The organism is Methylotenera oryzisoli (assembly GCF_004661485.1).
Taxonomy (GTDB): domain Bacteria; phylum Pseudomonadota; class Gammaproteobacteria; order Burkholderiales; family Methylophilaceae; genus Methylotenera; species Methylotenera oryzisoli.
In genome coordinates this window covers 1-115,343 of the sequence record NZ_PQVH01000005.1, presented here as the reverse complement: position 1 = coordinate 115,343, position 115,343 = coordinate 1, and the positions used below count along the sequence as shown (strand labels likewise).

At 44.1% G+C, this 115,343-nt stretch carries 99 protein-coding genes and 1 pseudogene (1 of these 100 running past the window's edge); 42 read left to right on the top strand and 58 right to left on the bottom strand.

Translation table 11 applies throughout. The features are described from left to right. From C3Y98_RS02835 to C3Y98_RS02810, 6 genes are all read left to right on the top strand, one after another. Positions 1-97 carry the 3' portion of an ArnT family glycosyltransferase gene (locus C3Y98_RS02835; RefSeq protein WP_135276601.1) on the top strand. 1,331 nt of this gene lie to the left of the window's left edge, so only the last 97 of its 1,428 coding nucleotides appear in the window; its start codon lies off the left edge, out of view; it ends in the stop codon at positions 95-97. A 446-nt stretch (positions 98-543) separates the two neighbouring features. Next, positions 544-942 carry a hypothetical protein gene (locus C3Y98_RS02830; RefSeq protein ID WP_135276600.1) on the top strand — a complete coding sequence of 133 codons (399 nt, stop codon included), beginning with the start codon at positions 544-546 and terminating at the stop codon, positions 940-942. A gap of 142 nt (positions 943-1,084) precedes the next feature. Further along, positions 1,085-2,365, top strand: coding sequence for a TolC family protein (locus C3Y98_RS02825; RefSeq protein ID WP_135276599.1), 1,281 nt, complete (start codon positions 1,085-1,087; stop codon positions 2,363-2,365). Further along, positions 2,365-3,540: an efflux RND transporter periplasmic adaptor subunit gene (locus C3Y98_RS02820; protein WP_135276598.1), complete on the top strand. Its 1,176-nt coding sequence runs from the start codon at positions 2,365-2,367 to the stop codon at positions 3,538-3,540. Before C3Y98_RS02825 ends, C3Y98_RS02820 begins: the two co-directional genes overlap by 1 nt. 3 nt (positions 3,541-3,543) lie before the next feature. After that, on the top strand, positions 3,544-6,645 hold the full coding sequence (locus tag C3Y98_RS02815; RefSeq protein WP_135276597.1) for an efflux RND transporter permease subunit: 3,102 nt from the start codon (positions 3,544-3,546) through the stop codon (positions 6,643-6,645). Positions 6,646-6,669: 24 nt separating this feature from the next. Beyond that, on the top strand, positions 6,670-7,005 hold the full coding sequence (locus tag C3Y98_RS02810) for a P-II family nitrogen regulator (RefSeq protein ID WP_135276596.1): 336 nt from the start codon (positions 6,670-6,672) through the stop codon (positions 7,003-7,005). Between the two features lie 123 nt (positions 7,006-7,128). On the opposite strand, the gene C3Y98_RS02805 is transcribed toward C3Y98_RS02810, so the two are convergent. Further along, entirely contained in the window at positions 7,129-9,390 is a 2,262-nt protein-coding gene (locus C3Y98_RS02805; RefSeq protein ID WP_135276595.1) for a primosomal protein N', read from the bottom strand. 286 nt (positions 9,391-9,676) lie between these two features. Here C3Y98_RS02805 and argS point away from each other — a divergent pair, with 286 nt between their 5' ends. From argS to C3Y98_RS02785, 4 genes are all read left to right on the top strand, one after another. Beyond that, a complete protein-coding gene (gene argS / locus C3Y98_RS02800; RefSeq protein ID WP_135276594.1) occupies positions 9,677-11,335 on the top strand; it encodes an arginine--tRNA ligase in 1,659 nt (552 codons plus the stop codon). Between the two features lie 9 nt (positions 11,336-11,344). Beyond that, positions 11,345-11,968, top strand: coding sequence for an SPOR domain-containing protein (locus C3Y98_RS02795; protein ID WP_135276593.1), 624 nt, complete (start codon positions 11,345-11,347; stop codon positions 11,966-11,968). 161 nt (positions 11,969-12,129) lie between these two features. Beyond that, the gene (locus C3Y98_RS02790; RefSeq protein ID WP_135276592.1) at positions 12,130-12,777 is read left to right on the top strand and encodes a thiol:disulfide interchange protein DsbA/DsbL; all 648 of its coding nucleotides are present in this window, start codon (positions 12,130-12,132) and stop codon (positions 12,775-12,777) included. A gap of 168 nt (positions 12,778-12,945) precedes the next feature. Then, positions 12,946-13,758 carry an SDR family oxidoreductase gene (locus C3Y98_RS02785; RefSeq protein WP_135276591.1) on the top strand — a complete coding sequence of 271 codons (813 nt, stop codon included), beginning with the start codon at positions 12,946-12,948 and terminating at the stop codon, positions 13,756-13,758. A gap of 56 nt (positions 13,759-13,814) precedes the next feature. Here the strand turns inward: C3Y98_RS02785 and C3Y98_RS02780 are convergent, their stop codons facing one another. Together C3Y98_RS02780 and ettA are read right to left on the bottom strand one after the other, a co-directional pair. After that, positions 13,815-14,309, bottom strand: coding sequence for a type II toxin-antitoxin system VapC family toxin (locus tag C3Y98_RS02780; RefSeq protein ID WP_135276590.1), 495 nt, complete (start codon positions 14,307-14,309; stop codon positions 13,815-13,817). A 9-nt stretch (positions 14,310-14,318) separates the two neighbouring features. Beyond that, positions 14,319-15,983: an energy-dependent translational throttle protein EttA gene (gene ettA, locus C3Y98_RS02775; protein ID WP_135276589.1), complete on the bottom strand. Its 1,665-nt coding sequence runs from the start codon at positions 15,981-15,983 to the stop codon at positions 14,319-14,321. A 144-nt stretch (positions 15,984-16,127) separates the two neighbouring features. Here ettA and C3Y98_RS02770 point away from each other — a divergent pair, with 144 nt between their 5' ends. Then, a complete protein-coding gene (locus C3Y98_RS02770) occupies positions 16,128-16,673 on the top strand; it encodes a YaeQ family protein (protein WP_135276588.1) in 546 nt (181 codons plus the stop codon). A gap of 28 nt (positions 16,674-16,701) precedes the next feature. Here C3Y98_RS02770 and C3Y98_RS02765 read toward each other — a convergent pair whose 3' ends face one another. Continuing rightward, positions 16,702-17,328, bottom strand: coding sequence for an adenylate/guanylate cyclase domain-containing protein (locus C3Y98_RS02765; RefSeq protein WP_135276587.1), 627 nt, complete (start codon positions 17,326-17,328; stop codon positions 16,702-16,704). A 69-nt stretch (positions 17,329-17,397) separates the two neighbouring features. Between C3Y98_RS02765 and C3Y98_RS02760 the strand changes: the two genes are divergently transcribed. The 4 genes from C3Y98_RS02760 to C3Y98_RS02745 are packed head-to-tail and all read left to right on the top strand — an operon-like array spanning position 17,398 to position 23,657. Next, entirely contained in the window at positions 17,398-18,207 is an 810-nt protein-coding gene (locus tag C3Y98_RS02760) for a TnsA endonuclease N-terminal domain-containing protein (protein WP_135276586.1), read from the top strand. After that, the gene (locus tag C3Y98_RS02755) at positions 18,200-20,383 is read left to right on the top strand and encodes an integrase catalytic domain-containing protein (RefSeq protein ID WP_135276585.1); all 2,184 of its coding nucleotides are present in this window, start codon (positions 18,200-18,202) and stop codon (positions 20,381-20,383) included. The genes C3Y98_RS02760 and C3Y98_RS02755 overlap by 8 nt, the downstream gene beginning before the upstream one ends. Continuing rightward, positions 20,380-21,777 carry an ATP-binding protein gene (locus tag C3Y98_RS02750; protein ID WP_135276584.1) on the top strand — a complete coding sequence of 466 codons (1,398 nt, stop codon included), beginning with the start codon at positions 20,380-20,382 and terminating at the stop codon, positions 21,775-21,777. Before C3Y98_RS02755 ends, C3Y98_RS02750 begins: the two co-directional genes overlap by 4 nt. A gap of 2 nt (positions 21,778-21,779) precedes the next feature. Continuing rightward, positions 21,780-23,657: a TnsD family Tn7-like transposition protein gene (locus tag C3Y98_RS02745; RefSeq protein WP_135276583.1), complete on the top strand. Its 1,878-nt coding sequence runs from the start codon at positions 21,780-21,782 to the stop codon at positions 23,655-23,657. A gap of 33 nt (positions 23,658-23,690) precedes the next feature. Here C3Y98_RS02745 and C3Y98_RS02740 read toward each other — a convergent pair whose 3' ends face one another. Further along, positions 23,691-25,367 carry a TniQ family protein gene (locus C3Y98_RS02740; RefSeq protein ID WP_135276582.1) on the bottom strand — a complete coding sequence of 559 codons (1,677 nt, stop codon included), beginning with the start codon at positions 25,365-25,367 and terminating at the stop codon, positions 23,691-23,693. 1,192 nt (positions 25,368-26,559) lie between these two features. Between C3Y98_RS02740 and C3Y98_RS02735 the strand changes: the two genes are divergently transcribed. The 8 genes from C3Y98_RS02735 to C3Y98_RS02700 all read left to right on the top strand — a co-directional run bounded on the left by C3Y98_RS02735 (position 26,560) and on the right by C3Y98_RS02700 (position 33,950). Continuing rightward, positions 26,560-27,165, top strand: coding sequence for a TetR/AcrR family transcriptional regulator (locus C3Y98_RS02735; protein ID WP_135276581.1), 606 nt, complete (start codon positions 26,560-26,562; stop codon positions 27,163-27,165). Between the two features lie 68 nt (positions 27,166-27,233). Next, entirely contained in the window at positions 27,234-28,403 is a 1,170-nt protein-coding gene (locus C3Y98_RS02730; RefSeq protein WP_135276580.1) for an iron-containing alcohol dehydrogenase, read from the top strand. 74 nt (positions 28,404-28,477) lie between these two features. Further along, the gene (locus tag C3Y98_RS02725; protein WP_135276579.1) at positions 28,478-28,783 is read left to right on the top strand and encodes a putative quinol monooxygenase; all 306 of its coding nucleotides are present in this window, start codon (positions 28,478-28,480) and stop codon (positions 28,781-28,783) included. Positions 28,784-28,893: 110 nt separating this feature from the next. After that, positions 28,894-29,856, top strand: a complete 963-nt coding sequence (locus C3Y98_RS02720) for an LLM class oxidoreductase (RefSeq protein ID WP_135276578.1) — start codon at positions 28,894-28,896, stop codon at positions 29,854-29,856. A 48-nt stretch (positions 29,857-29,904) separates the two neighbouring features. Next, positions 29,905-30,927 carry a zinc-binding alcohol dehydrogenase family protein gene (locus C3Y98_RS02715; protein ID WP_135276577.1) on the top strand — a complete coding sequence of 341 codons (1,023 nt, stop codon included), beginning with the start codon at positions 29,905-29,907 and terminating at the stop codon, positions 30,925-30,927. 36 nt (positions 30,928-30,963) lie between these two features. Further along, the gene (locus C3Y98_RS02710) at positions 30,964-31,953 is read left to right on the top strand and encodes a zinc-dependent alcohol dehydrogenase family protein (RefSeq protein WP_019896707.1); all 990 of its coding nucleotides are present in this window, start codon (positions 30,964-30,966) and stop codon (positions 31,951-31,953) included. 513 nt (positions 31,954-32,466) lie between these two features. Next, the gene (locus tag C3Y98_RS02705; protein ID WP_036302128.1) at positions 32,467-33,588 is read left to right on the top strand and encodes an alkene reductase; all 1,122 of its coding nucleotides are present in this window, start codon (positions 32,467-32,469) and stop codon (positions 33,586-33,588) included. 50 nt (positions 33,589-33,638) lie between these two features. Continuing rightward, positions 33,639-33,950: an ArsR/SmtB family transcription factor gene (locus C3Y98_RS02700; RefSeq protein WP_019896709.1), complete on the top strand. Its 312-nt coding sequence runs from the start codon at positions 33,639-33,641 to the stop codon at positions 33,948-33,950. A gap of 242 nt (positions 33,951-34,192) precedes the next feature. On the opposite strand, the gene C3Y98_RS02695 is transcribed toward C3Y98_RS02700, so the two are convergent. From C3Y98_RS02695 to C3Y98_RS02655, 9 genes are all read right to left on the bottom strand, one after another. Further along, on the bottom strand, positions 34,193-36,487 hold the full coding sequence (locus C3Y98_RS02695) for a heavy metal translocating P-type ATPase (protein ID WP_081621905.1): 2,295 nt from the start codon (positions 36,485-36,487) through the stop codon (positions 34,193-34,195). A 40-nt stretch (positions 36,488-36,527) separates the two neighbouring features. Beyond that, positions 36,528-36,737: a heavy-metal-associated domain-containing protein gene (locus C3Y98_RS02690; protein WP_019896646.1), complete on the bottom strand. Its 210-nt coding sequence runs from the start codon at positions 36,735-36,737 to the stop codon at positions 36,528-36,530. Positions 36,738-36,754: 17 nt separating this feature from the next. After that, positions 36,755-37,330 (bottom strand): DUF2231 domain-containing protein, encoded by a 576-nt coding sequence (locus C3Y98_RS02685; protein ID WP_019896647.1) that lies wholly within the window; start codon positions 37,328-37,330, stop codon positions 36,755-36,757. Next, positions 37,323-40,454: an efflux RND transporter permease subunit gene (locus C3Y98_RS02680; protein ID WP_019896648.1), complete on the bottom strand. Its 3,132-nt coding sequence runs from the start codon at positions 40,452-40,454 to the stop codon at positions 37,323-37,325. The genes C3Y98_RS02685 and C3Y98_RS02680 overlap by 8 nt, the downstream gene beginning before the upstream one ends. 1 nt (position 40,455) lies before the next feature. After that, positions 40,456-41,790: an efflux RND transporter periplasmic adaptor subunit gene (locus C3Y98_RS02675; RefSeq protein ID WP_019896649.1), complete on the bottom strand. Its 1,335-nt coding sequence runs from the start codon at positions 41,788-41,790 to the stop codon at positions 40,456-40,458. Further along, on the bottom strand, positions 41,787-43,073 hold the full coding sequence (locus tag C3Y98_RS02670; protein WP_235189721.1) for a TolC family protein: 1,287 nt from the start codon (positions 43,071-43,073) through the stop codon (positions 41,787-41,789). The genes C3Y98_RS02675 and C3Y98_RS02670 overlap by 4 nt, the downstream gene beginning before the upstream one ends. A gap of 59 nt (positions 43,074-43,132) precedes the next feature. After that, the gene (locus tag C3Y98_RS02665; RefSeq protein ID WP_135276576.1) at positions 43,133-43,462 is read right to left on the bottom strand and encodes a copper-binding protein; all 330 of its coding nucleotides are present in this window, start codon (positions 43,460-43,462) and stop codon (positions 43,133-43,135) included. Between the two features lie 61 nt (positions 43,463-43,523). Further along, entirely contained in the window at positions 43,524-43,949 is a 426-nt protein-coding gene (locus tag C3Y98_RS02660; protein WP_019896654.1) for a hypothetical protein, read from the bottom strand. A 225-nt stretch (positions 43,950-44,174) separates the two neighbouring features. Continuing rightward, entirely contained in the window at positions 44,175-44,543 is a 369-nt protein-coding gene (locus C3Y98_RS02655; protein ID WP_135276575.1) for a hypothetical protein, read from the bottom strand. 88 nt (positions 44,544-44,631) lie between these two features. Here C3Y98_RS02655 and C3Y98_RS02650 point away from each other — a divergent pair, with 88 nt between their 5' ends. Together C3Y98_RS02650 and C3Y98_RS02645 are read left to right on the top strand one after the other, a co-directional pair. Beyond that, a complete protein-coding gene (locus C3Y98_RS02650) occupies positions 44,632-45,009 on the top strand; it encodes a septal ring lytic transglycosylase RlpA family protein (protein ID WP_135276574.1) in 378 nt (125 codons plus the stop codon). A 136-nt stretch (positions 45,010-45,145) separates the two neighbouring features. Further along, positions 45,146-46,306, top strand: a complete 1,161-nt coding sequence (locus C3Y98_RS02645; protein WP_135276573.1) for an IS30 family transposase — start codon at positions 45,146-45,148, stop codon at positions 46,304-46,306. Here the strand turns inward: C3Y98_RS02645 and C3Y98_RS02640 are convergent. From C3Y98_RS02640 to C3Y98_RS02600, 9 genes are all read right to left on the bottom strand, one after another. Then, on the bottom strand, positions 46,250-47,164 hold the full coding sequence (locus tag C3Y98_RS02640; RefSeq protein ID WP_135276572.1) for a hypothetical protein: 915 nt from the start codon (positions 47,162-47,164) through the stop codon (positions 46,250-46,252). The two genes, C3Y98_RS02645 and C3Y98_RS02640, sit on opposite strands and share 57 nt — an antisense overlap. Positions 47,165-47,167: 3 nt before the next feature. After that, the gene (locus tag C3Y98_RS02635; protein ID WP_019898852.1) at positions 47,168-48,778 is read right to left on the bottom strand and encodes a phosphoethanolamine transferase; all 1,611 of its coding nucleotides are present in this window, start codon (positions 48,776-48,778) and stop codon (positions 47,168-47,170) included. Between the two features lie 20 nt (positions 48,779-48,798). Next, entirely contained in the window at positions 48,799-49,383 is a 585-nt protein-coding gene (locus C3Y98_RS02630; protein WP_019898851.1) for an SIS domain-containing protein, read from the bottom strand. Continuing rightward, positions 49,376-49,828 (bottom strand): MgtC/SapB family protein, encoded by a 453-nt coding sequence (locus C3Y98_RS02625; protein ID WP_019898850.1) that lies wholly within the window; start codon positions 49,826-49,828, stop codon positions 49,376-49,378. The genes C3Y98_RS02630 and C3Y98_RS02625 overlap by 8 nt, the downstream gene beginning before the upstream one ends. Positions 49,829-49,859: 31 nt before the next feature. Next, positions 49,860-50,798, bottom strand: a complete 939-nt coding sequence (locus C3Y98_RS02620; protein WP_135276571.1) for a cation diffusion facilitator family transporter — start codon at positions 50,796-50,798, stop codon at positions 49,860-49,862. Further along, positions 50,795-53,950 (bottom strand): efflux RND transporter permease subunit, encoded by a 3,156-nt coding sequence (locus C3Y98_RS02615; RefSeq protein WP_135276570.1) that lies wholly within the window; start codon positions 53,948-53,950, stop codon positions 50,795-50,797. The genes C3Y98_RS02620 and C3Y98_RS02615 overlap by 4 nt, the downstream gene beginning before the upstream one ends. Before the next feature lie 44 nt (positions 53,951-53,994). Continuing rightward, positions 53,995-55,593, bottom strand: coding sequence for an efflux RND transporter periplasmic adaptor subunit (locus tag C3Y98_RS02610; protein WP_135276569.1), 1,599 nt, complete (start codon positions 55,591-55,593; stop codon positions 53,995-53,997). A 12-nt stretch (positions 55,594-55,605) separates the two neighbouring features. Further along, positions 55,606-56,871: a TolC family protein gene (locus tag C3Y98_RS02605; protein WP_019898846.1), complete on the bottom strand. Its 1,266-nt coding sequence runs from the start codon at positions 56,869-56,871 to the stop codon at positions 55,606-55,608. Between the two features lie 92 nt (positions 56,872-56,963). Beyond that, on the bottom strand, positions 56,964-57,293 hold the full coding sequence (locus C3Y98_RS02600) for a hypothetical protein (protein ID WP_019898845.1): 330 nt from the start codon (positions 57,291-57,293) through the stop codon (positions 56,964-56,966). Positions 57,294-57,695: 402 nt separating this feature from the next. Here C3Y98_RS02600 and C3Y98_RS02595 point away from each other — a divergent pair, with 402 nt between their 5' ends. The 3 genes from C3Y98_RS02595 to C3Y98_RS02585 all read left to right on the top strand — a co-directional run bounded on the left by C3Y98_RS02595 (position 57,696) and on the right by C3Y98_RS02585 (position 60,861). Beyond that, a complete protein-coding gene (locus C3Y98_RS02595; protein ID WP_245234296.1) occupies positions 57,696-59,831 on the top strand; it encodes a heavy metal translocating P-type ATPase in 2,136 nt (711 codons plus the stop codon). 45 nt (positions 59,832-59,876) lie between these two features. Then, complete coding sequence (locus C3Y98_RS02590; RefSeq protein WP_019898842.1) at positions 59,877-60,359, top strand: hypothetical protein; 483 nt, start codon at positions 59,877-59,879, stop codon at positions 60,357-60,359. A 118-nt stretch (positions 60,360-60,477) separates the two neighbouring features. Next, entirely contained in the window at positions 60,478-60,861 is a 384-nt protein-coding gene (locus C3Y98_RS02585) for a DUF302 domain-containing protein (protein ID WP_135276567.1), read from the top strand. Between the two features lie 3 nt (positions 60,862-60,864). On the opposite strand, the gene C3Y98_RS02580 is transcribed toward C3Y98_RS02585, so the two are convergent. The 4 genes and pseudogenes from C3Y98_RS02580 to C3Y98_RS12870 all read right to left on the bottom strand — a co-directional run bounded on the left by C3Y98_RS02580 (position 60,865) and on the right by C3Y98_RS12870 (position 64,549). Further along, complete coding sequence (locus C3Y98_RS02580; RefSeq protein ID WP_019898838.1) at positions 60,865-61,278, bottom strand: DUF2703 domain-containing protein; 414 nt, start codon at positions 61,276-61,278, stop codon at positions 60,865-60,867. 816 nt (positions 61,279-62,094) lie between these two features. Beyond that, positions 62,095-62,300 (bottom strand): annotated as a pseudogene (locus tag C3Y98_RS02575) (Tn3 family transposase); the annotation flags it as partial. Between the two features lie 43 nt (positions 62,301-62,343). Then, positions 62,344-64,290, bottom strand: coding sequence for a cytochrome c/FTR1 family iron permease (locus C3Y98_RS02570; protein ID WP_209308730.1), 1,947 nt, complete (start codon positions 64,288-64,290; stop codon positions 62,344-62,346). A 142-nt stretch (positions 64,291-64,432) separates the two neighbouring features. Further along, the gene (locus C3Y98_RS12870; RefSeq protein ID WP_135276711.1) at positions 64,433-64,549 is read right to left on the bottom strand and encodes a signal peptidase II; all 117 of its coding nucleotides are present in this window, start codon (positions 64,547-64,549) and stop codon (positions 64,433-64,435) included. Positions 64,550-64,627: 78 nt separating this feature from the next. Here C3Y98_RS12870 and C3Y98_RS02560 point away from each other — a divergent pair, with 78 nt between their 5' ends. Further along, on the top strand, positions 64,628-66,916 hold the full coding sequence (locus tag C3Y98_RS02560; protein WP_135276566.1) for a TonB-dependent receptor: 2,289 nt from the start codon (positions 64,628-64,630) through the stop codon (positions 66,914-66,916). A 709-nt stretch (positions 66,917-67,625) separates the two neighbouring features. Here the strand turns inward: C3Y98_RS02560 and pqqA are convergent. Continuing rightward, the gene (gene pqqA / locus C3Y98_RS12925) at positions 67,626-67,697 is read right to left on the bottom strand and encodes a pyrroloquinoline quinone precursor peptide PqqA (RefSeq protein ID WP_425339459.1); all 72 of its coding nucleotides are present in this window, start codon (positions 67,695-67,697) and stop codon (positions 67,626-67,628) included. Positions 67,698-68,023: 326 nt separating this feature from the next. On the opposite strand from pqqA, the gene C3Y98_RS02550 reads away from it, so the two are divergent. Both C3Y98_RS02550 and C3Y98_RS02545 read left to right on the top strand, forming a co-directional pair. Continuing rightward, positions 68,024-68,482 carry a YybH family protein gene (locus tag C3Y98_RS02550; protein WP_135276565.1) on the top strand — a complete coding sequence of 153 codons (459 nt, stop codon included), beginning with the start codon at positions 68,024-68,026 and terminating at the stop codon, positions 68,480-68,482. Positions 68,483-68,866: 384 nt separating this feature from the next. Beyond that, a complete protein-coding gene (locus C3Y98_RS02545; protein WP_135276564.1) occupies positions 68,867-70,732 on the top strand; it encodes a diguanylate cyclase in 1,866 nt (621 codons plus the stop codon). A 66-nt stretch (positions 70,733-70,798) separates the two neighbouring features. Here C3Y98_RS02545 and C3Y98_RS02540 read toward each other — a convergent pair whose 3' ends face one another. Continuing rightward, complete coding sequence (locus C3Y98_RS02540) at positions 70,799-71,791, bottom strand: hypothetical protein (RefSeq protein ID WP_036302135.1); 993 nt, start codon at positions 71,789-71,791, stop codon at positions 70,799-70,801. A 92-nt stretch (positions 71,792-71,883) separates the two neighbouring features. Here C3Y98_RS02540 and C3Y98_RS02535 point away from each other — a divergent pair, with 92 nt between their 5' ends. Then, positions 71,884-73,470 (top strand): autotransporter domain-containing protein, encoded by a 1,587-nt coding sequence (locus tag C3Y98_RS02535; protein WP_135276563.1) that lies wholly within the window; start codon positions 71,884-71,886, stop codon positions 73,468-73,470. On the opposite strand, the gene C3Y98_RS12865 is transcribed toward C3Y98_RS02535, so the two are convergent. The 7 genes from C3Y98_RS12865 to C3Y98_RS02505 form a co-directional block, all read right to left on the bottom strand. Next, positions 73,459-73,584, bottom strand: a complete 126-nt coding sequence (locus C3Y98_RS12865; protein WP_280818740.1) for a hypothetical protein — start codon at positions 73,582-73,584, stop codon at positions 73,459-73,461. The two genes, C3Y98_RS02535 and C3Y98_RS12865, sit on opposite strands and share 12 nt — an antisense overlap. Before the next feature lie 130 nt (positions 73,585-73,714). Beyond that, entirely contained in the window at positions 73,715-75,118 is a 1,404-nt protein-coding gene (locus tag C3Y98_RS02530) for a multicopper oxidase family protein (protein ID WP_135276562.1), read from the bottom strand. Between the two features lie 2 nt (positions 75,119-75,120). Next, positions 75,121-76,500: a TolC family protein gene (locus C3Y98_RS02525; RefSeq protein ID WP_135276561.1), complete on the bottom strand. Its 1,380-nt coding sequence runs from the start codon at positions 76,498-76,500 to the stop codon at positions 75,121-75,123. Beyond that, the gene (locus tag C3Y98_RS02520) at positions 76,490-77,800 is read right to left on the bottom strand and encodes a DUF2231 domain-containing protein (RefSeq protein WP_135276560.1); all 1,311 of its coding nucleotides are present in this window, start codon (positions 77,798-77,800) and stop codon (positions 76,490-76,492) included. Before C3Y98_RS02520 ends, C3Y98_RS02525 begins: the two co-directional genes overlap by 11 nt. 667 nt (positions 77,801-78,467) lie before the next feature. After that, complete coding sequence (locus tag C3Y98_RS02515; RefSeq protein ID WP_135276559.1) at positions 78,468-78,848, bottom strand: hypothetical protein; 381 nt, start codon at positions 78,846-78,848, stop codon at positions 78,468-78,470. 171 nt (positions 78,849-79,019) lie between these two features. Further along, the gene (locus C3Y98_RS02510; protein ID WP_135276558.1) at positions 79,020-79,412 is read right to left on the bottom strand and encodes a hypothetical protein; all 393 of its coding nucleotides are present in this window, start codon (positions 79,410-79,412) and stop codon (positions 79,020-79,022) included. 130 nt (positions 79,413-79,542) lie between these two features. After that, positions 79,543-79,815, bottom strand: coding sequence for a metal/formaldehyde-sensitive transcriptional repressor (locus C3Y98_RS02505; protein WP_135276557.1), 273 nt, complete (start codon positions 79,813-79,815; stop codon positions 79,543-79,545). Between the two features lie 68 nt (positions 79,816-79,883). Here C3Y98_RS02505 and dmeF point away from each other — a divergent pair, with 68 nt between their 5' ends. Continuing rightward, entirely contained in the window at positions 79,884-80,822 is a 939-nt protein-coding gene (dmeF, locus tag C3Y98_RS02500; RefSeq protein WP_135276556.1) for a CDF family Co(II)/Ni(II) efflux transporter DmeF, read from the top strand. Positions 80,823-80,847: 25 nt separating this feature from the next. Here dmeF and cueR read toward each other — a convergent pair whose 3' ends face one another. Both cueR and C3Y98_RS02490 read right to left on the bottom strand, forming a co-directional pair. Continuing rightward, positions 80,848-81,252: a Cu(I)-responsive transcriptional regulator gene (cueR, locus tag C3Y98_RS02495; protein WP_135276555.1), complete on the bottom strand. Its 405-nt coding sequence runs from the start codon at positions 81,250-81,252 to the stop codon at positions 80,848-80,850. A gap of 9 nt (positions 81,253-81,261) precedes the next feature. Next, a complete protein-coding gene (locus C3Y98_RS02490; RefSeq protein ID WP_135276554.1) occupies positions 81,262-83,451 on the bottom strand; it encodes a heavy metal translocating P-type ATPase in 2,190 nt (729 codons plus the stop codon). Between the two features lie 148 nt (positions 83,452-83,599). Between C3Y98_RS02490 and C3Y98_RS02485 the strand changes: the two genes are divergently transcribed. Then, positions 83,600-83,794, top strand: coding sequence for a heavy-metal-associated domain-containing protein (locus C3Y98_RS02485; RefSeq protein ID WP_135276553.1), 195 nt, complete (start codon positions 83,600-83,602; stop codon positions 83,792-83,794). 330 nt (positions 83,795-84,124) lie between these two features. On the opposite strand, the gene glmS is transcribed toward C3Y98_RS02485, so the two are convergent. The 15 genes from glmS to mnmG form a co-directional block, all read right to left on the bottom strand. Then, a complete protein-coding gene (gene glmS / locus C3Y98_RS02480; protein WP_135276552.1) occupies positions 84,125-85,966 on the bottom strand; it encodes a glutamine--fructose-6-phosphate transaminase (isomerizing) in 1,842 nt (613 codons plus the stop codon). A gap of 98 nt (positions 85,967-86,064) precedes the next feature. Further along, the gene (gene glmU / locus C3Y98_RS02475) at positions 86,065-87,435 is read right to left on the bottom strand and encodes a bifunctional UDP-N-acetylglucosamine diphosphorylase/glucosamine-1-phosphate N-acetyltransferase GlmU (protein ID WP_135276551.1); all 1,371 of its coding nucleotides are present in this window, start codon (positions 87,433-87,435) and stop codon (positions 86,065-86,067) included. A gap of 88 nt (positions 87,436-87,523) precedes the next feature. Continuing rightward, on the bottom strand, positions 87,524-87,949 hold the full coding sequence (locus C3Y98_RS02470) for a F0F1 ATP synthase subunit epsilon (RefSeq protein WP_135276550.1): 426 nt from the start codon (positions 87,947-87,949) through the stop codon (positions 87,524-87,526). Positions 87,950-87,990: 41 nt separating this feature from the next. Next, positions 87,991-89,418, bottom strand: coding sequence for a F0F1 ATP synthase subunit beta (gene atpD / locus C3Y98_RS02465; protein ID WP_135276549.1), 1,428 nt, complete (start codon positions 89,416-89,418; stop codon positions 87,991-87,993). A gap of 63 nt (positions 89,419-89,481) precedes the next feature. Then, positions 89,482-90,420, bottom strand: a complete 939-nt coding sequence (atpG, locus tag C3Y98_RS02460) for a F0F1 ATP synthase subunit gamma (RefSeq protein ID WP_135276548.1) — start codon at positions 90,418-90,420, stop codon at positions 89,482-89,484. 23 nt (positions 90,421-90,443) lie between these two features. Further along, positions 90,444-91,985: a F0F1 ATP synthase subunit alpha gene (gene atpA, locus C3Y98_RS02455; protein WP_036301347.1), complete on the bottom strand. Its 1,542-nt coding sequence runs from the start codon at positions 91,983-91,985 to the stop codon at positions 90,444-90,446. A gap of 49 nt (positions 91,986-92,034) precedes the next feature. After that, positions 92,035-92,571, bottom strand: a complete 537-nt coding sequence (locus C3Y98_RS02450) for a F0F1 ATP synthase subunit delta (protein ID WP_135276547.1) — start codon at positions 92,569-92,571, stop codon at positions 92,035-92,037. Between the two features lie 23 nt (positions 92,572-92,594). Beyond that, positions 92,595-93,065, bottom strand: coding sequence for a F0F1 ATP synthase subunit B (locus tag C3Y98_RS02445; RefSeq protein WP_015833270.1), 471 nt, complete (start codon positions 93,063-93,065; stop codon positions 92,595-92,597). Between the two features lie 77 nt (positions 93,066-93,142). Next, the gene (gene atpE, locus C3Y98_RS02440; RefSeq protein WP_015833271.1) at positions 93,143-93,409 is read right to left on the bottom strand and encodes a F0F1 ATP synthase subunit C; all 267 of its coding nucleotides are present in this window, start codon (positions 93,407-93,409) and stop codon (positions 93,143-93,145) included. Between the two features lie 76 nt (positions 93,410-93,485). Next, complete coding sequence (gene atpB, locus C3Y98_RS02435) at positions 93,486-94,328, bottom strand: F0F1 ATP synthase subunit A (protein WP_135276546.1); 843 nt, start codon at positions 94,326-94,328, stop codon at positions 93,486-93,488. A 34-nt stretch (positions 94,329-94,362) separates the two neighbouring features. Beyond that, a complete protein-coding gene (locus tag C3Y98_RS02430) occupies positions 94,363-94,701 on the bottom strand; it encodes an ATP synthase subunit I (protein WP_135276545.1) in 339 nt (112 codons plus the stop codon). Positions 94,702-94,897: 196 nt separating this feature from the next. After that, positions 94,898-95,761: a ParB/RepB/Spo0J family partition protein gene (locus tag C3Y98_RS02425; protein ID WP_135276544.1), complete on the bottom strand. Its 864-nt coding sequence runs from the start codon at positions 95,759-95,761 to the stop codon at positions 94,898-94,900. A 48-nt stretch (positions 95,762-95,809) separates the two neighbouring features. Further along, positions 95,810-96,574, bottom strand: a complete 765-nt coding sequence (locus tag C3Y98_RS02420) for a ParA family protein (RefSeq protein WP_135276543.1) — start codon at positions 96,572-96,574, stop codon at positions 95,810-95,812. A 72-nt stretch (positions 96,575-96,646) separates the two neighbouring features. Then, entirely contained in the window at positions 96,647-97,324 is a 678-nt protein-coding gene (rsmG, locus tag C3Y98_RS02415) for a 16S rRNA (guanine(527)-N(7))-methyltransferase RsmG (RefSeq protein ID WP_135276542.1), read from the bottom strand. Beyond that, positions 97,321-99,240, bottom strand: a complete 1,920-nt coding sequence (gene mnmG / locus C3Y98_RS02410) for a tRNA uridine-5-carboxymethylaminomethyl(34) synthesis enzyme MnmG (protein ID WP_135276541.1) — start codon at positions 99,238-99,240, stop codon at positions 97,321-97,323. The genes rsmG and mnmG overlap by 4 nt, the downstream gene beginning before the upstream one ends. Positions 99,241-99,519: 279 nt before the next feature. Between mnmG and C3Y98_RS02405 the strand changes: the two genes are divergently transcribed. Then, the gene (locus C3Y98_RS02405; RefSeq protein ID WP_209308729.1) at positions 99,520-99,969 is read left to right on the top strand and encodes a DUF1924 domain-containing protein; all 450 of its coding nucleotides are present in this window, start codon (positions 99,520-99,522) and stop codon (positions 99,967-99,969) included. Positions 99,970-100,486: 517 nt separating this feature from the next. Next, a complete protein-coding gene (locus C3Y98_RS02400) occupies positions 100,487-100,822 on the top strand; it encodes a YegP family protein (RefSeq protein WP_135276540.1) in 336 nt (111 codons plus the stop codon). A 116-nt stretch (positions 100,823-100,938) separates the two neighbouring features. On the opposite strand, the gene mnmE is transcribed toward C3Y98_RS02400, so the two are convergent. From mnmE to rpmH, 5 genes are all read right to left on the bottom strand, one after another. Beyond that, on the bottom strand, positions 100,939-102,288 hold the full coding sequence (gene mnmE / locus C3Y98_RS02395; protein WP_209308728.1) for a tRNA uridine-5-carboxymethylaminomethyl(34) synthesis GTPase MnmE: 1,350 nt from the start codon (positions 102,286-102,288) through the stop codon (positions 100,939-100,941). After that, complete coding sequence (gene yidC / locus C3Y98_RS02390) at positions 102,275-103,921, bottom strand: membrane protein insertase YidC (RefSeq protein ID WP_135276539.1); 1,647 nt, start codon at positions 103,919-103,921, stop codon at positions 102,275-102,277. Before yidC ends, mnmE begins: the two co-directional genes overlap by 14 nt. Positions 103,922-103,976: 55 nt before the next feature. Beyond that, a complete protein-coding gene (gene yidD, locus C3Y98_RS02385) occupies positions 103,977-104,186 on the bottom strand; it encodes a membrane protein insertion efficiency factor YidD (protein WP_135276538.1) in 210 nt (69 codons plus the stop codon). A gap of 42 nt (positions 104,187-104,228) precedes the next feature. Then, positions 104,229-104,639, bottom strand: a complete 411-nt coding sequence (rnpA, locus tag C3Y98_RS02380; protein WP_135276537.1) for a ribonuclease P protein component — start codon at positions 104,637-104,639, stop codon at positions 104,229-104,231. 67 nt (positions 104,640-104,706) lie between these two features. After that, positions 104,707-104,841 carry a 50S ribosomal protein L34 gene (rpmH, locus tag C3Y98_RS02375; RefSeq protein ID WP_015833284.1) on the bottom strand — a complete coding sequence of 45 codons (135 nt, stop codon included), beginning with the start codon at positions 104,839-104,841 and terminating at the stop codon, positions 104,707-104,709. Positions 104,842-105,169: 328 nt separating this feature from the next. Here rpmH and dnaA point away from each other — a divergent pair, with 328 nt between their 5' ends. The 6 genes from dnaA to C3Y98_RS02345 all read left to right on the top strand — a co-directional run. Next, complete coding sequence (gene dnaA / locus C3Y98_RS02370; protein WP_135276536.1) at positions 105,170-106,588, top strand: chromosomal replication initiator protein DnaA; 1,419 nt, start codon at positions 105,170-105,172, stop codon at positions 106,586-106,588. A 248-nt stretch (positions 106,589-106,836) separates the two neighbouring features. Further along, on the top strand, positions 106,837-107,937 hold the full coding sequence (dnaN, locus tag C3Y98_RS02365) for a DNA polymerase III subunit beta (protein ID WP_135276535.1): 1,101 nt from the start codon (positions 106,837-106,839) through the stop codon (positions 107,935-107,937). Positions 107,938-108,026: 89 nt separating this feature from the next. Further along, positions 108,027-110,444, top strand: a complete 2,418-nt coding sequence (gene gyrB, locus C3Y98_RS02360; protein WP_135276534.1) for a DNA topoisomerase (ATP-hydrolyzing) subunit B — start codon at positions 108,027-108,029, stop codon at positions 110,442-110,444. A gap of 188 nt (positions 110,445-110,632) precedes the next feature. Then, positions 110,633-113,011 carry an EcoAI/FtnUII family type I restriction enzme subunit R gene (gene hsdR, locus C3Y98_RS02355; protein ID WP_135276533.1) on the top strand — a complete coding sequence of 793 codons (2,379 nt, stop codon included), beginning with the start codon at positions 110,633-110,635 and terminating at the stop codon, positions 113,009-113,011. 41 nt (positions 113,012-113,052) lie between these two features. Continuing rightward, the gene (locus C3Y98_RS02350; RefSeq protein ID WP_245234295.1) at positions 113,053-114,558 is read left to right on the top strand and encodes a type I restriction-modification system subunit M; all 1,506 of its coding nucleotides are present in this window, start codon (positions 113,053-113,055) and stop codon (positions 114,556-114,558) included. Between the two features lie 58 nt (positions 114,559-114,616). Beyond that, positions 114,617-115,343: restriction endonuclease subunit S (locus C3Y98_RS02345; protein WP_209308727.1), on the top strand; the 727-nt coding region annotated here is incomplete at its 3' end.

Below are 115,343 nucleotides of genomic sequence, written 5' to 3'. Positions count from 1 at the left end.
CAGCAAAAAACTCGCCCCGCAGCTAGCAGCAAAAGAGCAGGCTGCCATCATTGGTAGCAATAACTACCATGCGCTATTAATGACAAGACACCAGTAACCCCTTGTCTGCAGGCCAATTTGAAGCAAGGGTGAGCAGATTTAGTCATCTTCTATAAATCACGGAACCATCGCAACAAACGCATTGTCTCACCATAGCATCTGGATAAAAACAACCGCGGAGAATGGTGAGACAGATGAGTTTGTGGCGAGACCCCGCCTAAGCTGATTTGGGAGTCGCGCGGTTTTAAGCACAAGCTGGCAGAGCAATGCGAGTGATACGCTTATGGTAAAGTCTAATGTCAAGGACACGACGTGCAGGACACGTTCCATGGGCATGAAACAATGGTTATCCATCATCATTGGCGCTTCACTTGCATTGCTCTGTTAGTTTGTCTGGGTACGCAAACCAGCTGCAGCAGGCATCAATACATTAGGAAGCATATTGATAGATAGAACTCGAGTAACTTGTATAATCATTTCAAATTTGACTAAATCCTATCCGCAATGGACAATAGACAAACTGTATTACCGATTATTAGCATTTCCAATTACTTAAAGTACGCTTCCAAATCAACGCTATATTCAATGCTCTATAAATTGCTATCAATAAAATCAATCGCACGGCTGATTTCGATTATCGGAATATTGACGGCGCTTGCTGCGATTACGCAGTTGAATATGGATTTATACGAAAATAAAGTCATTGAAAAAGCGCAGCTTTCAGCAACACAACCCGATAAAGATAGCAACCGCGACTTAAGCGACACTATTGTCGACATCATTCCTCGCTCCACCTACATGTATAGCACGTACATCATGCTGCACCATGATTATGCAAGTTATCAGGAGCCTACATTGCTCCTGTATCTAAGACCCCCCCTCCAAAGCCACTCTTTGGCTTAACTCTTGCTTGCCAATCATTTGAGATTGGCATTTGCACAGAACCCTCACGCTCAACTAGCGCATAAAGCGATAGGCTGTATATGGCCTACAGCAGGCTTGCGCTGATTGTTGCGCTTACTTCCATCACAAAGGAAAAGAATTCATGCCTGCATTTGGTGCAAATTCAGGGGCAACGTCGCCCCGAACGATAGCTTTAACATTTATTTTATTGGGAGGTATGGTTGCCAGCTTCACAGCAACAGCCGCACCCAATTACTCCATTAGTCAAATCATTAGCATTGCTGCGGAACAAAACCCACTGCTTAATATTTACAAAGCGCGCGAAGATGCAGCTTCGGCGTCAGTCATCACTGCTAAAACCTATGCAAACCCGGAAATTGAACTGCTTGGCGGACCTACGCGTTACAGAACCCCGGGCGGACAAGGCTCCAGCGGAAATTGGGTCGTCGGAATATCTCAACCCTTGGACTACCCTAGTGTGCGCAATGCCAAAATCAATGTGGCAGAACACAACATCGCGGTCGCATCACTTAGCACTGAAGTAACCAAACGCGAGCTAATCACGCGCGTTAAAAGTGCTTTTTATGATGTATTGCAACGCGAGGCTTTTCTTAGCCTGACCGAAGCGGACTATAAATTATTAAAAGACATTCGTGACCGTGTGAAACTACGGGTTGAAGTAGGAGAATCCCCCAAATATGAACTGATTAAAGCCAACACAGAAGCGCTGGCTGCAGAACGTGACTATCAGTCGGCCAAAACACGTGTGGTGGAAGGTAAAGCTTATCTAAGAGGCTTAGTCAGCGCCGCCATTCCTGAAGACTACAGCTTGACCGGCGAACTCCCGATTGCAAGCAGCCTGCCGCAAATTGATACTTTGCGTGAACAAATGAGCGACTCACCGCAGCTCAAACAAATTCGTGCTGCCATCAAAACTTCTGAAGCCAATTTACGCTTACAGGATGCGCTACGTAATCCGGGGCTAAGCCTGAAAGCTGGGGTCGAGCAGGATCCTGATTTACGCCAATTCCGCATCGGGGTGGCGATTCCTATCCCAGTTTGGGACAAACGCAGCGGCCCGATTGCGCACGCAGCAGCAGAGCTGAGAGAGGCGCAAGCGGTACTGAGTGACCGCGAACTCACCATTCAACGGGATATAGAGTCAGCGTATCAGCGCTACCTCATCGCGCAGCAGCAAGTGTCCGCTTTTGAAGATGGCCTGCTTGAGCAGGCCGAATCTGTACTTAAAGTTGCTGAAGCCGCTTATCGCTTTGGCGAGCGCGGCATTCTGGATTATCTAGATGCACAACGTACTAAACGCGCAGTGAAAAAAGACTACTTATCTGCACGCTACGAATATATAAACGCCATGCTAACAATAGAACGTTTGCTTGGTTATGAACTTTTGGAGGTTAAACCATAATGACTGCTCAACCCATTACTACCCATCACTTCTTTAGCAAAAACCTGCTGCTGGCTTTTTGCATGGTTGGCATCATGTTAACCGGCTGTTCCTCAAAAGAAGAGGTCGCTCCAGCTAAAGCAAAAACCAAAGATGTAGATATCGTTGAAATTACCAATCAGCTCGCCAAGCAAGTGACCTTACATACCACAGGTAAAATTGAGATGCGCGATACCATGCGCCTGCCTGGCACTATACAGGTTGACGAGCAGCGCATGGCGAGAATTGGCGCCTCAGTGACAGGCCGCGTGAAAGACATTGAAGCCACCTTAGGCCAAAAAGTCAATAACGGACAAGTACTAGCCACTTTAAACAGCACTGAGTTAGCGCAAAGCCAGCTGGTTTATATTAAAGCCGCGCAACAAATTGGCCTGCAAACCAAAGCGGTGAACCGCGCCAAACTACTGCAAGAAGCGGATGTGATCGGCTCTGCTGAACTGCAACGCAGAGAGGCAGAGTTAAGCGCAGCACAGGCAGATTTAAACGCTGCACGCGACCAATTGATAGTACTGGGCATGAGTGAGTCGGCCATAGATAAACTCTCTAAATCTGGCCAGATTCATTCTTACAGCAATGTAGTGTCACGCATCAGCGGTAACGTGATTAGCCGTAAGGTTAACCTCGGACAAGTGGTCCAACCAGCCGAAGAGCTGTTTATCATTGCCGATCTATCGCATGTATGGGTAGTAGCAGAAGTGCCTGAGCAGCAAATCGATCTGATTCAAATTGGTGAAGAAGTATTGGTAGAGATTCCAGCCTTACATAACAAGCAATACACCGCAAAACTGATTTACGAAGGTGACGTAGTCAACCCGGAAACAAGAACAGTGACCGTGCGTTGTGACATTGATAACTCTGATCATGAAATCAAGCCGGATATGCTGGTCTCCATGATGATTAAATCTAGCCCAACATCCAAAGTAGCCTTGCCACTACAGAGCATCGTACGCGAAAACGACAAAACCTATGTTTACGTGCAGCTAGCGCCAAATAAATTCCGCCTGCGCGAAGTGGAGCTAGGGCCAGAGTACATGGACATGGTGACCATCACCAATGGCATATCTGAAGGCGAAGTGGTCGTCAACGACGGCGCGTTCCATGTGAATAACGAACGTAAAATTAAAGAATTGGAGTAAGGCATGATTGAATCTCTGATTCGCTCGGCGCTCAAGCAGCGCCTTATCGTGCTGGTCATCGCCGTCGCGCTGATGATGGCCGGTGTGTTTGCATTACAAAAGCTATCCGTGGATGCATTTCCGGATGTAACCAACGTACAAGTACAAATTGCCACCCAAGCCACCGGCAAGTCACCGGAAGAAGTGGAGCGCTTTATCACCGTGCCGTTAGAAATTGGCATGACAGGCTTACCGGGCCTCACCGAGATGCGCTCTCTCAACCGCAATGGCTTATCGTTGATTACCTTGGTATTTACGGACAATACTGATGTTTATTTCGCACGTCAGCTGGTGATGGAGCGACTAATGGAGGTGATGGATAAAATGCCGCAAGGCGTTACCCCCATTTTAGGGCCAGTGGCCACAGGCTTGGGCGAAATTTACCAGTACACGCTGGATAACCCGGCGGATGGCGAAACCGAACTAAGTGTAGAAGAACTGACGGAAAGACGCTCGATTCAGGACTGGATCGTGCGCCCATTGCTACGCGGCATTCCTGGGGTGGCAGAAATCAACTCTCAGGGTGGGTATGTCAAGCAGTACCAAGCATTGGTTAATCCAGACAGGATGAACCACTATGGCCTGAAACTACAGGACATCTACTCCGCCTTAGCCAAAAATAACGCAAACAGCGGCGGCGGCGTGTTGCCGCAATTTGCAGAGCAGTATCTGATTCGCGGCGTGGGTTTAATCGAAAGCTTAGACGACATTCGCAATATCGTACTAAAAGAGCAGAGCGGTGTGCCGGTATTTATGCGCGATGTGGCAGAAGTGAAATTAGGCCATGAGGTACGCGTGGGTGCTGTGATGAAAAATGGCTACACCGAATCTGTAGGCGGCATTGTGATTATGATGCGTGGCGGAAACGCCAAAGAAGTAGTCAGCCGCGTTAAGGAACGTGTAGAAGAAATTAACGCCAAAGGCATGCTGCCACATGGTTTGCAGATTGTGCCTTACTATGACCGTAGCGAACTGGTGGATGCTGCACTGTTTACCGTCAGCAAGGTGCTGGTGGAAGGCATTATTTTAGTGGTGTTGATTCTGTTCCTGTTCTTGGGGGATGTGCGCTCTAGTGTGATTGTGGTGGCTACCTTGATTTTGACGCCACTCATCACCTTTATGGCCATGAATCATTACGATATTTCTGCCAACCTGATGTCGCTTGGCGGCCTAGCCATTGCGATTGGTCTGATGGTCGATGGCTCGGTAGTGGTGGTGGAAAACGCCTTCCACCATCTGGGGCATCGTCAAGGTGAAAGTAAAATCCGGGTCGTGTTAGAAGCTGCATCAGAGGTGGCGACACCGGTACTGTTTGGTGTGGGCATTATCATCTTGGTGTTTTTACCGTTGATGACCTTGCAAGGCATGGAAGGTAAGATGTTTGCACCATTAGCACTCACCATTGCTATTGCGCTGTTTGTGTCTTTGATTATTTCGTTAACACTATCGCCGGTACTTTGCTCGTATATTCTGAAAGGCGGCTCTGGCGAAGATACAAAATTTATCCAATTTATCAAAAAACCTTACCTCAAGATGTTGAACTGGGTACTGGTAAACGATAAAAAAACCATTGCTGGCGCAACTGGGGTATTTATTGCGGCGCTGTTGGTAGTGCCATTGCTGGGTACCTCATTTATTCCAGAAATGAAAGAAGGCTCTATCGTGCCTGGCATTAACCGCGTGCCAAATATTTCACTTGAAGAATCCATCAAGATGGAAAATGAAGCGATGCGCTTAATCATGGAGAAAGTGCCTGGGGTAAAATCTGCCATGTCAGGTATCGGCCGCGGTGAAAGCCCGGCAGACCCACAAGCGCAAAATGAATCTACCCCTATCATCAGCCTCAAGCCGCGCAATGAGTGGCCAGAGGGTTGGACGCAAGATGACATCGCGGACAAAATGACCGAGGTGCTGACAGAAGGCCTGCCCGGTGTGCAAATCGTGATGGCGCAGCCTATTTCAGATCGGGTAGATGAGTTGCTCACCGGTGTGCGCTCTGATGTTGCAGTCAAGATATTTGGCGACGATATGGGCAAACTCAAAAGCAAAGCTGAGGAGATTGTTAAAATCGCCGGTGCCATTCCTGGTGCGGTAGATTTACGTGTAGAGAAAATATCCGGGCAGCAATATCTGAATATCACGGTAAACCGCCAGGCCATTGCGCGCCAAGGCATTAATGCCTCAGATATTCATGACATTATTGAAACCGCGATAGGCGGCAAAATTGCCACCGACATCTACGAAGGACAACGCCGATTCTCAGCAGCGGTGCGGTTTCCGGATAGCTTTAGGAATAATGTAGAGTCTATCGGTAATATCTTAGTCACTTCACCTAACGGCTCGCGCGTCGCACTCCGAGATTTAGCTAAAATCGAAATCAAGGATGGTCCTGCGCAAATTAGCCGTGAGTTGGGTAAACGCCGCATCGTGGTAGCGATTAACGTGAAAGACCGCGACTTAGGCGGCTTTGTGGCTGAGCTGCAATCGGTACTGACAGACAAAGTGAAACTGCCGGACGGTTATTATCTGGAATATGGCGGTCAATTCCAAAACATGGAACGTGCGTTAAATCACTTGATGATTATCGTACCAGTGACAGTAGCCGCGATATTCTTCCTGCTATTCCTGCTCTTTAACTCGATTCGATTTGCTACCATGATCATTATGATCTTGCCATTTGCCTCAATTGGCGGCATTTTTGCGCTACTGGTGACTGGCGAATATCTATCCGTACCGGCGTCTGTCGGGTTTATTGCACTATGGGGTATTGCCGTGCTCAATGGGGTGGTACTGGTATCTTATATCCGCTCATTGCGTGATGAGGGCAAAGGTCAGATGGAAGCGATTATTGAAGGTTGTCAGCAACGATTTAGGCCGGTCATGATGACCGCCACCGTGGCGATGCTGGCATTGGTGCCATTCTTGTTTGCCACCGGCCCAGGCTCAGAAATACAGCGTCCGTTGGCGATTGTAGTGATTGGTGGGCTAATTAGCTCAACGCTACTGACATTAGTGGTACTGCCCACGCTATACCGCATCTTTGAAGAGTCAAAAATTGAAGCTTAACCAGTCGTTGAAAGGGATTGTTTAATGAAAGAAATTAGAGCAGTGATACAACCGCATCGTTTAGCAAAAATTCGCTCATCCCTGCGCAACATCAAGGGCTTTCCGGGCATGACGGTGAGCAAAGTGGATGGCTGCGGCCATCATTTGGCAAAACCAGCCCAAGGCATACGGGAAGAGCTAACGGACTACAGCCCCAAAGTGATGATTATCATGGTGGTGAGTGACGACTTGCTCGAAGGCATTTTGCAAACCATTGTAGAAATCGGCCATACCGGCCAAGTAGGTGACGGCATTGTTTGGGTCACACCAGTAGAACGCTTTATCCGCCTCTCTGAGCAAATTAATGTTGTAGATTGTTAAATTAAAGCGGCATAACCCGCAGTACCGCACAATCATCTATGTCTGCTTGTGATTTGTTCGCAGTCAATTAAGCGAATTAAGTACAAGTGGCATAGATGTTGTGTCCTACCCATGCAACATCCATCAAAACTCTAGGGGATTCACGTCCACGGCCCATCTCACTTTAGCCGCTATTGGTTCAGACCTTAATTGATATACTAATTGCGTCAACAGTTTTTGCAATGCCGGCCGTTGATGCGCATGCATCAAAATATAGCCACGTTCCATGCCCTTTAGACGCTCCATCTGTGGTCGCACTGGGTCATAAGTCACCACATGCTGACTCAACGCGCGCGCGCCTGTAAATGCCAACTGCAGAAATTGCTGTACTAGGGAAAAATCATGCGCCTCAGCACGCAGTAATGCGGTAAACACGTAAGGCGGAAACTGCACCTGTTCACGCTCCAACAACAAATCATTGGCATAGCTTGCGTAATCCTGACTGCGCAGCGCATTAAACAGTGCGTGATCTGGAAATGCCGTCTGAATAATCACTTGCCCAGCCTTATCGGCACGCCCGGCGCGGCCGGCCACTTGCATTAGTTGTGCAAACAAACGCTCACTCGCCCTAAAGTCCGGGCTGTGTAGCGCGCTATCTGTATCAATGACGCCTACTAGCGTTAAATTAGGGAAATCGTGCCCTTTCGCCAGCATTTGCGTACCCACTAAAATATCAATCTCCTGATTATGCACACGGTCTAATATCTCAACCAAAGCATGCTTACGGCTAATGCTGTCTCTATCCACACGCGCAATACGTGCTGTCGACAATAAGCTAGCGAGCGTCTGCTCCAAACGTTGTGTACCGTGACCAGTTGGGTGTAAATCGGCATCGCCACAGCTTGGGCATTGGTGCGGAATGCGCTGCTCATGGCCGCAGTGATGGCAGCGCAATTTTTTTTGCCCCAGATGCACGACCAAGCGGCTACTGCAGCGCGTGCACGGCGCAATCCAATGACATGCGGTACACAGTAATACTGGCGAATAACCACGACGATTGATAAATAATAGCGATTGTTCTTTGCGTTCCAGCCGCAGGCGTAATGCGGAAACCAGCTGCGGCGTCAGACCGTGCTGCAAGTTCACCTTGGTGGTATCAATACAATCAATTTTAGGGAGCTGGGCTGCACTCACCGCGCGCTGCTTTAATGTGAGCAAGCCATATTTATTAGTCTGGCTAGGCGTAGCGCTTACCCCCTGCACTTGGCTACCCATCGCGTTATACCAGCTTTCCAACGCCGGGGTGGCAGAGCCCATCACCACTGGAATATTCAGGCGTTTGGCACGTACTAAGGCAACATCACGCGCATGGTAGCGCATGCTATCTTGCTGCTTGTAAGAGCTGTCATGCTCTTCATCGATAAGAATCAGCTTGAGGTGAGGGATAGGCGTAAAAATTGAAAGACGCGTACCGATAATAATTTGTGCAGCGCCTGATTGCGCCAACTGCCAATTATGTAAGCGCTCACTCTCGCTCAGGCTACTATGTAAACTCACAAGATGATATTGTGGCAAGCGCGCTCTGAATCTGGCCTCCAGCTGTGGCGTCAGGTTAATTTCGGGCACCAGTACCAGTACTTGAGCGCTGTGCTGCGCAGCTCCATGCGCTTCCTGCTGTTGCAAAACGTGCTGCATTAAACGGATATATACCTCCGTTTTACCACTGCCGGTAATCCCGTGCAGCAGCCAAGCCTTAAAGGTTTGTACTTCTTGCGTAATGCTCGCCACCGCCGCCGCCTGCTCCGCATTGAGTGCGGGTTGCGGTGTTTCCAAAATCGCCGGCACACGCTTTACCGCCAGCACCTGCTCAGTGACAGCATAGCCTAAACTAACCAGCTCTTTTGCTGCCTTACGCGCACTGCCAGACAGCGCATCCAGCGCTGCTTCCGACTGCGCACCCTCGTTTTGCAGGGCTTGCAACACCATGCGCAGTACGCGCTGCCGCTTGGGCAAGGATTCCATATCGACTTGCTGGCCGGCCCCCGTGATTTGATAACAATATTGTTTACGTGCAACGGCTGGCGCCACTTGGCGTAAACGCGCAGGTAAAGCCGCCAGCAAGGCCTGTCCAAATGGATAGTGATAATAATCTGCGCTAAATTTAATCAAACTTAACACTTCTGCATCCAGCGGCACTTCATCACTAAATACCTGCGTGATAGGCTTAAGCTTCTCGATGGCAAACTCACTGCTATCTGCCAATGCCATCACGATACCAATTTGATTGCGACGCCCAAACGGCACTAATACCCGCTGGCCAACTTGTACGTGCTGACCCGCACTTAAATAATCAAATAAGCGCGCCAGCGGTACATCAAGTGCAATTTGTAAAATAGGTTTTGACAATGGTAATAACGCTACGGATTAAAAGTTTTTAAGCATAAAAATGGAGTAAAAGTTAAAGCCGCTTTAGATTAGGAAAATGAGTGAAAATTTGCCGTCTATTATGCGGCTTTTAGCACCAATTAAAATATTTAACCCCATCTTTATCTGCGACTTTTTCACCTAAATGCTGATTATCTCAAGCCCTTAGACGCACGTCGCCACCGTAACTTGATCACTTAGTGTTCTAAGCAATAATATATGCACCAATATGGGTTAAAATACCGTTTTTAGATTTTATGTAATTATTGTGAAAACACATCTTACCCAATTACTAACGACTGCCGCAAAAACGATTGCGCCAGAAATTACTGACCTAACGATTATATTAGAGCGCCCAAAATCAGCCGACCATGGCGATTTTGCCACAAATTTGGCCTTGGTTTTGGCTAAACCGCTAAAACAAAACCCGCGCGCGATCGCCACCCAGATTATTGAAGCATTACCAGCCAGCGAATATATCGCTAAAACTGAAATTGCAGGCGCCGGCTTTATTAACTTCTTTTTAAGCCCGCAATCCAAGCAGGTTGTGATTAAAGATATTCTCAACGCGGGTGCGCAATACGGCCGTAACAACAACGGCCAGCAGCAAAAAGTACAAGTAGAATTTGTATCCGCCAACCCAACCGGCCCACTGCACGTCGGTCATGGCCGCGGTGCCGCGGTAGGTGACTGCTTGGCACGTCTGTTGGATGCCAATGGCTGGGATGTCACTCGTGAGTTCTACTACAACGATGCCGGTGCACAAATCGACAACCTAACCATTTCTGTATTGGCGCGATGCAAAGGCATCTCTACCGAGCATGAGAGCTTTCCGGAGAATGGCTACCGTGGTGAATACATTAACGATATTGCTGCAGCATTCTTAGCCAAGCATACCGTGGTTGCCGACGACATTGAAGTCACCGCCAGTGGCGACATCAATGATTTAAATTCAATTCGCGCCTTTAGCGTGGCATATTTACGCCACGAGCAAGATTTAGACTTAAAAGCATTTCAAATTAAATTTGACGTATTTTCATTAGAAAGTGCGCTCTATACCACCGGTAAAGTGGAGCAAACGGTGCAAGCGCTGATTAAAAGCGGTCACACTTATGAAGAAAACGACGCACTATGGCTTAAAACCACAGACTTTGGTGATGACAAAGACCGCGTGATGCGTAAAACCGATGGCGGCTACACCTATTTTGTACCGGATGTGGCTTACCACACCGACAAATGGAACCGCGGTTTTGTACGTGTAATTAACGAGCAGGGCGCTGACCATCACAGCACCATCACCCGCGTACGCGCAGGCTTGCAGGCTCTAGATATCGGCATCCCTAAAGGCTGGCCAGATTACGTACTGCATCAAATGGTGACCGTGATGCGCGGTGGCGAAGAAGTTAAACTCTCTAAACGTGCTGGCAGCTATGTCACATTACGTGACTTAATTGAAGAAGTAGGCTGCGATGCAACGCGCTATTTCCTAGCCGCACGCCGTGCCGATTCACAATTGGTATTCGATATTGATTTAGCGCGTAGCCAAAGTAACGATAATCCGGTGTATTACATACAATATGCACATGCTCGGATTTGCAGCGTGCTCAGCCAATGGAGTGGTGACGCAAGCAGCCTTGCGCACGTTAACCTGAGCCCACTCACTACAGCGCATGAAACCGCGTTGATGCAGCGTTTAAGCGAGTACCCAGAAGTCGTAGCCAATGCAGCAACCGAGTTGGCACCGCATGTGGTAGCTAATTACCTAAAAGAATTAGCTAGCGACCTGCACAGCTACTACAACGAATATAAATTCTTAATCGAAGATGAACAGTTAAAACTCGCACGCTTAAGTTTAATTAGCGCTACCCAGCAAGTGCTTAAAAACGGCCTGGATTTACTGGGTGTCGCAGCTAAAGAAAGAATGTAAGGAATCATTATGAGCAGGGATTACAAACCTAGACCAGAACGTTCGTCCAAACCAAGCCAGGGCAATCCATTTGTCACTGGTTTATTAATCGGGTTTTTACTGGGCGTAGCCGCTTCTTTAGCGGTAGTGATGATGATTAAGGGTGAAGAAAGCCCATTTGCCGATTTAGCCTCACCTAATAAGCCAGTCTCTGAAAAAATCGCAGATACCACTCAAGAAAAAGCGGCACAGGATAAAGAGGCCGCTGCAGAAGAGAAAACTAAACCAGCTGAAACAGCTGAAGATAAAACGCGTTTTGATTTTTACACCATACTGCCTGGCAGCGAGCGTCAGGTAACTACCGAAGAGGTGAAAATCAAGGAGCAAAGCACTGAGCCTTCAGTTAAAAATACTTACTTTTTACAGGTAGGTGCTTTTCAAACTGAAGACGAAGCAGACAATATGAAAGCCACACTGGCCTTACAAGGTTTTGAAGCTGTGGTACAGACCGCAACCATCCCGAACAAGGGAGTTTGGCACCGCGTACGCGTGGGACCGCTCAAGAATCTGGAGCTCATTAATAAAACTAAGGCGGATTTGGCCAGCAATGGTTTTAAATCTGATTTAATTACCATCAATAATGAAACCCAATAGAGACTGCACTGGTCAATGCAAAGTGATCGCAATCAACAAACAGTATTGATAAGAAATAATTGTCAGCCAAATTGCAAGATGAGACGTTTAAGATGACACGTTTGTTGAATAGCTGAATTTTTAATTACAAATTTAAAGAATCGTTAACAAGGACAATATCAATGAAAAAATTATTAACCGCTTTAATGTTGCTAGCCTCATTTAGCGTCATGGCTGAACCGCAAATGGGTAAAGACTTTGATCGCACCGCACAAACCATCAATACCGATAACCCAAACAAGATTGAGGTAATTGAGCTATTTTGGTACGGCTGTGGCCATTGCCACAGCATGGAAACACCGATCAACGCATGGGTAAAGAAATTACCGGCAGATGTAGCGTTTAAACGCGTACCAGGGCTACCGCACCAAGCATGGGCACCAATGGCGAAAGCTTACTATGCAATGGAAACACTAGGTGTGTTAGAAAAATTGCACACACCGTTATTTGAAGCGATTCACACTAAAAAATCACTCAATCCTACTGATGAAAAAGCTGCGATTAACTGGGTTACACAACAAAGCGGCCTAGATAAAAGAAAAGTGGAAGAAGCGTTTGGCTCATTTGCGACCAACACTAGCTTAAATCGTGCGGCTAACATCTTCCGTTCTTCAGGTGCCACTGGCGTGCCTAGCTTAATTATCAATGGTCAATTCATTACTTCAAGCACCATGGCAGGCAACAATGATGCAGCGCTAAAAACTGCTGACTACATCATCGCCAACATTCGTGCCGATAAAGCCAGGGCAGCTGCCCCAGCAAAAAAGTAACGGCCTCACCCCACTGGTTTAAAGCCTGGCTTAAAGCTTGGTATGAAAAGCTTTTTAATTGGTAAATTACTCTGGCTGTCCTAAACTTAAAACCCCGTTTCTGCTATATCGCAAAACGGGGTTTTATATTTACATGAACTGTCATGCAACAATTAATAATAATGGAAGATGGCGATGAAAGTTTTTATCACCGGTGCATCCAGCGGCATAGGAGAAGCACTAGCATATGAATATGCCAAGCGCTATTCAGGCAAAGATACAATCATTGGCATGGCAGCAAGGCGTAGTGAGCACTTACAAGCACTACAGCAGACTTTAGAATCCAGCTATCGCGTCAAATGCGCAGTTTATGCGTTAGACGTACGCGATGGCGAGGCACTGAGCTCTGCTGCGCAGCATTTTATACAGCACTATGGCGCACCTAATGTTGTGATTGGCAGCGCAGGTGTCAGTAGCGGCACACTCACCGAAAATGCGGTAGACACCAATGCATTTCAGGCCGTGATGGATATCAATGTGATCGGTCTTGTGAATACATTTCAACCATTTATTCATGCCATGCACTTAGCCGCCGACAATGGCCAGCCAGCTCAGTTAGTCGGCATCGCCAGTGTAGCTGGCATACGTGGCTTACCGGGCGCAGGGGCATATAGTGCGTCTAAAGCTGCCGCCATTGCCTATCTGGAAAGTTTACGTGTGGAAATGTTACATCACAATATCGCTGTCACCACCATTGCTCCGGGCTATATCCGCACCCCAATGACCGATATCAACACCTATAAAATGCCATTCTTAATGGATGTGGATATCGCAGCACATAAATTTGTGAATGCGATTGAGCACAAGCGGCGTTTTGTGGTCATCCCTTGGCAAATGGGCTGGGTAGCAAGGCTGATGCGACTGATTCCGCCTGCACTTTGGGACAGACTTGCAAAGAATGCACCGCATAAACCTCACATTAGTGTTGAACAGTCAAAATAGGACAGATTAGGAGATTGCCCGCCAAATCAATGTCACAGCATTCGACATACCGTGGCTTACGTTGGGGCAGGCTCCTCCATAACATTCCATGCCTTCAGCCCCTCAAATCTTGCTGCGTTAGCGAGCTCTTTATCTGCGGTAACTAGAAGCGTTGCGGATTCATTTACCAAGTCAGAAAAATATCCTTTTTTGACACTCAAAATCTGAAAAGCGTCAGAGAGGTCAAGCTTGCTTCGCTGGGCGAGATCTCTTGCATAGGAAAAGGTCAAAGGGTCTATGAAGTTGAGGTCTTTAACTTGTGACGACGAGGCACCATACCAAGCGGTAAGACGAAATGCTGCATCAACATATTGCTCCTGCGTGAGCTGACCCTTGCTTTTCCATTTTCCTTTGAGTACGTTCATTGCTTCATAGAAGCAAAAGGGCGTTGTGTACTTAGTTGCACGACTGTTGAAATACTGGCGCACCACATCTGAACGTGGTTCGTCGCAGTAAACTTTGGCTAGTGCCGAGGCGTCGAAGAAGTCAGCCCTTAAGACGGTGCGGCTCATGTGTAAGCTCTAACGAGCAATCGGCTTATAACGAATACGTTTTGGCTTCGCGCCTTCCTCACCTAAACGTTTACGTTTATCAGCTTCATATTCCTGATAATTACCATTAAAGAACGTCCATTGCGACTCGCCTTCAGCCGCCAAGATATGCGTGGCGATACGGTCTAAGAACCAGCGGTCATGCGAGATCACTAACACGCTGCCCGCAAACTCTAGTAATGCATCCTCCAGCGCACGTAATGTTTCTACATCTAAATCGTTTGACGGTTCATCAAGCAGCAATACGTTGCCGCCTGAAATCAGCGTTTTTGCTAAATGTAGACGTCCACGCTCACCGCCTGACAGTTGACCAACGATTTTCTGCTGATCGCCGCCTTTAAAGTTAAAGCGGCCAATGTAAGCACGAGATGGTGTTTCATAACGGCCCACAGTTAAAATGTCTGAGCCACCTGAGATTTCGTCAAACACAGTCTTATCATTACTCAACACATCACGGCTTTGGTCTACGTAAGCCAGCTTAACGGTTTGACCGATGTTCACTTCACCGCTATCTGGCTGTTCCATACCAGTAATCATCTTGAACAGGGTAGATTTACCCGCACCGTTCGGGCCGATAATGCCCACAATCGCACCAGCTGGAATGCTAAAGCTCAGGTTATCAATCAGTAAACGGTCTTTAAATGCTTTGCTCACACCATTAAACTCAATTACTTGGTCGCCTAAACGCTCACCAGCAGGGATAAAAATCTCCTGTGTTTCATTGCGTTTTTGGTACTCGGCGCTTGCTAACTCTTCATAACGTGCAATACGCGCCTTGCTCTTGGCCTGACGTGCTTTTGGGTTCTGGCGTACCCACTCCAACTCAGTATTCAGCGCTTTACGGCGTGATGACTCTTGCGACTCTTCTAGCGCCAAACGGGCTTGCTTCTGATCTAACCAGCTAGAGTAATTGCCTTTCCATGGAATACCGTGCCCACGGTCTAACTCTAAAATCCATTCCGCCGCATTATCAAGGAAGTACCGGTCATGGGTAACCGCCACCACAGTGCCCGGAAAGCGCACTAAGAACTGCTCTAACCACTCTACAGACTCTGCATCCAGATGGTTGGTTGGCTCATCTAGTAACAGCATATCTGGCTTAGATAATAACAACTTGCACAAAGCGACACGGCGCTTCTCACCGCCAGATAACGGACCAATTTTTGCATCCCAAGCTGGTAAGCGCAGGGCGTCAGCCGCAATTTCTAGTTGATGCTCAACGTCAGAACCACTCGCAGCAATGATATTTTCATAACGCGCTTGCTCTTCCGCCAGCTTATCAAAGTCTGCATCAGGCTCGGCATAAGCTGCGTACACTTCCTCTAGCTTTTGCTTAGCCTCCATCACTGCACCCATGCCGCTTTCTACTTCTTCTCGCACGGTTTTATTCGCATCTAACTGCGGCTCTTGAGGTAAATAGCCGATCGAAATATTCGGCTGCCACTGCACCTCACCCTCAAACTCTTTATCGGCGCCCGCCATAATGCGTAGCACCGTAGATTTACCGGAGCCATTTAAACCCAGCAGACCGATTTTTGCGCCGGGGAAAAAAGACAAAGAAATATCTTTAATAATCTGTTTTTTGGGAGGGACAATTTTGCTCACGCGGAGCATCGACATTACATATTGAGCCATGATGTTATCTTGCAAATTTAAAAACGAAAGCTTAACAGAAAGCCTGCATGCTTGCTTGCTATCACTCACTGCAATCAATGATTACCAATGAATAAGGCTGGGGAATGTAGGTATAATGTGCCAACGATAAAAGGCACCGCTTACATGGCAATCAAATCCACAATTTATAAAATCGATCTACAAGTTTCTGATATGGATCGTAATTATTACCAGCAACACAATTTAACCATTGCTAAGCATCCGTCAGAAACTGATGAACGCGTCATGGTACGTCTGATTGGTTTTGCCATGTATGCCAATGAAGCACTGATATTTGGCAAAGGCTTGAGCGACGATGAGGAGCCAGATTTGTGGCAAAAAGATCTCACCGGTGCTATCGAATTATGGATGGATGTCGGTTTGCCAACAGAAAAAGATATTCGCAAAGCAGCAGGGCGTGCCAAGCAAGTCGTGGTTGTGCTTTATGGTGGACGAGTGGCGGATATGTGGTGGACAGCCAATAGCAAAGCCCTACTTAAAATCAACAACCTCACTGTGATTAATTTACCTGAGACGAAAGAACTAGCGAATATTGCAGAACGTGGCTTTAATATCAGTTGCACCATTCAAGATGGGCAAATCATGGTGGGGCATGACGGCGGCACTTTAGACATTAGCCCTGTGATATTGAAAGAACCAAGCACTTACTAACTTGGTAGCTTCTTAGTCATGGTATTAGTTATGTAAAAATGACTTTGTAAGCAGCGTTTGCACCTGCTGGTGCGTGTTCCAACTTTTGATAAGTCGCCCCTGAAAAATCCGCGCAAGCTTGTTGAAATGCGCCAGTCACCAGCGTTTCACCTTGCTTAGCGACATCCTCACCCAGCTTACAAGCGGCATTCACCTCTGCGCCGAACACCTCGGTATTCCCTACGCGCAAAATCTTACCGTAGCCTAAACCCACACACAGGTGAACTCTTTCCTGCTCAAGCTTAGCCTCGTTATAAGGAATTAAAACCTGCTGCATCACCAGTGTGCATTGCAAGGCCTTTTGTGGCTTACGAAAAATCACTAACAGAGAGTCACCATCCGTTTTCAGTAAAAAGCCCTCATGCTGCTCAATTACTGGTAACAACAAACGCTCAGATTCATAGATGGTCTGTAAAAAATGAATAATGCCATACTCAGCAACTTGGCGAGAAAAGCCCGCCAAGTCCGTCATCATCACGCACCATTCTTCGCCAAATAAATCCCAAATTCGCTGATCTATTTCTGCTTTATTGGCATCAGGCAATAACCTCTGTGCAATCAGGTCATATAAACGACCTTCAGAGTTTTGCATAACGGTTTTAGAGTTGTGACTCATCACGCTCCAATTCTTCTTTAAATGACTAATATTATGGATATTTCAAACAAATGGTAGTAAAGTGCACTAATGCACTGGAAAACTGACCCAGGATTATATCCACCATACCTAAGAACGCGAATTCAACGTGGAAAAGGCGTAGGAAAAGGTATAACCTATAAACCTTGGTTAAAAATTAGAGATGTACCTTCTGAAGGAACATCGTCATCAGTTTCAGGGATCATCGTACCAAGACCTTACAACCTTCTATCAGAAATTGAAACTACATATTTCTACCTGTTGGAACGAAAGCCATCAACTGTGGATATTCAAGAGCAGTGGCCAATTCTAGATATCGACAGAACTTTAGAGTTATGTGCTGAATATGGGATACGACATAACTTCCGGAACTCAAACCCAGAACCATTTACTATCGACTTCCTAGTTACATCAAGGAATAACCAAGGTGAGTTAAGCGTACGTGCCGCAAGTATCAAGACGCCGGTAGATGCTTCTAATCCTGACATACGCACTAGATTGCTTATTGAATACGTTTGGTGTCTTGAACATGAAATTCCATGGACTTTAGTTGACACCTCTAAATTTAATAAAACAATGTTAGCTAACCTGCGATTCATGAGAACTTGGTATAGACATCGTTATGTATCTAGTCCTGAAAATGAAGCTCTCTTTATTAAAAATTTTCATTTGTCATATAGAAAAAATATTCTGTTAGCAGAGTTTATTCAACAAACAAGCAAAACCATGCGTTTATCTACGGATACTACACTGGATATTTTTAGATATTGCACCTGGTCAAATTTCATTGATATTTCCCTTCAACATCCGCTAGCTTTAGACAAACCTATCTTCCTTAATAGAGCATCTAATCATGATTGAATTCCAGCCATTAGAAAATCCAGCACTCTCCCCAGGGCTTGCTCTTCGAATCAGTGATAACGATATCCGATATCTTCGATTAACACATGTGTTTGAAGAGTGTGTTTATGTGATGTGGGTAAGCGAGCCAGAGCAAGCTCGCTACGCACGTCGACCATCAAGGATGTTATTAAAGGTGTTGAAAAAAATGGCATCCAGTAACAATGCCACTTGGGGAAGGATAGGATTGCCGTCAGCATTATCTGTATCACCAATTCCAGAATCTGAGAGGGCACTGGAGTTAAACGCCGCATGGCTTTTAATCGAACCACTAATTGAAAATTTTGATTCGGAAACAAATCTATCACGCTCACGTTTTAGTTATCTTATTCGAGAGCGTTCAGAGGAAATGCAGGCTAATTTTTTAACACTACTAAGAATGATTCTAAGATATTACTACTTCGGCAGAACAAGGCTAGCTTTGCTCCCACTACCTAGGGGGGTGCAGCAAGAAAAAAGGGGCTATCCAGATATTGTGAAAGAGAGTTCTGGTGAAGTTCGAAAACCTAAACGTAGAGGTCGTCAATCAATCTTATCAGAAGAATTAGGTAATAATGATTTTGTAGTTCTTGAAGATGATATTTCAGACATGATTGACTGTTTGAAAACTTGTTTACGAAAAGGTCCTACTTATCGAACATTGGCACACGAGCATTATCTTGCGACCAATTTCAAAATACGACACCCAGAAATACATGCTGCATATCTAACTGGGAAATTATCTGAACCTGTTACAGCAAGACAATATAGTTATTACATAAATAAATTTGCCGTATTAGACGATGATCTAGCTAGAAATTTGCGTTCTCAAGAACGAAAACAAGGCTATCTTGGCTCTACTCAAGCAAGCGGTCCTGGCGAAGTGTATGAAATTGATGCAACTATTGGTCGCTTACATCTTGTTACGGACGAAGAGTTACCGACTATAGTAGGTAAACCTACTATATACTTAATAATCGATCGCTGGAGCAGATTTGTAGTATCGGTATATATTTCTTTACGATCACCTTCATATGAAGAAGTGCGCCATGCATTGCTCATCGCTTTTACCTCTCGTGAAAAACGGTTCAAAAATCTGAGTGTAGACATAGACGATGAGCGTTGGCCAATAGGTAGAATGCCCGCAGTGTTATGTCCTGATCGCGGTTCAGACTTTATGAGTCATTCCATGGAGCAATCCGTAGTTCAAGATCTTCTTATTGAGCTAACCCCACTTCCACCACTATGCCCGGATGGAAAACCTATCGTAGAAAGATTCATACGTGAAATCAAGCGCAGAATGGCAGCCTCTGGAATGAAAGGAGTATATGCGGACAGACCAATGGATCCTCATTCGAAACGTGCAGCTAGAAAGGCAGAGGCGGCTGCAGTACATTCATTACCTGAAGCTTATAGGCTATTAATTGAAATTATCGACGACCATAATAATAGGCCTCACACAACCTTAAAACGTAGACGAGTACTAAGTTTAAATAATGTACCCCCCACACCAAAAGAAGCATATTTATGGGGTTTAAAAAATATTACCGGTTTACGTAAAGCTCCATTGACTGATGATGATTATAAAAAACTATTACTTAGCACTGATAAAGCGAGTATTTCAAACAGTGTTTTAAGGTATAAGCAACGTCCGTATTTACCAGCGAATGAAGTTGCATATGATATTGCAAAGAAATCAACAACCCGCGCACAATCAATTGATATAAGGCTCGACAAAACTGAACCACATGAAATTTATGCAGTAACCGCTAGACGCGAGTGGGCATTATTTCGAATTACTGAAGGAGCTGCTAAAGAGTTAGCAAATCTTACTCTTGACGAAGAGGAAGTTTTATCTTCCCAAACCGCGAAACTGTGGGCAAAAGCTGAGCATAAAAGCAGGGTTGCTCGTATTGCAGCGAAAAGTACAAAAAAGACCGTTAAGCGGAAAGAAACTGCCACGAAAGTCGATAGAGAACAATTATTAGCTGCTCGGCAAAAAGAAACTGCAGCAATGAAACGTACGCTCACTGGCAATGATGATCCTAAAAAATCAAATATTGAAGATATTTCTGGAGTATCTAACTGGGCCAATATTGAAGAACAAGAACGCTTAAGAAACCTAGAGTTGATCCGTAAACATAGGAGCAAAAAATGAATCCGATAGAAATCATACCAGCAAAATATATTGATACGGGCGTTACACGATTCAAAGGAAATCCCTTTATTGAAGCGTTACCTTCACTTGAAAAGACAAAAAGTGATTATCTAACAGGATTGTCAAATTATCCTCCTAAACCGACTGCTAAGACAAGAAGATCGGGAGAAATCGTGAGAATGATGGAACTATCAACTTTAAACGATATTGTTATACCATTTCCTGAATATCAGAAAGCTGCAATCACATTAGCAACAATAATGCGTGAAACCTATGTTGCGCGAAATCCTTTAAGTGTACAAGATAGGCAACGACGCCATGCGCTTGCAACAGATGGCTCAGACGGCCTGCCCTTTCCTGCGAATTGGAAGTCATCTGCCAAAGGACATTTCATGATGGCGGTTAGTGGCATGGGTAAAACAACCTTTGCTCAAGCCTTTCTACTTCAGTATCCACAGGTAATTAAGCATAGCGATTATCATGGGCAAGTATTACAGTGCACGCAAATCGTCTATTTATTCCTTCGAGTACCACATGATGCTACGCTTAAGAGCTTATGTATTCAATTCTTCGATGAAGTTGATCGATTATTGAATACTAGTTACGCTCGCCAAGCACGCGGAGTAAAACAAATCGGTCTAATGGTTCAATTAATGAACCAAGTTGCTACAGCAGTTTCTCTAGGCTTTTTAATCGTTGACGAGTTACAAAATCTTAAAAGTGCGAAAGGTGGAAATGCTGAGTTTGTTCTAAACCTGTTTAGCGAAATTATAGAAAGACTTGGTATCAGCTTGTTGGTTTTAGCAACTCCTGCAGTTCAATCTGTAATAGAGGGAAGTGTACGAAACGCTAGAAAGTTAGCGTCCTATGGTGAAACTGTCTTAAAACCAATGCCTAGAAATGACCCACAATGGGAAGATTTCTGTGAAACTCACTGGGAATATTGTTTCGTTAAAAACAAAGGTCCTTTAACCAAAGAAATTCGTAATGCTTGGCACAATGCATCTGCAGGAAACACAGCATTTGCATCATTAGCCTATATGCTTTCTCAACGTAATGAGATAGGCGGCAGAGAAATCATTGATGTTGCATCATTTGAACGGACTGCAGCCACTGATATGGCATTTTTACAGCCTGCAATAATGGCATTGATTAGTGGTAAACCTGAAAAACTTCGCGCATTTGACGACCTCATCTTTAGCCCAAAATATCTAGCCCTAAGAAAATTACTTGGTGCAAATGATGTAATTTCCAAAAATAACGTAACTGAAGAGTTCGATGACATCATTGAATACTCTCAAGCAAAGATATCTTCCAAACGACCAAGTGCAGCAATAACAGCAAAAAAAATTAGCGAAAGTGACTTACCAATGGAAGATCCATTGAGCATGTAACTATGAACCCAGAATCTGGACAGGCTGTAGATGTTTCAACATCTCTATGCTTCGTTCCACAGATGTTATCTGATGAACTGGTCTACTCTTGGCTAGGGAGACTAGTTGCATTGAATGCATTGGGTCACCCTAAAGAGTATTTGAGTCAATTATTTGGAACAAAAAATATCGTTCCCTGTATCGATCTTCCTACCCATCTAGATGCATTACATAACCGTTTAGGGGTCAATTCGCCTTATAGCTCCATAGAGCAATTGATTGATCTTGGTACATTATATCCATACCATCGGCCATTTCTTACTCAAGAGAGGCACGAACAAGTTCACAATATTTTAATTAGTAATGATGGCAAGGCGTTAAAAGTGTTAATAGGTAGAGTTGCCAATAGATTTGGAGCAAGCCATCCTTTACGCTACTGCCCAATTTGTACTATGGAAGACACTCAAACTTTAGGAACGCCGTATTGGAAAAGAAGCCATCAGTTACCAGGTGTGAAATGTTGTATTAAGCATAAGTGCGAATTAACTACTTATATATCGCCACATTTGGTAACAGATAAACGGCGAATTATTTTAGCTCCATATGTTAACTTTGATTCAAAACCAATAGCAGCTTCAGAGAAACAGATTCTGTTTGCAGAGCTTTCAAGCGGCCTCCTAAATTCAAAATTGGCTGTTATTGATCCATCAATACGTAAAAATTTATATGTTGAAGCTATAAGATTAGCTGGCTTAAGTACCAAAGGATCATATATTGACTATAAAAACCTCAGTCAATCAATTTGTAACAACTATGATTATTTTGAGGATTTCATTCACAGAGATAGATTATTGGCTAGTTCTGAGTCTTCGCTTAATTGGCTACGTACTTTAATTCAACGCCCTGAAAGAGCTTCACATCCAATTTGCCATTTATTGCTAATTGGCTTTCTATTCAAATCAGTAAAAACATTTAAAGAGGCATTGAGGCATTTACATATAGATGCTGAGCACAACATCAATCCCTCTAAAGCAATTAATAACTCAGACTTAAAATTGGATATTAATGAGCAAGCAAAAATCATAATTCACGATAGCTCAATTTCTTGCAGAACAGCCGCCAATATTCTCAACTTGTCAGTTACAACTATTGTCTGCCGCCGGAGGGCACTAGGATTACCAATTTCAGAAAGACGTAAATCTCTATCCATTATTAAAATCAATGCTATTAAAGATGATTTTCTTTCCGGATTGACCCCATCTGCTATTGTATTGCGTCAAGGAATTTCAATTAGTACGGTTTACCGTATACGTGCACAATTAACTGATACCCTTAAAGCTCAAAAACTTCAGATATTTAACAAGGAGTTAAAGACAAGACGAAAGCAATGGTTGCTAATAAAATCCCAACACTTGGAGGATGGAATGACTATGGCGCGATCAGAAAACCCATCTACTTATGCGTGGCTTTATAAACATGACTGTATGTGGCTGCGGGAAAACAGTTGGAAACCATCTAAACAATTATTTCCAAAAAAACTGAGAATTGATTGGACTACTAGAGATCAGAATTTACTTAGAACATTAACCGATTATGTTTCCTCAATTATGCAAACTACACATAGGCCTCGCATCAGTAAATCATTAATGTTTAGAAAATTAGGTGAATCGATGATTAGGGCAAATCTTAAAAAAATGCCACTTTTAGAAAAATTTATTCAACAACATACCGAGTCAATTGAGTCATACCAAAGGCATAGAATTGACCAAGCAATTCATGACCTCAAATCCCAATCTAATTGTGTAAAAATTTGGAAACTCAAACGTATTACCGGCATTCGGAACTGGTCCAGTGATAATGAGTTTTATGTAAATCAAATACTTAAAGGCCTAGATCACTAAATAATTATGACTCTTAATTTTACAGATTAAGTTTTACCAAAGCGGCACAATAGTCTCTGATTGGAGAATTCTTGCTAAATCTTTTTGAACGTCTTTTGTTGCTGGTAACTTTGCTACACGGTAGATTTCGGATAAACCTAGCGACTTTCCTTCTGCTTTTAACGTGTTAATTGCCCATATCAACGTCCTATTCTGCTTGTCATTGTTTATTTTCAAAATCTCCTTTTCAATTTCTGGGAATTCTATTAATAGATAATCAACTTGAGAATGCGTCATTCCAGATGCATGTGCTAATTGTGGCCTAGTGATACGTTTTGGACGCTTCTCATTTTTGACATATCGATGTAGTGATTCTAATAAGTGATTCTTTTGTTCCTGCCGGATAGCATTTCGCTTTTGATCCACTTGCCTAGCTTTTTTGATTTGAATCATTTTGAGTTGTTGATCTACCCATGATTTATCCCTAATTCTCGCCCTTATCCCAGGACACCGACCCAAAGATTTTCGGTAAAGTGTTTCAATACTTGGGGCATCAGACTCCATTAGTTTTAATATAATGTTTCTGTCTTGTTCTATTGTCGGCAACTTTGTCTTTGCAGCACTAGGAAGAAGTTTAATCAGCCATTCGTAGTCATTGATTTTCAGAAACCAATATAGATTCCTATAATGTGAGGGAGGCTTATTAGGATGCAGAGAAATTTGCTTCAGAAGCTCTTTGCGAGCAAAATCCACTGTTAATTTATCAATGCGGTAGCTTGTAACTGAGCGTTCAATCTGTTCTTGATTTTGGGTCGCGTCACTTGCGTGCCTTCTAAATCCTTCAACTGCTGATTGGAAACTAATATTTTTGGCTACTAATAAAGCTGCACAGTCGGGTGCTTTAACTTGGCGCCATTTTACACGGGAATGTTTTGTGACTTGATGTGATTTGCCAAATGCTTGTTTGATTATAGGAACCCAAGACTTAGTACCTATAGATTCAAGAATAAAATTTCTGACATCTTTATTATTCCAATTTCTATTATCTACGGTAAGTGCCTCAAAACTCAGCTTGGCAATAGTGATATCTACTTCAGACATATTGAATGAATCAGCTTCAACTGATGATAGTAAATGATCACAGGTGCATTTGAGCTTTAAAGGATTTATCAGCTTCCGTTGAATCGGTGCAATGACCAATCCACAGGCTCTACATCTATCCATTAATTTACACTGGTGTTTATGGCAAGCAGTTACATTGGGTAGTTGATGTGCCCTATGCCAATATGGCTCACCATATTCCTCATAATCTTCTGAAACACACACGGGACAAAAATGTGGAATTTTCAGTGTTCCTGTACTGTTGCCATTTTGAGTTAACCGAAAAAAATTATCTACGCGTCCAGTTACATTTGATATCTCAATATCAGCCTCATTGAAATGTTTTTCTGGTTGATGATTTATAAGGCCATCAAAGGTAATCCAATATGGAAGCGTTGTAAGCTCCATCCAGACAGACGCACGTGTCTTACCTAATAACTGGAACAACAACTCATTTTGTGGAGAAGTTTGAAATAAATCAAAATAAGGGGCTTTAAGCCATCTCTGGAACCCTGCAGCCACTAACAATGATGACCATGTACCCTCTCCATTATGCAATCGAATGCTTGATAGCCAAGACCCTAAGATTTCATCTGGGTATGGTTTAGGTAAATAGGGAATGGCTATCATCAGCTTTATTTTTCTTATTGATCCTAGTGCTCAGCAAAATATGCAGAAAAGCAGCTATTTAGTTCAGCTCTTCTGATTTCAGCAATCGGCCAGAAGTAGACATTCAACGTTTGACATAATTGGTCGGCGACCATATCACATCAATCCTCGATATTAAACCATCATTGAAGACTGCTTCGACCAGTCCCGGTTGATGTATATTAGCCATCAACCCACAGAACATCTCTTACAAGCACATTATTGGCTAGGTAACCAATAATGATATGTACAGTGTGGATGTAGCCTAGTTTTCACGAAATGCTGTCGGCGGAAGCATAACCTTGTCCCAAAGGCAGCTTTATGCTTCCAAATCAAAAAGCCAAGTCTATGCTTCCAGTTACAATTTACGGAAATTAAGAGTCTATTAAAATGTATGACTCTATTGCTAAATTAAGATTACTAAACTTTAAGCTTGAAGATGTGATTAGAAGACAATGCTCTGATAAATGGTGGCGATTCAAATACCCAATTTTTATTAATTCCATAATACTTACTTACAGTCTATGAAGCTAATAATTAACGCTTAGAAAGAACAATGGTCGCATAAGCGGCCATTGCATGCGAGATTCTCTCAGTGCTTTCACACCTAGCCACTCCTGGTGACATCCAGTTTCCCAGACGGCGCTACGTTTTTTCACTCGCTTTAACGTAGCTTTATGCCAACAACAATAGCACTTTATCAAAATATGTAAATATTTATTTAGCCCTAAACTGAGTATTCCTGTGAAAAGAGTCAATTGGAATTATTTTAAAAGAGCCACTAATAACTTTCTTAACTGTGCCAATTGGTTGTTGGTCTGCAAAGCGGGACAAAGCGGCCGTTCAGTTGAGTTCTTCTGACTTCAGCAATCGGCCCATTGCAGTCATACCAAAAACAAAGCTGGTCAGCAGCAATGGAGGACAAAGCTTTCATTCACTTAAAGTTTTAATATTTCTACAATTGGCTTAAAGCTTATCTTCATAAAAATTTACAGAATTTTATATAACCAAAGAATCTCATACTCATGAGAAACATAGCAGATTTTGAATTTTCAGTTATTAAAAATTTATCATTCGTCGTCATCAAACAAATTCATATTAGATTCTTAGCATAGTAAAACGGATTTTTATATTTCAGTTAGACGACTGGTCTAATCTATGCAATAATGCGCTTATGGGTAACAAACTTCCAACCACAAAATCTAGTGATACACGTCAGCAAATTTTAGACACAGCCAAGGATATCATCCTAGGCAAGGGCTTTGCTGCTGTCGGCCTCAACGAAATACTCTCTGCTGCAGGGGTGCCTAAGGGGTCGTTCTATCACTATTTCAAATCCAAAGAGCAGTTTGGCGACGCATTGCTGGAAAATTACTTTGACGATTATTTGCAGATGTTAGAACACTTACTCAAAGATGACGGCAGTTCAAATTCCAGCCGACTGCTCAAGTTTTTTCAATCATGGCTGGATAGCCAATCGAGCGATGCCACAACAGATAAATGCTTAATTGTTAAATTGAGCGCAGAAGTGACGGATCTCTCCGAAGCTATGCGTATTACATTAAAAAACGGTACTGATCGTGTCATCGCGTGTCTTACCAACTGCTTGGAAGAAGGCATCCGCAAGGGCGAATTTCCTGCCAATCTAGATGTAAGTAATGTCACCGCAGAAATTTATTATATGTGGATTGGCGCTACGCTTTTGACCAAAGTCAATCGCACACGCGCTGCTTTAGAGTGCGCCATGAATGCTACGAAAATAAGACTTGCACTTAACTAAGCCAATTCTTTTTATTTGGCACAATACTAGCCGACTGGTCTAATAATTTTAATGTTTAAGGAGTTTTTATGCTGAATTTTGAATTTTATAATCCCACACGAATTGCTTTTGGCAAAGGCAAAGTCGCGGAAATTGATAAGCTGATACCTATTAAAGCCCGCGTATTAATTCTGTACGGCGGCACTAGCGCAAAAACGAATGGCACTCTGGATGAAGTTAAAGCCGCACTGAGTGAGCGTCACGTCGAGGAATTCAGCGGCATCGAGCCTAATCCAACTTATGAAACACTCATTAAAGCTGTTGCCCAAATCAAAGCCAACAATCTTGATTATTTGCTAGCAGTCGGCGGTGGCTCGGTGATTGACGGTACCAAGTTTGTCGCAGCATCGGTATATGCTGAGGGCGATCCGTGGGAGATTTTGCTACAGCACGGTACAAATGTTAAAAAAGCCATGCCTTTTGGCACCGTGCTGACATTACCTGCAACAGGCTCTGAAATGAATGATGGTTCCGTGATTTCACGTACCGAGACCGCATCTGGCTTACACGATAAGCTCTATTTTACAAGTGAGCATGTGTTTCCACAGTTCTCCGTGCTCGACCCGAGCAAAAGCTACAGCCTGCCGCCGCGCCAATTGGCCAACGGCTTGGTGGATGCCTATACGCACATCATGGAGCAATACCTGACCTACCCAGTGGAAGCGCGTGTGCAGGATCGTTTTGCGGAAGGGTTGTTGCAGACGCTGATTGAAGTTGGACCTAAAGTTCTTCAAAACCCAGAAGATTACGAATTGCAAGCCAATTTCATGTGGGTGGCCACGCTAGCCTTAAATGGCTTGATCGGCTCTGGTGTGCCAAGCGATTGGGCGACGCACATGATTGGCCACGAAATCACCGCACTGCATGGTTTGGATCACGCACAAACGCTAGCTATCATTTTACCGAGCATGCTCAGCCTGCGTCGCGATGCCAAGCGTGCCAAGCTACTGCAATATGCCGAACGCGTTTGGCATATCAGTGAAGGTACGGAAGATGCGCGTATTGAAGCGGCCATTCAGAATACACGATCATTTTTTGAGAGCCTAAATGTACCAACGCGATTATCTGCCTATGGCATTAGCGCAGATGCCATTCCTGCCATACTGTCACAGCTGGAAAGTCATGGCATGGTCGAGCTCGGTGAACACAAGGATGTGACGCTGGACAAGAGCAGGGAAGTACTGGAAGCAAGTATTTAGATTTTTAGTAAGGTGGATTAAGCGCAATAGCGCGCATCCACCAATTTAGTCTTGAATTTTTATTAGGATAAATTATGAGCAAGAAGTTAGCACTATATGTACGTCTGCACGCCAAGCTAGGTAAGGAAGCAGCACTGGAAGCATTTCTGAAATCCGCATTGCCGCTGGTAGAAAATGAGCCAGAAACCGCTACCTGGTACGCACTCAAATTCGGCCCTGCCACCTTTGGAATTTTTGACACCTTTATGGATGAACATGGCCGACAAGCGCATTTGACCGGGAAAATCGCTGAGGCACTGATGGCGAATGCTGCAGACTTGCTGGCCGAGATGCCGGTGATCGAAACCGTAGATTTACTGGCAGTCAAAGGCCAGGCTTAAATCAGTTTTTGCCTAAGTATAAAGCTATTCCCTTGACTATTTCGGGCCTATACTGGTACATCACTTTCCTCCCTTATGTGGTGTGCCAGTGTTTTTTCTTGTAGAGCAGAATGTTTACCCCTAATCCAAATCAATCACCGACAACCAACCGTGGATGGCAGCGTGTATTCCAACGCAATAAACTTACACTGGGCATCATGTTTCCAATCGAAGCCTTCGAGCGCGACCAACCTACCATGCATAAGCAGGTAACGCTGGCACAGTTTGCCGAAAAAGCTGGCTTTGCTAGCCTAGGCTTTCGCGATGTGCCTCTACGTGACCCAAATTTCGGTGATGTCGGACAGGTATTCGACCCGTGGACTTATCTCGGATATATGGCCGCGCAAACCTCAGAAATCGCATTGTTAACGGCGTCCATCATTCTGCCATTACGCCACCCAATACATATTGCTAAGGCCGCCGCCAGTATAGACCAGTTATCCAGTGGCCGATTGTTAATGGGTGTTGCAACTGGTGACAGAGTGGTGGAGTTTCCAGCCTTCAATGTGGATTTTGAGTCACGCGGTGCGATGTTTCGAGAAGAAATCGAGTTGCTCAAGATTTATTGGTCAGAGTACTTTCCGCAAGTCAGTAGCAGCTTCGGCCATCTGCAAGCTGCCGATGTTATCCCCAAGCCGATCGCTTCGCATGTACCCTTGCTTGTGACTGGCCACAGCCAGCAGGATTTGGGTTGGATAGCACGCAACGCCGACGGCTGGATGAGCTACCCTCGCAATATTGAGGCACAGGCCCAAGTGGTGCAGCGCTGGCGAGATTCAGTTGAAGCAGAACTACCAGGACAGTACAAACCATTTACACAGTCTTATTTTATTGATCTTACCGACAACCCGAATGAAGCACCAACGCCTATTCATTTAGGTCACCGACTCGGCAGGCATGCCTTGCTGATGCATCTGCGTGCTAGCAAACGTATTGGTGTAGATCACTTGATATTCAATTTGAAATATGGGAAACGTGCAGCTGACGAAGTGCTGCAGGAACTGGCAGAGTTTGTGCTGCCAGAATTTATTTGACACATAAGCGCAGGCGAGGATGCCTGCGCCACTAAAACAGGAGACACCATGAAAGCCGTTGCTCTAACCAGATATTTACCTATCAGCGATCCTGAATCGCTGATGGATGTCGAATTACCGAGACCCGTGGCAACCGGTCGCGATCTTCTGGTGAAGATCCACGCCATTGCAGTCAACCCTGTCGATACCAAAGTGCGTAAGCCTAAAGACAAGCTGGAAACGACACCTAAGGTGCTGGGTTGGGATGCCGCTGGCGAAGTGGTCGAAGCTGGCCCAGACTGCACATTATTCAAATGTGGCGACAAAGTATTTTACGCTGGCGACATCACGCGCTCAGGCTGTAATGCCGAATACCAGCTCGTGGATGAGCGTATCGTCGGCCATATGCCACAGAGCTTGAGTTTCGAACAGGCAGCAGCTTTGCCGCTGACTGCGATAACCGCTTGGGAGGCACTATTCGACCGGCTGGGCATTTCACTTGATATAACGCAGAACCGTAATAAGAGCCTGCTTATCATAGGCGGCGCTGGCGGCGTAGGTTCGATTGCAATCCAACTCGCGAATAAGTTGACGGGATTGACCGTGGTAACCACGGCATCGCGGCCAGAGACCGTAACATGGGTGCAGAAATTGGGCGCACAGCACGTCATCAATCATCAGCATGACCTGGTGACGCAAATGCGCGAAATCGGCATTCCCCAGCCTGATTATATTTTATGTTGCAACGATACCGATGGCTATTTTGTTGTCATGGCCGAGCTCATCAAGCCGCAAGGCCGCATCTGCTCGATTGTGGAAACCGCACAGCCGGTAGACCTTAACTTGCTAAAGAACAAAAGCGCGACTTTCGTCTGGGAGTTGATGTACACCCGATCTATGTACCAGACGGAGGACATGATTGAGCAGCACCATATCTTGGATCGTATCGCACGATTAGTAGATGAGGAAGTACTTGCATCTACGCTCAACGAAACACTGTCTCCTATCAACGCTGCCAACTTGCGTAGGGCGCACGCGCATCTCGAAGCCGGTAGCACCATAGGTAAGATCGTATTGAGCGGCTGGGCTTGATTTCCACACTATTTTTTACATCATCAGGAGATAAAAATGTCACGTATCGTCAGATTCTACCAAACCGGTGGGCCAGAAGTATTACAGATAGCAGATGAACAAGTCGCCGCACCAGGCAGGGATGAAGTGCAGATCAAGGTGCAAGCCATCGGTCTCAATCGTGCAGAAGTCATGTTCCGCAATGGTCAGTATTTGGAAGCACCGATACTGCCAGCGAGGCTGGGCTATGAAGCGGCAGGCATAGTCAAAGCAGTGGGAGGTAACGTGACTGAGTTCAAGATAGGTGATGCGGTCAGCACAATCCCAGCGTTCTCTCAGAATCAGTATGGTGTTTATGGTGAGTTGGCGAATGTGCCTGCATTTGCCGCGGTAAAGCATCCACCATCACTTTCCTGGTCAGAAGCAGCCTCCATCTGGATGCAATATATGACTGCCTATGGCGCATTGGTGGAGTTTGCCGATACCAAAGTCGGTGAGTTTGTGCTGATTCCGGCGGCATCCAGTAGCGTGGGTGTGGCAGCTATAGAGATTGCCAATCTGCTGGGTGCTATTCCCGTTGCTTTGACGCGCACCAGCAGCAAGCGCGAGGCTTTGCTCAAGGCCGGTGCCAAGCATGTGATTGCGACGGAAGAACAAGACCTGGTGACCGAAGTGAACCGCATTACCAATAATAAAGGTGCACGCGTGGTGTTAGATCCGGTTGGCGGGCCGACCATCAGCAAACTGGCAGAAGCGACAGCCCAAAGCGGCATTATTTTCCAGTATGGCGCGCTAAGTACAGAGCCGACGCCATTGCCGCTGTTCCCCGTGCTCGCCAAGCAATTAACCATACGCGGGTATACCTTATTTGAAATCAGCACTCATCCTGAACGCATGGCACGCGCCAAAGCCTTCATTGTGCAAGGGTTGACTGAAGGCAAGCTGAAACCGCTGGTGGCCAAAACCTATCCGCTAGCGCAGATTGTCGAAGCACACCGCTATATGGAATCCAACCAGCAGATCGGCAAAATTGTGGTGACAGTTTAGCACTATTAGCAACTGCATAGGCGCTTTGCAGTCGGTTGGGCAGTCAAGTTTGAGTGCCGAAATGAAGCCTCCACGATGAAAGTATACAAACATAGAATCTGGGGGCGTTAATGGTGGATTTTGTTTAGCAAGCTCACCCTAACCCTTTAGCGGGACGCCTGACGGTGCTCATGCATTTAACTAATGAAGGTCAGTTAAGGGACGATTAGAGTCGGTTATTCTAACAGCTCATATAATTCTAAAGAGAAAGTCAGCTTAATCCTGTCTACTTTCAGTTTAAGGATATTAGGAGTATTTGAACTGCTATTTTAACTTTATTCCGGGATGGGGTTTTATGAAGGTCGAAAATGGATTCCGCGATGACATTCTGACTGTATCAGCAATCTTAATTCTACTTTTTATTTATGAGCATATATGACCCATAGCTGAACTTCATATATATATTCAAAACAACTCTTCACATTTATGCATTTAAATGTGACAATGTATGCAACTTAAATTAAAGAGGCATATATGAACGTATCGTCATTATTTGAAAAAGTCCAATTAGGCGACTTGTTTTTACCCAATCGAATTGTATTACCGCCACTAACTCGCTGCCGTAGCTCTCAACCGGGAAATGTGCCAAATGAATTAATGGCAAGTTACTATAAACAACGCTCTACTGCAGGTTTTATGGTTACAGAAGGTACACAGATTGAAACACGTGGGCAAGGCTACGCTTGGACACCAGGCATACACTCAGAGGAGCAAATAGAAGGTTGGAAGAAAGTAACGAACGCTGTACACGAAAGTGGTGGAATTATTTTTTGCCAACTTTGGCATGTTGGCCGAGTATCCCATTGCGAGTTACAACCAAACGGAGATGCACCAGTAGCACCATCAGCCATTCAAGCTAAGTCTGTAAAGGTATTCATCGAGACTGGACCTGGCGAAGGTGCTTTGGTTGAACCAAGCATGCCTCGTGAACTGACAACCGAAGAAGTTAAAGAATTGGTTAAGGTATATCGTCAAGCTGCTAAAAACGCAAAGTTGGCTGGATTTGACGGTGTTGAGCTTCATTCCGCTAACGGTTATTTGCTAAACCAATTCATTTCTGAGCACACGAATCACAGAACGGACGAATACGGTGGCTCGCTAACCAATAGACTTCGCTTTTTAAGAGAGGTTACTGAAGCTGTTATCGACGTGTTTGGGCGTAATCGAGTAGGTGTAAGATTCGCTCCACTGTTTACCACCACTACAGAAGACCGCGTTTATCTTGGCCTAGTAGAAAGTAACCCTCATGAAACCTACATTCGTGCTGCTGAAATGTTGAATGATCTTGGTATTGCATACATATCGATCGCAGAGGCAGATTGGGACAACAGCCCAGACTTGCCTGAAACATTTAGACGTGATTTACGTAAAACATTTGAGGGTGCGATAATTTATGCAGGTCGTTATACCGTAGAGAAGGCACTGACAGTAAATTCAAAAGGCTACGGTGATTTATATGCATTTGGTAAACCATTTATAGCAAACCCCGATTTACCGTATCGAATTCTAAAAGGATTATCGTTTAATCAAGTGCATAATCATACTCTTTATGGTGGTGGTGAAGCAGGATACATTGATTATCCATTCAGCACATAATGATCAACTTTAATAGTGGGCTTTCCCACTGGCAATAAGGTGAGAGTAAGATGGATTTAAATGAAGCATTAAAAATGCTAGCTAACCCTACAAGACGTGCAATATTGGCTTGGTTAGCTAATCCTAATGAGGCGTTTAAGGACTACACACAACTTTACCCATACGAGATGTATGGGGTGTGTGCAAGCTTGATTCAGGACAAGGTTGGGCTATCGCAACCTGCCACATCATTATGTTTGAAAGCGTTGCAAGATGCGAACTTGGTCGAATCAACTAAGGTTGGTAAATGGACATACTACAAACGTAACTCGACGGTGGTAGAGCAAGTTCTAGCTACCTTACGTGAAGTATTAAGTGAATAGTGAGGTTGTTATGTCTAGCGGAACTCTAATCAATCAAATAGACCAAATTAGCTCAAATTTGAATGACTGCTATGGGCCGATTACAGTCTGTTAGCTTCTTTAGTTGACCGTCCGCTTTGCGGATTAACACGACTATGGCATATTAGCGGGACAAAGCGGCTATTCCATTTTTGTGAATTGATCTCTATAGACTATCCAAAGCAGACGTTCAAAATACACTAGATATTGATTGAATAATTGTATTACCTCAAACGTAATGCATTGGTAATCACTGATACAGAACTCAAACTCATGGCGAGAGCTGCAATCATCGGTGATAGTAACCATCCAGTCAGTGGGTAAAGCAGACCAGCTGCCAAAGGTACACCTAGCGAATTGTAAACGAAGGCAAAGGTAAGGTTTTGCTTCATATTAATAATCGTCTGCTCCGAGATTGCTCTCGCTTGAGCGATGCCGCGCAGGTCACCTTTTACAAGAGTCACTTGGGCACTATTCATTGCAACGTCTGTTCCAGTCCCCATTGCGACACCTACATTCGCTTTAGCTAGCGCAGGTGCGTCGTTGATACCATCGCCCGCCATTGCAACGAAACGGCCCTCACGTTGTAATTTATCTACCAGCGCTAATTTGTCAGCAGGCCTGACTTCGCCATAGACCTCATCAATACCAAGTTTGGCAGCTACTGATTTTGCTGTTGCAAGACCATCTCCGGTTGCCATGATTACCCGAATATCAAACGATCTGAGAATGCTCAATGCTTCTAATGAACTTGCCTTAATTGGGTCAGAAACAGCTAGTAATCCGGCCATTTTCCGATCTACCGCCAATATCATGACACTAGCCCCCTCGGCTCTTAATGCTTCTGCCTGTGGCTTCAAATCTTCTACAAATACACCAATTTGCGTCATCAGTGCAGTATTGCCTAACGCAAGTGCTTTGCCGGTCACAATCCCTTTAACACCGATACCAGAAATTGAATCAAATGCTTCTACCTTATCCAGTACAAGCCCCTTTTCTCGCGCGGCTTGCACAATAGCATCTGCCAGAGGATGTTCACTTCCCTGATCTAAACTAGCCGCCAGACGCAGCACTTCATCCTCGGTGAACCCTTTGTTAGCAATAATACGGTCAAATCTAGGTTTGCCTTCTGTTAACGTCCCTGTCTTATCGACAATAATGGTGTCAATTTTTCGGAAGTTCTCTATAGCTGCAGCATCACGGAATAACACACCCTGAGAAGCCGCCTTACCCGTAGCAACCATAATAGACATCGGCGTTGCCAATCCTAATGCACATGGACAGGCAATAATAAGCACCGCAACAGCATTAATGAGACCATAGACCCAACTAGGCTCTGGGCCAAATATTCCCCATGCAAAAAATGTCAGTATCGCGATGACGACAACGGTGACAACAAAGTAGCCAGCCACATGATCAGCCATACGCTGCATTGGAGCTCTGGAACGTTGAGCCTGCATCACCATTTGCACAATACTAGAGAGCACAGTCTGAGCACCTACCTTCTCGGCGCGCAACATTAATGCACCATTTATGTTTAGCGTTGCTCCAATCAGCTTATCACCGACACGTTTTGTTACAGGAACAGGTTCACCCGTTAGCATGGATTCATCTACTGCACTTCCGCCTTCAATCACGACACCATCTACCGGCACTTTCTCACCTGGACGAACGCGAAGCGTGTCACCGACATGAACGTGCGTCAAAGGCACATCCTCTTCACTGCCATCAGCATTAATCCTGCGGGCAGTCTTAGGTGCCAATCCCAGTAAGGATTTTATTGCAGCAGATGTCTGTGAGCGTGCCTTCAGTTCAAGCACCTGACCCAGCAAGGTCAGGGAAATGATTACGGCAGCCGCCTCAAAGTAGACTGCCACACGCCCCATCGCCATAAACGACTCGGGAAAAACATCAGGAGCTACCGTAGCAACAACGCTGTAAACAAATGCTGCTGAAGTACCCAGACCAATCAGAGTCCACATGTTAGGTTTGCGATTAATGACTGACTGCACACCCCGCTGGAAGAAAGGCCAGCCTGCCCATAATACAATCGGTAATGAAAGAACGAGCTCGATCCAGCTTTGTGTTGTCATTTCGAACCACTGTAATCTGTGACCCAGCATCGCTAAGACTGTGACGATGATGGTGAGTGGCAACGTCCAAATAAAACGTCGTTTGAAATCCACCAATTCGGGACTATCACCTTCTTCCAGAGTCGGCATTTCCGGCTCCAGAGACATGCCGCACTTAGGGCAGGCACCAGGTTTGTCCTGACGTACCTCGGGGTGCATTGGGCAGGTATAAATTGTACCTGTGGCATTAATTTCGGCAGTTACCGGCTCAGTATTAACAGGATTAGATTGATGATATTGAGAAGGATTTTCTGTAAATTTACCCTTACATCTCGCACTGCAGAAATAAAACATTTTGCCTGAATGCTGCAAAGAATGTGGAGACTGTTCAGTAACACTCATTCCACATACCGGATCTTTTAACTGCTCAGAGTTATTGTTATGCATATCCACGGGCTCTACTCCTTCGATTATTAATGTAGCTTAACTAACCAACCAAACCGTACCCAGCGTTTTTCACAGCCGATCTAAGCTGATCCGAGGTAGTAAAATTCTCGTCGTATTGAACCTGAGTATCGCCAGTTGATAACTCCACCTGCACTCCATCAACACCGTTAATAGATTTCAGTGCTCGCGTTAAACTATTTACGCAACCGCCACATGTCATGCCGGTTACTTTTAAAAATTCTGTTTTCATGATGATTCTCCTTAAATTTAGTGTGTATGCTCATGCTGCGAATGCTCATGAACTTGATCATCTGGCACTGTATCCGCATGGGAATGTTCACTCATGTCGGTCGCAGTGTCACTGTAGTGACCATGTCCAACACCATCTTGTGGAACTGGCAGTGACATGACTCCCAAGCCATGCCGGTAGACTAGCTCTCCACCATGCCATGCCGTGATGGCGACCATACTCCACGCGCCAATCACCGCAACTACAAACCACCAAACAGGAGGTGAATCTATCTTATTGCGCCAACCATCCCAGCTAGCCAGAATGATTAATACTATCGATGTTCCTAACGCCCAGTTGCGGTGGATTAACATGGCAGCGTGACTGGCATCATCATGGGTTACGCTGTTATAAGCCTGCCAGCCAAAAAACACGGCTGGCAATACTGATAATGCGCTTAGCCACAATAGAGTGCGAGCAAGAGTGGCAAAGTTGCTGAAAATTGGCTTCCCTCGCGTTGCAGCTGCCGCAATATGAAAAAAAGCTGACACCGTGGTAAGTGCAATTGGAAAGTGCACTATCAACGGATGCAGGTTAGGAATTATTTCAGGCATTCGGAGCTCCTTTTCTTTGGAGTGATATTTGTTTTATAAGTGCGTAAATTGCCGGGATCACGATAAGCGTCAATACCGTTGAAGAAACCATACCGCCTACCATAGGCGCAGCAATACGCCGCATCACTTCAGACCCAGTGCCGCTTCCCCACATAATAGGAAGTAAACCTGCCATGATGGCCACTACAGTCATCATCTTTGGTCGTACACGTTCTACCGCACCTTCCATCACGGCTTCATAAATATCGGCGACAGTGAAGACTTTGCCTTCGGACTCGCGCTTTGTTTTGAGCTCAATGTATGCATGATCGAGATAGATCAGCATAATCACACCGGTCTCCGCAGCTACACCAGCTAATGCAATGAACCCAACCGCAACGGCAACGCTCATGTTGTAGCCTAGCCAATACATCAGCCAGATTCCGCCAACCAGAGAAAACGGCACTGACAGCATGACGATAAAGGTTTCTGTTAAGCGCTTGAAGTTTAGATATAGCAGCACGAAGATGATGAGCAATGTAAGTGGAATCACGATCTTCATCTTGGCTTTAGCGCGTTCCATATATTCAAACTGGCCGCTCCATGTTGCGTAATATCCAGGTTGGAATTTAACCTGCTCACGAACCGCTTTCTGCGCATCGGCTACATAACTGCCGATGTCTCTATCGCGAATATCGACAAAAATATAAGCGGATAGCAATGCATTCTCGGTACGGATGCTAGGCGGCCCTTTCTCTAAGGAAATGTGCGCCAATTGACCTAGCGGGATCAATGCTCCGTTCATGGCAGGCACTAATACCTGACGCGCGATAGCATCCGGGTCTGAACGCAGTTCGCGTGGATAACGCGTGATTACCCCAAAGCGCTCTCGTCCTTCAACCGTCGTGGTAACTACTTCCCCGCCAAGCGCGCTGCTGATCACATCCTGCAAGTCGCCCACGGCTAGACCATAGCGAGCCAGTGCCATCCGATCCGGCTCAATATTCAGGTAATAACCTCCCGTGATACGCTCTGCATAAGCACTCGTGGTTCCCGGTACGTTTTTAACTACAGCCTCGATAGATTTGGCGAGCTTTTCCATTTCAATCAAATCCCTGCCGAATACCTTGATGCCGATTGGTGTGCGGATACCTGTTGACAGCATGTCGATACGTGCCTTAATCGGCATCGTCCAGGCGTTGCTCACACCGGGCAATTGCACGGCTTTATCCAGCTCCGAGATAATCTTGTCGATATTCATGCCAGGACGCCATTCGCTCTCCGGTTTAAGATTAATGACTGTCTCAAACATTTCCATAGGCGCCGGGTCCGTAGCGGTATTAGCGCGACCTGCCTTGCCAAAAACCGAGGCTACTTCCGGGAAGCTCTTAATGATTTTGTTCTGGGTTTGCATAATCTCTGCGGCCTTCGTCACAGATAGTCCGGGCAAGGTGGCTGGCATGTAGAGCAAGGTGCCTTCGTTGAGGGTGGGCATGAACTCGCTGCCGAGTTTAGTCAGAGGATAGACAGAGATACCAAGCACAAGCAGCGCAAGCAGGATGGTAGTTTTTTTCCAGCGCATCACTAATGCAATGACAGGACGATAAATCCAGATCAGGAAGCGATTTACCGGATTTTTACCTTCTGCCATGATTTTGCCTCGTACAAACAGCAGCATCAGTACTGGTACAAGCGTTACCGAAAGCAGTGCTGCTCCAGCCATCGAGAATGTCTTGGTGAATGCAAGCGGCTGAAACATGCGGCCTTCCTGCGATTCCAGCGTAAATACAGGCAAGAAGGAAACGGTAATGATCAGCAGGCTAAAAAATAGCGCAGGGCCTACCTCTTTACAGGCATCAATAATAAGCTGCAATCGAGGCGCATCAGGCGGTGCCCGTTCAATATGCTTGTGGGCATTCTCTATCATCACAATGGCAGCATCTACCATAGCGCCGATGGCAATCGCGATGCCGCCCAAGCTCATGATGTTGGAATTGAGACCTAACGCATGCATCAGCGAAAATGCAATCAGAACACCAACCGGCAACATCACAATCGCGACTAGCGCACTTCGCACATGCATCAGGAATAGCATGCAAACCAATGCGACCACGATGCTTTCTTCCAGCAGCGTGGTCTTGAGATTATCAATCGCCCGATGAATCAAATCGGAACGGTCATATACGGTTTCCACCGTAACGCCCGGTGGTAAGCCAGGCGCAAGCTCAACGAGTTTTTGCTTGATGTTGTGGATGACTTCAAGTGCATTCTGACCGTAGCGGGACATGGCAATGCCGGCGACCACTTCGCCTTCACCATTGAGCTCGGCAATGCCGCGTCGCTCATCCGGTGCCAATTCAACCCTTGCCAAATCACGCAGCAATACCGGTGTACCTTTATCGGCCTTGACTACGAGTGTTTCCAAGTCACCGATGCCGCGCAGATATCCTTTGCCACGCACCATATATTCGGTTTCCGTCATCTCGACTACGCGTCCGCCGACATCGCGATTGCTCTCGCGAATCACCTGTGTAACACGCGATGGTGATACACCATAGGCTTGCAGCTTGCGTGGATCAAGAACGACTTGATACTGTTTAACAAAGCCGCCAACGCTGGCAACCTCTGCTACGCCATGCGCCTTGGTCAGCTGATAACGTAAATACCAGTCCTGAATTGCGCGCAATTCCTCAAGAGAGCGATTTTTTGCCAATACCACATACTGATAAACCCAGCCTACACCAGTAGCATCCGGACCCAGCGTTGGCGTAACGCCGCGTGGCAATCGGCCAGTCACACTGTTCAAGTATTCCAGTACGCGAGAACGTGCCCAGTAAATATCAGTACCATCTTCAAAGATCACGTAAACAAAGCTGGCACCAAAGAACGAAAAGCCACGCACGACTTTTGATTTTGGTACTGACAACATCGAGGTAGTGAGTGGATAGGTCACCTGATCCTCTACAACCTGTGGCGCCTGCCCCGGATACTCGGTATAGACTATCACTTGAACATCGGACAAATCCGGGATGGCATCCAGAGGCGTTTTTAGCAACGAATAAACACCGGCACCCACTGTAAATAACGTGGCTAACAAGACAAGAAATACGTTGCGTACTGACCAGTTAATAATTTTTTCCAACATGTCAGTGCCCTTCGTGCCCAGTTACCGGTGCAGGAGTGGTTTCCGCAGGTTCCGGCAAACTGCTTGAATGTGAACTGTGCTCGCCAAAGCTCCCTAGTGCGGCTTTAAGATTGCTTTCAGCATCAATCAGGAAATTGGCGCGAACTACCACGTTCTCACCTTCACTTAATCCTTCAGCCACCTCAACATAACCATCGCTACGCATACCAAGCTTGACCTCACGTGGCTCATACAGCCCTTCTGTGAGTTGAACCAGCACAACCTGACGTATACCACTGTCGATCACAGCCGAATCCGGAACCGCCAATACGCTGGCATCATGACCTGACATCAGTTGAATGCTGGCATACATATCAGGTTTTAGAATTCCGTCTGGGTTAGCCAGCACTATCCGTACTTTGGCAGTGCGGGTCTCAGAGGTGACTGTTGGATAGATGTAATCAATCTTGCCTTTGAGCTCCTTACCTGGATAGGCATTGACAGTAATGTTCACCGTCTGGCCAACATGCACCAGAGCGATGTCCTGCTCGAACACATCGGCCAGCAGCCAGACTCTCGATAGATCTGCAATCTTGAACAGGAGTTCGCCCGGCATAAAGCGCATACCCTGCACAGCAGTTTTCTCCAATACCACGCCGTTTGCCGGCGAGTACATCGTAAGCGTACGTGTCGCTTTACCGTCCTTTTTCAAACGCTGTAATTGAGCATCTGAAATATCCCAGTTACGTAAACGTTTAAGCGCGCTGTCAGCCAGTTGACCAACACCAAGCAATGATTCCGAGGTGCCGTTACTCAATGACTGTCGGCCATTCCAGGCGATCAGGTATTCTTCCTGCGCAGATACCAGTTCCGGACTGTAAACTTCCATCAGTGGCTGCCCACGTTTTACCGGCTGCCCGGTTGAATTGACATAGAGTTTTTCAATGTATCCCTCAAATTTGGTGGTGACTGTTGAGAAACGCTGTTCGTTAAATTGGAACTGCCCCACCGCACGCACCGTATTGACCATTTTTCGCGATAGCACTGGCTCAGTTTTTACGCCAAGCTTCTGTACCTTGTCGGTACTGATCTTGACCTGGTTATTAGAAACTTCCTCATCTGCATACACTGGGGTGTAATCCATACCCATAGAGTCCTGCTTAGGCACTGGAGATGTATCCGGCAATCCCATAGGATTTCGGTAATAGAGTATCTTCCGTTCAGCCGGTGCTGTAATAGCCGCAGGCATTTCTACTGACGGGTGGCTAACCTGCTGCAATCCCCACCAGTAGCCGCCACTTACAGCCGCAGCAACAACAGCTAGCGCCAGTGCAATCCATATTCCAAAGCGCTTCATAAATCTTCCCCAATCATTCTTTCAATCTCTGCAAGGCGGACTTCCTGTTCAACCCGCATCTTTATCTGGCCTTGTCGCGCAAGCCTGATTGCCTTTTGTGCATCCAGCAGCGTTGCAAAGTCCACTTTACCGTTTTCGTAACCTGCCAATGCCGAGCGGAAGGTCAACTCTGCTTGCGGGAGTAATGTGTAAGTAATAAGGCGCCCTTGTTTTTCTGCTGCCTCGAAAGCGACCAGGTTTTCCTGAAGTTCGCCTATCACCTGATTCTCTACTCCGCTACGACGTTCCTTGGCTGCATCTAGCATAGCGGCAGCCTCACTTTCCTGGGACCTGCGCGTATCAAAGCGGATAGGAATATTGACCTCTACCATCGCCTCCCAGCTACTGATATTGCTACCACGTTGAGTAGGCGCAATGCCTAGCGTTAGATCTGGGTAACGATTCTTTTCTATCAATCGCTTGTTAGCATCTGCCGCTGATATTTGTGCTGATTGTGTAGCAAGTAGTGGGTTATTTCGTACCACCTTTTGTTGCAAGGCCACTGTATCCAGCTTTTCTAGCGGCAGACGACGCAACTCTGGTAACGCAGAAAGAGGCGCACCTTGTGTCCGCCCCAGTATCGCGTTAAGACGCGCCTTAGCCTGTTGCTGATCGGTCTCCAGGCTGATAATCTCGGACTGTAAGGTGGTCTTCTCAACTTGAGCGCGAATTGCATCTTGCTGCGGCACTAAACCACTGGCATAGCGAACGCGAGTGACCGATTCAAGATCGCCTAGCAAGGTTAAGATATCCTCGTTAAGCTTCTTGAGGCCAACAGTCTGAAAATACTGGGCATAAGCGTTTTTGATTCGGGCGTGGGTTTCGGCAACACCGATGAGCCTGCGTCCTTTAAACTGCTCAAGCTGTGCAGTAGCCACTTCCCTACGCAAGTCCCGCTTTCCCCAAAGTGGAATGCTCTGCATTAGAGTGTATTTAGTTCCACTTCCTTTGCCAGGAAAAGGATTAAAACCATCAGGCGCATCACGCCCAGCAAAATCCATAAATTCAACGCGCAGCAAAGGGTCAGGTAGAGCGCCTGCAGGTGCGATTCGCTCGCTTGCTGCATCCGTCTCATATCGCATTGCCGTAAGCTCAGGGTTATGTGTGTCTGCCCAGTTTAGTAATTCCTGTACATTGGCACCGATAGGGTTGCCGGAAGCGACGTCTTCCGCCCAGGAAAGGCCTGGCAACATCAGTACTGTCAAAGTCAGGGCGAACATTGTTTTTATATTATTTGTATTCATTTTCTTACCTGTGTTCATCGCAATGGCTAGCTCGTTTAGATGCGGCCAGCCCAGATGCCTTATTTAACCGGTGTTATTTTTGTAATCAATGGGCTGCCGCCGTCGACTTTAACGAACTCGAATTCAACCTGATCACCAATCTTTACTGTGTCCAGCAGAGCCTTGCCAGCAACGTTAAAAAACATGGTCATACCAGGCCATTTAAGCTCCGGAACAGCGTCATGCTTCAATTTAACCTTGCTTAATGCACTGTCCATGGCAACGACTTCACCTTTTGCTGAATAACTCTTTTGATTATCTGTAGCCTGATGGTGTGCATCGTTGGCGTAGACTGGAGCAGCAGCGATACTCAATACCGCAACGAACATACAAATTAATAACTTTTTCATTTCTTTGATCCTTTAATGTTTGATTGAATCTGGGCGGGACGTTGCCCGCCCGATTCACAAATTAATGCTTGTGTGTATTGTCAGTTCCTTTGGACATACAGTCCATTTCACCTGACCCTTTAGACATGCCACCCATATTCATCATCATGTGATGCTCGTCCATCATCTGGCTCATCATTTCATCCATGAGTTTCTGATGCTCGCTCATCCATTCTTCATGTTCCTGCATGGTCATGCCTGACTTCGGTTTCATAGCCTGCATTTTGCCCATGTTGTCATGCATCATTTTCATGTGTTCGCCCATAAGTTTTTTACGCTCATCGCCTTTGGCGGCCTCAGCTGCTTTAAGCTTCTGCTTGGCTTGCATAACTTTTTGAGTCATCTGCCTTTGAAATTCATCCTGCGCAGCAATCGCGGACACAGATAGAAAGCTGATGCTACAGACAGCAAGTGTTGCAATCATTTTGTAAATGGTTTGATTCTTCATGATAAATACTCCTAGACAATTTATAGTCACTGCAATTGCATAGAGGTGGTTCAGCAGTCGTGCGCGGTTATGTATAGGCGTAAACAGCCATACGCTAGACCTCGAACGGATATAAAACCACCGCCGGGAATACGTGCCGAAGAAATAGAAGTGTGTTGGGTACGATCAAGTACTCAGATAAGCATCTGAGTTCGAGAGCCGTTTAAAACAAGACGACCTTCGGCACTATGCGAAGGTTTGTCTGGGGGGATGAAAAAGTGAGGGTGGAACGGTATCCGGAACTTCAGATATATCGGTGGAGTACATAGGTAATGCACCACTAAATTCCAGAGGGGTGTTAAATGGAATAATTGCCTGTGCTACGCTTAAATGGCAGGGCAGGCATTTGTCACATGTTACATTTTTAGCTGGTTTTGCACTGTCATGGTGATCGCAGTGAGCCATATCATCCATATTGCTCATGTCAGCATTCACCTGCATTTGCTGGGTATCATGCATCTGACAATTAGGCATAGCTACTGCTGCCATGCCTTCTACAGGGAGGCATATCAGCATAATGAATAGCGTAATGAATTTAATTATTTTGGACTTCACGGATCAATTTTACGCTTAAAAAAACTCTTTGCAATTACTTGAACGTACTATGTATGATAAAAAATAGAAATGATAATTGGAACTCATTTTGAAAACGTTATTGATATTCGCATTTTTACTGGCTTTGTCCGGTTGTAGCAGCATTCCAAGTGGTGGTCGCGACAATTGGATAGGACATACCGAATCGGGAGAAGCTTCTTTCTACGCTGATAAATTTCAGAATCGAAAAACTGCTAGCGGAGAGCGGTATAACCATAGTTTAAAAACAGCGGCTCATAACAAAATCCCTTTCGGTTCAAGCGTAAAGGTAACGAACAAGAATAATGGCAAAAGCGTCGTTGTAAAAGTAAATGATCGTGGCCAATTCGCAAAAGGCCGAGTTATTGATCTTTCAAAATCTGCATTTATTAGTATTGGCAACCCATCTTCTGGTGTGATAAACGTTAGTATAGAAGTTGTTCAGTAGCACATGACGATTCCTTCATGCGTGACGCCGCTTCGCGGCACAGCTTAATTCAGACATTGAACGTCCGCTTTGGGCTGTGAGTTCAACCGGTCGATGCAACACGTTATTCTTATACAAAAGAATGAGGTGTTGAAAAATGAAACAGAGACCAAGAATTTATTACAGTGATGAACAAAAAGCCATCATGTGGGATCGGTGGGAAAAAGGTGACTCATTACACGATATAGCGCGGATATTTGACAGAAATCACTCTTCAATAGCTGGTATATTATCTGTGACGGGCGGGATTAGACCCCCTCAAAGAGTAAGATCACATCTAGCATTATCGCTTTCAGAGCGCGAAGAAATTTCCAGAGGTGTGGCAATTCAAGAATCGTTTCGTTCGATTGCCCATCGACTTGGACGCTCTCCATCTACCATTAGCCGTGAAATAAAGCGAAATGAAGGTTGCCAGCAATATCGCGCAACACATGCAGACCAAGCTGCCTGGGATCGTTCGAAACGTCCAAAGCTTTGCAAACTATCATGTAATCAAGGTTTAATAAAAGCCATCACATGTAAGCTACAATTAAACTGGTCACCGCAGCAGATTGCTGGTTGGTTGAAAAGAGAGTTTCCTACAGAAGAGCATAACCAAGTGTCACATGAAACCATCTATCGTAGCTTGTATGTTCAGACTCGCGGTGTATTGAAGAAGGAGTTAATTCAATACCTGAGGACGAAACGTATTATGCGTAGGTCCAAGCATTCGAGCTTAAAAGGAAATGGACTTGGGCAAATTACTGATACAGTTTCGATTAGTGAACGTCCAGCCTCTATAGAGGATCGTGCTATACCAGGACATTGGGAGGGTGACTTGATAGCAGGGTCTAAAAACAGCTACATCGTTACATTGGTTGAGCGTCATTCACGATTTGTAATGTTAGCTAAAATTAAAGACAGAAAATCCGAAAGCGTTGTATCTGCTTTAATCAAGCAAGCAAAGAAAGTCCCAAATGAGTTATATAAATCATTAACTCTGGACAGAGGTACGGAGTTTGCAGATCATCGTCGGTTTAAAGTGGAGACGAATATTGACGTGTACTTTTGCGATCCAAACAGTCCATGGCAGCGTGGCAGTAATGAAAATACAAACCGCTTGTTAAGGCAGTACTTTCCAAAAGGCACTGACTTATCGGTACACTCACAAGCTAAACTAAGTGCAGTGGCTAGACAGTTAAATGAGAGACCTCGTAAAACATTAAATTACGAGACCCCAGCAGAAAGATTCAAAACATGTGTTGCATCGACCGGTTGAACTCACACCTTCATTTGGACGATTGAGCGACTCTAGCCTTGTAATCCAATACCAATTACCCTTAATAGGAACAGCTGTTTGGATATAAGCACCGCTTCCTCCCTCTTTTCCTTTTGAAGTAAAACGCTGAAAAACCTCTCCACTTATTTCTGTTTCATATAAATTGGTAACGAAATCTAAACCTAACATTCGATAACTCGCGCCAGAAAGACCATTAAAGGCATCTCGTTCGCTAAAAGACAGTATAGAAATGCCAATATCTGAATCACTTTTAACACTGAATCTAGCACCTCTTACATGTTCAAATTGTAATTCATTATTATCCTGCTGTTGATCCTCTAACAACTCTGTAAATAACTTATATTCAAGTTCAACATTTTTAAATGGCAAGGCACCATGTAGCGTAATTCCATTAGTGGCGATAGGAAATAATCGACTAGTTGCTAACGGTCTTGAATTTGTCCACATTAATGGAGGTGCTCGGAATAAATTCCAACGGCTATTCGGGGTAAGGAAACGACCAAATCTAAAATTTACTACCTCTGATAAGTTGTAATCAAAATAGAGCCGCTCTAAATCAAGTTTACTTTCCTTGCGACTATAGCGCTCATTATCGTTCCACGCTAAAGGCCTCTCGATTTCCAATTCACTAAAAAAACTTAGCCTACTATGATTATTCCATGATAATAAAAGATTTAGTTCATTTATTGCAGCCTCGGCTTTTGCATCGCGATGTAATGTAATCGCAGCGCTAGAAAACCCACCAACATTTAACTGATCATAAAATGTATTGTCTTCACTGGCTTTTACATACTCAGTCAGCATTAAAAGTAAAATAATAATGTGGAATTTTTTCATAAATTACTTCGTATCTTTAAATTTCAAGTTTTTATTCTTAAGAAACCATGTTTCTTTGCTACCACACGTTTTATTACTATATATATCATTTGCGATAAGCAGCGTGCAAAATAAATCATCATGACTAAATGGAAAATCTTGCCAGGGTTGAATGTCTTCAATTTGATAATCAAAATATTTTCCAGTCCAGATAATGACAGGAATGTGCGTTTGTACTTTTGGCGCAATCACATAAGGGGCTGCATGGAGGTAAATGCCACGTTCCCCCAGCGACTCCCCATGATCTGCAACATAAAGCATGGCAGTAGAATATGTTTCATCATACCGCTTAAGGAATTTGATGACATTTGCCAAAAAATAATCTGTATATAAAATAGCATTGTCATAGGCATTATCGACTTCCTGTTTCGTGCAATCGCCTAACTCACCTGTCATACACATTGGTTGAAACCGCCTGAAATTTTCAGGGTAACGTCTGTAATATTCTGGGCCATGGTTACCCATCTGATGCAACACAATTAAAATGTCTTTGCCTTCGTGCGATTTAATATATTGATCTAGTCCACTTAACATTCCAATATCTCTACATTCCTCATCGCAAACAGGATTCAAGGTCGGACTTTTAAAATACTGGTAAGGAATCCTTGTAGCAACTCCTTTAGAGTCTGAGTTGTTCTCTCTCCATAGCACTTTTACCCCATATTCAGAAAGTACATCCAATGCATTTTCTTGTTGAAAGGCTTGATTCTCATCGTAATTGGAACGCCCTAAATTAGAAAACATACATGGCAGTGAAATCTTCGTTGCAGTACCACAGGATGTGACGTTTTTAAAACTTACCACATTCAGCTTCTTAAGTTCTGGGGTTGTTTCCTTATTGTAGCCATTAAGCGAGAATCGATCTGATCTTGCAGTTTCTCCAACAACTAAAATGATTAATTTTTTATTACCTATATGAAATAATTTCTTCGCATCCGCCGCCGTATGCTTTAAAACATAAACAGGTTGGCGTTTAAATTGCGTTTTACCATAGGAGATTAGCGAGTAGGTAAACCCTAAGGGGTTAGCATACATACGAGTGATTTTATGCTCTCGAACAAAACTGGCAAAGTCTGCTGTAAAGAGCGATATACTGAGAATACATAGCACTATTAAAAGTGCCGTTAAACGTAGTCTAACTTTTAACCCACTGCCAAAACTAGTGGACATTGGAGCAAATTTAAAAACAAGCATTGATGGAATAATACCGATTAATAGTACGTGAACAACCAGCTTAATACTAACAAGCCCTGCAAATTCTTGTGGATTGGTTTCCATCATGTTAGCGATCATGTCTCGATCAATCACTACACCAAACTGATCCATATAATAGGCAGCAAATGCAGAAGTGACTAGAAAAGTTGTGAGAACCCATTTACTGAATTTGCCAAAACAAGTCCAGATTAAAAATAGCATGGTCGAAAAAGAAAAAAATCCCATGAGTGCTATTACGAAAGGCCATTTTTCAACAAATGGGTATATTTCAGTTAGTCGATGAAATAGGGCGAAGTTTCCAGTAACCAAGATGAATACGGAGACGATTAATACTAGACGTATATTTGGAGTGGAGAACATAGTGACAATCAATACTCAGACTAATCGAGCTGTATCAGATGATTGTCAACACCCTCACACAAGCAATGAATGACAATCGCATGTACTTCTTGAATAAACGCAGTACGTGAATGAGCAACATTAATCAAAATATCATTCGGATTTAAGGTTTTTGATAGTATTCCACCATCGCGTCCAGTAAGCATGACAACAGAAATTTCCAATTTATGGGCAGCTTCTACGGCAGCAATAATATTGCTTGAATTGCCAGATGTCGAAATAGCAAGTAATACATCACCTGCACGGCCGAGGCCATAAACTTGTCGTGCAAACACCTGCTTAAAGTGATAGTCGTTGGCTACTGCAGTCAATAGTGAGGTGTCAGTATTTAGTGCCACTGCAGGTAAAGGTCCGCGCTCTTTCTCAAACCTTCCCATGAGTTCTGATGTGAAATGCTGAGCATCAGCAGCAGAACCACCATTACCACAGGCGAGTATTTTATTTCCATGCTTTAACGAAAGGGTGAAAAGTGCTATCGCCTCAGAAATAGGAACCTGTAAACTAATTGCTGACTCTGTGATGAGTTTGGCGACATCTTTGAAATGATCCACTATAAAATTACTCATTGGACTCCCTTTCCTCGGAACGAACATGATGTTTTTTGACAAGCCGAGCCCAGCCTGGTATGTGATGTAAACCTAGCGTACCAAGGATTAATAAGGCTGTAAGTCCAGAAAGTAAATACATGCCATATGCACTTGCCATCCCAACTGCAGCAGTAGCCCATAATGTTGCCGCAGTAGTTAAGCCTTGAACTCTTCCTTTTACCTGTAAAATTACACCTGCACCAATAAAGCCCATACCTGTGACAACTTGTGAAGCTATGCGCGTTGTCTCTCCGGGTACATGATTAGAGATAATGCTAAACGCACATGCGCCAACCGCTACAGCCATATAGGTGCGAACACCTGCATCGCGATTATGATTTTCTCGCTCCCATCCGATTAGTCCGCCTAATATTGCGGCGTAAATAATGCGAACCGATAAAATAAACTCTGCGTTCCAGTCCATCTCATATCCTTTAAATTAATCATTAGTTAGGTTAGTGATTGTGGGAATGCTGCTGAAGTGTATTTGACCCATCAATGAATACGCATTTTTCAGCCTGATCGCATAATTTAGTTTCGCATTGCAATGTGGTGTGTGTAATAGCAAACTTATCAGAAAGGCTAGATTGAATAGCGTTTATAAGCGTAGTCGATTCGACTGTTCCATCCATCAGAATATGCGCTGTGAGGCTATTTTTACCGCTTGTAATTGCCCATAAATGCAAGTCATGTAAGCTCACAACACCTTTTTGACTTAATATTTCTTTTTCCACTTCCTCTATATCAATACCAAGTGGAACGCCTTCCAAAAGTAGATTCAAACTTTCTTTAAGTAATATCCATGTCCTCGGCAGCACCCATAAGCCAATGCCAACAGCAACGATGGTATCCACCCAAGCCCAACCAGTAAAATAGATGACAATGCCGCCAACAATAACGCCGACAGACCCAACCAAATCACTCCACACTTCTAAGTAAGCCCCTTTAAGATTCAAGCTGCTGTCCTTACCAGCGCTTAACAATCTGATACTGGTAAAATTGATCACAAGACCTAAGCTAGCAACCACCATCATGCCGACTGATTGCACCGCAACAGGGCTTTGAAAACGTTGCCATGCCTCATACAAAATGTAAATTGCAACACCAAAAAGCAGCAATGCATTAAAGGTAGCCGCTAATATCTCAAACCTGTGATAGCCGTACGTCCTGTATTGATCTGCAGGTTTTTTTGCTATTCTGACGGCAGCTAGGGCTATGCCTAACGCGGCTGAGTCGGTAAACATATGTGCTGCATCTGATAGCAGTGCAAGACTGTTCAATATAAACCCTGCAAGAGCCTCGGCAATGAGAAATGTTGTGGTTAATGCAAAGGCTATCCATAACACTTTCTCATTTTGGGTATTTGGTAATGCGTGGTTATGTTCTGCACTCATGCGTTTTCTCCAACCATTGTTATTGAGTTTGATTTGGATTTGGGCTGATTAACCATTCGATACAACAACGGCAATACCAGTAATGTCAGCATCGTAGACGACAAGATACCCCCAATCACTACTGTAGCAAGCGGCCGCTGCACCTCAGCCCCTGTGCCCGTTGCGATAGCCATTGGCAAAAAGCCTAACGAGGCAACGAGTGCGGTGATTAAAATAGGGCGTAGTCTATTCATACTGCCTTCTTGAATCGCAATGTCCAACGGCTTGCCTTCTGCGATCAGGCCTCTGATAAAAGTAATCATGACTAGACCGTTTAAGACTGCAACACCAGATAACGCAATAAACCCGACCCCAGCAGATATTGAAAGTGGAATATCACGTAAATATAAAGCGAGAACACCGCCAGTTAAGGCAAATGGAATCCCAGTAAAAACAATCAATCCGTCTTTTAGGTTGTTGAACATCATATATAGCAAGATGAAAACGAGTAGAAGTGAGATGGGCACCACTATTTTTAAGCGCTGACTGGCTGATTGCAGCTGCTCAAAAGTGCCGCCCCAGTTAATCCAATACCCAGCAGGAATCTTAACCTCCTCTTGGATACGTTGCTGCGCCTCTGCAACATACGAGCCAATATCACGGTCTCTGACGTTAGCTGTGACAACTACGTTACGCTTGCCATTTTCACGGCTAAATTGATTAGGGCCAGGAGCAATATCAATGGAAGCCACTTCACCAAGCTGTAAGTAAACAGGAATACCGCTATCGTTGGCTATTTTGATGGGTAAGCGCTTAAAGCTATCCATATCCGTTCTCAGTTCTTCTGGCAACCTTACAACAATATCAAATCTGCGATCCCCTTGAAAAACCGTCCCAGTTTCTTTGCCATTCATCGCGGTAGAAATAGCGTCTTGCACTTGGGATACATTGACGCCAAGCCTTGCTATTTTTTGGCGGTCGATATTGACTGTGAGAATCGGCAAACCTGTAGTCTGCTCGACTTTAATGTCTTCACCACCTTGAATTTTGGACAACACCTCAGAAATTTCTTTGGCTTTGTTGTTCATTACCTCCATATCATCGCCAAAGATTTTCACCGCTACATCACTACGCACGCCTGAGATTAACTCGTTGAAACGCATCTGAATGGGTTGCGTAAACTCATAGTTATTACCAGGCACAGTGCTCACTGCTTTTTGAATTTGCGCAGTTAATTCATTTTTGCTTAAGTTGGGGTCTGGCCATTCTGATTTTGGTTTCAGCATAATGTAGTTGTCGGCTACATTGGGTGGCATAGGGTCCGAGGCAATTTCCGCTGTACCGATTTTGGCAAAAATTCTATCTACTTGAGGAAATGATTTAACCGTGTGCTCAAGTTCTTTTTGCATCTCCACCGCCTGAGAAAGACTAGTTCCAGGTATACGCAAAGCATGGAGGGCAATATCACCTTCGTTTAGACTTGGCACAAACTCGCTTCCCATGCGGGTAGTCAATAAGCCACTAAGCACAACCGAAGCAATCGCAAGCGTTAACACCAATGCACCGTTGTTCATTACTTTGTTATAAATTGGTTGATATCCACGCTTAGCCAAGCGAATTAAATACTGCTCTTTTTCATCCACTTTTCCATTGATGAACAGTGCAACCGCAGCAGGAATAAAGGTGACGGAAAACAACATAGCACCTATCAAGGCGATCACCACAGTTAACGCCATAGGGTGAAACATTTTGCCTTCTACACCAGTTAAAGCAAAAATGGGCAGGTAAACGACCATGATGATAAGTTGGCCGTAGATTAGCGGCTTTCTTGCTTCTTTAGCCGCCTCAAAAACTTCCGAAAAGCGTTCTGAACGTGTCAGTGGCCTGCCTATTGTGGCTTGCGCATGCGCAAGTCTGCGCATGCAGTTTTCTACAATCACAACTGCACCATCAATGATAATACCGAAATCCAATGCACCTAAACTCATTAGGTTTGCACTTACTTTTGCAGTGGCCATGCCAGTGAAAGTAAATAGCATAGATAATGGAATGACCAGCATTGTGATAATGGCCGCGCGAATATTGCCTAGAAAAATAAACAGAATGGCAATCACTAAAAGTGCGCCTTCTAGCAGGTTTTTCTTAACTGTGTTGATTGCCTTATCAATGAGGATGGTTCTGTCGTAAACCGTTTTAGCAACAATGCCAGCAGGCAATGATTTATTAATTTCTGCCAGTTTTTTTTCAACTGCAGCAGACACGGTACGGCTATTTTCACCCATCAGCATGAAAACTGTGCCCAGCACCACTTCTTGGCTGTTTTCAGTTGCGGCTCCGCTACGTGCCTCACTGCCAATAATCACTTCTGCTACATCTGAAACGCGGATGGGTACGCCATTTTTAGCACTGACCACTATATTACTGATATCCACCATATCTTTTACTTGGCCAGGCACGCGAATCAAATACTGTTCACCTGATTTTTCGATAAAGCCAGCCCCCATATTGGCATTATTATTTTCTAGTGCAGTGACCAAATCATCGATAGACAATCCTCTTGCTGTCAGTTTTTCTGCGGATGGTGCGACCTGATATTGCTTAACATTGCCGCCAATCGTGTTAATTTCATTGACACCTGGTACGTTACGCAACTGAGGCTTAACAATCCAATCTTGCACCTCTCTTAAATCCATTGGCGTGTAAGGTGTTTTGTCGGGCTTTAGAGCGCCTTCTTTCGCTTCAACTGTCCACATAAAAATTTCACCAAGACCAGTTGAGGTAGGGCCCATCTCAGGAAGAATGCCAGCAGGTAGTTTTTCCTTAGCTTGCTGAATACGCTCGTTCACCAATTGCCTTGCAAAGAAAATATCTGTCCCTTCCTCAAAAATAACCGTTACCTGAGATAGTCCATAGCGAGAAATAGATCTGGTCTGCTCCAGCTTGGGGATGCCGGCCATCACTGTCTCGATAGGATATGTAATGCGTTGCTCAGTCTCTAATGGTGCATAGCCGGGCGCTGAGGTGTTAATTTGAACCTGAATATTAGTAATATCTGGCACAGCATCAATCGGTAGTTTTTGATAACTGAACATGCCTAATACGGCAATAGCTAGCACCATGGTTAATGTTAACCATCGTTGCTCAATTGCAAATCGAATAATCTTCTCAAACATTTGATTGCTCCTTTGGTAGATCAGCTGATTTCAAAATCCATGCATTAGTGCTCATGACTTGCTCCTGCTTTACCAATATCAGCCTTAATCAAATAGCTGTTCCCTGCTGCGTATTTTTCCCCCGCATTTAATCCCTCTAGCACTTCCACATACTTGTCATCTCTGCGACCGAGCGTGACCGGTCTAGCCTCAAAATAGTTGCCATAGCGACCGAATACGACGGTTTCTTCATTTAACGATTGAATCCCTTCAACTGATACCGCTAATGGCACATCCGCTTCGCTTGAAGTGAGTTCGATATTAACGGGCAGACCAGGTAGCCAAGTTTTATCAGGATTATTGAGCACCACTCTTGCCATCGCAGTCCGCGATTGCTCGCCAACCAATGAACTCACGTAAGCGATGTTGCCAACTGCATGTGCATCAAAAGCGGTCGCTTTAACGGTGACTTGCTGACCTGATTTCACAGTATTAATGTCTTTGGCGTAAATGGTCATCTCCGCCCAAACTGTTGATAAGTCAGAGACTTCAAACAAACTGTCGATTTCACTTATCACCTGACCTTGACTGACTTTTTTTACTGTCACCACGCCGTCAATTGGCGAGCGAATGTCATAGCGAGTTTGCCCCGCACCACTAGTGCCAGCGCCTAAAGCACCTAATTTTTGTTGAATACGGCTTAAGTTGATTTCCGATTCTTGCAAATCATTTTGTGCCTGCAAGTAATCTTGCTGGGCAGAGATTTTCTCTTCCCAAAGCTGTTTTTCACGCTCGTAAGTAGTGCGGGCAAGGCCTACTCTTTTTTGAGCAGCCAGCAAGTCGCTGCGTATGTCTGCAATTGCTTGGCTGGATACTGTCGCCAACACCTGACCTTTACGTACATTGTCACCAGCATTCACGCTGACTTTTTCTACTATGCCGCCGACTCTAGATACAATCTGCACACTCTTGTCAGCATTCAGCTTGATTTCACCTTGTAGTTTCAAGGTACTTTTTATTTTGGCAGGACCTGCGGTTAGCACTTCAACGGCGTTTAATGTCATCTGTTTATCAGACATTGTTATCCTGCCTTCAACCTGTTTGTAAGCAAACGTATAACTTTTGTTGTTGTAAACGGCATTGAGATGCACATCGAACGAATGTGGCTCCATCACCGTCGCATTACTTTTTAAATAATCGCTTTCTTTAAAAAAATTGAATTTTTCTGGGGTTCTGCCTAGACGCGCCAGCTCCAGACTGACTTTTGATAAGGTTGGTTCCAAAGGCTTTTCATTTAAGTAGGTATATACCCTGAATTCTGGTGGTGTATCCTCTTCAAAGATTGCAATCTCTACACCATAGCCTTCCTTTACGAAAAGCTTTCCACCATGCGGTCCTTTTAAAACTTCTGGTGATTGCGCTGCATGCTGCTTTTCGTGGGCTTCAATTGCTTGCTTATCAAGGCCTGATGACTCTTCGGACATGCCTTCTTCATGTTCTGAGTGCGCTTCGCCTTCAGCGTGCTCCTCATGCTCTTCGGTCATCGCTTTCGGCTTTTCGGTCTTGAGTATCAAGCCGCCTAACACAACGCTAATAATGATGACCAAGATAATTGCAATCATTTGTCCGCTTTTTTTACTGCTTTTATCGATATTAAAATTCATGATTAATTATCCTTAAGGCTTTGTTGCTTGGTGCTCTACAACTTCACCAAGAGTACGTTCTATTTCAGCAATCGATTGATGTGCTTCCAAGAGTGCGTTGATATATTGAGATTTGGCTTGATATAGCGTGCGTTGAGCATCCAACACATCCAGAAAGTTAAACTTACCCAAACTAAAGCCTCTGTTGGCAGCATCAAACGCGCTTTGAGCATTGGGTAGAATGTCACTTTGCAGCGACAGAGTTGCCTGTCTGGCCGCATTTAGTCTTTCATATTGTGTAGCCAGATTTGTTTGAATTCTGTTTTTTACAGCAATCAGTTCGTCTTCAGCTTTAAATGTGCGGCTGGCAGCCTCTTGAACATTACCTTGGTTACGATCAAAGACTGGGATTGGAATGGACAATCCAAACAAGGCCTGATTAAGCCCAATCTCTTGGTTATTCACTACCCCTGCACTGATTGTGATATTAGGGATGGCTCTGCTACGCTCAATCCTAGTCATTGCCTTTCGCGCATCAATTTCCAGTTTGGCTAATTTGACGGATGGAGCGCTATCTATTAATGATTGAAGGTTACTCAGTGAGCTTATTTCAGGAATGGTTGCAACTTCACCAGTTGCACGCTCGAAGCTAGGTGCGTTATCACCCCACAGAGCACTTAAACGTTTGCGACTATTGTTTAATTGCGTCATGGCTTGAACCAGCTCAATTTTTGCGGATGCAGCAGCAACAGTTGATTTGGTTTGCTCAACGGGTGAACTTTTGCCAGCTTTGACACGCTTAGAAGCAGCATCAAGTGCCGATTCGGCAACTACCACTGAGGACTTGGCAAGTGTCACTCGTTCTTGTGCCACCAGTAACTCATAAAAAGCCAACACCACATTAGCGTGAATTTCAGCTTTTTTAGTGGCTAGCTCGGCATCTGCTTTGCTATAGAAAGCATCGGCAGCTTCCATCCTGGCTGTACGCTTATCTCCTAGCTCAATCTCTTGGTTAAATTGAAGATAAATCTGCCGTGTAGCACTTCGGGTGTCTTGAATAGAGGTTGATACAAAGGGATTGGGCCTAGTGGCAGCTTGTACTTTTACTCCATCTATAGCCTCTCGCTCGCGTATGGCAACGGCAATATCAGGATTTGCCTTCAATGCCAGATCAAGTGAGTCTGAAAGAGAAAGATCTGTTAAATTTTGGTTTTCGGCATGTTGTAGGGCAGCGTCATTTGCCGCCAGTACCGGGATTGATAATAAAATAAATGATAAAAACAAATAACATAAACGCATAGAATTCTCCTAAAAATAAGGTCAGAATTCAGCGAGATAATGTTAATTGCTACAGAATAACTAGTATTTAAAGATGACAAAATCTCGCTGAATTAAACAGCAAGATTCCAGTTGGGTCGTTCAGGCTTCAGTGGAATAATTTCAGGATAGCTGCGATAAATACCGACTATTACAACAGACTCGATTTCTGCATCAATCACAGGCAAGTTACTAATCATTGATTTGATACTGCTTAAGTGACAGAAAGGGCAATCAGTATCAACTCCTGACTTAGAGCTGTCGCTTGATTTTTGATCGGTCACATGATTACTGTCAGCACTTTGAGAAGTATGCTTATGCGTATGGTGACCAATATGCTCAACCTTCGGACTTTCTTCGTGCTGGCAATATTGAGCAGCAACAGCCCATGTAGACTGCAACACGAATAAGATTAAAAGGATTTTAGATAATATCTTCACAAGTTAAATTTAACATATCAATAATCAATACTCAAGGAAAATGGGTGGTATAAGTAGATAATACCTGTTACAAAGTTATCCATACCAACAGCAGAAGCTCGGTGCTCCAGTTCAATATCAAGGGGGTTCTGAATTTTGTGTAACCATCGATTAATTACTGCTGCGAATTGTCTCGATTTTTGCGCGCGTTAGTTTTGCTCACTACCCAACTTTCATGTCATTGTCAGAAAGTCTGGGTCTCCATCATCACAATCACTTGACTCTATAGCCGCTGCAGGGTAGCTTAAATATTTCTCTACAAATGATAAGACTGATATGAAAGTTTGCGATTCCAATACGTGTGATTGTGCGACTGACTCATCTTCAATGATGGTCGGACCTGATCATGGGGCAGGCAAGACTGTTTTTCGTATTGACGACATGGATTGCCCGACCGAAGAAAATCTCATCAGAGCCAAGCTGACGGGGATGATCGGTGTAGCCGCGCTGGATTTCAATCTGATACAGCGGCGCCTCACCGTTACACACTCACCGGAAGTTTTGGATAACATCGTTACGGCGTTACAAGCCATCGGTTTCGAAGCGAAGATTGAATCGGGCAATGCAACCGCTGTAACCCCACAGATTGAACCAGTTTCCAAGACCAACTGGTGGCCATTGGCATTTTCAGGGGTCGCGGCTACGTTATCTGAAGTCGTGGGCTGGATTGCCGGCGTGCAAGAGTGGGCGATCATTGCGCTCGCTTTGTTGGCGATTTTGTCCGGTGGTCTGCCGACCTACAAGAAAGGCTGGGTCGCGCTCAAAAACGGCAATCTGAACATAAACGCCCTGATGTCGATTGCGGTAACCGGCGCGGTTGCTATCGGACACTGGCCAGAGGCGGCCATGGTGACGTTTCTCTTTGCGCTGGCGGAACTGATTGAAGCCAAGTCCCTCGACCGTGCGCGTAACGCTATACGCGGGTTGATGGAACTTGCTCCGGAAACCGCGACAGTTCGTCAGCAAGATGGCAATTGGTTGGACATGGCTGCCAAGGAAGTGCCGCTTGGAGCGGTGGTACGCCTGCGTCCTGGAGAGCGGATAGCGCTTGACGGCATTGTGACCAGCGGCCGGTCGGCGGTAAATCAGGCCCCAATCACCGGTGAAAGCATGCCCGTGGACAAGGCTGAGGGGGATGTCGTCTTCGCAGGTACCATCAACGAAACCGGCTCATTCGAATACCGTGTAACAGCAGAAGCGAGCCATTCCACACTGTCCCGCATCATCCATGCCGTAGAATCGGCTCAGGGTAGCCGTGCCCCCACTCAACGTTTTGTCGACCAGTTTGCCAAAATCTACACGCCATCCATATTTGCCATCGCACTGCTGGTCGCTATCCTGCCGCCTTTGCTCAATGGGGGATCATGGCTCGACTGGATCTACAAGGCCTTGGTGCTGCTCGTCATCGCCTGCCCGTGTGCATTGGTGATTTCAACGCCGGTCACCATTGTCAGCGGGCTGGCTGCGGCTGCGCGCAAAGGCATATTGATCAAAGGCGGTGTCTATCTTGAGGAAGGACATCAATTAACGACTCTCGCACTCGACAAGACCGGCACCATTACCCACGGGAAGCCTGCCCAGACCGACTTTATCGCACTAACTGGTGATGACGTCACTCAGATTCACACCCTGGCGGCAAGTCTGGCGGCACGCTCCGATCATCCGGTTTCATTAGCCATTGCTCGTGCAGCTAATGAGTCGGGGATTGTGTTGCTTGATGTTGCTGACTTTGCCGCCATTCTAGGACGTGGGGTGAAGGGCAGTATTGATGGTCATACTTACCAACTCGGCAACCATCAACTGATTGAAGATCTGGGCTTGTGTTCCGCAGACATCGAGGCCAAGCTCATGCCGTTGGAGCGCCAGGGTAAAACGGCTGTGCTATTGGCGAATCAGACTGGGGTGCTCGGTATTTTCGCGGTTGCCGATACTGTGCGGGATACCAGTCGTCAAGCCATTGCAGAACTGCATTCTCTCGGGGTAAAAACCCTGATGCTGACTGGCGACAACGCGCACACTGCCGAAGCCATTGCAAGCGAGGTCGGCATTGATGAAGCGAGAGGGAACCAGCTGCCGGAGAACAAGCTCACAACCATTGAGCAACTCCTGAAAGACGGAAACGGCGGCAAGATCGGCATGGTAGGCGACGGCATCAACGATGCGCCTGCCTTGGCACGCGCCGACATAGGCTTTGCCATGGGGGCCGCCGGTACCGATACCGCCATTGAGACCGCCGATGTGGCGTTGATGGATGACGACCTGCGCAAGATTCCAGCTTTCGTGCGCTTGTCTCGGGATACAGCTGCGATACTGAAACAGAACATCGCACTCGCACTCGGCATCAAGCTGGTATTTTTTATGCTTACTTTCGTAGGAATGACGACTATGTGGATGGCTGTATTCGCCGACATGGGTGCCAGTTTGTTGGTTGTAGCAAACGGACTCCGGTTGTTACGGAGATAGGGAAGTCATTCCCCTTTGTTTTATACCGATTAAAGGAGATTCAGAATGAAACGGACTGCTTTGATAGCACTATTGGTTACAGCCATTTTTTCGGCTACCCCGGCAATGGCTGAAAAAACGACACCCCAAAACGGTGCGCAAATTCAGCAAAATGCACCTAATGTGGCTGAGTTCGACAAGCAAATGAAGCAGATTCAGGAAAACATGAAGAAGATGCAGCAAGAGATGGACAAAATTCATCAGACCCAGGATCCGCAGAAGCGGCAGAAACTGCTCAAGGAGCACTGGTCGACCATGCAGAACAACATGCATATGATGGAAGGCATGTGGGGACCTGATGGCTGTATGGGAATGGGACACGACATGATGATGGGATGGGACGACATGGACGACTATTATTCCAACCTCACCCCCGAGCAAATGAAGCAGCGCCAGTACATGATGGATCATTACATGCCCATGCAGCAGATGATGATGGATCATATGATGCAGCATCAGCATGAAATGTGGGGACAACCCTCAAGATAATTAAGGCTGCGCCACACAGGGAGGCACACTAAACATGCCCGATCGATTTGCAATTGGGGATATTTAGTGTGCCTGCTGAAACCATTTAACCAAACAGTCTTGGACAATAGGAGTTTTCATGTACTACATCGTTGAAACAGATAAAACCTTCGAACAAGCGGCTACAGACCTTGAATCTGCAGTGAAGCGTCACGCTTTCGGCGTGCTGCATGTTCACGACTTGGGTAACGCTCTGCGTAGCAAGGGGATTGCCTTTGGGGAGGAATGCAAAGTGTTCGAGGTTTGCAACCCGGTACAGGCATCAAAAGTGTTATCTACCGACATGCGCCTGAATATGGCACTGCCCTGCCGTATCTCGGTATTTACCGAGAAAGGCAAGACCAAGATCGGTCTGATTAGACCGGCGGATATGATTTCGGCGCTATCGCAAGATGCAGGGCTGGTTCAAGTCGCCAAGGAAGTTGAAGCGACCACCATTCAAATGGTTGACGAGGCAAAATGAACATTAACGCGCCGGCGCATCAGGGGTGGGATCTAACAACTCAGCAGAAGCGACCAAGGCAGCTTTGAGAAAGAGCTTCTCGGGAATGGCCTCGAACGCAGTTCCCTCTACCTCTATCGTTCGACACTCTGATTCACCACAAACAGAACAACAACGACTGCTGCCGACCCTTGCACCAAGCCATTCTTCCATGGGCCTGCCCGCGATCCAAATGCGGTTGGATTCAGAGGGGTTGGCTTTGAATGATTCTTCGTCTATCTCTCTGGTCTCAAGGGTTGGCTCAATACCCAAGGGGCGAAGTGCCTCCTGGAGTTTACTGATGGCTTGCTGCATTTCCAGATTGGTGGCGTTGCAGCGATCGCACGTCCTTCCTTTCGAGCTCACTAGTCTCTGCCAAATTATCGGTAATGATTTCATAGCAATGATCCTTTCAAATCAGGATAAATATACATTAAGTGAAATGAAGCTTAGTTGCCTGCTTGCCCGATAGTAATTTTCATTTCTTTACCATCAACTTCGCAAGTTCCTCTTTGGGCTGGCACTGTACGTTTGCAGTAAAGACAAGGACTAGTAGCAGTGCGATTTGTCGGACAAAGCGGTTGATGGCTGTCTGTGCGTGTTGATGCTGACAGTCAGCCGCTAAGCTGACGGTCAACTAAAGAATCCAACCGGTTGAACTCACAGCTGGTTGCAGACATTGAAGTGCTAAACCTGCGCGTCCACTATGTACCGCTATTCCACTGAATCCGCATAGTGGACATTCACAAAAGTTGAATTCTTACATAATTTATTTTCATGGTGAAGTTCTTCCCCGTCGAATTTCATTTTTATTAAAGCCTCAAGATACGGCGAGCGCCAATCAGAATGAGGAGAGTAATGATAGTTCCAATGATCAAGTCAGGACATGCAGAACCTGTCCTGGCGACCAGGATGCCTGCTGCAATCACTCCTAGATTCGCAATCACATCGTTAGCCGAGAAAATTTAGCTGGCTTTCAAGTGGTCACCGTAGTGCTTTTTCTGGGCAATCAGCATCAACGAGGTGGCATTCACAATTAAGGCCAAGGAGCTAATGCTTATCATTAACGTCGAGCACGGCTTGCTGCTGACGAAGTAGCTGCGTCCTACTTCTGCGAGCGTTATCAGCCCCAGCGAACCTGCAGCCATCCAGCAAGGTGTGCGACGCGTATCTTGATATGGAGAGCTCGCTCAACCGCATAGAGTGCCAAGCACGCTAAGCTGATTGCCACGGCCGTTGCGGTCTGAACTTGCCCGCGCCGATCTTGGCACTGCCGTGCCACAGCTAATCGCCGGTCAGATTGATTTGCTCCCAGTTGACGGCGACAGGTATTACAACAATGCGTCTTCTACTGGATGCTCGTTGCCGCTTATCTCATGCGCCGCCCGCTACAGATAGACCGTGTTCCACAACACGATGCCGCCGTCTGTATAGCTTAATTTGGCATTTTATTACTAATGTGGCTCAGCTTTGCTGTATTGTCATTTGACGAGACGAACGCAAATTAATTCTGAAGGCCACTACAACGGTGAGTAACACGGCGACCTGCGCCAAGAGAGTCTCCCATGACGGATGGATGCCCAGCAGGTCAATGCGAGGAATCGCAACCGGACTGGTATGCAACAGTCCGGCCTCTTGCAGCCCTGCAATACCTTTGCCAGCCAAAATCACCGCGAGCACTACCACTAGCAAGGAACTTGCCGCAAAAAACTGCCCAATCGGCAGTCGCGCACTGGTGCGCAGCAATACGAGTGCAATCAGCGCCAAAAGCGCCATTCCTGTTCCCAAGCCAGCGAGCAGTGGCCAGCCATTACCCTCAGTCCAGAGGGCGGTATAGAACAGTACCGTCTCGAACACCTCGCGGTACATCGCAACGAAAGCCAACGAGAACAGGAACCACGCCGTGCGTTTATTGAGTGCCGTGGACAGTTTTTCCTTGAGGTAAACCTGCCAACGACCCGCAACGCTCTTTTGGTGCATCCACATGCCGACACCGAGCAGTACCACAGCAGCGAAGATCGACGAGAAGCCCTCTGTTAATTCCCGGCTCGCTCCGCTGACGTCGACCAAGTAGGTCGCCACGAACCAAGTGGCGCCGCCGGCCGCCAGTGCGGCCACCCAACCAGCATGTACATAAACCACCACATCCTTGCGCTCGGCCTTCTTGAGAAAGGCCAGCATGGCCACAACCACCAGCAGAGCTTCCAAGCCCTCACGTAGCAAGATGGTTAGCGCCCCAACGAAGGCCGCCACAGCATCGTTTTCCGAAGGTGCGAGTACATTGTCTGCCTCACCAAGATAACCTTGCAACCGCTGTTGTGCGGCCTGCACGTCGGCAGGCGTACCGTTTGCCAGCAATGCCCGATAGGACACCATCGCGGCTTCGATTTTTTCGAACAGCTGACGGTTGCGAGTGGCGAGTGCCGGTTCGACCGGGTCGAAACCATCAAGATAGGCGGACAAGGCCAGCTTAGTTGCTGCCGCACGATCCCCGCCTTGCAATGCAGCCACGCTCTCGGCAAGCTTAGCCTTGGCAATCGCTGTACCTTTGGGTTTGTTCGCGTCCAGCGCAGTTGGATTGGTGCGCAGGTATGCAATCAACGCTTTGGCCGACGGTTCATCTAGCCTGTCTGCTAAGACATGCTCAGAGATTTGCGTCAGTGCATCCAGATTGACGACCGTCTGACTAGCCTTTGCATTCGCTTGCCAGAGCTTGGCCCCTTCCGCCTTGTCGCTTTCTGCATAAGACAGCGTACCGACAAAGAAAGCCAACGCCCAACGATCCTTGTCCGACAGTGAGTCGAAACCCTGCATCGCGGTTCCTTGGACACCATTGCTGATGACCTGATGCAGTGCGAACAGGCTGCGTTCACGCGCCCGCAGGTGATCGGTTAACGCGGTCGGTTTTGGATTCAGGGAGGCTGCCAAGGAGCCGTCGCCGCGCCCTTGCGGGCCGTGACATGCCGCGCATTGCGTCTGAAACAACTGAGCGCCCCGTGCCAAGTCCGGCATGGCGACTGGAGCCACTGGGAATGGATACGTCTTTTGCACGGCACTGGACAGTGCATGCGCCAATCGTGCCACGATGACCGGATCGGCTTTATTCGCCACCGCACCGCGCAGTTCGGCGGCCTGTTTTAACAAGGCGTCCTTGCCAGTCTGGCCCGGCAGCTCGCGCAACTGACGCTCGGCCGCGTTAGCGAACTCCGACATTTCGGTGTATTCGGAAGCTTTAAGTACCGCACCATTAGCTATCGCACCGCCGTAATCAACGGCCACGTAGTCCAAGAGCTGCCAAATTTGCTTGGCTTTGGTTTCGGTGGTATCGGCGGCGTGTGCTGGTCCGCCGATAAATGTATAAGTCGCCAGCAGCATTGCCATTAACCAGCGATCAAGTATTCGATAAAACATGTGAAATTCCTGAACAATATTACTACGAATGATTATAATTCTCAATTGAATTTGAGTCCACAGTCTTTCTTTGGTTCAACCTTTTCACAATTAGCAGAACCGCCCCAGACATGATCGCCATATCGGCGAGATTGAAGGTAAGTCAGTGTGCATGCAGTCGATGGAAGTCCAGAAAATCCACAACTTGCCCGCGCACCACCCGATTCGCAACGTTCCCGAGTGCGCAACCGAGGGTTTGGTTATTACCTTTAGATTTAATATATCACAAAAATTACAATTGCGAACGATTCTCATTTGTATTATTATTTCCATACTAAAATTATCTATGGAGTTACAAATGCAATTTATTACCCCCCCTGCTTCCCATAAGACAAAATTTGGCTATCAATTTAAAGTTTCCAAATTAAAATTTGCAATTAATACAGCTTTAATTAGCACAAGCGTTATGTTGATGACAAATACAACTAACGCTTTTGCAGAAACCAACAAAAGCGCTGAAATTACTCTTAAAGAAATTGATGTCGTAGCTCCTGCATTGAGTGACACTAAACCAGTAAAAGGCTACAACGCTAAACGCAGTATAACTGCTACCAAAACCGATACTGAATTACGTGACGTACCACAAGCTATTTCCGTTGTGACGCAAGATCAAATTCAAGATCAATCCGTTCAAAGCATATCGGAAGCTATTCGCTATGTGCCTGGCGTCACCGCAATACAAGGTGAAGGTAACCGTGATGCAATTGTTTTTCGAGGCAATGCGACTACCGGCGATTTCTTTGTGGATGGCACACGTGATGATGTACAAACTTATCGTGACTTATACAACATTGACCGAATTGAGATATTAAAGGGGCCGAGTGGTATGATATTTGGCCGAGGCGGCGCGGGTGGGGTAGTGAATCGGGTATCTAAGGAAGCTGGTTGGGATCCAATCAGTCAAATCACTGCCAGTTACGGAGCTTATGACCAAAAACGCATTTCAGCAGATTTTGGCCGAGCTATTAATGATGAAATTGCGTTCAGAATCAATACTGTTTATGAAAACTCTGGATCGTACCGCGATGGTGTTGATCTTGAGCGGTATGGCGTCACCCCTACGGTAACCGTTAGACCAGATGATAAAACCAAAATAACGCTAGGCATGGAATACTTTAAAGACAAACGTGTAACAGATCGCGGCATACCTTCTGCCAACGGTGCCGGCAACAGCGTAAACAATAGAAGACCATACAATATAAGTGACCATTCAGCGTTTTATGGTAGTTCAGATTTAAGCCCTACAGAAACTGAAACAGTTGCCTTTAATGCATTGTTTGAACATGCTTTTAATAATGGTATTGATGTAAAAAACCGCACCCGTTACGCACACTATAATAAATTTTATCAAAACGTATTTGCCGATAGTGCTGTTTCAAATAACGGCAACTTTACAGTGCGTGGTTACCTGGATACTACAGAGCGCGAGAATTTAATCAATCAAACCGATCTAACTTATACTGCTAAATGGGGCTCAATTGAACACAAACTACTAGCTGGTTTGGAGTTAAGTACACAAGAAACCAATAACGATAGATTGGCAGGATTTTTTAATAACAACTTTACTACAAGCGGAACACAGGTTACGTTGAACGCAAACGACACGACACAAATCGGAAATATGCCAGTGAGCTTTAGGCCCAATTTGGTGAATAGCAATAATGCATTCCGCGATAATAAATCTACGATGGATGTAGTTGGCTTGTATTTACAAGATCAAATTGTTTTATCTCCGAAATGGCAAGCTATTATAGGATTAAGACACGACAGTATTAAAACTGACTTTGATGGTGTAAGAAGGCTTGGTACGGGTACGACTGTTTCTGAAAGCTTCAAGGTCACAGATAACTTGTTATCACCTCGTGCAGGTCTGATTTATAAACCATTTGAGCCGGTCTCATTATACGCAAATTACAGTTTGTCATATGTACCGCGCGCAGGAGAACAACTTACCTCGCTTACCGTAACCAATCAATCATTTGATCCGGAAAAGTTCATTAACTATGAAGTGGGTGCAAAATGGGACGTAAACTCAGACTTGGCATTAACTGCTGCAATTTATAAATTAGAGCGTCAAAATGTTCAAATTCAAGACCCCAATAACTCAACTTTACAAGTTTTGGTAGATGGTCAAGAAACAAAAGGTGTGGAGTTGGGACTTTCAGGAAATATCACTAATAAATGGAGTGTATTCGGTGGTTACGCTTATCAAGATGGTGAAATCACCAAGCAACAAGGTTCAGGTACAGGTGCAATACTAAAGGGTTCAGAATTGGGTCAAACACCTAAACATACCTTCTCGCTATGGAATCGTTATGACTTCAATGAAGTTTGGGGTGCAGCTATCGGCGTGGTCAGCCGTTCAGATATGTACGCCCAATCTCCAACTGCTACACAAAGCACTACTTTAGCAGGATATACACGGTTAGATGCGGCTATTTTTGCGAAATTTAACAAAAATACACGCTTGCAAGTGAACTTGGAAAACCTGACTAACAAAGAATATGCGCTTTATGCACATAACAACAATAACATCACGCCAGGTTCACCAATCACAGGCCGTGCTACTTTAATTTACGACTTTTAAATATCTTTTTTAAGCATTATTAAATGCCATAAACAATGATAATTTAAGCGATGTTAACGATAAAGCTCATACGTAAGTGTATGAGCTTTTTTTATTATTGCTGGTTGGAGTGTAGTAAGTCCAAAGATAGGATATAGGTTTTGCAATCGGCAAGGTTTATCATCCAGAAATAACTCCTAGCACAAATCAACTCGGAAACACTTATACGTATGTTACGCAGATTCCAGTGTGTTGCATCGACCGGTTGAATTCAAGGCTGATCACAGTCGGTTAGCTTCTATAGTTGACCGTCAGCTTTGCGGATTTAGTTGTCATAGGTTTTAATGAGACAAACCCTACTTCATAGTGTCTACCGTATCTTGGCCGATCCAGCATCAATTATCTTAAATTTATCAATGTATTTGAAGACTCAAGATTAAGTTTGAATGCTTGTAAACGACTTTAATGGAAATTCGACAAAGATATTTTTGTTGAAGGATGAAGTTGTAAACGACTTTAATGTCGAAGAACATTTTGTTCTGTGACAGAGGGTGTAAATAATTTTGCTTTTCCAGACTCTTCCATATAGTTAAATCATTGAGTGAGTCGTTGGGAATTTATTCAGTGAATTATTTCATTCAGTTTTCAGAAATCTTAACTTACTTTATTGAGCGCCTTGAATGAAAAACCCTAGCTTAAAGCTGGGTTCTGTCGTATCAAGAACAAGGAATTACTTGTTCATTAGGTACATTGTTACTTCAAAGCCCAAACGCATTTCTACAGCTACTTGTGTTTTCCATATAAAAATCTCCTAAGGTTTTTTCAATCACAGTTTAAATTTAGCGATTTTTTAATGCGTGCTATCAAAACATTAATAACAGCTAAGTAATGGCAAGAGATATATTGCTTCAAATCCTTAGAAAAACTTATACATAAGTTTAAAGATTAAATTTGCATTTAGTTAGCCAGCTAACTATAATGAGCCTAACTAGAGTTTGGCTCATCTTCTTATTTCAGTTGATGCCTGCTGAATTCTGTTATTAATGATGCTTGGACAAATTAGCTGCAAGCGACATGAAAAATTATTTATTTCATGGTTTTTTACACTTCAATTAAGGATTACCCCATATGAAATCACTGTTTAAAAACACACTCGCGATAATAACTTTTAGCCTTGTAACAACAAGTATTGCATTTGCTGAAGAAATGACCGCCCAAACAACTGTAGAGGCATTAAACAATACATGGAATAAAGCCTTTAATAATTCAGATGCTAGTTCACTTGCTAGTTTATATGCAGAAAATGCTGTACTTTCACCAGGCAACGGCAAAGTTCTGACTGGACGTGCAGAGATTCAGAATTTATTTAAAAGTTTTTTTGAAGCAGGTTTGAAGAATCATAAATTGGAAATAGTCACCGTTGATGGTGATGATAAAACGCTTTATCAGGTCGCAAAGTGGAGCGCTAGTGGTCCTGAAAAGGATGGCGTAACAGCCACTTACAGCGGCATCACGACTAGTGTTTTTAAGAAAGATGCAAACGGTAAGTGGATAGCTCGCACTCACATTTGGAACGCTGGCAATTAAACTCCTCAAGAGACTAGTGCTGCATTCTGCAAAATGATAAACCCGACCATCTTTGATCGGGTTTAACCTGTCTGTTAATATAAGTTGTAAAGTATTAGAGGGTGTCCACTCTTCCTAAAAGTCCACAAAGTATGAATTTCGATAATCCTCTTCGCAGATTTAAAAAATGGCATATCTACTGGACTAATTAGCCTGCCTTAGGATTATAAAAATGATACTAATTTTTTGCCTAATCTAAATTTAGGTTGGTATACTGAAGTAGCAACACACTTATCGGTCGCCTTAAAAATAGTCGCCGATACTAAAGAAGTCTCAACCCCGCCTCGTTTTGTTTTCCATAAGCGTTTTTACAAACGAGATGGAAAGAAACGATAACTTCTGAGAATGAAAGTGGCGAAAGTGAATGGCTCTGTCAAAAACTTAAGTCTTCAAATCTGCACTTGCATCTCACTGGCGCTAATGCTCTCATTGATTGGAGCTAAGATTGTTTATGCGCTTTCTCCAGACAGCCAGACCAGTGCTCAAGTACAAAAAACTCCCCAGCAGAAACAAATACAAACCAACACGCTGATTGTTGGTAGTGAGCAAGATTTCCCGCCATTTGCCACTGGCATGACTGATGAAACCGCTGGTGGCTTTACCGTAGAGCTATGGAAGGCAGTCGCAACAGAGGCGGGTCTAAACTACCATATACGCGTATTGCCTTTCACTGAACTTCTTCAGGAGTTTAAAACAGGCAAAATAGATGTATTGATTAACCTCAACATCACAGATGAGGCTCAAGCTTATGCAGACTTCTCTGTTCCACATGCCATTTTTAAAGGCGGAATATTTGTTCGAAAGAATGAATCAAGTGTTAATTCAGAGTCTGACCTTAATGGTAAATCTATCATCATGATTAAGGATGATGTAGAGACATCGTACGCGAGATCAAGGGGATGGGATAAACAATTAGTATTGGTTAATAATGCGGAAGAAGGAATGCGTTTGTTAGCCTCTGGCAAGCATGACGCCATGTTAGTCAACAAAGTTGTTGGCTTGCAATCATTAGCCAGCAATGGGATTACCAATATTAAAGCTTTAAAAGTGAATGCGGGATTTACGCAAAAGTTTGCATTTGCTGTACATGACGGTGAGTCTGATTTGTTGAGCAAAATTAACGAAGCATTTGCCATCACTAAAGCCAACAAAACCTACGATAGCATTTATGAAAAGTGGTTTGGTATTTACACAGAAAAAGAGATTGGTCTACGTGACTTACTCAAGTACATTATTCCCATTGTTTTATTATTTACCAGCGTCTTAGCTTATTCTTTGTTTCTGCGTAGGACAGAACGCAAACAAACTGAGTTATTGCTGAGAAGCCGTCAACAGCAACTTAATTATGTGCTCGAGGCTAGCGGTCTTGGTTTCTGGGATTGGCATATCCCCTCAGGGGAAGTAGAGCGCAATCATATCTGGGCAGAGATGCTTGGATACACTTACGAGGAGATTAAGCAGACCATAAACCAGTGGTCAGATTTTGTACATCCTGATGATGTACCAATCGCTTGGAAGTCTATTAACGACGCGATCGAAGGGCGCACCTCAGTACATGAATTGGTATATAGAATGCGCACTAAGCGCGGTGACTACAAATGGATATTAGATCGTGCAAAAGTTGTAGAGCGTGACGCAGAAGGCAAAGCCGTTCGAATGATTGGCTCGCACAGGGATTACACCGAACGTAAAAATCTTGAATTAGAACTTACCAGACAAGCGCATTTAGACTACCTCACTGGCTTGTCTAATCGCAGACACTTTATGGAGCAAGCTGAAATAGAGTTGTCACGTGCCATTCGTTACAACACACAGCTTTCTGTTTTGATGTTAGATATTGATTTCTTTAAGAACGTCAACGACACGTATGGCCATCAAGTGGGTGACGCCGTTCTGCAAGCGCTAAGTAAAGTCTGTCAAGAGACATTACGTCAAGTGGATATAGCGGGCCGCATCGGTGGTGAAGAGTTTGCCATCCTTTTGCCAGAAGCCGAGGTTAAAGAAGCGCTAGAAGTGGCTGAGCGTTTGCGCGAAACTGTCGCCAAAACAAAAGTGGATATACCCGTTGGTTTGCCTATACAGTTTACAGTTTCTATTGGTGTTGCTGCGGTTAATAATAAAAACGTCAATATCGACACGCTACTTAATCAAGCAGACAAAGCCTTGTATAAGGCCAAGGAAACAGGACGCAATAAAGTTTGTGTTGACTAAGTATAGGTTGATATCTGGCGACAGTCAGCTTTGCGGATAAAGCCCCCAATTAAGTTGGCTACTTATTCATTCATTTAGAAGTTTCAGTTGGTTTAATGCAATAGACTCAAGTTCTTTTGCTACCTTGTTGTTAGATAACCTACATTCACTGGCAAAGTTTGAATAGGCTTTACGGTTATGTTCAATTAAACCATCAAATATTTGATTTGCTACCAAGAATGAAACATTAAATCGCTGTATTCCATCCGTGAATATTTTCCTAGGCGTTTGTTTATTCTTTTTGTTAACGAGCTCAATAAAATCTATCTGGATTCCAGACTTTGTCTTAACCATCCTTGGTATCACAACACCATCTACAATCTCAACCATTGCGTCAAATCTAGAAATATTAATCAAACCTACGTTGGGCACTTCTATTTTGACATCACAGGATAAAACCGTACTTGACTCTGAGTTGAAATGATAAATTCTAAAGAAGTGTAATGCATCAAAACTCCCATGGTAACAGGCCAAAGCCTCATCCTTAAAAGTACCCTCGAACTTAACGCCATCATCAGCAATATATTGCTTACCATCAGCTGAATGATTAATGAGCTCGATGATAGGCATAAGTTTCGACTCATTCCCAATTCGAATCTGTCGACTAGCAAGGTACTCTTTTAAGTAGTCTTTAACGCTTTTTTTATCAAAATCTTCGTCATGCCAACCAAAAAGCAATAGAAACTGTTTAATTTTCTTTGGTAGTTTTGTCAGCTCATTATGATATTCGCTCAATTCATTGATGCCGACATTACTCCATCCAAAGAACTGTTGATAGCTTTCATAAAAATCAACCCATGCAGGCTCTAATTCAAGCTTAGGCTTAATTCTAATGTGATTGTCACGGTCTAAAACTAACCAGCTTGGAGATGCTAGTAGCTTGCTTGGGATTTTGATTTTGATAGGTTTATTTGGGTTTATTGGAAATATTCCCCTTCCATAGCGACCATGGCGCAATTCGATATTGTCAGCAACGCCGCCTAATGCCCTAAATTTATCAAGAATCTCTGTAAACTGCATATTTATTGGGCCATTTATTTAAGTATCATCTTTGCCTATATAATAAACCAAATAACAATCGCGACTAATTAAAGCATTACTAACAAACTAGTATGAAAAATCAATCTGCCTTGATCTTAGTTTCTCAACAAAACGGTATTAGCTTTACCTCAATGGTTAAGCCAGAAAAGAATATATTCATTAAAAGTATGACTAAGCTAGGCTTAGTTTTGATAATGTTTATGCTTTCTCCTGCTGCACTTGCTATGCAAATTTTCGTTAAAACGCTTACTGGGAAAACTATCACGCTTGAGGTCGAGAATAGTGATTCTATTGAAAGCCTTAAAGCTAAGATTCAAGATAAAGAAGGTATTTCACCAGACCAGCAGCGATTGCTTTTTGCAGGTAAAGAGCTTGAAGATGGTAGGACACTTTCCGATTACAACATCCAAAAAGAAAGTACACTACAATTACTGTTGCGTACACAAGCAACCACATCAATCGATGTGGCAACGCAAAATCAACAGGCCATGCAATCCTATGTTGTGCAGCGTTTCACTGCAAGCCAAATCAACAACATTACCGACCACTTTCAGCGACTTCATCAAAACTTTAATGTTAAGAACAACAGTTTTTCTTTTAGTAGCTCCAATCCAGTTGTTGGCTCGCTGACATCATTGTTGGGTGGCCACGTCTCGACTGAGACTTCACAAGTCAAATTTCTACCTAAAGAATCTATAGGAAAGCCTATCATCCTTGCAGGAAATACGAATGAAAACACTCAGCCGCCACAAACTATGTCCGATGCTGATAATTCAATGTTGACAGAAACGAATAATTTACTCTCATTCAATCAGCGAGTCTTTGATAATCTGCCAATAGGCATATGGGCGACTGGAAGTTTGGACTATGGTGCTATTGATAGACAAGGTGCTAATAATAAATTTTCTAGTCAAGGAATAACATTGGGTATTGATTACCAATTAGCGAATAGTCTGATTGTTGGTGGTGCACTTGGTTATGGTTTTGATAAGACAGATATTGATGATTTTGGAAGTGAAACAAGATCTCATCAAACTACTGGTAGCATTTACGGAAGCTATCAAGTAGCTTCTGATTGGTATATTGATGGTGTGCTAGGCTATGGCAAGACATCATTTGATAACAGACGTTGGTCTGTGACAGATAGTCTGCACTTATCTGGAAATCGTGACGGACATGTGACATTTGGAAGCCTTGGATTAAGTAGCATCATTCAAGTACAACGAGTCAGTTTGCAACCCTATATAAGAACTGATGTTACGTCTACTCGGCTGGATAAGTACTCAGAAACTGGCTCAACTAATGCTTTAACATATGATGATAGTAAAATCACCTCTAAAGCTGTATTAACTGGCTTAAATGCATTTTACGATATCAAGTTAGCGTCAGCTACGCTTACGCCTTCAATCAAAATTCAATATTCACGCAACTTTGGTGGGGATATTACTCAGAATATGTACGTTTCCAATTTAGGTGCGAGTAGTCAAAATTACAATCTTGCTACTAATGCCAATCCGAATGATTTTGGTTCTTTAGGTCTTGGTCTTAGATACAAAGCCCAAAAAAACATCATTGTTGATTTGGCATTCGCAACATCTTCTGGTTCGAATTCTTATCATACCAACAACTTTAGGCTTGATGTTAATTTAGGTTTTTAAGTAGTTAATGAGGGCTGTTATGCTTATGGTGTTAATCTCCGCCCAACGCTCATCGTTCATGGCATCGCCAAAGAGGTCGATTGCATCAACCATTAATTGATACCAAGTACGCATGGAAGTCACTTAAATACCACAACTATAGTAAAAACACCAAGGCATCGAAAGATACCTTGGTGTTGTCGTTGCTTGTTATTGAGTCCGTTATCACTACATTCTTTAGCAATGATTGACAGAGCATTAAACCTTAATGCCCAACATGGCCGTTAGGCTTTCTGACGGTCATTTCAACTCCTTCTTCTTTAGTTGACGGCATAGCTCTACTGACTGGCGGCAAATCATTTTCTACTTCATGAGCCACAGTACCCTTTGGATGCTTGTAAAACCCAGGGTCTTTGTAGTCATTGCGTGCCAAACCCTCACGTACTTTGACTGTAGTAAACATGCCACCCATTTCAATGGCTCCAAATTGGTCTTTGCCAGCCATCATGGGTAGCGTGTTTACAGGTAGAGGCATCTCCATCATCTCTGCCATGTCTGTCATTTCAGACATGCCTGTTTCGCCCATCGGCATATAGTCTGGAACCAAATCACCAATTTTTTTAATGAGATCGTTCTGTTTTACACCTATTAAAGTGGGTACATTGTGCCCCATTGCATTCATGGTGTGATGGCTCTTATGACAATGCAAAGCCCAGTCGCCAGGCTCATTTGCAATAAACTCCACTGCACGCATTTGCCCGACAGCCACATCGGTGGTTACTTCCGGCCAGCGGGCGGATGCTGGAACCCAGCCACCATCAGTGCCAGTGACTTCAAATTCATGTCCATGCAGATGTATCGGGTGATTGGTCATTGTGAGGTTGCCAACGCGAATCCGTACACGATCATTTTTACGAACCACAATTGGATCAATTCCTGGAAATGCGCGGCTGTTCCAAGTCCACAAATTAAAATCTAACATCGTGTTCACTTTAGGCGTATAGCTACCCGGGTCGATATCATAGGCATTCAGTAAAAAGATAAAATCGCGATCTACTGGCATAAATTTGGGGTTCTTTGGATGTGTTACCCAACTCCCCATCATGCCCATCGCCATCTGTAACATTTCATCGGCATGTGGGTGATACATAAATGTGCCAGGTCGCTTTGCCTCAAACTCATACATAAAAGTTTTGCCTGGTTCAATCGGTGGCTGGCTTAGGCCGCTTACTCCATCCATGCCATTTGGTAGCCGTTGCCCGTGCCAGTGAACGCTAGTTTTTTCAGGTAGGCGGTTGGTGACATAAATTCTCACCCTGTCTCCCTCAACCACTTCAATGGTTGGACCTGGACTTTGTCCGTTATAGCCCCACAAATTGGCCTTCATACCCGGTGCGATTTCACGGACCACAGATTCAGCGACCAAGTGAAACTCCTTAACGCCTTTATTCATGCGCCAAGGTAGACTCCAGCCATTCAGCGTAACAACTGGGTTATAGGGTCTTCCAGTATTGGGATGTAGCGGTGCTTGGGTGTTTGCAGCCTCAGCTGACACAATTTCTGGAATGGCCGCCATCGCTACTTTACTAACTGAGGATGCAGCAAGACCTGCCAGCCCAAGTCCTGCCAATTTAAAGAAACCGCGTCGATTTAGATTTGGTAAATTCATTATTATTGTCCTTCCATAGGGTTAGAGCCAATTAGCGTCATTTGTAATGAGCTATCGGCCAACCAAAATTCACGTAATGCTTCAATATAGTTTTTAACACTAGCAACCTGCGCTCTTGCATCACCAAATAGTTCAAACGGACTGGTGAGCATGCCGTTGTAACGAAGTTGGTTTTCACTCAAGATTTTTTTGCGTATCGGTACTATTTCATCACGCAAATGCTTGGTGACATCGTAGTTGGTACGGTAGGTGTTATATGCCTCTCTGATTTCGGATTGTGCGTTGATAGCCACTTGTGCAGTCTCATTGACCGCTTGCATATAAATAGCTTCTGCCTTGGCTACGCGTGCAGTGCCCCAATCAAATAATGGGATTTCAAACCCAATCTCCAAGCCTTTTTTGTATGGATCATTCCTTCTGCCTTCAAGTACTCGTGCTGGACCTATTTCAAGCACATTGATAAAGCGTGTGGTTTTAGTAAGGCCTAATTGCTTAGCAAGAGCTTCTGTTTGCAAGCGAGTGGCTTGTAAGTCCAGACGATTTTCAAAGGCAGCTTTTTCAAATGGTTGTAGATCCTCAACAGCTTTGGGAAGATCAGGCAGCCGTTCAAGTAAGGTCATCTGATCAGCAGATACGCTCAATAGCCTAGATAGTGCTTCATATGCCCGCACTTGCTTATTTCGGGCATTGGCATAATCTAGCGCTGCATCTGCATAGAAGCTCTGCTCTCTGGCTTGTTCCAGCTTATTCCAGTTGCCGGCCTTATACATGCGCCTAGCCAGCTCAGCACTAGCCTCAGCACTTTCTTTTACTTGTTCGCTATAACGAGCTAGCTCCCTAGCTGCCACTGCATTAAAGTAAGCAAGACGAGTATGGTTAGCCAGCTTAAGCACTGCGAGTGCGGTCTCTTTTTGTACCTGCTCAAAACGACGCTTTTCGATTTCTACCGCTTTAGGCATGGTAATCAAAGAGAAGATGTTGAAAGTGAATGCCTGTTCTATCTTGTATTCGCCATTGTTCTTGGCGTACAACATAGAAAATCGCGGGTTAGGCAAACGACCGGCTTGTACAAGATCAGCTTCCGAGATACCCAATTCATAGAAAGACGCCTGCAATCGCTTGTTGTTGAGCAAGGCGATTTGTACGGCAGATTCAACATCAAGTTTGTGCTCAAGCAACGCGTTAACTTTATCATTAATTTTGCTTTGCTCTTCTTTCGTCTTAGGCCAAGCGATTTCCTGTTTGATATGTTGCTGCGTGGTCTGCTGCACATTAGCAAAACCACCATCTTTAGAAAATGTAGCACACCCACCCAGTAGTAAGCTGGCACTCACCAAAACAGTGATTTTTCTATATTGCATAGGGAATTGATTAATGTTCATGAACCTCTCCTTGTGTAGCTTCATGTTGGTGAGTGCTGTGTTCCTCTAGCTTTGTGGCTTCATGAGCGTGCTCAGTTTCATTCGCACTATTATGCTGATGGTTATGCCCAGCGCCTTCAGCGGACGGAAGTGACAGCACACCAATGCCATGACGATATACGATTTCCCCGCCCAACCATGCAGTGGTTGCGATTGCACTGGATAATACAAACAGGAGCGCCAATACTGGTAAAGACATGACTTGATTTGCACGTGTTTTCCAAGCATCCCAGCCTGCAAGCACTACCAACCCTAAAGCTGCTGGAATAGCCCATTTTCTATGTAATAGCATGGCTGCATGTCCAGCATCGTCGTGATTCATGCCTGAGTTAAATGCCAGCCAACCAAATACAGCTGCAACAACAGCACTCAACGCCGCTAACCATAAAGTGAAGTGACCTGCAGCAGCCAACAAAGGAACAGCACTATGCTTACGAAGCATGTGTGCACCCAAGCCAAACAATAATGAAATCAGTGTTAATGCAATTGGAAAATGCACAACGGCAGGATGCATATTCGGGATAATGCTGAAGCCTGTGCTGGCCGGCTGAGCTGTTGCAGCTGATGTTTCTGGAGTTTTATCCATACTCGGCATAGGCTCGGTCATATCATGGTCTTGCATACCGTTTTCAGAGCCATGAGCATGTGGAGCCGCTTCTGGGTCATTGGGCTCAGTCTTATTGCTTGGCTGAGCCATATTTGCCATTTGACTGTGATCCATTTTCCCCATGGAACTATCACTTGCCCCATGCTGATGTTCCATGGAGGTCATTTTGGAGTGATCCATTGTGGAGCCTGATTTTGTGCTAGGACTGGGTATAGATTTTTCGCTTGGCATCTCATGGTTCATATGCTGATGGCTCATATTTGCCATGTCATGATCCATTTTGTTGTTTGGAGCACTATTCACTTGCGCGTCATTGTGCGCCATTTTGCTATGGTCCATGCCACTGTGATCCATAGTTGGCTCAGCACTCCCCATTTCACCAGACTGCATATCGTGCTGCATGCCTTGCATCTGATGCCCAGCGTGCCCGCTACCACCTGAAGATTGGTTGATAGACTTCCAATCAGTTAAGGTATCTTTGCTAATAGCACGATAGCCTTCGAACGCTGATTGATAAGGAGCGTCACTTGACGTAGTTGCACTATCTTCGAGTGCAAAGGCTGTGGTCGTACCAAATACCAACAGTGTGAGTAGGCCCAATAAATATGGGCGGATAATCGCGGACAATTGCCGCTTGGGAAATATGTAATTCATAGAAACCTCTCATTAAGTTTTTCCAAATTAACTAACTCGGAAAAAATCATTCTTTGCAAATTAAATGCTTAAGAATGCTTGTGAATGCACGAATAGAGACAAATACAATCTGCCTCTATCCGACAAAACAATTTAAGTAAGAGTGAATCGTGGAGGTCGTTCTAGACCAGAGGGAATAAAGCCAGTGAAAAGAAGCGTGTTGTAACTAAATCTAGCTTCGCCAGCATTTAATTGTTGAAATAGATTGGATGAGGTCGTTTGGAATGTAAATCCAGAACAGCAGGTTGTACATTTAACACAGTGAGCGCAAGCGTGTTTACTCTTATCTGTGCCTTGTGATGCGTTATCGCTAGTTTGCAGTGTGTCATGGGCATGTTCTGCGCTCATGCTATGTTCATTATGCTGGTCGTGATGGTTATCAGTTGTAGCATTTTGGCTGTGATGACTGGAAAGCCGCTCGCAATTCATCATGGCAATTGATGCAAGCCCTTGCGTAGGGATTGCAATCGCAATAAGCCATATAGCAAAAATTTTAATGAATTTTCTCACGTGATTATTATTACATATCTAATTTAAATAAATCTAAAAAATCATTGAGCACTGTAGCTCCCCTAGATGGGCAGCTTACTTCGCCGCCCATTTTTACTAGGTTATCAATACAAAGTCATTACTTCATATGATGGTCGCAAGGCATAGATGATGCGTTCACTTTATGTTCTTCCATCATTTGCCCCATCAAAGTATCCATAATTCTTTGATGCTCAGCGAACCACTCATCACGTTCTTTCTCTGACATGCCTGCTTTCGGTTTCATCTCACGGCAGGCCGCCATGTTGTCATGTAACATTTGCGCATGTTCATTGAGTAGTTTTTGTTGCTCCGCACCTTTTGATGCCTTGGCCTCTTCAAGTTTTTGTTTAGTTAATTGTACATTCTGAATTAACTTCTCTTGAAACGCATCTCGACCCGCCATTACGCTAGCAGAGGCGAAGCCTAGGCATGCAATCAATGTAGTGGTAATCATTGTGTTCATTAATTTGTTGTTCATGGTAGTTCTCCTAATATTAGTTTCACCTTGTTGGTGACAAAGTTTTACGCTCGTTAGAGTATTGCGTAACCTCGAATATCTTTGGTTCTGTGCAATGTTTTGCTTGCTGAATGATCAGGCGCAATGCAGGTTGAGTTACAAATTAAATGCAAAGACGCAAGTCACTCAGCATTAGGAGAATGATTGCTTGGGAGGGTGTAACAAAGGTGGAGAAAAATGTTGATAAAGCGGTATGGTCAACTCTGGATACGCAGTGTTATAACCATCAATTAAGACAATGTTATTTGCTTCGGGTAATTGATAAACACTTACATGACAAAATGAGCATTTCATATTTGAACAGTCTTTAGTGCTTCCGTCTAAGCCATTACTTGTACTTTTTGTATGGCAATCTGCGGACATACTCATATCCATAGCTTCATTATTTATTGAAGTGTGGACTTTCATACTGACAACAGGCAAAGGTGCATCATCGCAGATAGGCATAGTTACCGCAGCAATTCCTTGCAAAGGAACGCTGATAGCAAGAGCTATGGAAACCAGTAATTTGAGCCAGTATTTCATTTTTTGAGTATTGATTCGTTCATTCTTCTATTGATGCTAGACTAAATTTCTCATTACATAGTTCACATTATTAAGGTTCCAACACTGGTAAGGTCAAGCGTTTTTATCAAAAAATTTATCTTTCTTTCTATTATTTTAAGTAAGATCGTAATACGCCTACTACTAGCTCTAATTCTTGCTGCCGTTGTTCTTGTAGCACATTTACACCTAGATGTTCCCGGATGTGCTTCTCCAGCATTTCTGACATCAGCCCATTCACAGCACCGCGTATGGAAGCAACTTGCTGAAGGATGGCAGCACAATCAATATCATCGTTTAAAGCTTTCTCCATAGCTTCAGCCTGTCCTTTAATGCGGCGAATGCGGGTTAATAGTTTCTTTTTATCTTGTGCTAAATGAGCCATCAAAAAACCTTTCTTTTAAATTAAACGTATACTGGGGTATACTATATTTAGTAGATAGAGAGCCCATTATGACACAATCAATTTCCTTAGATACCCTCAAGCACTCGCATAAATTTGATGAGGGAAATCCCTTAGCTGAGAAAAATACCTTGCGTGTTGCCATTCTGACTGCTGTCATGATGGTGGTTGAGATTGCCGGGGGGTGGTATTACAACTCAATGGCACTACTTGCAGATGGTTGGCACATGAGCTCACATGCCGTGGCTTTAGGGTTATCTGTCTTGGCGTATTTTTGTGCCAGGAAGTATGCACATGATCCCCGCTTTTCGTTCGGCACCTGGAAAATAGAAGTATTAGGTGGCTATACCAGTGCTATTTTTTTAGTAATGGTAGCTGGGTTAATGATCTTTCAATCTATTGAACGGTTAATTTCCCCTAGTCCGATTCACTATAATCAAGCAATTGGCATTGCAGTCGTGGGCCTCGTGGTAAATTTGGTCTCTGCTTGGTTACTTAAAGATGGACATCATCATGACCATGGACATGGTAACGAACATGCTGAGCATGATCACCATGGCCATCATGACCTGAATTTACGTTCAGCTTATATCCATGTTATTGCTGATGCAGCCACGTCTGTGTTGGCCATTATTGCGCTATTCGGCGGCAAACTTTGGGGTGCAAGTTGGATGGACCCAGTGATGGGCTTAGTTGGTGCTGTCATAGTTTCTATATGGGCCTATGGTCTACTACGCGATACTGGTCGCGTGTTGTTGGATGCCGAGATGACAGCGCCTGTCGTTGAAGAAATTCGTGAGGTGATTGCGCAGTCACCGATAAAAGCCCAAATCAGTGACTTACATGTTTGGCGAGTTGGGCAAGGCAAATATGCTTGCATTCTTAGCCTTGTGACATACACAGAGGTAGCTCCGGCGTATTTTAAAAATCAATTAAATATACATGAGGAGTTAGTGCATATCTCAATTGAAATCAATCAAATGCGCTGAGCAAGATAATGTTAAATACCGTTGGTCATTCTGAGGACAAGCTATCTAAAATCGGGCAGTCTGGGCGGCCATCGCCATGACAGCAACTCACTAAACGCGATAGCTCTGATTTCATAGCGCTTAACTCTTCAATCTTTTTGTTGAGCATTTCAATATGTTCTGCGGCCAAGGATTTGACCTTGCTACTAGCACGGTTCTTGTCACGCCACAGGCTTAACAAATCGGCAATTTGCTTAATCGAAAAGCCCAAATCGCGTGAATGTCTGATAAAGCGCAACATATGCACATCTTGATGGTTATAGGTTCTATAGCCAGAAAGTGTTCTTGATGCTGCTGGCAAAAGACCTACTTCTTCATAATGACGAATCATTTTTGCAGAGATCCCTGAAGCTTTTGCTGCCTGTCCAATATTGTATAAGTCACTTTGCATAAAACGTCCTTATCTTTTAATTGAGGGTTTCCATTTGCTTAACATCAAGGCGTTCATTACCACACTGACCGAGCTGAACGCCATGGCAGCCCCTGCAATGACTGGGCTAAGTAATCCCATCGCAGCCAGAGGAATGCCTATCAAATTGTATATAAATGCCCAGAACAGGTTTTGTTTAATCTTGCTATAAGTCCTACGCGAAATATCGATAGTATCTGCCACCAAGCTTGGATCAGATCGCATTAATGTTATGTCAGCTGTATGCATCGCTACATCTGTCCCTGAAGACATGGCAAAACTCACATCTGCAGCGGCTAAGGCTGGTGCATCATTGATCCCATCACCGACCATGGCAATCACTGCATCCTTATTACGTAAAGATGCAATGCTACTAGCTTTGGATTCTGGCGTTTGTTCTGCCAACACTTTATCGATCCCAATCATTTCTGCAACACGTGCAGCACTGGTACTGTTGTCACCCGTTAATAAAAGTGTTTTGACTTCTTTATCATGTAAAGCGGATATCGCTTTTTTCGAAGACTCTTTAATTTGATCGCCGAAAGCCAACATCCCCAATAACATAGGGATAGTCTCACCATCTCCCTGTGCGACCCAAGATATGGTGTTACCCGCATTTTTATATGCCAACGCTGCTACATTTTGAGGATTAATGGATACATCCAGTTCACTCATCCAGCGTTTATTGCCTACATAAATGACTTTGTTATTAATTTTTCCATGTAAGCCACGCCCTGCCACATCTCGCACATCGGTGGCAATCGCTGGACTCTTTCCTAATGACTGCAGTTGATTCACAACCGCCTTAGCTAATGGATGTAGGCTATTCTGCTCAATGCTTGCAGCGAGTTCTAACAATAATAGGTCATCCCCATCAATCGCGTTATAAGCCAACAGCACCGGTTTGCCTTCAGTCAGAGTTCCGGTTTTATCAAACACCACCTGCGTGATGCTATGGGCAAGCTCTAATGCTTTCGCATCTTTAATTAAAATCCCGTGGCGTGCTGCCACCCCTGTGCCTGCCATAATGGCGGTTGGCGTCGCTAAACCAAGCGCACATGGGCAAGCAATCACTAATACAGCAACAGCGTTTAATATTGCTTGCTCCCAATTGGCTGAATATAGTCCCCAAGCAAGTAGTGTAATGAATGCAATCACGATGACTACCGGCACAAATACAGCGCTAACTTTGTCAACCAAACGCTGGATTTCAGGCTTTGCTGTCTGTGCGTCCTCAACCAAGCGGATGATACGAGACAACGTGCTTTCAGCACCTATCGCCATCGTTTTAACTAATAGCATGCCATCAATATTAACCGCTCCGCCTATTACCTTATTGCCTACTGCTTTATTCACTGGCTCACTCTCGCCAGTCATCATAGACTCATCAACATGGCTGCTTCCATCGATAATTATTGCATCTACGGGGATTCGCTCACCCGGACGAATAATCACAACATCGTCAATCACAACCTCTTGGAGTGGAATATCTAGCTCCTCATTCAAGCGCCTTACTCTGGCAGTCTCAGGTCTTAATTTCTGTAGGGCACGTATGGCCTCTGTTGTTTGCCTTTTTGCACGTTTCTCTAGCCATTTGCCTAACAGCACAAGGGTAATCACAACACTTGAAGCCTCGAAATATAAATGTTCATGACCTTGTAACATCATATATATCGATAGCAAATACGCGGCTGAAGTGCCGATTGCAACTAGCAAATCCATATTGCCGGTTTTGTTCTTAATGGCCTTCCAGGCAGATGTATAGAATCCTGCCCCCAAGTAAAACTGTACAGGAGTTGCCAGTAGCCATTGAACCCAAACTGGTAGATTCCAATGTCCACCTGATAGACTAAATAGCATCGGGATAATGAGTGGAGTACTTAATAAAACCGCCATTACAATACGGATGCCATTAGCAGACTCATCGTCATGGTGTTCTAGGCTGTGGGTGTGAGTAAGCAACTCAGCACCATATCCGGCATCAATAACTGCCTTTAAAATAGCTTGAGTCTGTAATGATCTTCCCTCTTTTAGCTCTATATGGGCTTTTTCAGTGGCTAGATTAACGCTAGCTGACTCAACTTCAGGAATTTTGCGTAAAGCACTTTCAACGGTAGAAACGCAAGATGCGCAACTCATACCAGTAATTGCAATATCTAAAGCGTGATCAGACCCCGTCATTTTTACCTCCTATTTCAATCATTATGCGTCATCGTAAAGATTCCCACCATTGGAAGGTCAAACGGTATTTTAACAAATAAGAACTGCTTGACCTTGCCATGATGGTAAGGTCTAAAGTGAGGCTTCAACAATTGAAAGGGTGTGCTATATGTATACATTTAATGTACCGAAAATGAGCTGTGGTGGCTGTGTGAATACAATCAGGGCAGCCATACTTCAAGTGGACGAGAGTGCTGTTGTTGAGGTGAGTTTGCCCACAAAAACAGTAAGCGTTCAAACAGGTAGTTCTGAAGAGGTTATTATTAAAGCTATGTCTGATGCTGGATATAAACCATTGCTATAAAGTACTGGTTAAGATTGGTGGCTATGCACTATGTTTAACTGCAAGGGCTTGCATGCGTAATGATTAATAGAAAAAGCTACTTCCTGTAATTCATGAAGTGGCTTTTTTTAGTGCAGTATAAGGGCTCTTTTAAGCGATACTGAGTGGCGACTTTAGGCGGTTATACGCAGCTAATTTTGAAATCAATTAATTTTGAAAAATTAGTTCAAAATATCCTTAATTAATTTATTTTGTCTTAATTTTTATATCGATAAAAATTAAGAATGTTTCAGACATTAAATTATCCACAATATTAGTAATTTAAAGTTCTTAAAGTATGCTAAGCGACACTTACTCTACGGTGACTGATTTTGCCAGATTCCTAGGCTTATCTACATCCGTTCCCTTCAACAGGGCCGCATGGTAAGCCAGCATCTGTACCGGTATCGTATGCAAAATAGGCGAGAGCACGCCTACATGGCGCGGGGTACGTATTACATGCACGCCTTCAGATTCTGTAAAGTGACTGTCTGCATCAGCAAACACAAATAACTCGCCGCCACGCGCTTTCACTTCCTGCATGTTAGATTTTACTTTTTCTAACAACGCATCATTCGGCGCAATCACCACCACCGGCATGGCGCTATCCACCAGCGCCAAGGGGCCGTGTTTAAGCTCTCCCGCAGGGTAAGCCTCGGCATGGATGTACGAAATCTCTTTAAGCTTCAATGCGCCCTCTAAGGCGATAGGGTAGTGTATGCCACGGCCTAGGAACAAAGCATGTTGTTTATTGGCAAATGATTTTGCCCATTCACGTATTTGCGGCTCTAAGTTTAGTGCATGCTGCACGCTACCGGCTAATTGGCGCAGTGCGCCTAAATGTGATTGTTCAGTTTCTTTATCCAATAATCCGCGTTGTTTTGCCAACGTTGCGGCCAAGGTGAATAAGGCCACTAATTGCGTGGTGAAGGCCTTTGTAGAAGCAACACCAATCTCCGCGCCTGCACGCGTATAGAACACAAGCTCTGAAGCACGAGGAATTGCACTCTCTTGTACGTTGCAAATGGCTAGTGTGAGGTGCTGACCCAAGGCTTTGGCATGTTTGAGCGCCTCCATCGTGTCTAATGTTTCACCAGACTGTGAAATCGTCACGATTAGCTGACGCGGGTTAGGTACAGACTCACGATAACGGTATTCACTGGCGATTTCTACATTGGTAGGCAGCTTAGCAATGCTCTCTAACCAGTACTTAGCGGTTAGCGCCGCATAATAACTGGTACCGGCAGCCAAGATTAAAATGCTATCTACTTGTTCAAACACAGCTGCGGCGGCCTTGCCAAACAGGGCAGGTGAGAAGTGATTGTCGTCAATCAATGCCTCTATAGTGTCAGTTAAAGCACGTGGCTGCTCATGAATCTCTTTTTGCATGAAGTGCGAATATGGGCCCAACTCCAAGCTAGCGAGTGACACGTCACTCATATGAATTTTACGTGTTACCTCAACCCCATCGCGCCCCAAAATAGTCACACCTTCACGGCGAATATCAGCCACGTCGCCATCTTCTAAATAAATCACTTTGCGTGTGACAGAGAGCACGGCAGAAACGTCTGAGGCAATAAAGTTTTCGCCTTCACCCAGGCCAATCAATAACGGGCAGCCTAGGCGTGCGGTCACCATATGCTCAGGCTCTTTTTTAGAGATTACACTAATTGCAAACGCGCCTGTAAGCTCACGCACCGCTTTTTGTGTGGCTGCAAGTAAAGGTAGGGTTTGATGGTAGTAATGAATTAAATGTGCAATTACCTCAGTATCGGTTTGTGATTCAAACACATAACCCAAGGTTTTTAAATGTGCGCGCTGCTCATCATGGTTCTCGATAATGCCGTTATGCACAACCGCAACCTCACCATTCAATTGGCTAGGGGACATATGTGGATGTGCATTACTTTCTGTCACACCACCATGCGTAGCCCAGCGTGTGTGGCCAATCCCTACCAAGCCACTTAGCTGTGACTCATTCGCCTTTTCTGTCATGGCTGAAACACGGCCGACAGCACGCACCCGTGCAATGCCTGTATCGTTTAATACAGCCACACCAGCTGAGTCATACCCTCTGTACTCTAGGCGGCTTAAGCCTTCAATCAAGGTTAAAACGACATTTCTATTTGCTACTGCACCTACAATGCCACACATAGTTTTGCTCTCTTAAAATTTTTATCTTGATATGTTCACACAATCCATAGGCTCGAATCTGCTTTGAGCCTATCGACGATCAAATCACTAGTAAGGAATTATTTTTTAATTTTTTGTGGTCGCTTCCAACCCATAATTGACTTCTGCTCTTTAGCACGGCAGAAGGTGAGGGCATCTGCCGGTGCATCTCGAGTAATGGTTGAACCTGCCGCAATCGTTGCGTTTTTGCCTATGGTAATTGGCGCTACCAACTGTGAGTCAGAGCCAATAAACGCACCGTCTTCAATCACCGTTCTAAATTTATTCGCACCATCATAATTACAGGTGATGGTACCAGCACCTATGTTAACCACCTTACCTACAGTACTATCACCCACATAACTCAAATGGTTGATCTTACTACCGACGTCAACCTGTGCATTTTTCAGCTCGACAAAGTTACCAACGTGCGTATCGGCAGCGAGGGTAGTGCCAGGACGTAAGCGTGCAAACGGACCAATACGGCTATTTTCACCAACTGCCGTGTCATCGATATGCGTAAACGCGGCGATCTGTGCACCTGCAGCAATGACTGCATTTTTAATCACGCAATTAGCTGCTATTTTCACACGGTCGCCTAAGGTCACATTACCTTCAAACACGCAGTTCACATCTATCTCTACATCTCGGCCACAATGTAAATCGCCACGCACATCAATACGTGCTGGGTCTTTTAAAGTAACGCCTTGCTGCAATAGCGCTTGTGCTATTCTTGCTTGGTAGACGCGCTCAATTTGCGCCAAATCAGCCTTCGCATTAATGCCGGTTACAGACCACTCATCATCCGTAATTTCAGCTACTACACCCACTTTATCCGCTACCGCTAATGCCACAATATCGGTTAAGTAATATTCACCTTGTGCATTATTGTTGGTTATTCTTGATAACCAGCTTTTCAGATATGCATTTGGCATGGCCATAATGCCAGTATTCACCTCTACAATCGCACGCTGCGCCTGTGTTGCATCTTTATGTTCCACAATGGCATGCACCTCACCGCCTAGGTCGCGCACGATACGCCCGTAACCAGTAGGATCATCTTTATTAAACGACAATATCGCCAGCTTGTTATCCGCCTGCGCAATCAGGCGCTTACAGGCATTCACATCGACTAGCGGCACGTCACCCAATAAAATCAGAGTGTCTGCATCCGCATCCAAATGGGGTAGTGCCTGCTGAACGGCATGACCGGTACCATTTTGTTCTGCCTGATTCACCCAAGTAATCTCTTCGCCGCTAAACGCGTCTTTGACACGCTCACCACCAAAACCATATACAACAATAATCTTATTAGGCTGTAATGCTTTTGCACAATTAATCACATGGGCCAAAATCGGCTTTGCGCCAACCACATGTAAGACTTTAGGTAAATCAGAATGCATACGGGTGCCTTTACCCGCTGCCAATATCACGATATTTAATTTGTTCATGTGTAATTTTGGTCTGTATCTATTCAGAAAGTATAACAAAAAAGGCAACCGAGGTTGCCTTTTTGCTTTAACACCATCTTCAACGCAATTAATGCGTTTTCTTGCGTAAGCGTTCGATAGTTTGAATCTGTGCCACGGCCTCAGACAATTCTGCCTGTGCTGTTGCATAGTCAATATCTGAAGTTCTGTTTTTAAGCGCTTCTTCAGCTGCTTCTTTTGCAGCAATCGCTTTTGCTTCATCTAGATCATGGCCACGTACTGCTGTATCAGCCAATACAGTCACCACACCAGGTTGCACCTCTAACAGGCCACCTGAGATAAAGATTAACGTTTCTTCAGCTTCGTTCGCTTGCTTAATACGCAAAGCGCCAGGCTTGATGGTAGTAATCATTGGTGCATGGTTAGGGTAGATACCTACTTCACCAGCACTTGCAGGTGCAACTACAAACTCAGCTTCACCTGAGAATATACTTGCCTCTGCACTAACTACATCAATATGAACAGTATTTGCCATTATTTTTCCTTAAAGCGTTTAACTAATTAACCAAGTAAAACTTAGTTAAGTGTTTTAGCTTTCTCAACAGCCTCTTCAATACCGCCAACCATGTAGAAAGCTTGCTCTGGCAAGTGATCGTATTCACCAGCAACAATCGCTTTAAAGCCTTTGATTGTTTCTTTTAGTGGTACGTATTTACCTGGCGCGCCTGTAAACACTTCAGCAACGTGGAAAGGTTGTGACAAGAAACGTTGGATTTTACGTGCACGGCCAACAGCCAATTTATCTTCTGGTGACAACTCGTCCATACCCAAAATCGCGATAATGTCACGCAACTCTTTGTAACGTTGTAGTGTTTGTTGTACTGAACGCGCTACGTTATAGTGCTCTTCGCCAACCACTAATGGGTCTAATTGACGTGATGTTGAATCCAATGGGTCTACCGCTGGATAGATACCTAAAGAAGCAATGTCACGTGACAACACAACGGTTGAGTCCAAATGTTGGAAAGTAGTTGCTGGTGATGGGTCAGTCAAGTCATCCGCTGGTACGTAAACCGCTTGGATAGAAGTAATAGAACCTGTTTTAGTTGAAGTAATACGCTCTTGTAAACGGCCCATTTCATCAGCTAGGGTAGGTTGGTAACCTACAGCTGAAGGCATACGGCCTAACAATGCAGATACTTCTGTACCAGCCAATGTGTAACGGTAAATGTTGTCAACGAAGAACAACACGTCACGGCCTTCGTCACGGAATTTCTCAGCCATTGTCAAACCTGACAAAGCTACGCGTAAACGGTTGCCTGGTGGCTCGTTCATTTGACCGAACACCATCGCTACTTTTGATTCTTTCATATCGTCAAGCTTGATAACACCAGCTTCAGCCATTTCATGGTAGAAGTCGTTACCTTCACGAGTACGCTCACCCACGCCTGCAAACACTGATAAACCTGAGTGTTGTTTAGCGATGTTGTTAATCAGTTCTAACATGTTAACGGTTTTACCTACACCAGCACCACCGAACAGACCCACTTTACCACCCTTAGCGAATGGGCAAACTAAGTCAATCACCTTGATACCTGTTTCTAACAGGTCAACAGATGGAGATAACTCTTCAAAGCTAGGTGCTTTTTGGTGAATAGAACGGCGCTCGTCAGAATCAATAGGACCAGCCTCATCGATTGGGCGACCCAACACGTCCATAATACGACCTAAAGTACCTGTACCTACTGGCACTTGAATTTGTGCGCCAGTTGATTTAAACGCAGTACCACGTGCAAGACCATCAGATGAGCCCATGGCAATAGTACGCACAATGCCGTCACCTAGTTGTTGTTGCACTTCCAATGTCAAACCAGCTTCCGCTTGGCTTGATGCGTCATCAATAATCAACGCTTCAAATACTTTTGGCATTTGATCACGTGGGAACTCAACGTCAACCACCGCGCCAATACATTGCACTACTTTACCAATATTTGCTGTACTCATCTTTTTTCCTCGACTCAAACGTACTGTTAGTCAGATATTACTTTAATTAAATTCTTTGCTTGCTTATGCAACCGCTGCTGCACCACCAACGATCTCTGAGATCTCTTTGGTAATCGCTGCTTGACGTGCTTTGTTATAAACCAGTTTCAATTCGCCAATGACGTTTTTCGCATTATCAGAAGCTGACTTCATCGCTACCATACGTGATGATTGCTCTGATGCCATGTTCTCAGACACTGCGTTGTAAACTAATGATTCAATGTAACGTACCATCAACTGGTCAATCACTGGTTTAGCTTCAGGCTCGTAGATGTAATCCCAATGACCTTTAGCCGCACCGATTTCAAGCGCACTCTTAACAACCGCACTAGCACTCAACGCTTCAGATTTCTCTGTCGTTGGATGTGTACCCAAGCGCTCCGCCGTCAATGGAAGCAATTGCTCAATTACTGGCTCTTGCTTCATTGTGTTGATGAACTTGGTGTAGCAGATATGCAACTGATCAATTTCACCAGCGGTATAAGCGTCTAGCATTACCTTAATCGTACCGATGAGTTTATCCAAATGTGGCACATCACCTAAACCGGTAATGTGTGATTTCACATTGGCACCAACGCGGTTCATAAAGGTATAGCCTTTATTACCAATTGCGCTTACAGACAACTTCTTGCCTTCTGATTCCCAAGTTTTCATTTGGTTAACAGTTAAACGCAATACGTTAGTATTTAAACCACCGCACAAACCTTTGTCTGAGCTCACAACGATAATGCCAACATTCTTAACATTGTCACGCTTTAACAGGAAAGGGTGCTTATATTCAGAATGCGCAAGAGAAAGGTGAGCTGCAACATTACGAATCTTCTCAGCGTATGGACGTGATGCACGCATTCTGTCCTGCGCTTTACGCATTTTAGAAGCGGCAACCATTTCCATCGCTTTAGTGATCTTGCGTGTATTTTCTACACTCTTGATCTTGGTTCTAATTTCTTTACTACCAGCCATTTTAGTGTCCTAATAGTTAGATATTAGTAAGCAGTCGTCGCTTTAAAGTCTTGAATTGCTGCATCAAGTGCTTTTTCGTTATCGCCGCTTAAGTCTTTGCTTGTTTCAATCGCATCAGCTAATGCTTTGTATTTAGAAGCGATGAAGCCGTGCAATTTGCCTTCAAATGCTAATACTTTGTTAGTAGCAACATCATCAAAGTAACCTTTGTTAGCTGCAAACAAAGTGATTGCCATGTTTGAAACGCTTAAAGGTGCGTATTGCGCTTGTTTCATCAACTCAGTAAACATACGACCGCGGTCTAATTGTTTACGTGTTGCTTCATCCAAGTCTGACGCGAACTGCGCGAACGCAGCCAATTCACGGTATTGCGCTAAGGCTAAACGTACGCCACCACCAAGTTTCTTAATCACTTTAGTTTGTGCTGCACCACCTACGCGAGACACTGAAATACCAGCGTTGATCGCAGGACGGATACCCGCGTTGAACAAGTCAGTTTCCAAGAAGATCTGACCGTCAGTAATAGAAATCACGTTGGTTGGAACGAATGCAGAAACGTCACCAGCAGCTGTTTCAATCACTGGCAATGCCGTCAATGAGCCAGTTTTGCCTTTAACGGCGCCGTTAGTGAATTTCTCTACATACTCTTCGTTTACGCGAGCTGCACGCTCTAACAAACGTGAGTGGATGTAGAACACGTCACCTGGGTAAGCTTCACGGCCTGGTGGACGACGTAATAACAATGAAATTTGACGGTAAGCAATCGCTTGTTTAGTCAAATCATCATAAACGATCAATGCATCTTCACCGCGGTCACGGAAGTATTCGCCCATGGTACAACCAGCATATGGTGCTAAGAATTGCAGTGCAGCTGAGTCAGAAGCTGAAGCTGCAACTACAATGGTGTATGCCATCGCGCCGTTTTCTTCAAGCTTACGTACCACGTTAGCGATAGTAGAAGCCTTTTGGCCAATCGCAACGTAGATACAGGTCATATTTTGACCTTTTTGGTTGATAATCGCATCAACCGCAACTGCTGTTTTACCTGTTTGACGGTCACCAATGATCAACTCACGTTGACCACGGCCTACTGGCACCATAGAGTCAACTGATTTCAAACCAGTTTGTACTGGTTGTGAAACTGATTTACGTGCAATCACGCCAGGAGCCACTTTTTCAATCTTGTCTGTCAACTTAGCGTTAACTGGACCTTTACCATCGATAGGCTGACCCAATGCGTTCACTACGCGGCCAACTAACTCTGGACCAACTGGCACTTCCAAGATACGACCTGTACATTTACATGTGTCGCCTTCAGTAATGTGTTCGTAGTCACCTAAAACCACTGCACCCACAGAGTCGCGCTCTAAGTTAAGCGCAAGGCCGAATGTGTTGCCTGGGAATTCGATCATCTCGCCGGCCATCACGTTTGAAAGACCGTGAATACGAACGATACCGTCAGTTACTGAAATAACAGTACCTTGAGTACGCGCTTCAGCACTGGTAGAAAAATTTTCTAATCTGCTTTTAATCAGTTCACTGATTTCTGATGTAGATAACTGCATGTAAACTCCTAATAGTTTCTTTGCCTAAAGTTAGGCCATTGCCTGCGTCTTATGCCGTAAGCGTATAGGCTAAATTTTGTAACTGACCTTTGACGGATGCGTCGATCACGGTATCGCCAACAATAATTTTGATGCCACCAATGAGTTCTGGGTCAACAGAAACACTAGCCTCAATCTTTTTACCAAACTTAGCTTCTAAGCGTTTTACTAGGTCTTTAACCTCTGCCGCACTCGGTTTAGCTGCTGCAATAATCTCAGCATCTAACGTACCCTCATCTTGTGCTTTTAACGCCTCAAATGCGCTTGAAATTTCTGGCAAAATGGATAAACGACCATACTCAACCAAAACTTTGACAAGATTTTGTCCGTTTTCGTTAAGTTGATCGCCACACACTTTCAAGAAAGTTGCTTGCAAATCACTGCTCACAACTTTAGGGTCTTGAATATAGGCTTTAATTTGCGCGTCATTTGTAACGGCAGCGGCAAAACCCAACATCTCAGACCATTTACCAAGTGCCTTTTGCTCACGACCCAATTTATAAGCCGCTACTGCATAAGGTCTTGCGATGGTTGATACTTCAGCCATGTGATTTCCTTTATCCCTTAGCCTTAAAGTTCTGCAGCTAGTTTAGATAGCATTTCGCTATGAGCATTTGCGTCGATTTCTTTACGCAAAATCTTTTCAGCACCAGCGATAGCTAATGCAGACACTTGCGCACGCAAACCTTCTTTAGCACGGTTTACTTCTTGATCGATTTCAGCTTTAGCACCAGCTAAAATACGGTCACCTTCAACCTTAGCATTGCCTTTAGCTTCTTCAACGATTTGTGAACCGCGTTTTTCAGCTTGCGCAATAATCTCGCTCGCTTTTTGTTTTGCTTCAGCCAATGTCACTTCTGACTTTTTAGCTGCAACCTCTAAAGCACTGCGGCCTTCTTGCGCTGCTGCCAAACCATCAGCAATTTCTTTTTGGCGCGTTTCAATCGCTTTTAAAAGCGGCGGCCAAACGAATTTCACTGTGAACCAAATCAACACAGCAAATGCGATAGCTTGTGCGATAAGTGTAAAGTTAATGTTCATTTTTGATCCATTTTGTTAATCATAAAAGCACTAGTCATTAAACTTATGTTAATGACTAGTTAGCTTAATTTTGCTAATTACTGAGCAACTACGCTTAATAATGGGTTAGCAAATGCAAACATCATTGCAAGACCAACACCGATAATGAATGAAGCGTCAATCAAACCTAATAGCAAGAATACTTTACCTTGCAAAGCTGGGATCATTTCTGGTTGACGAGCAGCGCCTTCCAAGAAACTTGCACACATAATACCAATACCGATACAAGCACCAGCAGCGCCCAAACCAATAATTAAACCAATACCAACGCCTGTGTAGGCTTGAATCAATGCTAATGCATCCATGTTATTACCCTCTCTAAAATTAAACTTACAACCAACTACAAAAAATAAAACTACTTAAATACAAAACAAAACTTAACTAGTGACCTTCATGTGCCATGGCTAAATAAACAACCGTTAACATCATGAAAATAAACGCTTGTAACGCAACAATCAGAATGTGGAAGATAGACCAGCCAGCACCTAAAATTGCACCTGCGATAGTGCCGGTTAAGCCTGTAGCAGCCCACATACCTAGCAACAAGAAGATAACCTCACCAGCATACATATTGCCGAACAAACGTAGTGAGTGTGAAAGTGGTTTTGATACGTATTCAATCAAATTGAACATGAAGTTAGCTGGCCATACCCAGATTTTGGTACCGAATGGTGCACAGAACAGCTCGTGAATCCAACCGCCAAAGCCTTTAACTTTAATTGCGAAGAAAATCATTAAGATCCACACAGTTAATGCCAAGGCAAATGTGGTGTTAATGTCAGAAGTAGGTACTGCGCGCCACTTAGCATGCTCACCACCAAAGAATGAAACGATACCAGCCACCCAATCAACCGGTAAGAAGTCCATGGAGTTCATCGCGAACACCCATAAAAACACGGTTAATGCGGTAGGTGCAATAAAGCTATGACGGTTACCGTGGAAAATATTTTTAACTTGGTCATCAATGAAGCCAAACACCAACTCAACAAAAGCTTGTCCTTTTGTTGGCACGCCAGCAGTCGCTTTACGCGCTACTAACCAGATCAAACCCATCACAATCAAACCCAGTGCTACTGACATCACAAACGTATCTACGTGTAATGTCCAGAAACCTGCACCTTCGTTTAATGGATGTGCATTAAAACTTAAGTGATGCTCGATATAAGCTGAAGGGGTGAGTGCGTGTTGTGCGTGTTGTGCGTTATCTGCGTGTTCTGTAGCCATAATCTAATATTTTTCTAACTGACGTTTGTTTAAATTACACGTTTAACTTACTGAGGGCTGCACCAGAAAACAATGCGGCAGCCGCCAAACCAGCAATCAGTGCAAACGGCACCAATTGTTTATAAAAACTAAATACGATAACCAAAATTACAATTATCATTAAAATCTTAACGGCTTCTGCCTTGAGCAGATTAATCAATATTGCTGAAGCATCCGTTTCATTTGCACCGCGCTTGGCAACTAAACTTGCTACATACGCTCCTACCACGACGCTCAAACCACCCAATATGGCTGAAACCGCAGCGGGCACACCTGAAGCAAAATACATAACTAGCGCTACAGCAAGCGTAGCAACCAGCTGAATTTTAAGCATTTTACTAAAAACATCTGATGTATTTAATGTTGACAACGACTTAAATCCAGTTAATTTAAAAGCTTATTTGCTGCCTGATAATGCATGGTTTTAGGTACCTACTTTCGCCACGCAAAGACCATGAAGTAGCAAAGACCGCGATTTTGAATTATTAGCGGTTTTTAGTCAATAGCTAAGTTGTAAGTAAATGAAACACTTAGCGTGCAATTCTGCTGATAATATCGTCTAACTGATCTAAATTTGTGTAGTTAATTTTCAACACACCTGCACCATTCGCACTTGCCTTAATACTAACGCTAGCACCGAGCTTATCACTTAAGGTTTCCTGCAGCCTGATTACATCCTGATCCTCTTTCACCACTGGCGTTGGTTTTGCAGCTGTGGCCGCTGGCTGCTCAGCCAGTTTTTTGACTAATGCTTCCACTTCGCGCACAGATAAGCGTTGATGCACAATCTGCTCAGCCAACATCACTTGCTGCGCACCTTCCAGCCCAACCAGTGCACGCGCATGCCCCATATCCAATTTGCCGTGCATCAACATTTCCTGCACAGCATCGGTCAAGGTGAGTAATCGCAGTAGATTAGACACCGCCACACGTGAACGCCCAACTGATTCTGCGGCTTTTTCATGCGTCATGGCAAACTCATCGATTAAGCGCTTGATTCCTTGCGCCTCCTCCAGTGGATTAAGATTCTCACGCTGAATATTTTCGATTAGCGCCATCGCCAATGCTGATTCGTCGGCTATTTCACGTACCAACACCGGCACCTCGAGCAAGCCTGCACGCTGACTCGCACGCCAGCGACGTTCACCAGCAATAATCTCATATTGCTCATCCGCCAATTGGCGCACAAGAATAGGCTGCATAATGCCTTGCGCTTTAATCGAATCAGCCAGCGTTTTCAGCGCCGCTTCATCCATGTAACTTCTTGGTTGATATTTACCAGGTCGCAACTGCTCAACTTTTAGCATCATGAGCGAATCCGCCTCGCCAACACTCCCCATATCCCCAGCGAGTAGGGCATCAAGGCCGCGCCCTAAACCTTTTAACTTAACCATATCTGCTTCTCTTTTAACTTATATTTATGGATAACGCCTAAAATCCGATCAGACGCGCTCTCTATTAGTAATTTCTTGCGCTAGCTCCATGTAGGCCAGCGCACCTTTTGAGCTTTTATCGTAATTTAATACTGGAACACCGTAGCTTGGCGCCTCGGCTAAACGAATATTGCGCGGAATCACCGTCTTGTAGACTTTGTCACCAAAGTGGCTAATCAATTGCGCAGAAACCTGCTGAGCTAACATATTGCGGTTATCAAACAGTGTGCGTAACAAACCCTCAATTTCTAAGGTTGGGTTTAAGTGTGCCCGCACTTTTTTAATGGTATTCACCAAATCCGACAACCCCTCGAGTGCATAATATTCACACTGCATCGGAATCATCACCGCATTGGCTGCAGTGAGTGCATTCACCGTGACCAAATTGAGGGCAGGGGGGCAGTCCAGCAATACGATGTCATAGCTGTCACCCAATTTTGCTATGGCCGCCTTGAGTCGATTCTCGCGTGCCAGCTCATTCACTAGTTCGACTTCTGCACCTGCTAACTCTCGATTAGATGGTGCAATATCAAAACCACCTTTTTCGCTAGTAACTACAACTTCTTTTAGCGTTTTCTCACCAATCAGGACATGGTAGATACTTAACTTAAGGTGCGCTTTATCTATTCCACTGCCGGTACTTGCATTGCCTTGCGGATCCAAATCTATCAACAATACACGCTTACCCAGGCTAGCCAGACTTGCCGCCAAATTGACGCAAGTTGTAGTTTTACCTACACCACCTTTTTGATTTGTGATTGCCAATATTTTCATTATATTTTTCTTTGCATTTTTAATGATTACACATGTACCTGATGCGGCACTCAAAACTGCTCAGTTAACTAACTACGTATCTTGCTTTAACACCACCAAATGACGCTCTGCGTCCAAACCAGCCACTTTCAATGGGCGAATTTCTGTAGGCTGAATACTGCTCTTCTTAAACTCATGCTCAGGTACCACACCTTTCATCGCCAGCCATGAGCCTCCGTTAACCAGCAAATGTTTAGTCAACTTGATGAATAGCGCAATCTCGGAAAACGCACGTGAGATGATGACATCAAACTTTTCTGGCATTTCTTTGCTTGGTACCGCCTGATCTTCAATGCGCCCATGAATGACAGTAAAGTTTGTCAAACCCAGCTCAGCTTTAACCTGGCGCATGAAGCTCACTTTTTTCTGCACTGCGTCAATCGCGGTTACCTGCAACGCAGGCAAACAAATCGCCAGCGGAATACTTGGCAAGCCAGCACCGGCACCAACATCGAGTAAGTGTTTACATTCAATATGTGCCAATACAGACAAGCTGTCTAATATATGCAGCGTTACCATTTCCATCGGCTCGCGCACAGCAGTCAGGTTATGCACCTGATTCCATTTATAGATTAACTCAACATAATCCAGCAGCTTTTGCTTTTGCTCAGGGAGCAAGCTGATTCCCATCTGATCCAAGCCGCTCTCTAGTTTTGCCTGCAATTGCGCACGATCATCCTGCTTTAGATTTTTTGGCATAGCGGCCGTCATGCTACATTTCCCATATCTGTATTTGTGTTATCCAAACTCTTTGCGCGTGATTTACGCTTTAAGTAAACCAGCAACAGGGAAATTGCCGCAGGTGTAATACCTGAGATACGACTAGCCTGACCTATCGTCTCAGGCTGATGTGCATTCAATTTTTGCTGAGCCTCTATTGGCAGACCATGAATTTCTCGATAATCTAAATCCTTAGGCAATACAGTATTTTCCTGCCCACGGCTACGCGCTACTTCTTCCACCTGGCGATCGATGTAGCCTTGATACTTAGCAGCAATTTCCACCTGCTCACGCACAGCAGGCTCCACTTCACCCAAACCTAAGCCATCCAAGCTCAGCACTGCATCGTAACTCACCTCTGGACGACGCAACAATTCAAACAAACTATACTCATGCTCCAGTGGTTTACCAAACACCGTTTGCATCACTTCAGCACTCAAATTGGCTGGCTGCACAAAGGTCTTCTTCAAGCGCTCCTGCTCGCGTTCAATTGCTTCTTTTTTGCGGCTAAAAGCTTCCCAGCGCACATCATCCACCAGGCCAAGCTTTCTACCGATTTCAGTCAAGCGCATATCCGCATTATCTTCGCGCAACTGCAGGCGATATTCTGCACGGCTGGTAAACATACGATAGGGCTCACTCACACCACGCGTGATTAAATCATCCACCAACACACCTAAGTAAGCCTCATCACGTGCTGGGCACCATGCTTCTTTACCCTGTGCATACAATGCCGCATTGGCACCAGCTAACAAGCCCTGTGCTGCAGCTTCTTCGTAACCGGTTGTACCGTTAATCTGACCGGCAAAAAACAGACCTTGTACCGCTTTTGTCTCTAAACTTGACTTCAAACCACGCGGGTCGTAATAGTCATACTCAATTGCATAACCCGGGCGCAGAATATGCGCATTCTCCAGGCCACGCACTGAGCGCACCAGAGCAAGTTGGATATCAAAAGGCAAACTGGTGGAAATACCATTCGGATAAATTTCATTGGTTGCCAAACCCTCTGGTTCCAAGAAAATTTGATGTGATTCTTTATCCGCAAAACGATGAATCTTATCTTCTACACTAGGGCAGTAGCGAGGGCCCACACCCTCAATTACACCCGTATACATCGGTGAGCGATCTAGCCCGCTGCGAATAATGTCATGCGTACGTTCATTGGTATGGGTAATCCAACACGGCAATTGCGCCGGGTGTTGCGACGCGCTACCCAAAAACGAGAACACAGGCACCGGATCATCACCAGGCTGTATCGTCATTACAGAGTAATCAATTGTGCGGCCATCAATACGTGGTGGCGTACCGGTTTTCAAGCGACCAGCAGGTAAACCTATTTCACGTAAACGTGCAGCCAAAGATACAGAAGGAGGGTCCCCAGCACGTCCGGCTTGATAGTTTTGCAAACCCACATGCACCAGACCACCCAAAAACGTCCCCGCAGTTAACACCACAGATTTTGCAGCAAAGCGCAGGCCAATCTGCGTTACCACGCCAGCAGCACGCTCGCCTTCCAAAATAATGTCATCTACGGCCTGCTGAAATAACCAAAGATTTTCTTGATTTTCCAACCTATGTCGAATCGCCGCTTTATATAGCACACGATCCGCTTGCGCACGTGTTGCACGTACAGCAGGGCCCTTACTTGAATTTAATATGCGGAATTGGATACCACCTTCATCAGTAGCGGCCGCCATCGCGCCGCCCAAGGCATCAATCTCTTTGACCAAATGCCCTTTACCTATACCGCCAATACTCGGGTTGCAAGACATTTGACCTAGGGTTTCAATATTATGTGTGAGCAATAAGGTTTTTTGACCCATTCTTGCACTCGCAAGCGCTGCCTCAGTTCCAGCATGACCACCGCCGACCACAATCACATCAAAAATATCAGGATAATTCATATTTTAATCACAAAAAAACGTTATTACTCAAGAGGTAGCAGTTTAACTTAAACTCAAGTTTAGGTCATGCATAACGCTACTTATAATCAATGTTTCACGTGAAACAATCAAAAATCGACGTTCAGTCATAATTTCTTCACAAAATAGCAATAAAATTCATGCTAATCGATATCATGCAAGCTATAATTGGTTTAGAATTAAGGCATATTATAACAAGCACAATCAATATACTTTTTTAACAAGATTTGGTTTTATTGGTTTATTACTAAGGAGTCGCACGTGAAACACACCCATATTATTTTGGCCACGTTACTAGGTTTTGCTTCACTTACAGCCCATGCTGCGCAAGCAAATGTTACCAACGCCGAAGCGTTAACAAAAAAATACATCGGCATTGCACAAACGGTTAATCCAGAGTTCGTATCTTCAGTTACAGAAGGTAAGATGTTCTTTAACCGCAAGATCAAAATGCCTAATGGCAAAGAAATGGCCTGTGCTTCATGCCATACAACCAACCCAGCTAACCCAGGTAAACACGCATTAACTGGCAAATCAATTGAGCCACTTTCACCTGCAGTTAATAACAAACGCTTTAAAGATATTGAAAAAGTTGAAGAGAAATTCACTGAGCACTGCAACGAAATTATCGGTGCAGATTGTACAGCAGCTGAAAAAGCTAACTACATTATCTATCTTTTAACTGAAAGAACACCTTCAGCTAAAAAATAATTAGCTACTGTAATTAAAAAGCAGATCCTTAATACGGCTCTGCTTTTTTTACGCCCATTTCCAACCAATACACCCAGCCCTATCCAAAGCATCTCAATAGGCTGATTTAATTTAATATAATTACTAGAACTGCTTACAACAGCCTTCAGCAAATCTACACCAGAGTCTTATCAAACATAGTAGGGCAGGTTGCAAAATCGCATCTCCAGACATTACAAAACAAAAAACTTATAACAACCCGCCGCCATGCCAACCAAAAATCAGCAGCACTAACCGAAGCTTAATACATACCAATATTTACTTTTTAGCAACGCACCCACAAATCACCCTCCAATGCCACCACCGCAATCCAAGCACAATATTATGTTTCACGTGAAACAATTCACCTCATTTACCTATAACGCTAACAAGCATTACGTATTGGTATTGACTTGTACACACATGGGCGCCTATAGTACATGTAGCAATTGGCGTAAAAACGAATATTGGACAGACAAATAATACTAAGGAGAATTTTATGGCTGGAAAATTTGAATTAAAAACGGCAAAAAGTGGTCAATTTCACTTTAATTTATTGGCAGGTAACGGCCAGATTATCTTGCAATCTGAAATGTATGAGACTAAAGCCAGCGCATTAAATGGCATTGCCTCCATTCAAAAAAACGCAGCTGATGATGCACGCTACGAGCGTCTCGTGTCAAAAACTGAGAAACCATACTTCGTACTCAAAGCAGCCAACCATCAAGTCATTGGCCAAAGCCAACTATATGAAAGTGAAGCTTCTCGTGATAACGGTATTGAATCTGTGAAGAAAAATGGTCCGGATGCAACCATTACAGATCTGACAGCTTAAAATTTACAAAAAAATAGCGCCCATTTAGGCGCTATTTTTTTATCCTACAATGGCAGTTCCATACATCCAACTAGGTAGCAAATAGCAACCTAGCCACACATAAATTAAATCTTAACTTATTTGCCTATACAGAATTTAGAGAAAATTTCACCCAATAAGTCATCAGGTGTAAATTCACCAGTAATAGTACCTAAGGCTTCTTGTGCCAAACGTAACTCTTCTGCCACCAATTCTGCAGAGTTAATCTGATTCGCCGCCAAATCCAAATGCTCAGCAACCTCTGTCAATGCAGATATATGCCGAGCGCGTGCCATGAAAACACCCTCGGCATTATTCTGATAACCAGCCAATTGTAACAAATGACTCTTTAGCAGATCAACCCCAACACCCGTTTTGGCGGAAATATAAATATGCGTAGCCCGCGCTTTTTGTTCAATTAAAGCCGGCTCTTGCGTCACATCAATTTTATTATGCACCCAAATTTTGGGAATTTCTTGCGGCAACCTAGCTAAAATCGATTTTTCTGTCTCGGTAATACCATGAGCTGCATCCACCAACAATAATGCGATATTAGCCGTTTCTGTGGCTCGCCAAGTTCGAGCTATACCGAATTTTTCCACTTCATCATCTGTTTCACGCAGTCCGGCGGTGTCAATCACATGTAAAGGTACACCATTAATTTGAATCGCATTCTTAATAGTGTCACGTGTCGTTCCCGCTATTGAGGTGACAATAGCAACTTCCTCTCCAGCCAATTGGTTCATCAAACTAGATTTACCCACATTAGGTTGGCCAACTAAAACAACGTTGATACCTTCTCGCAATAAACTACCTTGTTTAGCTTTCGCAAACACGGCACGCATCTCTACAATAATGGCGTCTAACTTTTCGGCTACTCGCCCTTGCGTAATGAAGTCAATTTCCTCTTCAGGAAAATCTAAACACGCTTCAACATACATACGCAAATCAACTAACTTGGAGAGCAGGGTATTAATCCGCTGTGAAAACTCACCAGACAATGAGCGCACCGCGCTTTTAGCCGCCTCTATAGTAGCGGCATTAATGACATCAGCAACCGCCTCTGCCTGCGCTAAATCCATCTTATCATTGAGATAAGCACGCCGTGTAAACTCACCAGGCTCAGCTTGGCGTGCACCAAGCGCAATACACCTAGCCAGCAAGATTTGCATCAGTGCAGTACCGCCATGGCCTTGCAACTCAAGCACGTCTTCACCAGTATAAGAGTGTGGATTAGGATAAAAAATGGCAATACCGCGATCGATCAAATCGCCATCGGCATGCAGGAAGTCGAGATAAGCTGCGTGGCGCGGCTTAGGGCAATGCCCAAGCACACTGATTGCAATCGCTTGAGATAAAGGGCCGGATACCCTTACGACGCCAATACCACCAGCGCCACTAGCAGTGGCGATGGCAGCAATGGTGTCTGAAGAATTAGTGATGTTCACCTGATTTTTTTACGTGGCTTTGCTTTTTGGCAACAGATTCTGCGTGAATCATTTTATTAACATACCATTGCTGCGCAATAGAAAGTACGTTATTAACCAACCAATACAATACCAAGCCTGCAGGGAAGAAGAAGAAGAATACGCTAAACACTACAGGCATCCAGGTCATTACCTTAGCCTGCATAGGGTCTGTAGGTTTAGGGTTAAGTTTAGTTTGTACAATCATGGTTGCGCCCATGAGGATAGGCAGAATATAGAATGGGTCAATTGCTGACAAATCCTGAATCCAACCAAAAAATGGTGCATGACGCAACTCAATAGAACCTAACAACACCCAATAAAGCGCAATAAAAACAGGCACTTGGATCAAAATAGGGAAGCAACCACCCATTGGGTTAATCTTCTCCTTTTTATAGAGATCCATCATCGCCATCTGCATTTTTTGGCGATCATCGCCAAACTTTTCTTTCATTGACTGTAAGCGTGGCGCCAATTCACGCATTTGCGCCATACTGCGATAACCAGAAGCTGAAAGTTTAAAAAATGCAGCTTTAATCAAGATAGTAAGCAAGATAATCGCCACACCCCAGTTTTGCACCAAGGAATGAATTTTAGACAGCAACCAGAATAATGGTGATGCAATCACTGTTAACCAACCGTAATCAACGCTATATTCCAAGCCTGGTGCAGCAGCAATTAAGTCAGCCTTGGTTTGTGGGCCAGAGTAGAGGCGAGCAGGTACCGCAAGGGTAGCACCTGGCTGAATAGTGCTTAGTGTACTTTTGGTACCAATTCTGAAAATATTGCTGCTGAGTTTCTCAGTATAAAATTTACGCACCAAGCCATCTTTAGGAATCCAGGCGCTTACAAAATAATGCTGCAAAATACCAACCCAACCATCATTTGAAGTGATATTCAACGGCTCTTTCGCCATGTCTTTAAATGCTAATTTTTTGAATTTACTTGCTTCTGTATAGTAAGTACCGCCAGTAAAGGTTGGCATTAATGCCGAGCCTTGATTAGACTCGCTATCATGGACGATTTGATAATAAACAACAGGTGTAATAGCGGCGCTAGAGTCGTTTTTAATTTCGTAATTAACGTCAATCTCATAACGATTACGATGGAAGGTATATACCTTATTAACTGTAACACCATTGCTAACCGCACTTAAGCGCACTTCAAGCTTATCTTGACCTTCTTGCATTTGGTAGCTACGTGCTGTGCTAGTGAACAGCGTGTTGTGGGTAGGTAAATCTTGGCCAATTAAACCAGTTTGTGCAACATAAAGCATAGGCTTAGCTGCATCATCCAACAATAAATAATTAGATTGGCTATTGTTAGCGCGATGTTTACGCAACTCTAACTTACGTAAATCACCACCCATGGTATTGATATTAATTTGATATAAATCGGTGGTAACAGCAATATTTTGGCCAGATTTCAGTGCATAGCCAGTATCAACTGGCGTATCAATTGCGCCGGCAGCAGCACCAACATCTGCAGTGGGAACTGAGCCTACGCTAGCAACTGGCGCAACCGCGGCTGGCGCATGTTTAGTTTGCCATGCATCCCATAACATCAAAATAGACATCGAAAAAATTACGAATAATACTAAACGTCTTGTATCCATATTGTTTTATAAGCAATCTATATAAATATTTAGTAATGCAACTTAAAAGAGGGTATCAAGGTACTGGATCATGTCCACCCTCACACCACGGGTGACAGCGACACAATCGGTGGACCATATAGTAACTGCCGCGCAAAGCACCATGCCTTTGAATCGCCTCTACTGCATATTGTGAGCAAGTAGGGTAAAAGCGGCATTGCTGCCCAAAAAAAGGACTCAAAATTAATTGATATCCTTTAATTAACCAAATCAATAAATGCGACATTCTTGTTATCACAAAAAATTAAGCGCACAGTGCAATCATGCATTATAAAGGCTGATTGCCTTTTAATGGTGAAGCATTGGTGTTGTTTTGCGGTGCATTTAATGAGGTGCGTAGATTAATTTTATTCAGTAAAGAATCAAACTCTTGCACTACAGATAAAAAATCTTTTTTATTAAATTTTTTCTGCACACGCACCACTAAATCTAAGGGGTTAATGCTATGTTGATGCAAGCGAAAAAACTCTCGCAACACGCGCCGCATATAGTTTCTGTGTACTGACGATTTCGCCGTCTTTTTCCCAACCACCAAACCCAGGCGAGCGTGCCCTAAAGTGTTAGGTTGATAGTGCACGGCTAAATACTGTGCAAAAATACGTTTGCGGAAATTAAAAACGGATGAAAATTCATCCGTTTTAATAAGCTTAGCTTTTTTCGTAAACCTAAGCGTGCGCACTATATTAAGTTTTTACTGTAATTAAACTGACACATACAGCGAAAGTAACGCCAATGGCGTTACTAACTTATAGACCTAAGCGTGAACGACCCTTAGCGCGACGAGCAGCAATAACAGCGCGACCACCTTTAGTTTTCATACGAACTAAAAAGCCATGTGTACGTGCGCGACGTGTTTTAGAAGGTTGATATGTACGTTTCATGTGAATCTCCGACGAGCAAAATGCTACAAAGGGCGCTATTAGACCCGATAACACAGTGTTTTGTCAACGTTTATTTAGTTTTATTAATCAAGCTAACTTTTTAATTATTATCAGTTTTAATTTATAAAAATTTTATTCGTTAATTTTGAAAATGGCTGTGGATAAGTTGTGATAAACCAGCTAAAATGCAGTGGATAGATTAGCGTTTAGTTGTACGCAATTTTACCAAAAAATAAAATAAAAACAATAAGTTAATCATTCATACAATCGTTGTTATTTCAATACGTTAGTTAAAAATAACTGTACAAACTAAGGTATATCACTACAGATGGAAAATTTTTGGCCTGCTTGTCTTTCTAAATTTCAGAAAGAACTTTCAGCACAACAATTCAATACTTGGATCAAACCGCTGCATACAGAAGTGAACGGTGATGCTGTGCGCATATTTGCGCCTAATCGTTTTGTGATGCAATGGGTTAAAGATCGATTTTTGAAAAAAATTGAACAATTTGCGGAAGAGCATAAGCCTAATATTCAAATTGAATTAGTACTAGGTGATGTCACGACCAAGACCAACGCTGATGAACCTGTAAAAAAGGTTGCTAAAGTTATTGTTGAAAATAAACAGACTATGAATGAAATCAAGTCTGAGAGCATTAAACAAAACTTAAGTGAAGTGTTAGCAAAAACTAAGAAAACAACAGTCACCGCTCATAAAAACGTGGACACTTCAAACTTAAATCCTACATTCAACTTCAATAATTATGTAACAGGCCGTGCTAACCAATTAGCACGCGCGGCAGCGATACAAGTGGCTGAGAATCCTGGTAGCGCTTACAACCCATTATTTATCTACGGTGGTGTAGGTTTAGGTAAAACCCACTTATTGCAAGCAATCGGTAACGAATTAAGACTACATAATCCGGATGCAAAAATTCGTTATTTGCATGCTGAGCGCTATGTATCAGATGTGGTTAAAGCATATGAACATAAAGCGTTTGATGAATTTAAACGCCAATATCACTCTCTGGATTTGTTACTGATTGACGATATTCAGTTTTTTGCTAAAAAAACACGTACGCAAGAAGAGTTTTTCTATGCGTTTAACTCACTAATTGAAGCAAAAAAACAAATTGTTATCACTTGTGATACTTATCCTAAAGAAATTGCTGACGTAGATGAACGTTTAAGAACCCGCTTTAGCTGGGGTCTAACTGTTGCTGTTGAGCCTCCAGAGCTTGAAATGCGTGTAGCGATTTTGCTCAAGAAGGCAGAAGCGGTAAATCTTAACTTGCCTGAAGATGTCGCCTTTTTTATCGCTAAGCAGATTAGATCTAGCGTACGCGAGCTGGAAGGTGCCTTAAACCGTATTATTGCTATGTCTAAGTTCACCGGTCATGCGATAGACGTACACCTCGCTAAAGACGCATTACGTGACTTAATAGCGGTACGTGGCCGTCAGGTGACGATGGAAAACATACAGAAGACGGTTGCTGACTACTACAAAATCAAAGTAGCGGAAATGTATAGCAAAAAAAGGACTCGTAATTTTGCCCGTCCTAGACAAATCGCAATGGCATTATCACGTGAATTAACCAACCATAGCTTCCCTGAAATTGGCGAGGCATTTGGCGGCAGACATCACACTACAGTAATGCATGCGTGTGATGAGATTGATTTATTAAGACAAAATGACGCAACAATTGCCAGAGATATTGGGTTTTTAGTTCAGGTAATTAGAGATTAAACAGTAAAAATCAGCTTAATTTTCTACAATCGGGTTAAGGATAAGTTGTGGATAAAATTAGCATAAGGTTGTGATTAAGAAATTTGGGAAATTTAATCAACAATTGACCCACAGTAGATTATGTTTTTACCAAGATAAAAAAAATTGTTGCAAGCTATTGAAAATATTAAACAAAAAGTAGTTATGCACAAAAAAATGCAACATTATTATTGTTATTATTTTATATATATATTATTTAGGTTATAGAGATGAATATACAAATCAACCGTGAAACGTTATTAAAACCGTTAACTTCAGTGACAAGTATTGTAGAAAAGAGACATACGCTACCTATTTTGTCTAATTTATTGCTTGAAACTAAACAAAACAAAATTCATCTCACAGCAACTGATTTGGAAATGCAAATATCGTTATCTGTGGACAGTGCTACTACTAATGATTTCTCTACAACGATTTCAGCTAAAAAATTATTAGATATTTGCAGATCATTACCAGATAACTCAGATATCAATATGGCAACTAATGACAGCCGAATTACTGTTAAAGCAGGTAAGAGCCGTTTTAATTTACAAACATTGCCTGCAGCTGACTACCCAGTCATGACTAAAACCCAGTCGCAAGGTACGGTAATTACCATTCCGCAAAGACAGTTAAAAGAATTACTAAAGCAAGTTGAATTTGCTATGGCGCAACAAGACATTCGCTATTATTTAAATGGCTTATTAGTAGAGGTCGTTGCTAACCGTTTAAATATTGTAGGTACTGATGGTCATCGATTGAGTTTTACATCGACTGAACTTAAAGAAAACTATGAAAAACAAGATGTTATCTTGCCTCGTAAGACAGTAATTGAGTTAATTAAACTATTGGATGATAGTGAAGAAGATGTCAATGTAGAGATAGCCAATAACCAAGTTAACTTTAGTTTTGGTAATATTAGGTTGATTTCTAAAGTAATTGATGGCAAGTTCCCTGATTACAACCGAGTAATTCCGACTGGTCATCAAAATACATTTACCACAGAACGTTTAGGTGTATTGTTAGCAATGCAACGTGCTTCTATTTTATCTAATGAGAAATATCGCGGTATTCGCATGGTACTAAGTAATAATAATCTGAAATTAATTAGTACAAACAGCGATCAGGAAGAGGCTGAGGAAGAATTAGAAATCGCATACGGTAGTGATACTCTAGATATTGGCTTTAATGTCACGTATCTCATTGATGTACTTAACAATACCAATAGTGAGCAAGTAACATTCTCATTTGCGGATGCAAACAGCAGCTGCTTAATTACCTTGCCGAATAACCCAGATTACAAATACGTTGTGATGCCAATGCGCATCTAACGAGTGTTTCACGTGAAACAAAGCTTTAGTATTTTTATATCAGTAAAAGTATTAAATTTAAAGATAACTTTAAAGTAAAGAAAATAAGTATGAGTGAAAACAACGCAATATCACCAGATTACGATTCATCCAGTATTAAAATATTGGAGGGCTTAGATGCCGTACGTAAGCGCCCGGGTATGTATATCGGTGATACATCAGATGGTTCAGGCTTGCACCATATGGTGTTTGAAGTGCTGGATAATGCCATTGATGAAGCATTAGCTGGTCATTGCGATGATATAAAAGTGATAATTCATCCTGATAACTCGGTAAGTGTGGCTGATAATGGCCGCGGTATTCCAACTGATATTAAATATGACGACATCAAAGCGGTAAAACGCTCGGCTGCTGAAATTGTAATGACGGAACTACATGCAGGCGGTAAGTTTGACCAAAACTCTTATAAAGTGTCTGGTGGTTTGCATGGTGTAGGTGTTTCAGTGGTCAATGCCTTATCTGATTGGCTAAAACTGAAAATTTACCGCAATGGCAAAGTGCATCAAATGGAATTTCGCCGCGGCGAAGCTGTTGCGCCTTTAGTTGAAACTGGCGTAACTGATAAAAAAGGCACAGAAGTACACTTTTTAGCCTCAGTTGAAACCTTTACGCTGGTTGAATACCATTTTGAAATTTTAGCCAAACGTATTCGCGAGCTATCATTTTTGAATAACGGTGTGAAAATTGAGTTGGTAGACCAGCGCACAGGAAAAAGTGAAAACTTTGCTTATTCCGGCGGTATTAAGGGCTTTGTGGAGTATATGAACCGTAGCAAAACGGTACTGCATCCTAAAACCTTTTATGCATCAGGTGAAAAAGACGGCATGACCATTGAAGTTGCTATGCAGTGGAACGACTCTTACAGTGAAACTGTGCAATGTTTTACTAACAACATTCCACAGCGCGATGGCGGTACACACTTAACTGGCCTACGTACCGCAATGACACGTACTTTAAACCAGTATATTGAACAAAGCGAGCTGGCTAAAAAAGCAAAAGTTGAAACAACCGGTGATGATATGCGTGAAGGGATTACCTGCGTATTGTCAGTTAAAGTACCTGACCCTAAATTTTCATCTCAAACCAAAGATAAACTCGTTTCTAGTGAAGTGCAGCCAGTGGTGTCTGAGGTAGTAGCGGCAAAATTGGCTGAGTTTTTGCAAGAAAATCCAGCCGATGCGAAAATTATCTGCGGTAAAGTGGTTGAAGCAGCACGTGCTAGAGAAGCAGCACGTAAAGCACGTGAAATTACACGCCGCAAAGGGGTGATGGATACCATGGGTCTACCTGGTAAATTGGCTGATTGCCAAGAAAAAGACCCGGCACTATGTGAAATTTATCTAGTCGAGGGTGACTCTGCGGGCGGTTCTGCCAAACAAGGTCGTGATCGTAAAAACCAGGCGATTTTGCCGCTTAAAGGTAAAATCTTGAACGTAGAAAAGGCGCGTTTTGATAAGCTGCTAGGTTCACAAGAGATTGCAACGCTGATTACAGCACTGGGTACCAGTATTGGTAAAGCAGATTTTAGTGCTGAAAAGTTGCGTTATCACCGTATTATCATCATGACTGATGCGGACGTTGATGGTGCACACATTCGTACACTGTTACTTACATTCTTCTACCGTCAAATGACAGAATTAGTGGAACGTGGCCATATTTATATTGCGCAACCACCGTTATACAAAGTAAAACAGGGTAGGGATGAGCGTTATCTCAAAGATGAGCAGGAGTTAGATATTTACCTACTGCAATCTGCGCTGAAAAATGCTGAACTAGACACTAAAACCAATGCTGGCACTTTAAAAGATGAAGCCTTATCTGAAATTGCCAAACAAGTTGTGCTCACAGAAGCTGTGATCCGCCGTATTGCTTCACTGTATGACGAGAGTGTACTACGTGCAATTCAGGATGCAGGTGCAATTGATTTAAGCACAGAAGCTAGTGCAAATGCGATTGCTGAGAAGTTACGCCCTATCCTAGGCGCAGTGGGTAGTGAGGTAATTGTAGCGTTTGACGCAGAAACCAATGCCTACCGCTTAGAGATTAACAAGTATGTGCATGGTAACTTGCAATGCTGCGTGATTAATGCTGAATTTTTAAACAGCGGCGATTACAGACAATTGCTAAAAACCTCAAATATGCTCAATGGGTTAGTGGGTGTAGGGGCAATCGTTAAGCGTAACGAAAAAGAGCAAACAGTATCTACGTTTAAACAAGCACTAGATTGGCTGCAAGGTGAAGCGAAAAATACGCTGAATATTCAACGCTATAAAGGCCTTGGCGAAATGAACCCAGAGCAGTTATGGGAAACTACCATGGATCCAAAAGTGCGTCGCTTACTCAAAGTACAAATTGATGATGCGATTGCTGCAGACGAGATATTCACTACCCTGATGGGCGATAATGTTGAGCCTAGGCGTGCATTTATTGAAAATAACGCGCTGGGCGTGGGTAATTTGGATGTCTAGCTCTTGTTGTAGGATCTCATTGAAGTTTGTATTTGTCTCAAAAGTTCATATTTTTTGAGATATTAAAAAGGCCCATATTGGGCTTTTTTAATATAAAAATTTATAAATTAAAATGGCGATAAGAAAAAACTAAATTAATATTTACAGATCTAGCCAGACACAAATAACGATAATAATGGAGTAAATGCGTGAGTAAAAACAAGTTGTCAGAACGAGACATCTGCACCAAGTTTATTACGCCAGCAATACAACAGGCTGGCTGGGATATACAAACGCAAATCCGTGAAGAAGTCAGCTTTACTAAAGGCCGCATCATCGTTCGTGGCAAGATGCATGCACGTGGTGAGCAAAAGCGTGCTGATTACATCCTCTACTACAAATCCAATATCCCGATTGCTATTATTGAGGCCAAAGATAATAGTCATAGTGTTGGCGCAGGTATGCAACAGGCGCTCAATTATGCCGAAACGCTAGGTGTCCCATTCGTATTTAGCTCAAATGGCGATGCATTTTTGCTCCATGATAGAACGGGTAATGCCACACAAACTGAGCAAGAATTAGCACTGAGTGAGTTTCCCTCGCCGGAAGAGTTATGGCAACGCTATTGCGATTGGAAAGGCCTGCAATCTGAACAGGCTCGCACAACAGTTGAAATGCCATATTACGACGATGGTTCTGGTCGTGCACCGCGTTATTACCAGGCAAATGCCATTAATAACACGATAGAAGCTGTAGCGCGCGGACAACAACGTATTCTACTGGTCATGGCAACCGGCGTAGGTAAAACCTATACCGCCTTTCAGATCATCTGGCGTTTGTGGAAATCAGGCACTAAGAAACGCATTCTGTTTTTAGCTGATAGAAATATCCTAGTTGATCAAACTAAAAACAATGACTTTAAGCCGTTTGGTCCTGCCATGACCAAGATTAGCAAACGTCAAATCGATAAAAGCTATGAGATTTATCTATCGCTTTACCAGGCAGTCACGGGTAACGAAGAAGATAAAAATATCTATAAGCAGTTCTCACCAGATTTCTTTGATTTAATCGTCATCGACGAATGTCACCGTGGAAGTGCAGCAGAAGATTCAGCCTGGCGCGAAGTGCTCACTTACTTCAATACAGCAACACATATCGGTCTCACCGCTACTCCCAAAGAAACCAAAGAGGTATCCAGCATTCATTACTTTGGTGACCCTGTATATAGCTACTCTTTGAAGCAAGGCATTGAAGATGGTTTCTTAGCCCCCTACAAAGTGGTTAGAATCGACATTGATAAAGACTTGCAAGGCTGGCGACCGCATAAAGGCCAAGTAGATAAGTATGGCCAAGTCATCGAAGATCGAGTGTATAACCAGTCAGACATGGACCGTTACCTTGTTCTGGAAAAGCGTACGGAATTAGTCGCCCAAAAAATCACAGAGTTTCTCTCCGCAACGGATCCTTATGCTAAAACGATCGTCTTTTGTGATGATATCGATCATGCCGAGCGTATGCGTCAGGCACTCGTCAATCTAAATCCAGCGCGTGTAAAAGAAAATCGTAAATACGTGATGCGTATTACGGGTGATGAGATGGAAGGAAAAGCGGAATTAGATAACTTTATTAACCCTGAAGAACGCTATCCAGTCATCGCGACCACATCAAAGCTGATGACCACAGGCGTGGATGCGCAAACTTGTAAGCTGGTCGTGTTGGATCAGCATATTAAATCGATGACAGAGTTCAAGCAGATCATTGGTCGCGGCACGCGCATTAACGAAGACTACGGTAAATACTGGTTTACCATTATGGACTTCAAAAAAGCCACAGAATTGTTTGCCGATAAAGACTTCGACGGTGAACCAGTCGTGATTTATGAGCCAAAAGGTGATGAATCCCCTGTACCGCCAGATGAAGTGCCTGAAATCATCTTAGATGAAAACGGCAATCCAATTAAGCAGGTCAAAGGTGCAGCTGATGAAAACACCTCTCCAGATATCAGTATTGATGACGAGTCTGACACTAAGCGCATCAAGTATGTGTTAGGTGATGTGACAGTATATGTGGTGTCTGAGCGCGTCCAATACTATGGACCAGAAGGTAAGCTAATCACGGAATCCCTAAAAGACTACACGCGCAGCACAGTGCGCAAAGACTTTGCAACACTCGATGAATTCTTGCGTTCATGGACAAGTGCAGAGCGTAAGGCAGCGTTGATACATGAGCTAGAACAGCATGGCGTATTACTAGAAGCGCTAGCAGAAGAAGTGGGCAAAGACTTTGATGCGTTTGATTTAATCTGCCATGTGGCGTTTGACCAGCCACCACTCACGCGTCGTGAACGTGCAGAACAGGTGAAGAAACGTAATTACTTTGCCAAATATGGTGAGCAAGCAAGACAAGTATTAGAAAGCTTATTAGAAAAATACCAAGACACCGGTATTGAAAACATCGAAGACATTAAAATACTGACATTAGATCCATTTAAAGACATGGGGACTGCCAGTGAGTTAGTATCTGCGTTTGGTGGCAAACCAGCCTATATTGCTGCACTACAAGAATTAGAACAGCACCTTTACGCCTAGCCCTTAGCTAGCAGACAACACAAAAAATCAAGCATAACAATATGAGCATTTCTAGCACCATTAAATCCATTCAAGACATCATGCGCAAGGACGTAGGTGTTGATGGCGACGCACAACGCTTAAGCCAACTCGTTTGGATGCTGTTTCTAAAAATCTTTGATGATCGTGAAACCGAGTGGGAATTATTGCAAGACAACTACCACTCACCCCTGCCGGAGCAATATCGCTGGCGCAATTGGGCTGCTAATGCTGAAGGCATGACAGGTGATGCGCTGAAGCAGTTTCTAGATAACGAGATGTTTCCAGCCTTACAAAATCTTGAAGCCAAAGGTGGTGATCAACGCGCCTATGTGATCCGCTCGGTGTTTGAAGACGCCTACAACTACATGAAGTCTGGCCAGTTAATCCGCCAGGTGATTAACAAAATTCAAGAAGGTGTGGATTTTAATAAGGCGCAGGAACGCCATCTATTTGGCGATATGTACGAACAACTGCTGCGTGATCTGCAAGCTGCAGGTAATGCCGGTGAGTTCTACACGCCACGTGCTGTCACCGAGTTTATGGTGCGTATGGCCAATCCTCGCTTGGGTGAAAAGGTGATGGACCCCGCTTGCGGCACCGGCGGCTTCTTATCTTGCTCCATTGAACATATCCGCAAACAGGATGTAAAAACCGTAGAAGATGAAGCAATACTGCAAACCAGCATCCATGGCGTAGAAAAAAAGCCCATGCCGCACTTGCTATGCACCACCAACATGATTTTGCACGGCATTGATGTGCCAAGTAACATCCGGCACGACAACACGCTAGCAAGGCCTTTAATCAGCTGGGGGCCGAATGAGCGTGTGGATGTGATTGTGACCAACCCTCCATTCGGTGGGAATGAAGAAGACGGCATTGAAACCAACTTCCCAGCTACATTCCGCACCCGTGAAACCGCAGATCTGTTTTTAGTACTCATTATGCAGCTACTCAAAAGCGGTGGCCGCGCCGCACTGGTGTTGCCGGATGGCTTTCTGTTTGGCGAAGGCATTAAAACCCGTATCAAAGAAAAACTACTCGAAGACTGCAACCTGCACACTATTGTGCGCTTGCCCAACAGCGTGTTTGCGCCTTACACCAGCATTAAAACCAATTTGCTGTTTTTTACTAAAGGCACGCCAACACAAGACATTTGGTTTTATGAGAACCCATTACCAAAAGGGGTCAAAGCGTATAACAAAACCAAACCGATGAAGGTTGAAGAATTTGAACCACTCGCCGCATGGTGGGGCAATAAAGCCAATAACTTCAATACCCGTGAAGAATCGCCGCTAGCTTGGAAAGTCAGCCTAGATGACATTAAAGCCCGTAATTACAACCTCGATTGTAAAAACCCACACGTGGGCGAGCAAATCACGCACGACCCAGAGCAACTGTTAGCGCAATACGCAACCATGCAACAAGACATCGCCAGCCAGCGAACTGCTAAAACGCATACAAGCCGAAAAAGCCAAACTGATTGCAGAAGGCAAACTGAAAAAAGAAAAACCGCTCGCACCGATTAGTGAGGATGAAAAACCGTTTGAATTGCCTAATGGGTGGGAATGGGTATATTTACCAGAAGTGACAACTTATAAAGTTGGAAAAACACCCTCGACAAAAAGTACTGTCTATTGGACTAATGAAGATAGCGGTTATAACTGGGTAAGTATTGCTGATTTAAACCATGATGGGGTGGTGACCGAAACTTCAAAAAAAGTTACGCACCAAGCACTCAATGAAGTTTTTAAAAGCGAGCCAGTGCCAGCGGGCACAATCCTGATGAGCTTCAAGCTAACATTAGGGAAGATTTCAATCCTTGATGCACCTGCATTTCATAATGAAGCAATAATTTCAATTTATCCATCACCTGCGATAGATAAAAATTATCTTTTTAAAATATTACCAGCACGTGCAAACGAAGGTAATTCGAAAAGTGCGATTAAAGGAAATACACTTAATTCTGAATCTATAGCAGCTTTATTATTGCCCCTACCACCTAAAGTAGAACAACACCGTATCGTAGCCAAAGTCGATGAGCTAATGGCGCTATGCGACCAGTTAGAGCAACAACACAGCAACGCACAAGAAGCGCATGAAACCTTGGTGAGCCAACTGCTCGCCACGCTTACCCAAAGCCTAAACGCCGCAGAATTTAACGCCAACTGGCAACGCATCTATGCACATTTTGATGTGCTATTCACCACCGAAGCCAGCATAGATGCTCTCAAACAAACCCTGCTGCAACTCGCCGTCATGGGCAAACTCGTCCCGCAAGAGCCCAACGACGAACCAGCCAGCGAACTGCTAA

Bases quoted from the DNA above. Each gene is read 5' to 3' on its own strand.
- C3Y98_RS02830 (WP_135276600.1), top strand. From the start codon at position 544: ATGGACAATAGACAAACTGTATTACCGATTATTAGCATTTCCAATTAC.
- C3Y98_RS02825 (WP_135276599.1), top strand. From the start codon at position 1,085: ATGCCTGCATTTGGTGCAAATTCAGGGGCAACGTCGCCCCGAACGATA.
- C3Y98_RS02820 (WP_135276598.1), top strand. From the start codon at position 2,365: ATGACTGCTCAACCCATTACTACCCATCACTTCTTTAGCAAAAACCTG.
- C3Y98_RS02815 (WP_135276597.1), top strand. From the start codon at position 3,544: ATGATTGAATCTCTGATTCGCTCGGCGCTCAAGCAGCGCCTTATCGTG.
- C3Y98_RS02810 (WP_135276596.1), top strand. From the start codon at position 6,670: ATGAAAGAAATTAGAGCAGTGATACAACCGCATCGTTTAGCAAAAATT.
- C3Y98_RS02795 (WP_135276593.1), top strand. From the start codon at position 11,345: ATGAGCAGGGATTACAAACCTAGACCAGAACGTTCGTCCAAACCAAGC.
- C3Y98_RS02790 (WP_135276592.1), top strand. From the start codon at position 12,130: ATGAAAAAATTATTAACCGCTTTAATGTTGCTAGCCTCATTTAGCGTC.
- C3Y98_RS02785 (WP_135276591.1), top strand. From the start codon at position 12,946: ATGGCGATGAAAGTTTTTATCACCGGTGCATCCAGCGGCATAGGAGAA.
- C3Y98_RS02780 (WP_135276590.1), bottom strand. From the start codon at position 14,309: ATGAGCCGCACCGTCTTAAGGGCTGACTTCTTCGACGCCTCGGCACTA.
- ettA (WP_135276589.1), bottom strand. From the start codon at position 15,983: ATGGCTCAATATGTAATGTCGATGCTCCGCGTGAGCAAAATTGTCCCT.
- C3Y98_RS02770 (WP_135276588.1), top strand. From the start codon at position 16,128: ATGGCAATCAAATCCACAATTTATAAAATCGATCTACAAGTTTCTGAT.
- C3Y98_RS02765 (WP_135276587.1), bottom strand. From the start codon at position 17,328: ATGAGTCACAACTCTAAAACCGTTATGCAAAACTCTGAAGGTCGTTTA.
- C3Y98_RS02760 (WP_135276586.1), top strand. From the start codon at position 17,398: ATGCACTGGAAAACTGACCCAGGATTATATCCACCATACCTAAGAACG.
- C3Y98_RS02755 (WP_135276585.1), top strand. From the start codon at position 18,200: ATGATTGAATTCCAGCCATTAGAAAATCCAGCACTCTCCCCAGGGCTT.
- C3Y98_RS02750 (WP_135276584.1), top strand. From the start codon at position 20,380: ATGAATCCGATAGAAATCATACCAGCAAAATATATTGATACGGGCGTT.
- C3Y98_RS02745 (WP_135276583.1), top strand. From the start codon at position 21,780: ATGAACCCAGAATCTGGACAGGCTGTAGATGTTTCAACATCTCTATGC.
- C3Y98_RS02740 (WP_135276582.1), bottom strand. From the start codon at position 25,367: ATGATAGCCATTCCCTATTTACCTAAACCATACCCAGATGAAATCTTA.
- C3Y98_RS02735 (WP_135276581.1), top strand. From the start codon at position 26,560: ATGGGTAACAAACTTCCAACCACAAAATCTAGTGATACACGTCAGCAA.
- C3Y98_RS02730 (WP_135276580.1), top strand. From the start codon at position 27,234: ATGCTGAATTTTGAATTTTATAATCCCACACGAATTGCTTTTGGCAAA.
- C3Y98_RS02725 (WP_135276579.1), top strand. From the start codon at position 28,478: ATGAGCAAGAAGTTAGCACTATATGTACGTCTGCACGCCAAGCTAGGT.
- C3Y98_RS02720 (WP_135276578.1), top strand. From the start codon at position 28,894: ATGTTTACCCCTAATCCAAATCAATCACCGACAACCAACCGTGGATGG.
- C3Y98_RS02715 (WP_135276577.1), top strand. From the start codon at position 29,905: ATGAAAGCCGTTGCTCTAACCAGATATTTACCTATCAGCGATCCTGAA.
- C3Y98_RS02710 (WP_019896707.1), top strand. From the start codon at position 30,964: ATGTCACGTATCGTCAGATTCTACCAAACCGGTGGGCCAGAAGTATTA.
- C3Y98_RS02705 (WP_036302128.1), top strand. From the start codon at position 32,467: ATGAACGTATCGTCATTATTTGAAAAAGTCCAATTAGGCGACTTGTTT.
- C3Y98_RS02700 (WP_019896709.1), top strand. From the start codon at position 33,639: ATGGATTTAAATGAAGCATTAAAAATGCTAGCTAACCCTACAAGACGT.
- C3Y98_RS02695 (WP_081621905.1), bottom strand. From the start codon at position 36,487: ATGCATAACAATAACTCTGAGCAGTTAAAAGATCCGGTATGTGGAATG.
- C3Y98_RS02690 (WP_019896646.1), bottom strand. From the start codon at position 36,737: ATGAAAACAGAATTTTTAAAAGTAACCGGCATGACATGTGGCGGTTGC.
- C3Y98_RS02685 (WP_019896647.1), bottom strand. From the start codon at position 37,330: ATGCCTGAAATAATTCCTAACCTGCATCCGTTGATAGTGCACTTTCCA.
- C3Y98_RS02680 (WP_019896648.1), bottom strand. From the start codon at position 40,454: ATGTTGGAAAAAATTATTAACTGGTCAGTACGCAACGTATTTCTTGTC.
- C3Y98_RS02675 (WP_019896649.1), bottom strand. From the start codon at position 41,790: ATGAAGCGCTTTGGAATATGGATTGCACTGGCGCTAGCTGTTGTTGCT.
- C3Y98_RS02670 (WP_235189721.1), bottom strand. From the start codon at position 43,073: ATGAATACAAATAATATAAAAACAATGTTCGCCCTGACTTTGACAGTA.
- C3Y98_RS02665 (WP_135276576.1), bottom strand. From the start codon at position 43,462: ATGAAAAAGTTATTAATTTGTATGTTCGTTGCGGTATTGAGTATCGCT.
- C3Y98_RS02660 (WP_019896654.1), bottom strand. From the start codon at position 43,949: ATGAAGAATCAAACCATTTACAAAATGATTGCAACACTTGCTGTCTGT.
- C3Y98_RS02645 (WP_135276573.1), top strand. From the start codon at position 45,146: ATGAAACAGAGACCAAGAATTTATTACAGTGATGAACAAAAAGCCATC.
- C3Y98_RS02640 (WP_135276572.1), bottom strand. From the start codon at position 47,164: ATGAAAAAATTCCACATTATTATTTTACTTTTAATGCTGACTGAGTAT.
- C3Y98_RS02635 (WP_019898852.1), bottom strand. From the start codon at position 48,778: ATGTTCTCCACTCCAAATATACGTCTAGTATTAATCGTCTCCGTATTC.
- C3Y98_RS02630 (WP_019898851.1), bottom strand. From the start codon at position 49,383: ATGAGTAATTTTATAGTGGATCATTTCAAAGATGTCGCCAAACTCATC.
- C3Y98_RS02625 (WP_019898850.1), bottom strand. From the start codon at position 49,828: ATGGACTGGAACGCAGAGTTTATTTTATCGGTTCGCATTATTTACGCC.
- C3Y98_RS02620 (WP_135276571.1), bottom strand. From the start codon at position 50,798: ATGAGTGCAGAACATAACCACGCATTACCAAATACCCAAAATGAGAAA.
- C3Y98_RS02615 (WP_135276570.1), bottom strand. From the start codon at position 53,950: ATGTTTGAGAAGATTATTCGATTTGCAATTGAGCAACGATGGTTAACA.
- C3Y98_RS02610 (WP_135276569.1), bottom strand. From the start codon at position 55,593: ATGAATTTTAATATCGATAAAAGCAGTAAAAAAAGCGGACAAATGATT.
- C3Y98_RS02605 (WP_019898846.1), bottom strand. From the start codon at position 56,871: ATGCGTTTATGTTATTTGTTTTTATCATTTATTTTATTATCAATCCCG.
- C3Y98_RS02595 (WP_245234296.1), top strand. From the start codon at position 57,696: ATGATGGTCGGACCTGATCATGGGGCAGGCAAGACTGTTTTTCGTATT.
- C3Y98_RS02590 (WP_019898842.1), top strand. From the start codon at position 59,877: ATGAAACGGACTGCTTTGATAGCACTATTGGTTACAGCCATTTTTTCG.
- C3Y98_RS02585 (WP_135276567.1), top strand. From the start codon at position 60,478: ATGTACTACATCGTTGAAACAGATAAAACCTTCGAACAAGCGGCTACA.
- C3Y98_RS02580 (WP_019898838.1), bottom strand. From the start codon at position 61,278: ATGAAATCATTACCGATAATTTGGCAGAGACTAGTGAGCTCGAAAGGA.
- C3Y98_RS02570 (WP_209308730.1), bottom strand. From the start codon at position 64,290: ATGTTTTATCGAATACTTGATCGCTGGTTAATGGCAATGCTGCTGGCG.
- C3Y98_RS02560 (WP_135276566.1), top strand. From the start codon at position 64,628: ATGCAATTTATTACCCCCCCTGCTTCCCATAAGACAAAATTTGGCTAT.
- C3Y98_RS02550 (WP_135276565.1), top strand. From the start codon at position 68,024: ATGAAATCACTGTTTAAAAACACACTCGCGATAATAACTTTTAGCCTT.
- C3Y98_RS02545 (WP_135276564.1), top strand. From the start codon at position 68,867: ATGAAAGTGGCGAAAGTGAATGGCTCTGTCAAAAACTTAAGTCTTCAA.
- C3Y98_RS02540 (WP_036302135.1), bottom strand. From the start codon at position 71,791: ATGCAGTTTACAGAGATTCTTGATAAATTTAGGGCATTAGGCGGCGTT.
- C3Y98_RS02535 (WP_135276563.1), top strand. From the start codon at position 71,884: ATGAAAAATCAATCTGCCTTGATCTTAGTTTCTCAACAAAACGGTATT.
- C3Y98_RS12865 (WP_280818740.1), bottom strand. From the start codon at position 73,584: ATGCGTACTTGGTATCAATTAATGGTTGATGCAATCGACCTCTTTGGC.
- C3Y98_RS02530 (WP_135276562.1), bottom strand. From the start codon at position 75,118: ATGAATTTACCAAATCTAAATCGACGCGGTTTCTTTAAATTGGCAGGA.
- C3Y98_RS02525 (WP_135276561.1), bottom strand. From the start codon at position 76,500: ATGAACATTAATCAATTCCCTATGCAATATAGAAAAATCACTGTTTTG.
- C3Y98_RS02520 (WP_135276560.1), bottom strand. From the start codon at position 77,800: ATGAATTACATATTTCCCAAGCGGCAATTGTCCGCGATTATCCGCCCA.
- C3Y98_RS02515 (WP_135276559.1), bottom strand. From the start codon at position 78,848: ATGAACAACAAATTAATGAACACAATGATTACCACTACATTGATTGCA.
- C3Y98_RS02510 (WP_135276558.1), bottom strand. From the start codon at position 79,412: ATGAAATACTGGCTCAAATTACTGGTTTCCATAGCTCTTGCTATCAGC.
- C3Y98_RS02505 (WP_135276557.1), bottom strand. From the start codon at position 79,815: ATGGCTCATTTAGCACAAGATAAAAAGAAACTATTAACCCGCATTCGC.
- dmeF (WP_135276556.1), top strand. From the start codon at position 79,884: ATGACACAATCAATTTCCTTAGATACCCTCAAGCACTCGCATAAATTT.
- cueR (WP_135276555.1), bottom strand. From the start codon at position 81,252: ATGCAAAGTGACTTATACAATATTGGACAGGCAGCAAAAGCTTCAGGG.
- C3Y98_RS02490 (WP_135276554.1), bottom strand. From the start codon at position 83,451: ATGACGGGGTCTGATCACGCTTTAGATATTGCAATTACTGGTATGAGT.
- C3Y98_RS02485 (WP_135276553.1), top strand. From the start codon at position 83,600: ATGTATACATTTAATGTACCGAAAATGAGCTGTGGTGGCTGTGTGAAT.
- glmS (WP_135276552.1), bottom strand. From the start codon at position 85,966: ATGTGTGGCATTGTAGGTGCAGTAGCAAATAGAAATGTCGTTTTAACC.
- glmU (WP_135276551.1), bottom strand. From the start codon at position 87,435: ATGAACAAATTAAATATCGTGATATTGGCAGCGGGTAAAGGCACCCGT.
- C3Y98_RS02470 (WP_135276550.1), bottom strand. From the start codon at position 87,949: ATGGCAAATACTGTTCATATTGATGTAGTTAGTGCAGAGGCAAGTATA.
- atpD (WP_135276549.1), bottom strand. From the start codon at position 89,418: ATGAGTACAGCAAATATTGGTAAAGTAGTGCAATGTATTGGCGCGGTG.
- atpG (WP_135276548.1), bottom strand. From the start codon at position 90,420: ATGGCTGGTAGTAAAGAAATTAGAACCAAGATCAAGAGTGTAGAAAAT.
- atpA (WP_036301347.1), bottom strand. From the start codon at position 91,985: ATGCAGTTATCTACATCAGAAATCAGTGAACTGATTAAAAGCAGATTA.
- C3Y98_RS02450 (WP_135276547.1), bottom strand. From the start codon at position 92,571: ATGGCTGAAGTATCAACCATCGCAAGACCTTATGCAGTAGCGGCTTAT.
- C3Y98_RS02445 (WP_015833270.1), bottom strand. From the start codon at position 93,065: ATGAACATTAACTTTACACTTATCGCACAAGCTATCGCATTTGCTGTG.
- atpE (WP_015833271.1), bottom strand. From the start codon at position 93,409: ATGGATGCATTAGCATTGATTCAAGCCTACACAGGCGTTGGTATTGGT.
- atpB (WP_135276546.1), bottom strand. From the start codon at position 94,328: ATGGCTACAGAACACGCAGATAACGCACAACACGCACAACACGCACTC.
- C3Y98_RS02430 (WP_135276545.1), bottom strand. From the start codon at position 94,701: ATGCTTAAAATTCAGCTGGTTGCTACGCTTGCTGTAGCGCTAGTTATG.
- C3Y98_RS02425 (WP_135276544.1), bottom strand. From the start codon at position 95,761: ATGGTTAAGTTAAAAGGTTTAGGGCGCGGCCTTGATGCCCTACTCGCT.
- C3Y98_RS02420 (WP_135276543.1), bottom strand. From the start codon at position 96,574: ATGAAAATATTGGCAATCACAAATCAAAAAGGTGGTGTAGGTAAAACT.
- rsmG (WP_135276542.1), bottom strand. From the start codon at position 97,324: ATGACGGCCGCTATGCCAAAAAATCTAAAGCAGGATGATCGTGCGCAA.
- mnmG (WP_135276541.1), bottom strand. From the start codon at position 99,240: ATGAATTATCCTGATATTTTTGATGTGATTGTGGTCGGCGGTGGTCAT.
- C3Y98_RS02400 (WP_135276540.1), top strand. From the start codon at position 100,487: ATGGCTGGAAAATTTGAATTAAAAACGGCAAAAAGTGGTCAATTTCAC.
- yidC (WP_135276539.1), bottom strand. From the start codon at position 103,921: ATGGATACAAGACGTTTAGTATTATTCGTAATTTTTTCGATGTCTATT.
- yidD (WP_135276538.1), bottom strand. From the start codon at position 104,186: ATGTCGCATTTATTGATTTGGTTAATTAAAGGATATCAATTAATTTTG.
- rpmH (WP_015833284.1), bottom strand. From the start codon at position 104,841: ATGAAACGTACATATCAACCTTCTAAAACACGTCGCGCACGTACACAT.
- dnaA (WP_135276536.1), top strand. From the start codon at position 105,170: ATGGAAAATTTTTGGCCTGCTTGTCTTTCTAAATTTCAGAAAGAACTT.
- dnaN (WP_135276535.1), top strand. From the start codon at position 106,837: ATGAATATACAAATCAACCGTGAAACGTTATTAAAACCGTTAACTTCA.
- gyrB (WP_135276534.1), top strand. From the start codon at position 108,027: ATGAGTGAAAACAACGCAATATCACCAGATTACGATTCATCCAGTATT.
- C3Y98_RS02350 (WP_245234295.1), top strand. From the start codon at position 113,053: ATGAGCATTTCTAGCACCATTAAATCCATTCAAGACATCATGCGCAAG.